The organism is Pseudomonas fluorescens (assembly GCF_002837185.1).
Classification (GTDB): domain Bacteria; phylum Pseudomonadota; class Gammaproteobacteria; order Pseudomonadales; family Pseudomonadaceae; genus Aquipseudomonas; species Aquipseudomonas fluorescens_AM.
In genome coordinates this window covers 56756-170500 of the sequence record NZ_KZ477990.1, presented here as the reverse complement: position 1 = coordinate 170500, position 113745 = coordinate 56756, and the positions used below count along the sequence as shown (strand labels likewise).

The window sequence follows — 113745 nt, the reverse complement described above, 5'->3', positions numbered from 1 at the left end:
TACCTCGCCAGTGGGACCTTGCTGGCGGTGTATTCCGTGGCAGGGAAGTTGCTGACGTATAAAGCGGCGGCGGCTCGGGTACTGCAGAAGTTCACGCTGGATATATCGCCGTTGCCGGCTGATAGCGTGACGATTGTGGTGGGGAGTGAAAATCTGAATGTGTTGCTGGCTGAGGAAATCGCCATTATGGCGGCGGCGTCGGTGGGCAATATGTCGCGGCACGTGGATTTGATGTTTCGAGTGATGCATCTCGAAGCGAAGTAGTTGCACTGACAACAGGGCTGGAACGGTTAACTGACAGGGAGTCAATGATGGGAATTGAAACGACTATTACGAAGGTTGTGGATGCGTGCAATAAGCTGACGGAGACGGTGACTAATCAGATTGGCAAGATTGATGCGCGGGTAGAGGCGGCGTCAAGTCAGTTCACGGCGTGGCGTAACAGTGTGCAGGCGAAGGATATCAATGGGCGCGCGCTTTATAAGCAGGAAATTGATCTCACTGGCTTGTCGACGGAGGTGCTTTATCCTGTTTGGTGGACGATGCCCGGTAACGAGGCGGGTGAAACAGAAATCACTGTCTCCCGAGTATATTTTCGAGACAGTGAAAAAGCGCCCTTTGGCGAAGGGATATATCACATTGCCGGCTTGAACTTGCAACTTGAGGGTGTCGGGTATCTATGGAACGGAGATGCTAACTTCTTAGCTATCAAACGAGTTTCTCAAACCTACCGTGAAACGGTACGGGGTATTTCATTCGGAATGATTTGTACCGCTCGTGCTGTTACTGGACTTAAACCGATGTACCTGGGGTTGGTCGCTGGTCAAATTACAAATGCCCCTCAGTTTTCTGGAATGTACTTGAGGGGCGGGCTAAGTTACACCATTACCAAAACCTTTGACTATCCGGTGAATTACAGCAAGTTAGACGCTGAAGTGATAATGAAAGATGACGTTAATCCCGATTGGGAAGTACGTTGGGCGGTGAAGCCTTACACGTTGGCTCAGGCTGATGCTGTGCTCGGGAAGGCCCTTGAAGAGAAGCGTCTGGCCTATTCCCACGATAACGACATTCGATATACCGCCAAGGTTTAAGGACTGATCAAATGACTTTGTTTATTGAAAAGTTGGTAACCCCTGCTGGTGACTCGTTGATCAACGTGCCTGCTAGTACGCAGACCCTTAAAGGCCTGGGCTTTAGTGATGCGGCTGGCCAGGTGCTCATCGAGAACGCTACTGCAGCTGCCGCACTCGCTAGCACAATTGCGGCTCGCCGCTCTGCCTATGTCAGCGAAGCTGACCCGATGTACCTCGAGTGGCAATTCGACGGTACGGCTGAAAAGGAGAAAGAGTGGCGAGCTAAGGTTGCTGAAATCAAAGCGCGCTTCCCGTTGCCGAAAGACAAGTAGTCACCCACCGCGAAAGCGGTTTTTTTTCGCCTCCCCAAAGCCCCTCTTGCAGGGGCTTTGGCATTTCTCACCCGGAGAACCCTACCCATGCCCACGCGCCAAACCTACACCGTCCTCATCCCTTTCCCCACCGGTAACGGCCATTGGTCTACCGCTGGCGAGGAGCTGGAACTGCTGGACGTCGAAGCATCCGCCCTGCGCACCGCCGGCCGCCTGGAACTGACCAGCGTCCTCAATTCCACCTCCAAGAAGGCTGATTAATCATGGCTGAGGTTTTGAACTTCGAGCACAACGGCATTACCGTCAATGCCACCGAATCGCCCGAGGCCATGGGTGGCCTGGGCGATAATGTCATCGGCCTGGTGGGCACCGCCCCCAATGCCCATGCATCGATCCCGAAAAACGCGCCGTTTCGCATCAACAGCTTCACTACCCAGGCGCTGCTCGACCCGACCGGCACCGAGTCGGGCACCTTGTTCCAGGCGGTTTACCAGATCCTCAAAGTGGTCAAGGTGCCGGTCTACGTGGTGATTGTCGAAGAGGGCGCCACCCCGGCCGATACGATTAACAATGTGATCGGCGGCAACGACCCGGTCACCGGTCGCAAACTCGGCCTGGCTGCCCTGAGCAGCGTGCCTGAAGACCTGACCATCATTGGCGCTCCGGGCTTCACCGGCACCAAGGCCGTGGCCGGCGAGTTTGCTTCCTTCGGCAAGCGCATCAAGGCCCGTGTGGTACTCGATGGCAAGGACGCTTCGGTCGCCGACCAAGTGACCTACAGCGGCGAACTGGGCGGTGCCGACCTGGGCTTCGACCGTTGCCTGCTGGTGCACAACATGCCGTCGGTGTATTCCAAGGCTGCGAAGAAGAACGTATTCCTGTCGCCCTCCTCGTTGGCTATCGCTGCGCTGGCCAAGGTCAAGCAGTGGGAAAGCCCAGGTAATCAGGTGACCTTTGCCGAAGACGTTTCCCGCGTCGTCGAGTACAACATCCTCGACACCTCCACCGAAGGCGACCTGCTCAATCGTTATGGCGTGAGCTACTACGCCCGCACGGTGCTCGGCGGTTTCTCGCTGCTGGGCAACCGCTCCATTACCGGCAAGTTCATCAGCTATGTCGGCCTGGAAGACGCCATCAGCCGCAAGTTGGTCAAGGCCGGCCAGAAGGCCATGGCCAGGAACCTCACCAAGTCCTTCATGGACCAGGAGGTCAAGCGCATCAACGACTGGCTGCAAACCCTGGTGGCCGACGAAACCATCCCTGGCGGCAGCGTCTACCTGCACCCGGAGTTGAACAGCGTCGAGAAGTACAAGAACGGCACTTGGTTCATCGTCATCGACTACGGCCGCTACGCGCCGAACGAACACATGGTTTATCAACTCAACGCCCGCGATGAAATCATCGAGCAGTTCCTGGAGGACGTTCTCTAATGTTTACCAACCGAGTCAGACAGGCCATTGCGGCCACCCTCCAAGGCCTGCCGCTGTCGGCCACGGTCGATTCCTTTACGCCACCGAAGATCGAGTTCGAAATGGACCCGATGACCGGCGGGCGCTTCATTGCCGAAGAAGTGGCCAAAAGCGCCAAGGTGCTGGGCGCAACCCTGGTACTGCAAGGGGCTGGTGCAGAAATCCTGCTGGCGCTTGGCGTCACGCAGGGCGATGACATCCTGTTGAACGTGCGCGAAGCCGGGCAGGATCAGGATGGCAAGACCTACTTCACCTACCACACCGTGGGCGGCAAATTGAAGTCGTTGACCGAATCCGCGCTGACGATGAATGCCAAGCCCGTTACCACCCTGGAACTCTCCTGCCGCACCTATAACCGTCTGGAAAACGGCATTCCGGTGATCGATATCGACGTGCGCACCCAGAAGTTCGTGCTCAACGGTGTCGACATTCTCGGCGATGCCCGCCGCGCCGTGCTGATGCCGTAACCACCCGGGGGGCGGGTCAGCTCGCCCCCACACCCTGTCAAGGAATCACCCCATGGCCTGGATGCCTGCGCTACACGTCCTGCTGTCCCCGATCACCGCCGACACCGGTGTTGTGATCGAGCAGATTCAACTCAAACCCTTGTTCTACGCGCCACAGAAAGACGCCCTGGCGCGCGCCGGTGACGACGAGGATGAGCAGTTTTTCGAACTGGCCAAGCTCGCCACTGGCCTGTCGGAAAAAGAACTCGACCAACTCAAGCGCCCGGACTACGTCAGCATCGCGCAATACGTACACGAGATGTCGACCCAGCCTGCATCGTTTTTTCTCGATCAGGCCGATGTGCCGCGCCAATCGCTGACCAGCGAGGAGGTCGCGCTGCTGCTTCCCCTTCAAGCAAGCGGTCGCACGCTCACCCACGTCACCCTGGAAATGCCCGCTCTGCGCGCCACCAAAGTGATGAAAAAACTGCCCACCAACAAAGAACGTGCCGAGTTCATCACCGCCCATTGCGCCGGCCTGATGATTCCCGATCTCGCCGGCTTGACCGTGCCCGACTGGACCGAACTGCAGGGGCGCATCGACGATTTTTTAAACAAACCGGCGGACTTCTTTCGGAACGCGACATCGAAGTGATCCTCGATGTCGTACCGCTGGTTTACTCAGTAACCGAAGCGGAAATCCTCGATTGGGACGCCGGCAAGGCCTTGCGCCGCTACGACATTGCGATCAGTCGCCTTGGCGTTAAACAGGAGTAGAGCGGGATGGCAGACCGTAATAACCAAGCTGAGTCAGCCATCGCCAGGGACGGCGTGATGATCCAGCGCTCACCCGAAATGGCCGGCGCACAGGCCAGCCTCAATCCGATCGCGCCAACCCTGGCGAGTCCGGCTGAGGCGGTGCCGGGAAGTGCCGCGAACCTGGCGTTGGCATTGGCCGATGCCAGCCTGCAGATCAATCATCTGGCCGAGAGTCAGGCCCGGCTTGTGGATACGCTTGAGCTGTTCAACGCCTCGTTGCTCAAGGTGATGGACGCCCGCCAGGCCGACGCCATCGAGGCGACGGGCACGGGCGATACGAGCACCCGCACGACGGCCCCAGCGGGTACGCCATCGCAGGCACTGGATGCCGCGATGACCGACCTGGACCAACTGCTGCAATTTGTCGGGCGCGAGCGCAAGTCACTGCGCGAAGCCAACCTCGCCATGGCGACCGAGCCGATGGTGGCGGCCAGTGGCGCGAGCGCCGTGGACTTGGCGAAGGTCGAGTACGTAGCGGCCAAGTCGGGTATTGGCAGCAGCCGCGTTGACGCGTCAGGCAATATCGACCAGGCCGGACGCCAGGCAGACCTGCAGCAGTTCGCCCGCGATGCCGCGATCATGGCGACGGCGTTCAAAATCGATGTGAAGCATGCCGGCGAACTCATGGGCGGATGGCGTGAGTCACTGCACCTTGACCGCGCCCAAGCCCTGGATCTGGCCGACGCGACAAACGTGCTGGGCACCGATGTCTCGCTCAAGGCCGAGGCAGCGGACATTGCAGCGATCGTGCAACGTCGCGGCGCCACCGCCACGGCTGCGGGCATGCTCCCCGAGCAGGCAGCGGCGCTTTCGGCGGTGTTGTTGAGTGCCGGTAACAGCAAAGGTGCTGCGGAGCTCGGGCTGGAAAAAATCAGTCTCGCCCTGGCCAAAGGCGACAGCGCTTCTCCCGCGCAGCGCAGTGCCTGGGCAGCGCTCAAGCTTGATCCCAAAGAGCTGGCCAGTGGCATGAAACAGGATGCCCCGCAGACCCTGCTTACCGTGCTGGAGGCACTCAAGTCACAACCGGCTGAAAGGCAGGCGGCGCTGGCGGCGCAACTGTTCGACGGTAACCAGTCGATTCTGAGCCTGGTGCCGATTATTGACAGCGTGAAACACGCCTTTTCGCAGGTGGCCGAAACGTCCACCTACGCCACCTCGGCGTTAGGCGATCAAGGCTCTGTTCAGCGCGTTGCAGCGATTCGCGCCGATTCCTCCCAGGCTCGACGGCAGGCCTATGAGGCCAGTACCACGCGCTTGCAAACTGCCTCCGATGTGGCCCTGGCGCCCGTCGTGGATACCTCGCTGACGGCGATGACCGGTTTGGTCAATGGCGTGGGTGGCTTGGCTGAAGCGCTGCCTCACACTACCGCCGCCGTTACGGTGGCAGGGGCTGCACTGGTGGCTGTGTTTTCCGGCGTGTTCGATGCCGTGAAGGACAAGGCATTTGAAAAGGTTGCGGGGAAAATTTTCCGCGAAGCACCTGCCGCTGACCCTACCGCCCGCCCGCAGCACACTCAAGGTAATGACGCCCATACAGGCAAACGCCCGCCAGATCCGGCGTCCGGTCCTGACCGCCCTAGCAAAACAGTGAAGGCCAACAAATTCGCCAAACGGGCTTCGTTGGGCCTGGTGCTGGCACAGGCCGGAGTTGATGTCACGCAGGGCGCGCTGACGGGGAATCCGGGTCAAGCGCTGGGCTCCAGCGTGGGCTCGGTAGGCGGCGCCGTCGCCGGTGGCGTTGCCGGTGAATTCGCCGGCATGGCGATTGGTCGAGCTGTCGGTACGCTCGCCGGAGCGGTGATCGGTTCGGTGGTACCGGGTGCCGGGACGCTGCTGGGCGGGGTCATGGGCGGCGTCGCCGGTGGCGCGATCGGCAACGTGGTGGGCGGCGCCGTCGGTACGTTTGTCGGCAGTGACGTGGGGGCATGGCTTGCCGAGAAAGTAATGGGATCCGGGGATCGCTTGCCGTCTCCCGCAGATGTCAGCAATAACCTCAACAACCCTCAAGCCGATAACCGCCAACTCAATTTTGCCCCGCAAATCACTATCAACGCGCCGGAACAAGCCAGCTATCAGCAATTGGCGACACTCGTGGTGCAACAGATCGAAGCGCAATTTACGCCGCTGTCGATGGACAACCTGCTGGCGACGCGACGTGGCGCGGCACTGACCGATGGAGCTGTGTAATGCGACAACAGATGGTGTTGGGCACGTTTATTTTCGGGCTGTCTCGCGGGTTCGCCTACGACAGCCTTGATCGTGGCAGCAGTGGTGGGTGGGTGAGCCTGGACATCATTGCCGGCAAACCCAAATCCAGCCAGGTGGGGCAGGGCCTTGAAACATTGGCAGTTGGCGGCAAGGCCGCGCGTGCCAAGGGCATGCAACGCCTGGATGAGCTGCGAGCCCTGCAGGACCTGCGCGTGCCGTTGCCTCTGGTGGATGGCCTGGGGCGTAACTGGGGGTTATGGACCATCAAGTCGATCAGCGAAAAACAAACCAGCGTCATCGACGACGGTACCGCGATGGCGATCACCTGGTCGCTGGTATTGGAGGAATTCGTCAATGCGTAGAGTCCGAAGTATTGCGGGCGATTCAGTGAACCTGCTGCTCTACCGAGAGCTGGGCCGCTGTGATGATGCTGCGGAGGAGGCGCTGTGGCGCTTGAATCCGGAGCTGGCGGAGCAGGGCGCACTATTGCCGGCCGGCGTCAGTGTGCTGGTGCCCGAACTGGATGCAAAGCCTGTCGCGAGCCGGCCGGTTTCAGCCTGGGATTAAGGAGCGATCATGGCACTTGGATTCACACCGGTAGTGGAGCTTTACGGCGCCAATGCCGCATTGTTCAACGAGCGGCTATTGGAGTGGGAGCATATTGACGCAGCGGGATTCGTGTCCGACCAACTCAAGTTGACCCTCGATATCGAGGGCCTTGAAGGCCTGCCCGATCTGGGCGGAAAAGTCGGCTTGCGCGTCGGTTATCGGGAGTCCGGTCTGGTGGATAAGGGCGCGTTCAAGATCACTCAGCGTACACCGTCGCTGTTCCCGATGCGCCTGGTGCTGGTGGCGACGGCGGCGCCGTTCGATGAGCATGAGTTCAAACAGCGCCGCACCGCCAGCCATGGGCCGACAACCCTGGGCGCACTGTTTCGTCAATTGACCAGCCGCTACGGGTTCTCCCCGCGCGTGGCGCCTGAGCTCGATGGCGAGCCGATCGCGCATATCGATCAGACCAACGAAAGTGACATGGCATTTCTGACCAGGCTGGCCAAACGCTTCGATGCAGTGGCCAAGCCTGTGGACGAGCTTTACGTGCTGGGCCGTAAAGGTCAGATCAAGTCGTTGTCGGGCAAGGCACTGCCGGATGTGCGCTTGTCCGTCACCCGTGACAATCACCCGGGCGACCACGCCTTCATCAGCGCCAGCTTCACCGAGACCAGTCGCGCCAAATATAACGGCGCGCAGACGTCCTGGTGGGATGCGGCGGCCGGCAAAAAGCATGTCGTAGAGGTGGGCATCGCACCGTTCAAAGTGGTGACGCAGCGCTACCAGAGCGAGGACGAAGCGCGCTCGGCGGCGCAGGGCGAGATGCGGCGTGTGGGGCGAGAAGGGCTGCAGATCAATGTGGTGTGCCCCGGTAATCCGTCGCTGGCCGCTGAAGGGTTGCTGCTGCTGGACGAGTCGTGGCCGGGCTTTATGCAGGGACGCTGGTCGATCAAGACGGTGACGGCCAGCGGTAACCGCACCGGCGGCTACCGATGCACGATCCAGGCCAGTGGTTTGTCGGTGTAGACATTTTTTCAGAGTAGATCCCATGCAGATTACCCTTACCCAGCTAATTGATGTGATGCCTGGGGCCCGCCTTCGAGCGGGCATTTTTTTGTCCCCGTTAAATGCAGCCTTCGTTCGGTATGAGGTCAACAGTGCCAGGCGCATCGCCGCCTTCCTCGCTCAAATCGGCCACGAATCCGCCGAACTGCGCTACGTACGCGAACTGGGCAGCGATCAATACCTTGGCAAGTACGACACCGGCACCCTGGCCGCCCGCTTGGGCAACACCCCCGAGGCGGATGGCGATGGCCAGAAATACCGGGGCAGGGGGCTGATCCAGGTCACGGGACGGCGCAACTACCTGGCATGCAGCCAGGCACTGTTTGGCGATGAGCGCCTGTTGCAACAACCGCAGTTGCTGGAACAACCGCAGTGGGCGTGTGAGTCCGCCGCCTGGTTCTGGCACAGCAACGGCCTCAACGAGCTGGCGGATAAAGATCAATTCACCACCATTACCCGACGTATCAACGGCGGCGTTAACGGCCTGCAGGCGCGTGAGCAATTGTGGGCACGGGCGAAGGCGGTGCTATGCGTTGGCTAGGCACATTGCGTTGGGTCGGCGTTTGCCTGCTGCTTGCACTGGTGTGGCAAGTACAGGCCTGGCGCTATGGCGCGCAACTGGAGCGTCAGGCGGCCGGGCAGGCGCTGGCGCTCAGCCAGCAACACCAGGCCGCGCTCGAACAGCAACAGGCAGCACAGCAAAAACGCCTGGCCCTGGAGCGACAACTCACTACCCGCGATCAACAACACATTCAGGAGTTGAGCGATGCCCAGCGTCACCAAGCTGCTCTGCGCGACCGCCTGGCCACTGCTGATGTGCGGTTGTCAGTCCTTCTCGACGCCACCGATGCCGCCGGCTGCACGCCAGTGCCAGCCGCCGCCACCCCCGGCGGCGTGGTTCATGCAACCCCACGCGCCGGACTTGACCCGGCGCATGCTCAACGAATTATCCGCATCACCGACGACGGCGATAACGCCCTGATCGCCTTGCGTGCCTGTCAGGCGTATGTGCGGGCCGTCGCGCGTTAGCCTTTTGATGCATTCTGCAACTTGCATGACCGATGGGCTGCTGTAGGGTAGGCAAACCCCCGCCCATTCCTGGAGACGACCGTGAAGGAAATCACTCAACTGGCTGCTGAACTGGGGCGCCGTTTGCAGGTGCTCAATGCCCATGTCACCACCGCCGAGTCCTGCACCGGCGGTGGTATTGCCGAAGCCATTACGCGGATACCGGGCAGTTCGGCGTGGTTCGAGGCGGGCTATGTCACCTATTCCAACCGGCAGAAGACCCGGCAATTGAACGTGCCGGAAAAGCTGTTTGCCAACGTTGGCGCCGTCAGCCAGGAAGTGGTGGAGGCGATGGCGCGCGGGGCGCAGGAAAAAAGCCTGGCGCGCTTTGCCGTGGCGGTCAGCGGCGTGGCGGGCCCGGACGGTGGTTCGCCGGACAAACCGGTGGGCACGGTATGGCTGGCGTTCGGCGTGGGCGATGAGGTCACGGCCGAGCGTGCGCACTTTCCCGGCAACCGTGACGAGGTCCGCCGACAAACGGTAAAGGCCGCACTGGAAGGCTTGTTGCGACGAGCTGCAGCAGAAATAGACAATCAGGGGTAGGCGATCTTCGATCTTTGTGGAACAATACTGTCTACTTATACAGGTGTTGGCCGTCAGGCCTTATTGATTACGTGAGGACTTTAATGGACGACAACAAGAAGAAAGCCTTGGCTGCGGCCCTGGGTCAGATCGAACGTCAATTCGGCAAGGGTGCCGTAATGCGTATGGGCGATCACGACCGTCAGGCGATCCCGGCTATTTCCACTGGCTCTCTGGGTCTGGATATCGCGCTCGGCATTGGCGGCCTGCCAAAAGGCCGTATCGTTGAGATCTACGGTCCTGAATCTTCCGGTAAAACCACCCTGACCCTGTCGGTGATTGCCCAGGCTCAGAAAATGGGCGCCACGTGCGCGTTCGTCGACGCCGAGCACGCCCTGGATCCTGAATACGCCGGCAAACTGGGCGTCAACGTTGACGACCTGCTGGTTTCGCAGCCGGACACCGGTGAGCAAGCCCTCGAAATCACCGACATGCTGGTGCGTTCCAACGCCATCGACGTGATCGTGGTCGACTCCGTGGCAGCGCTGGTACCGAAGGCAGAAATCGAAGGCGAAATGGGCGACATGCACGTGGGCCTGCAAGCCCGCCTGATGTCCCAGGCGCTGCGTAAAATCACCGGCAACATCAAGAACGCCAACTGCCTGGTGATCTTCATCAACCAGATCCGTATGAAAATCGGTGTGATGTTCGGTAGCCCGGAAACCACCACCGGTGGTAACGCGCTGAAGTTCTACGCTTCGGTCCGTCTGGATATCCGTCGTACCGGCGCGGTGAAGGAAGGTGACGAGGTTGTCGGTAGCGAAACCCGCGTTAAAGTCGTGAAGAACAAGGTGGCCCCGCCTTTCCGTCAGGCAGAGTTCCAGATTCTTTATGGCAAAGGCATCTACCTGAACGGCGAGATGATCGACTTGGGCGTACTGCACGGTTTTGTCGAGAAGTCCGGTGCCTGGTATGCCTACAACGGCAGCAAAATCGGTCAGGGCAAGGCCAACTCGGCCAAATTCCTGGCGGACAACCCGGATATCGCTGCCACGCTTGAGAAGCAGATTCGCGACAAGCTGCTGACCCCGGCACCAGACGTCAAGGCCGCCGCCAACCGCGAGCCGGTTGACGAGATGGAAGAAGCCGACACTGACATCTGAAACAAACGATGACTGTGGTACTGGATACACTCGTCGCCGTTCGGCGTACTGCGATGGACCTGCTCGCGCGCCGCGAGCATGGTCGAGTCGAACTGACGCGCAAATTGCGCCAGCGCGGCGCAGAGCCTGAAATGATCGAAACGGCCCTCGACCGGTTGACGGAAGAGGGGCTGTTGTCGGAATCCCGATACCTGGAAAGCTTTGTATCCTACCGCGCTCGGTCCGGTTATGGTCCCGCGCGGATTCGCGAAGAGTTGAGCCAGCGTGGCCTGCAACGTGCCGATATCGACCTCGCTTTGCGCGAATGCGGTATCAGTTGGCAGTCGCAGTTGGAAGAGACCTGGCGGCGCAAGTTTGCTGGGCATCTGCCGATTGATGCCAGGGAACGTGCGAAGCAAGGTCGTTTCCTGAGCTATCGCGGGTTTTCGATGGACATGATCAGTCGCTTGTTAAGCGGCCGGGACATGGACGACTGAACGCCAGATTGATCGCAAAACAAAAGGCCCACTATGAAAATAGTGGGCCTTTTTTTTCGCCTGCAAAAAATCACGCGGGCTGAGGCACTCCTCGCTGTTGCACCTCACCCTGAGGCTGCACCCAATTTTCCGGTAAGTTGATGTAGTCCACCAACTCGCGCAATCGCCCCTGGTCTCGGCCATTGAAGTTGAAGACCAGCCGCGTCAAATGACTGAACCTGGGTTCGTCATGCTCTTGGCCTGTGTAGGCAAGCTGCTGGAATTCTCCGCTCAGTCGAAGGCTGGCAAACTCATCCTGCAAATGGGCCAGGGCTTGATCACTGAGCGGATGGTTCATACGCACGACAAATTCACGCTTCAGCCAGCGCGTTGAATGGAAATTGGCATAAAACCGGTTGATCTCGTCCACGGCTTCTTCTGCGCTGTAGACCAGGCGTATGAGCTTGAGGTCGGTCGGCAGGATATAGCGGTTAGCCTCCAACTGGCTGCGGATAAAGTCCAGGGCGCCTTGCCAGAACCCGCCGCCTGGGGCGTCCAGCAGCACTACCGGTACCAGAGGGCTTTTGCCGGTCTGGATCAGGGTCAGCACTTCCAGGGCTTCGTCCAGGGTGCCAAAACCACCCGGGCACAGAATCAGTGCGTCGGCTTCCTTGACGAAGAACAGTTTGCGGGTAAAGAAAAAGTGGAAGGACAGCAGGTTGTCGGTGCCATCGATGGTTGGGTTGGCATGCTGTTCAAACGGCAGGGTGATGTTGAACCCCAGGCTGTGCTCCAGGCCCGCGCCTTCATGCGCCGCGGCCATGATGCCGCCGCCACCGCCGGTGATGACCATCAGGTCGGAACGTGCCAATGCCGCGCCGACCTCTCGAGCCAATGCATACAGGGGACTTTCCAGTGGCGTGCGTGCGGAACCGAACACCGTCACCTTGCGTCGTCCCTTGAATTGTTCGAGCACGCGGAAGGCATGGTCCAGCTCACGGATCGCGCGCAGGGTGATCTTGGCGTTCCAGCGGTCACGGTCGTCCTGCGCCATGCGCAGGACCGTGAGAATCATGTCGCGATAAAGGGGAATGTTCGGGCTGTTTGGCGCGACCAGCTGGAGTTGCGCGTCAACCTGCTGGGTGAGGTCGGTACCGTTTTGTTCAAAAAGGTCGAGCAGGGGGGTGTTGGATTCATGAGGCATTCGACTTTCTCCTTCTTCACAGGGCCTGGGTCGCCGACGAGCGTCGTCAGGGGCCACGACACTGCATGTGTCGTTGCTTGCCGCAGGAGGGCAGGCCTCTTTTGCCCTGAAAGTATTACAGAACAGCAGGGAAAGACTGCTCTGGCGGGCGCATGGAATGACCTGATCATGGGCTGAAAAACCCTTGGCTGGCAACCGCTTATTGGTGATTGATCACGGCGTTCAGGTGCAGGCAGGCGCTGGAGCGGGGGAGTGGCGCGTCACCGGGCAGCAACGCGCGAGGTGCAAGGCAGGGTTACTTTTTCTTCTTGGACGGAGCCGGGCAGTCGGCTTCGGCGAACTTGACCGATGCGACAGGACGGTTGGTCTTGTTCTCGGTGATTTCGTAGCGCATGACCGCGCCCTTCGCCATCAGCTCGCGGTAGCCTGGGTTGGTGCAGACACTGCGACCGAGTTGGAAATACACGGCCTTGGGGTTGGCACGCATCTGTTCGGCGCGGTCTGGCTGCACGCTGAGATGATCGATCAGTTGCATACCTTCAACGGTATAGGCCACTTCCAGGGTTTTCTCATCGATTTCCCGGGGCAGGTCCTTGTTGCTTTCGGTCGCGACGCTTTGCAGCTTGCGGTTCATTTGAGCCTCCAGCAGCGAGGCCGCGTGGGCGCCCATGGGCAAGGCCAGCGCAATAGCGACGGATGGGGCAACGAGGCGCAGCATGGAACGCAGCATCAAACTCTCCTGATTCGGTTACTGGTGCATAGACCAGCCACTGCGCTGTGCGTTCAGTGGCGCGCAATTATAGGTGAGCGCCGGCCACTACAGCCAGGCGTATCGCTGGTAAACTGCGCCCACTTCAATTGCTTTCGAGTTATCCCGTGTCGATTGACCCGTCTCTGTGGCGCATCCAATGAGCCACGCTGTCTCCCGCTTGCGCACCCAGCGCCTGGCCCGAGCCGTCAGGCCTTTCCTGAATCGGGGATCGCGTGCCGAGCGGTGCACCGGCTGCCGAGTGATTCCCGAGTACTGCCTGTGCGCGTGGCGACCAACGGTTGAAGCCAAATCGGCGATGTGCCTGTTGATGCACGACGTCGAACCGATGAAGCCCAGCAACACCGGCTGGCTGATCGCCGATGTTATCGACGACACCACCGCGTTCGCCTGGTCGCGCACCGAGGTCGACCCGGATCTGCTTACCTTGCTCGCCGATCCCCAGTGGCAGCCGTACATCGTGTTTCCCGGCGAATTCGTGGCGCCTGAACGGGTGGTCAGCGTGGTGGATGCACAGGAGGGCAAGCGCCCGCTGTTCATCCTGCTGGACGGCACGTGGAGCGAGGCCCGCAAGATGTTTCGCAAGAGCCCGTACCTGGAGCATTTGCCTGTGCTTAGCCTGGCGTCGGAGCAGTTGTCACGTTACAAGTTGCGCCGTTCCAAACGTGATGATCATTTCTGCACCGCCGAGGTGGCCGCGCTGTGCCTGGAGTTGGCCGATGATCAGGTGGCCAGCGAAGTCCTGGACGCCTACCTCGATGTCTTCAGCACGCACTATCTGGCCGCCAAGTTTCAGTTGCCCCTGGATGAGACGGACATTGTCCACACACGTTTGGCGCCCTATATCCCGGCGCCATGACCCATCGACGTTTGCATGATGGCACCTTAATCACGCAACCCGCTAAAATCCCCATGGGCGTAGTGCTTGACCCCCCAGGCTGCGCTGGGCATGCTGGGCGCCGATTGGGGCGCTACCTTGGTTTTTCGACGTTGTTTTGCGTGTTTTTGACGTTGAGCGTGCCCCGTGGCGATGGCTGCCTGGCCGTTGCCTTGTGTACTGGCGAACCCTGAACCCATCAGGGCTCCCGTAAAAAACAGGATCATTTAATCAATGGCCACATACGAAATCCTGATAGCCGATGACCACCCGCTGTTTCGCAGTGCGCTGCATCAGGCCGTAACGCTGGGCCTTGGCCCGGATGTGCGACTGGTCGAAGTCGCCAGCATTGCCGAGTTGGAAGCCCGCTTGACCGAAAAATCCGACTGGGACCTGGTGCTGCTCGACCTGAACATGCCCGGTGCCTATGGTTTTTCGGGGCTGGTGTTGCTGCGCGGGCAATATCCGCAGATCCCCGTGGTGATGGTCTCGGCTCAGGAAGAGGCCGACGTGGTGGTGCGTTCCAAGGAATTCGGCGCCAGCGGCTTCATTCCCAAGTCCAGCGCGATGGAAGATATCCAGAAGGCTGTGCGCACGGTATTGGACGGCGATGTGTCCTGGCCGCCGCAAGCATTTGAAGAAATCAACGTGTCCGACGAAGCCAAGGCAGCCCGCGATGGCCTGGCCAGCTTGACGCCTCAGCAGTTCCGCGTGTTGACCATGGTCTGTGAAGGCCTGTTGAACAAGCAGATTGCCTACGAGCTGAGCGTGTCGGAAGCGACGATCAAGGCCCATGTCACCGCGATTTTCCGCAAGTTGGGCGTACGTACGCGGACCCAGGCAGCGTTACTCCTGCAACAACTTGAGTCAATTTCGCAGCATTAGGCTGTCACCGATTCACGCTTTTTTGACTTTGCGTGCTCTAGTTTCCCCACTCCTTTTGGTTCAGTTGCCTACATCTATGTCGCCTTTCAAGGGTCAAACCGGTATCAAACGTATCTTCAACGCAGGGGGCTATTCCCTGGATGGCCTGCGCGCGGCTTTCACCGGCGAGGCGGCGTTCCGTCAGTTGGTGCTGCTGAACGTCATCCTGATTCCGTTGAGTTTTTTCCTGCAGGTCAGCCGCGTCGAACGCGCATTGCTGATTGCCGTGTGCCTGCTGGCCCTGATCGTAGAATTGCTCAATTCAGCCGTGGAGGCGGCCATCGACCGTATTTCCCTGGACCGCCACCCCTTGTCGAAAAACGCCAAGGACATGGGCAGCGCCGCGCAATTCGTGGCCTTGACCATGATCACGCTGGTGTGGGCGGTAATTCTGATCTAACGGTCAGGCGATGCTCGGCAGCACGATCTCGTCACTGCGCTGAACCCCGGCGGTAAACGCGCGGCACAGCTCCAGGAACTCGCGCATCGCCGAGGTCTGGTACTTCTGTTTATGCCAGATGAAGTAGAACTGCCGGGCCAGGTCCAGGTCCGGGGTCTCTACCGGCACCAGGCTGCCACGACGAAACGCATCGCGCAGTGCCAGTCGCGAAATGCAACCAATCCCCAGACCTGATTCCACAGCCCGTTTGATCGCCTCGGTGTGTTCCAGCTCCAGGCGGATATTCAATGCGCTGCGGTGATGGCGCATGGCCTGATCAAACGTCAGGCGCGTGCCCGAGCCTTGTTCGCGCAGGATCCACGCTTCATGGGTCAGCTCATCCATGCTTGCCACGCCACGTTTGGCCAAATGATGCTGGGGCGCGCAAAACACCACCAGCTCATCCTCCACCCAGGTTTGCACCTCGATGTCCGGGTGGCTGCAGTCGCCTTCGATTAGACCCAGGTCAATTTCGTAATGCGCCACCTGATGCACGATATGGGCAGTGTTTTGCACATGCAGTTTCACCTGGCTCTCTGGATGCTGCTGCATGAAGCTGCCGATCAACAGGGTCGCCAGGTAATTGCCGATCGTCAGGGTGGCGCCCACGGCCAGTGAGCCGAAGCCGGACTTGCCATTGAGCAGGTCCTCGATCTCCTTGGCCTGGTCCAGCAGCGCCACCGCCTGCGGCAACAGTTGATGACCGAGGGCGTTGAGGCTCAGGCGTTTACCGGCGCGGTCGAATAATTGGCAGCTGGATTGGCGCTCCAGCTCGGTGATCGATGTGCTGGCGGCGGATTGAGATAAGGCCAGCAGGCCAGCAGCGCGGGAGACGCTTTCCTGCTGGGCGACGGCGACGAAGACTTGCAGTTGACGGAGAGTAAATCGCATATCGATATAACCGATAACCCTTATCTTAATAATCCAGTTAACAGATATTGTCGCCGCCATTAGAATGCTGTGCAATTGCGCACTTCACATTTGGCGCAGACCCATTTCCAGGAGTTCCCCGTACATGAGCAACATGAACCACGAACGTGTCCTCAGTGTTCATCACTGGAACGACACTCTGTTCAGCTTCAAGTGCACCCGTGATCCGGGTCTGCGCTTCGAGAACGGTCAGTTCGTGATGATCGGCCTGCAACAGCCCAACGGCCGCCCGCTCATGCGCGCTTACTCCATTGCCAGCCCGAACTGGGAAGAGCATCTGGAGTTCTTCAGCATCAAGGTGCCGGATGGCCCGCTGACGTCCCAGTTGCAGCACTTGAAGGAAGGCGACGAGATCATCATCAGCAAAAAACCGACAGGCACCCTGGTGCTTGACGATTTGAAGCCGGGCAAGCACCTGTACCTGCTCAGCACCGGTACGGGGCTCGCGCCATTCATGAGCGTGATCCAGGACCCGGAGACCTACGAGCGCTTTGAAAAAGTCATCCTGTGCCACGGCGTGCGTTACGTCAACGAAGTCGCTTACCGCGAATTCATCACCGAGCACCTGCCGCAGAACGAATTCTTCGGTGAGGCCTTGCGTGAAAAGTTGATCTACTACCCGACCGTGACCCGCGAGCCGTTCGAAAACGAAGGTCGCCTGACCGACCTGATGCGCAGCGGCAAGCTGTTCAGCGACATCGGCCTGCCACCGATCAACCCCGAGGACGACCGCGCCATGCTGTGCGGCAGCCCAAGCATGTTGGACGAGACCAGCGAAGTGTTGAACAGCTTCGGCCTGAAGGTTTCGCCACGTATGCGTGAGCCAGGTGACTACCTGATTGAGCGTGCGTTCGTCGAAAAATAAACGCGATCAAAAAAATGTGGGAGGGGGCTTGCCCCCGATTGCGGTGGATCAGTCACAGATGAGTTGACTGACACACTGCTATCGGGGGCAAGCCCCCTCCCACATTTGGGTTCCGGTTTATCCAGCAGGCACCACTTCCAATACGCAAATCATCCCTGCCTCGGGATAGTGCCAACGTACATCCACATCCCAGAACTGCACGCCGTATTCGCGCTCCGGCCCAGGCGTCTGGTACGCCGGCCGTGGATCTTGCGCCAGGCACTGGTCAATCAACTCCACCAACGGCTCACCCAGCCGCTGGGCATGGCCCTGCGCCTGTTGCAGCGCGGTCTTGAGCCACTGCACGCCAATCAGGGGCGGCGCGCCACTGGCGATGCTGTTGGTGGCCGTGTCGATGATATCGGCGTACGGCACATACGGCTTGATATCCAGCACCGGCGTGCCATCGAGCAGGTCAATCCCGGAAATCCACAACCGCCCCGGTTCCACCTTGTCCAGTTTCACCACTGACTGACCAATGCCGTTAGGCCGATGGGTGGCGCGGGTTGCAAACACGCCCATGGACGTATTGCCACCCAGGCGCGGCGGTCGCACTTTCAGGCGTGGCTTGTCCTCCAGGGCCTGATGAAACAGAAACAGCAACCACACATGGCTGACCTGCTCCAGTCCCTGCACCGCCTCGCCGCCGTCGAACGGCGCCACCAGTTCCAGCACACCGCGGGCGGCCGGCGCCAGTTGCGGCTGGCGCGGGATGGCGAACTTCTCCTTGAAGCAGGAGCGTACGAAGCCGACGGGCGAGACCTGATAGGCCATTGCTGGAGCCTCAAGTGGCAAGCCGCAAGCCACAAGCTCTTATCTTGCGGCTTGAAGCTTATGGCTGTTGTTAGGCTCTGACGCGCAGCGTCAGACCCTTGAGGAAATTGCGCAACAACTGATCGCCACAGGTGCGGTAGTTGGTGTGACCGAACTTGCGGAACAGCGCGCTCAGCTCGGGCTTGGACACCGGGAACTCGGCGGCCTTGAGGATGGCGTGCATGTCGTCTTCCTTCAGTTCGAAGGCCACGCGCAGTTTTTTCAGGATAATGTTGTTGGTCACCGGGGTTTCGATCGGCTGCGGCGGACGGCTTTCATCCTTGCCGCGCTTGAAAATCACCAAGCCGTCGAGGAAATGCGCCATCACCTCATCCGGGCAGAACACAAAGCCTTCTTCCTCATCTTTCTTGAGGTAGGTGAGCAGGTCTTCCTTGGTCACGTCCATGCCGCCGAGCTTGATGATCTCGACCATCTTGTTATCGCTGATGTCGAGCATGTAGCGCACGCTGCGCAGTACGTCGTTGTGAATCATGGTGGGCAATCCTGGTTTTCAGCGGGTAGACACCGCCCAATCAGGCGGAGTCGGGAAAAGGGTAACGGCCTAAAACTTCTCTTTGCCGGACAGGTAACGCCATTGGCCCACCGGCACCTTGCCAATGGACACGCCGCCAATGCGGATGCGGCGGATGGCGACGACTTTCAGGCCAACGGCTTCGCAGAACAGCGCAATAACGCCTGGCTGCGGGTTTTTCAGCGCAAAGCGCAGGCGGTTTTCGTTCTGCCAGCTGGCTTTCACGGCCGGCAGCTCCTTGCCTTTGTAGGTCAGGCCGTGGTTCAGGCGGTTGAGGCCATGGGCGACCATGTCGCCTTCGACTTCCACCACGTATTCCTGCTCGATCTTGGCCGCATCGGCGGTCAACTTGCGCAGGATCTTCCAGTCCTGGGTGAACACCAGCAGGCCGCTGGCCTTGGCTTGCAGGTCGGCGCTGGCGGTCAGGCGCAGGAAGTGGCCTTTTAGCGGGCGCTTGCTGAAGCGGTGTTCTTCCGACAAGGTTTCGGCGCTGATCGACGCCATGGCCGTCTCGGCATCCATGCCCGCCGGGGCGTGCAACAGGATGGTCACCGGCTCTGGCACGGTGGCCTTGGCTTCGGGGTCCAGCTCGACCTTCTGGGTGGTGACCTTGAACTGCGGTTCGTCGATCACTTCACCGTCCACCGAGACCCAGCCGCCTTCGATAAACAGCTCAGCCTCCCGACGGGAGCAACCGACCAGTTCGATAAGGCGTTTGGAGAGGCGTATGGGGTCAGTCATGACATGGGCCGTAACAAAAGGGGGCGGCTATTGTACCTGCCTGGCGCCGGTTAATCCCGGTCCCATTTCAGCCACTGCGTATTTGCTGCTGGCGCAGGCGCATATGCAGTAACGGATAGGGCTGGCCCAGGCCATCGTGCTCTGTGCGTCCGATCACCTCAAAGCCTTGCTTGAGGTAAAAACCCAGCGCCTGCGGATTCTGCTCATTCACATCCAGCTCATCGGCATTCATGCAATCGATGGCATAGCGCAGCAACTGCCGGCCCAGGCCCTGGCCACGGTGCAGGGGGTCGATAAACAGCATTTCCACCTTACCTGCCGCTACGCCGGCAAACCCGGTAATGCGCTGGGTCGAATCCTTGGTACACACGAGCATTACTGCATCCAGATAGCGAGTCAGCACCAGCTCTCTAAGCAACACGATGTAACTCTCCGGCAAAAAGTCATGAGTGGCGCGCACCGAGGCCTCCCAGATTCTCGCCAGCTCGGGGTAATCGCTATTGTTGGGGGTGTGGATAACCGAATGCTCACGCATGCCCGCTGTCTCTTGTCGAAATAGGTGTTGATGGGCAAAACGATAGACCTAAAAAAGCCCCGCATCTTGTCCGGAAGCAGGGCTTTTTCAATTCTTTACAGCTTTAGTCGCGCTTTTGCGCCCACAGGTCGTACTCGTCGGCATCGGTCACGGTGCACCAGACCTTGTCACCCGGCTTCAAACCGCTGGCATCGTCGATAAACACGTTACCGTCGATTTCCGGCGCATCGAAGAAGCAGCGGCCGACCGCGCCTTGCTCGTCGACTTCGTCGATCAGCACTTCGATTTCCTTGCCGATGCGCAGTTGCAGGCGCGCCGAGCTGATAGCCTGCTGGTGCGCCATGAAACGCTCCCAACGGTCCTGCTTGACGTCGTCCGGCACCACGGCCAGGTCCAGCAGGTTGGCCGGAGCGCCTTCGACCGGCGAGTACTGGAAGCAGCCGACGCGATCCAGCTGGGCTTCGGTCAGCCAGTCCAGCAGGTACTGGAAGTCTTCTTCGGTTTCGCCGGGGAAGCCCACAATGAAGGTCGAACGAATAATCAGATCGGGGCAGATTTCGCGCCAGTTCTTGATGCGCGCCAGGGTCTTGTCTTCGAAGGCCGGGCGTTTCATGGCCTTGAGCACTTTGGGGCTGGCGTGCTGGAACGGGATGTCCAGGTACGGCAGGATCTTGCCGGCGGCCATCAATGGAATCAGCTCGTCCACGTGCGGATACGGGTAAACGTAGTGCAGGCGCACCCACACGCCCAGGCTGCTGAGCGCTTCGCAGAGTTCGGTCATGCGGGTTTTCACCGGCGCGCCGTTCCAGAAGCCGGTGCGGTATTTCACGTCGACGCCGTAGGCGCTGGTGTCCTGGGAGATCACCAGCAGCTCTTTCACGCCGGATTTGACCAGGCGCTGGGCCTCGTCCAGCACATCGCCCACCGGGCGGCTGACCAGCTTGCCGCGCATCGACGGGATGATGCAGAAGCTGCAGCTGTGATTGCAGCCTTCGGAAATCTTCAGGTAAGCGTAGTGACGCGGCGTCAGCTTGATGCCTTGCGGCGGCACCAGGTCGATCAGCGGGTTGTGGTCCTGGCGCGGTGGCACCACGTCGTGCACGGCGTTGACCACCTGCTCGTACTGCTGCGGGCCGGTCACGGCGAGCACGCTTGGGTGGACGTTGCGGATATTGCCTTCTTCCACGCCCATGCAGCCGGTCACGATGACCTTGCCGTTTTCCTTGATGGCTTCGCCGATCACTTCCAGGGACTCTGCCTTGGCCGAGTCGATGAAACCACAGGTGTTGACCACCACCACGTCCGCGTCCTGATAAGTGGACACGACGTCATAACCTTCCATGCGCAGTTGCGTGAGAATGCGCTCGGAGTCGACCAGAGCCTTCGGGCAACCCAGGGAAACAAAGCCAACCTTGGGGTTGGCTTTTGCGATGGTGGTGGACATGTCTAACCTCGGTATCGAATGACGCCGCCACCGTGAAGGGCAGGCAGCGGACGGGCGCTTGGTGCGCCTCTGATCAAAAAGTGCGCAATTCTAGCGGCGGGCAGCGCACTTGACCAGCTTTATGCAGGGAAATGCGACGAGCGCTGCGCTATGCTTCGCGCCGTTGCGCGTAGGTAAAATCCTAAGGTCAACAAAACGTCTGTTACGAGAAGTAAAACGGCGCATGCTACGGTCAGTTTGAGCACGTTGTTTATAAGCGACCTCAGGTCAAAGGGCAGGAGTGGTTGATGGGTCAGGCAAGTAGTCAGGCAGCGAGTGCCGAGCATTCGAACGCCAAGCCGATTGGCATGCTGGTAGCAGCGGTCGGGGTGGTGTATGGCGATATCGGGACCAGCCCGCTCTACACCCTTAAAGAGGTGTTCAATGGCGGTTACGGGGTGCAGGTCAACCATGACGGGGTATTGGGGATCCTGGCGCTGATCTTCTGGTCGCTGATCTGGGTTGTGTCGATCAAATACATGCTGTTCGTGCTGCGCGCCGACAACCAGGGCGAAGGCGGCATCATGGCGCTCACCGCCCTGGCACGCCGTGCGGCAGGGGAGCGCAGGAAATTGCGCAGTTTCCTGGTGGTGTGCGGCTTGTGCGGCGCGGCGCTGTTCTACGGCGACAGCATGATCACCCCGGCGATTTCGGTGTTGTCGGCCGTGGAGGGCCTTGAGCTGGCGTTCGACGGCCTGGAAAGGTGGGTAGTGCCCATCGCGCTGGTGGTCCTGGTGGCGCTGTTCCTGATCCAGAAACACGGCACTGATCGCATCGGCAAGCTGTTCGGGCCGGTGATGGTGACCTGGTTCCTGGTGCTGGGCGGCCTTGGCGTGTATGGCATCACCTTGCACCCTGAAGTGCTCAGCGCCATGAACCCGATGTGGGCCGTGCGCTTCTTCGAGGCTCACCCCGGCATCGGCGTGGCCATCCTCGGCGCGGTGGTGCTGGCGCTGACCGGCGCCGAAGCGTTGTATGCCGACATGGGCCACTTCGGTCGAAAACCCATCGCCCGTGCCTGGTTCATCCTGGTGTTGCCGGCGCTGGTGCTCAACTATTTCGGCCAGGGCGCCATGTTGCTGGGCGACCCGGAAGCGGCCCGCAACCCGTTCTACCTGCTGGCGCCGAGCTGGGCGCTGATTCCGCTGGTGGTGCTGTCGACCCTGGCCACCGTGATTGCCTCCCAGGCGGTGATTTCCGGTGCGTTTTCCCTGACGCGCCAGGCCATCCAGCTGGGTTATATCCCGCGCATGCACATTCAACATACCTCCAGCGCCGAACAGGGCCAGATCTATATTGGCGCGGTGAACTGGTCGCTGATGGTGGGCGTGATCCTGCTGGTGCTGGGCTTCGAATCCTCCGGTGCGCTGGCGTCCGCCTATGGCGTGGCGGTGACCGGCACCATGCTGATGACCACGATCCTGGTGTCTGCGGTGATGCTGCTGTTGTGGAAATGGCCACCGGTACTGGCCGTGCCGGTGTTGCTCTGCTGTCTGTTGGTGGACGGGCTGTACTTTGCCGCCAACGTGCCGAAGATCATCCAGGGCGGCGCCTTCCCGGTGTTGGCGGGGATTGTGCTGTTCGTGCTGATGACCACCTGGAAGCGCGGCAAGCAATTGCTCGTCGAGCGCCTCGACGAGGGCGGCCTGCCGCTGCCGATATTTATCGGCAGTATCCGTGTGCAGCCGCCTCATCGCGTGCAGGGCACGGCTGTATTTCTCACGGCGCGCCCCGACGCCGTACCCCATGCGCTGCTGCACAACCTGCTGCATAACCAGGTGCTGCACGAGCAGGTGGTGCTGCTGACCGTGGTCTACGAAGACATCCCGCGTGTGCCTGCGGCGAGGCGTTTCGAAGTGGACGCCTATGGCGAAGGGTTCTTCCGGGTGATCCTGCACTTTGGTTTTACCGATGAGCCGGACGTGCCTGAGGCGCTGAAACTGTGCCATCTGGACGAACTGGATTTCAGCCCGATGCGCACCACCTACTTCCTCAGCCGTGAAACCGTGATCGCCTCGCGTATCAAAGGCATGGCGCGCTGGCGCGAAGCGTTGTTCGCGTTCATGTTGAAGAATGCCAACGGCAACCTGCGCTTCTTCAAACTCCCGGTCAACCGGGTGATCGAGCTGGGCACCCAGGTCGAAATGTAAGGCGCTGCAGCACGGGGGCCGGCAATCGGCTCCCGGTTTACTTCTGAACGGTTTACTTCTGAACCGTTTAACTCTGAACCGTTTCCTCTGAACCCTGTGCGATCGGTCGTTGTCGACTAGGCTCTAAGCACCATGAAAGAGAGCCTTGGAGCTTGCCCACAGAACCCGAAGAGGTGCGCCATGAGTCAGCTGCTCGAACCCTATACCCTGCGTCAACTCACCTTGCCGAACCGCATCGCGGTATCACCGATGTGCCAATACTCAAGCGATGATGGCCTGGCCAACGACTGGCACCTGGTGCATCTGGGCAGCCGTGCTGTGGGTGGCGCCGGGCTGATTTTTACCGAAGCCACCGCCGTGACCGCCGATGGTCGCATCACTGCCCAGGACCTGGGCTTGTGGAAAGACGAACAGATTGAACCGTTGCAACGCATTACACGCTTTATTGCGGCGCAAGGCGCGGTGGCCGGTATCCAGTTGGCGCACGCCGGACGCAAGGCCAGCACTTATCGGCCGTGGATCGGCAAGCATGGCAGCGTCAAGCCGGAAGACGGCGGTTGGGTGCCGGTAGGCCCGTCGCCTATCGCATTCGACCCTCAGCACACGCAACCCAAACCGCTGGATGAAGCGCAGATCCGCCAAGTGATCGCAGACTTTGTCGTCGCCGCCAAGCGCGCCCTGGCCGCCGGTTTCGAAGTGGTGGAGATCCATGCCGCCCACGGTTACCTGTTGCATCAGTTCTTGTCGCCCATCAGTAACCAGCGCCAGGACCTGTACGGCGGTTCCTTCGAAAACCGCATCCGCCTGGTCCTGGAGGTGACCCGCGCGGTGCGCGAAGTCTGGCCCCAGAACCTGCCGCTGTTTGTGCGCGTGTCCGCCACCGACTGGGTGGAGGACGGTTGGAACCCCGATGAAACCGTGGAACTGGCGCGCCGCCTGAAAGACCTCGGCGTAGACTTGATCGACGTGTCCTCCGGCGGCACCGCCGCCAACGCCGAAATCCCCACCGGCCCCGGTTACCAGACGCGCTTTGCCGAGCGGGTGCGCAAGGAGTCGGGCATCGCCACCGGCACGGTCGGCATGATCACCGAGCCGGCCCAGGCCGAACACATCCTGCGCACCTGCCAGGCCGACATCATCTTCCTGGCCCGCGAGCTGTTGCGTGACCCGTACTGGCCGCTGCATGCCGACGATGATCTGGGCGGGCGCAAGGCGATCTGGCCGGCGCAATATCAACGGGCAACGCACCGCGACCAGCCGATTCATGAATCGGATCTGCGCGATTGATCCTTGGCGTATGCCCACACAACCCACCCTGACCCGGTGGGTTTTTTTTGCTCGTGGTTATGACGCAGATCGATCTGATGGGTCGGTGAGGGTGTGAGAAATGGTTGTAGGTATTTGTTACCGAGGCAATTATTTAAGTGAATACTCTAAAAAAATCCCACACGTAACCAGATTGTTTCTACGCTTACGGTAAGCCTGATTTTCGGCCCAGGAAATCAGTCCGCTTCACGGCACGCGGAAATGGGCAGCAGGAGTATTGGATCGATATCAGGAGAAGCAGTCCATGGCCAAGTCCTATGGTGTAGCGGGTGTGATGGCGTCTTTTCTGACCCGCAGATTGTTCTTGCGTGGCCGCAGGTTGAGTTCGGATGAAATCGAATTGCTGGCGCATTATCGCGCCCTGACCGAGAGCGATCAGGTTGCGATGCGGTATTTGATTGGGGCGATGAAAACCGTGTCGAGGTTTTGAATGACTGCTGGGCAACGTGTGGGAGCACAGTGCTCCCACAGCAGGGGTCGCCGTGTTGTCAGGTGTATTTACGCTTGCCCGGCTCGGGCGGGAAGTACTGATACAGCCAAGTCTCACTCAAGGTACGGTCCTGGGTGCGGATAAACAGACGCAGTTCGACCGGCTCCACGCTGTCACTGGTTGGGTACCAGTCGAACAGAATGCGATAGCCCTTGATGTTGTCGAGCACCAGCACGCTGAAGTCTTTCACCTCGCCGTGAGAGCAAGTGACCACCGGTTCGATGCCCGTGCCGGCTGGCAAACGGTCCAGGCCGCCGCCCTTGAAGTCCACTGCAAAGCGGCGTGCCCACACCTCAGGGTAATGCTCGCCAGGGGCCCATCCTTCGGTAAATCCGCCCATGCCCGAGCGCGTGGCGTCGACCTGGGCCAGCGGTGTGCTCACCGGCGGCAGGGCGCTCCAGTAGAGCTTGTAGCCGTAGTTGAGCGAATCACCGGCCGCCACCGGCTTTTTCGGGGTCCAGAAAGCGACGATATTATCCAGGGTTTCGCCGGTGGTGGGGATCTCCAGCAGGTCGATGGAGCCTTCACCCCAGGCGGTGGTGGGCTCTACCCACAGGCTGGGGCGCTTGCTGTACCAGTCCACGGTGTCCTGATAGCTGGCGAACTCGTGGTCGGTCTGCACCAGGCCGAAGCCTTTGGGGTTGGTGTCGGCGAAGGCGTTGAACTGCAGCTTGGCCGGGTTGTTCAGCGGACGGCAGATCCACTCGCCGTTGCCGCGCCACATGGCCAGGCGATCCGAGTCGTGGATTTGCGGGTGGATGGTGTCGCACATCCGGCGTTCGTGGGTACCGCAACTGAACATGCTGGTCATGGGCGCAATGCCCAATTGTTCGATGGCGGTGCGCGCGTTGATATGGGCATCGATCGCCATCACCACTTGATTGGCCTGGCAGTCGATATCGAAGCGATAGGCGCCGGTGGCGCTGGGGGAATCGAGCAGGGCGTAGACCACGAAACGGGTGGCGTCCTTGTCCGGGGTTTCGAACCAGAACTGGGTGAAATCCGGGAACTCCTCGCGTTTTTTCGCGTAGGTGTCAATCGCCAGGCCGCGCGCCGACAGGCCGTACTGGCCGGTGGAGTCCACGGCACGGAAGTAGCTGGCACCCAGAAACGACAGCACATCATGGCGGTCAAGCTCCGGCGCCTTGAACAGTTTGAACCCGGAGAAGCCCAGGTCGCCGGTCAGCTGTTTGGTGTCAACCGTGGTTTTTTCATAGTTGAACAGCGAAGGACGGAAATGCACTTCGCGGGCCTCGCGGGTCTTGGGATCGACACTGTGCATGCGCACCGGCGTCTTGAAGCCCATGCCGACGTGGAAAAACTGCACGTCCAATTGCCCCTTCAGTTCCTTCCACAGCGAATGGTTGCCGTCGTAGCCAATGGCGTTGAAGTTCTGCGGGGTCATGGTTGCCAGCGTGGGTGGCAGCACCTGCCGGGTATCTTTGTAGGCGACGCCGGCGAGCTGCTTGGCCTGGGCCTTGAGCGTGTCGAAATCGAATGCCACGGCCTTGCCATCGGCGGCACGGTTTCCGGCCCAGGCCTGCGCGGCCAGCAGGCCACTGGCCGACAACCCGGTGTAAGCCGCAATGGCCATGGACGCTTTGAGCAAATTCCTGCGGTGCATAGAGACAACCTGTCGTGAGCGAATCCCGCGCCGTTCCTGGCACGTAACGGATCAGAAATAACGGTTCGGACATGCCTTCGGCCAAACGCAACGGACAATAAACAGACGCCGGATAGCTTAAGCGGTTCGATGGTGAAGGAAAAATCATTGATGGCAGCATGATGGCGCCGCTGTGCAACAAGACATTTCCGACGCCAGGGCAGGGCGTTACATCTGGAAGCACTCTAGATACAGCGTTTTTGGCACTTAGTTTTACGCTGGGGGCCTATTGCTCCTACGAACCCAAGTGTCTGGAGGCTACGAATGAATACCCGTGGATTGCTCGATCAGTTGCTCAAGTCTGGCCAGGATATGTTGCAGAACAAGGCTGGCGGTCAGCGTCAATCAGCTGACAAAGGCGCCCTCGGCGGGCTGCTTGGCAGTGGCGGGCTCGGCAGTTTGCTCGGTGGCGCAGGCGGTGGCGCATTGGCGGCCGGCGCCATGGGCTTGCTGCTGGGCAATAAAAAGGCGCGCAAATTCGGCGGCAAGGCCCTGACCTACGGCGGCCTCGCCGCCTTGGGGGTCATTGCGTACAAAGCCTACGGCAACTGGCAGGCACAGCAGGCCAGCGCACCCCAGGGCGAGCCGCAAACCATTGATCGGCTGCCGCCGGCCCAGGTCGAGCAACACAGTCAGGGCATTCTCAAAGCGTTGGTCGCTGCCGCCAAGGCTGACGGGCATGTGGATGAGCGTGAGCGGGCGTTGATCGAAGGCGAGTTCACCAAGCTCGACAACGACCGCGAACTGCAAGCCTGGCTGCATGCCGAGTTGAACAAGCCCCTTGACCCGGCCGACGTCGCCCGCGCCGCCGGCACCCCGGAAATGGCCGCCGAGATGTACATCGCCAGTGTGATGCTGGTGGACGAGGAAAACTTCATGGAGAAGGCCTACCTGGACGAACTGGCGCGCCAGCTGAAGCTGGAGCCGGGCCTGAAGGCGGAGCTGGAGAAACAGGTGCGCCTTAACGTCGAATAAAACCGCCTACCTGTCCACATGTGGGGGCGGGCCTGCTCCCACATTCAAACCGGGCTTGGTTCAAAGCGCCAGGGCGCCTGCCCCAAGGGCGGCGCTGGCACCTGCAGTGTCCCCGCAAACCATTGGTTAATACACGCCATCGCTCAGCTATACTCCCCTCCATTTGAATGGATCTGCGAGGAATTACTGTGAAGAACTGGACCCTGCGCCAACGGATTTTGGCGAGCTTTGCGGTAATTATCGCGATCATGCTGCTGATGGTCGTGCTCTCGTATTCGCGCCTGTTGAAAATCGAAACCAGTGAGAGCTCCGTGCGCGATGACGCGGTGCCTGGCGTGTTTTTCAGCTCGATGATTCGCAGCGCCTGGGTCGACAGCTACCTGCAAACCCAGGAATTGGTGGGCATCCACAAAAACCAGGGCATTTCCGAGGAGGACAAGCAGGACTACAAGTCTTTCGAGGCACGCCTTGAGAAATACATGGCCGACTACGCCCAGACGATCAACTTCACCCAGGATCGCAGCGATTTCGACGCCTTCGAAAAAATCCACCAGCGCTACAACCAGATCCTCGCCCAAGTGCTCCAGGCGCAGCAGAGCAACAACGCCGTGGAGGCCCTCAGGCTGTTCAACGAGCAACTGACGCCCGCCTGGGTCGCAGGCCGCGCGAAGCTCAATGACATCATCCAGCAGAACAAACAAGTTGCCGACGAGGCCACCGCCGCCATCGATGATGCCGTCGAGGCCGCGAAGATCAGCATGGGCGTCTCGCTGCTGCTGGCGGTGCTGGCCGCCGCGCTGTGTGGTCTGCTGTTGATGCGCGCAATCATGGCGCCGATGAAACGCATCGTCGATATCCTCGAAACCATGCGCACGGGCGACCTGAGCAAGCGCCTGAACCTGGAGCGCAATGACGAATTCAATATGGTCGAAACCGGCTTCAACGACATGATGACCGAGCTGACCGCGCTGGTCTCCCAGGCGCAGCGTTCGTCGGTGCAGGTCACCACCTCGGTGACCGAGATTGCCGCCACCTCCAAGCAGCAACAGGCCACGGCCACCGAAACCGCCGCCACCACCACTGAAATCGGCGCCACATCGCGTGAAATCGCCGCGACCTCCAAGGACCTGGTGCGCACCATGACCGAAGTGTCGACCGCCGCCGACCAGGCTTCGGTCGCCGCCGGTTCCGGTCAACAAGGCCTGGCACGCATGGAAGAAACCATGCATTCGGTGATGGGCGCCGCCGACTTGGTCAACGCCAAGCTGGCGATCCTCAATGAAAAGGCCGGCAACATCAATCAGGTGGTGGTGACCATCGTCAAAGTGGCTGACCAGACCAACCTGCTGTCCCTCAACGCCGCCATCGAGGCCGAGAAAGCCGGTGAGTACGGGCGCGGTTTTGCCGTGGTCGCCACCGAAGTCCGCCGCCTGGCCGACCAGACCGCCGTCGCGACGTACGACATCGAGCAGATGGTGCGCGAGATCCAGTCGGCCGTGTCGGCGGGCGTGATGGGCATGGACAAGTTTTCCGAAGAAGTGCGCCGCGGCATGTTCGAGGTGCAGCAAGTGGGCGAGCAACTGTCGCAAATCATCCACCAGGTGCAGGCCCTCGCGCCGCGGGTGTTGATGGTCAACGAAGGCATGCAGGCCCAGGCCACCGGCGCCGAGCAGATCAACCACGCGTTGGTGCAACTGGGGGATGCCAGCAGCCAGACCGTCGAGTCCCTGCGCCAGGCCAGCTTTGCCATTGATGAACTGAGCCAGGTCGCGGTGGGTCTGCGCAGTGGCGTGTCGCGTTTCAAAGTCTGATGAGCGACTTCGCGGCTAAACGCGGCGCCGTCGCGGCAGTGAAAAAGGCGTTGTTCCTGGTGTTCCACATCGGCAGTGAGCGCTTTGCCCTCAAGGCGACTGAAGTGGTCGAGGTGCTGCCGCGCCTGCCGCTCAAGCCCATCGCCCAGGCACCTGTGTGGGTGGCGGGCATCTTTGCCCATCGCGGCGCGCTGGTGCCGGTGATCGACCTGAGCGCACTGACCTTTGGTACCGTGGCCCATGCCCGTACCAGCACGCGGCTGGTGCTGGTCAATTATCAGCCACAACCCTGGAGCCAGGCGCGGTGGCTGGGCCTGATCCTGGAGCAGGCCACCGACACCCTGCGTTGCGACCCCGCCGAGTTCCAGCCCTATGGCCTGGATAACCGCCAGGCGCCCTACCTGGGGCCGGTGCGCGAAGATGCGCTGGGCTTGATGCAATGGATCGGCGTAGCCGAGCTGTTGACCGATGACGTGCGTGCGTTGCTGTTTTCCAGCGAGTTGAGCCTATGAGCAGTGATCCGCGCTTCTCGGCCTTTCTGAAAGAACGCATCGGCCTGGACGTCGCTTCGGTGGGCGAAGCGATCATCGAGCGTGCGGTGCGCCAGCGTTGCCAGGTGTCCCAGGCGCAGACCGCGGACGCGTACTGGCAGCTTCTGCACAGCTCCCATGATGAGCAGCAGGCACTGATCGAAGCGGTGATCGTTCCCGAAACCTGGTTTTTCCGCTACCCCGAGTCCTTTGCGACCTTGGCCCGCCTGGCCCATGCACGCCTGGCCGAGATCAACCAGATGCGCGCCTTGCGCATTCTCAGCCTGCCCTGTTCCACCGGCGAAGAACCCTATTCGATTGCCATGGCCCTGCTCGACGCCGGCCTGGCGCCCCACCAATTCAAAGTGCAAGGGATGGACGTCAGCCCGCTGTCCGTGGAGCGTGCCCGCCGCGGTGTGTACGGCAAGAACTCCTTTCGCGGCGCCGATCTTGAATTTCGCGACCGGCATTTCACTGAAGACGGCGGTGCCTACCGCATCGCCGACCGGGTGCGCGAGCAAGTGCGCCTGCACGTCGGCAACCTGCTCGACCCGGCACTGTTGGCCAACGAGCCCAGCTACGATTTTGTGTTCTGTCGCAACCTGCTGATCTATTTCGATCAGCCCACCCAGAAGCAAGTCTTCGATGTGCTCAAGGAACTGACCCACGTCGACGGCGTGCTGTTTATCGGCCCGGCCGAAGGCAGCCTGCTGGGACGCCATGGCATGCGTTCGATTGGCGTGCCGCAATCCTTTGCGTTCAGTCGGCATGTGGCGTCGGCCGCCCCGGTCCCGGTGTTTGTACCGGTGCCGGCGCCCACGCCGCCGCGCAGTGCGGCACCTGTTGCGCTCAAGCCGCGCCCGTTCAGTACGGTCAGCGCCCGGACGGCGCCGGTCAAGGCACCGCACACGGAGGCCGGCGAGTTGCTCAACCAGATCGCCACCTTGGCCAATGAGGGCAAAAGTGCCGAGGCCCGGGCTGCGTGCGAGCGCTATCTGGGCAGTCATCCGCCGGCCGCCCAGGTGTTCTACTGGCTGGGCTTGCTCAGCGATGTGGCCGGCAATGCCCCGCAAGCCCAAGGGTATTACCGTAAAGCCTTATACCTTGAGCCGCAGCATCCGCAGGCCTTGATGCACCTGGCCGCGTTGCTGGAGGCCCAGGGCGACAGTGCGGGGGCGCGTCGTTTGCAGGCGCGCGCCGCGCGTAGCGAGCGAGCTGACAGTGAGTCCAAACGATGAGTAGCCCTGACGCGCTGGACACCGCAGGCCTGGACCTGACCCTGGCCGAAACCCAAGCCATCGACGACTGCTGGAACCGCATCGGCATTCATGGCGACAAATCCTGCCCCTTGCTGGCGGACCACATCCATTGCCGTAACTGCTCGGTGTATTCGGCCGCGGCCACGCGCCTGCTCGACCGCTATGCCCTGGCGCAGGACGAGCGTCCCGCGCAAGCCGCTGGCGAGCTCGATAACCCGGTGGCCACCCGCTCCTTGCTGATGTTCCGCCTCGGCGAAGAGTGGCTTGGCATCGCTACCCGTTGCCTGGTGGAAGTCGCGCCCTTGCAACCGATCCACTCCTTGCCGCACCAGCGCTCCCGCGCATTGCTGGGCGTGGCCAACGTACGCGGCGCATTGGTGGCTTGCCTGTCGCTGGTGGAACTGCTTGGCCTGGACAGCGCCAATACCGGCGCCACCGGCGGGCGCATCATGCCGCGCATGCTGATCATAGCCGCGCAGGATGGCCCGGTGGTTGTGCCGGTGGACGAAGTGGATGGCATCCATGCCATCGATGAGCGCACCTTGAGCGCCGCGTCGGCCTCCGGTACGCAGGCCAGCGCGCGTTTCACCCAGGGCGTATTGCAGTGGAAAGGCCGCAGCCTGCGCTGGCTGGACGAGGCTCAACTGTTGTCCGCCGTGACCCGGAGCTTCGCATGACCCCCGACCAGATGCGCGATGCCTCGCTGTTGGAACTGTTCAGTCTGGAAGCCGATGCGCAGACCCAGGTGCTCAGTGCAGGCCTGCTGGCCCTGGAGCGCAACCCGACCCAGGCCGACCAGCTTGAGGCCTGCATGCGCGCTGCGCACTCGCTCAAGGGCGCGGCGCGGATTGTCGGGGTGGATGCTGGCGTCAGCGTGGCCCATGTCATGGAGGACTGCCTGGTCAGCGCCCAGGAAGCGCGCTTGTACCTGCAGCCCGAACATATCGACGCGTTACTGCAGGGTACGGATTTGCTGATGCGCATTGCCACCCCGGGCAATGACGTCGGGACGGCGGATATCCAGGCCTATGTGGCGCTGATGGAGCGCTTGCTGGACCCGTCGCATCCCACCGCCTTGGTCGCGCCGAAACCGGAACCCGCTCCCATGCCGGTGATCGAAGCGCTGCCGCCCGAACCTGAGCCTGCGCCCGCCGTCATCAGCGAGCCGCCGCGCCAGGGCAAGCGCATGACCGAAGGCGGTGAGCGCGTACTGCGGGTCACGGCGGAGCGCTTGAACAGCCTGTTGGACCTGTCCAGCAAATCGTTGGTGGAAACCCAGCGACTCAAGCCTTACCTGGCCAGCCTGCAGCGCCTCAAGCGCCTGCAAAGCAACAGCCTGCGCGCCTTGGATACCCTGGAGGGCCACCTCAAGGTCGTCGATTTGAACCTTGAGGCCCACGAAGCGTTGGCCGATACCCGACGCTTGTTGAGTGAAGCCCAGGCGCTGCTGGCGCAGAAGCACGCCGAGCTGGACGAGTATGGCTGGCAGGCCGGCCAGCGGGCCCAGGTGCTTTACGACACCGCGTTGGCCTGTCGCATGCGCCCGTTTGCCGATGTGCTGGCCGGGCAGGTGCGCATGGTGCGTGACCTCGGCCGCAGCCTGGGCAAGCAAGTGCGCCTGGAGATCGAGGGCGAAAAGACTCAGGTCGACCGCGATGTGCTGGAAAAGCTCGAGGCCCCACTCACGCATTTATTACGCAATGCCGTCGACCACGGCATCGAAATGCCCGAGCAGCGGCTGCTGGCGGGCAAGCCGGCGGAAGGCTTGATTCGCCTGCGCGCGTCGCATCAAGCCGGGCTGCTGGTGCTGGAGTTGAGCGATGACGGTAACGGCGTCGACCTTGAGCGCTTGCGCGGCACCATTGTCGACCGGCACCTGTCGCCCGTGGAAACCGCGTTGCGCCTGAGCGAGGAAGAACTGCTCACGTTCCTGTTCCTGCCGGGGTTCAGCCTGCGCGACAAGGTGACCGAAGTGTCCGGTCGCGGCGTCGGCCTGGATGCCGTGCAGCATATGGTGCGTCAACTGCGCGGCGCCGTGGTGCTGGAGCAGACGGCGGGGCAGGGCAGTCGCTTTCATCTGGAGGTGCCGTTGACCTTGTCGGTAGTGCGCAGCCTGGTGGTGGAGGTCGGTGAAGAGGCCTACGCCTTCCCGCTGGCGCACATCGAACGCATGTGCGACCTGGCGCCCGAGGACATTGTGCAACTGGAAGGGCGCCAGCATTTCTGGCACGAGGGCCGACATGTCGGCCTGGTGGCCGCCAGCCAGCTGTTGCAGCGACCACCGGGGCAAACCCCTTCGGATACCTTGAAAGTGGTGGTAATCCGCGAGCGCGATGCCGTGTATGGGATCGCCGTGGAGCGCTTTATCGGTGAGCGCACCCTGGTGGTATTGCCGCTGGATGATCGCCTGGGCAAGGTCCAGGATATTTCCGCCGGCGCCTTGCTCGACGATGGCTCGGTGGTGCTGATCGTCGACGTGGAAGACATGCTGCGTTCGGTGGACAAGTTGCTCAACACCGGCCGTCTGGAACGTATCGCCCGGCGCACCCGGCAGGCCACCGAAGCACCGCGCAAGCGGGTGCTGGTGGTGGACGACTCGCTGACCGTGCGTGAGCTGCAACGCAAGTTATTACTCAATCGCGGTTATGAAGTGGCCGTTGCGGTCGATGGCATGGATGGCTGGAACGCCTTGCGTTCCGAGGATTTCGACCTGCTTATCACTGATATTGATATGCCTCGCATGGACGGTATTGAATTGGTCACACTCTTGCGCCGTGACAGTCGCCTGCAATCGTTGCCGGTGATGGTGGTTTCCTACAAAGATCGGGAAGAAGACCGACGCCGAGGCCTCGACGCCGGCGCCGACTATTATCTGGCCAAAGCCAGCTTCCACGACGACGCCTTGCTCGACGCCGTGGTTGAACTGATCGGGGGCGCCCGGGCATGAGGATTGCGATCGTCAATGACATGCCCCTGGCCGTCGAGGCGTTGCGGCGGGCCTTGAGCCTGGAACCCGCGCACGAGGTGGTATGGGTGGCCAGTAATGGCCTGGAAGCGGTGCAGCGCTGTGCCGAACGGGTGCCGGACCTGATCCTGATGGACTTGATCATGCCGGTAATGGACGGCGTGGAGGCCACGCGGCAGATCATGGCCGAGACGCCCTGTGCGATTCTGCTGGTGACTGTCGATCGCCAGGCCAATATGAGCCGGGTGTTCGAAGCCATGGGCCACGGCGCCCTGGATGTGGTGGACACTCCGGCGCTCGGCGTGGGCAACCCCAGGGATGCGGCAGCGCCGTTGTTGCGCAAGATCCTCAACATTGGCTGGCTGATCGGCCAGCGTGGCCCCCGCGTGCGCGCTGAGACCGCACCGCAGCGCAGTACCGGCAAGCGGCAACGCCTGGTGGCCATTGGTTCGTCGGCGGGTGGCCCGGCGGCCCTGGAAGTGCTGCTCAAGGCTTTGCCGCGTGACTTTCCCGCCGCCATCGTGCTGGTCCAGCATGTGGACCAGGTGTTCGCCGCCGGCATGGCCGAGTGGTTGAGCAGTGCGTCCGGCCTGCCGGTGCGCCTGGCGCGAGAGGGTGAGCCACCGCAGAGCGGCGTGGTCTTGCTGGCCGGCACCAACCACCATATTCGCTTGTTGAAAAATGGCACGCTAGCCTATACCGCAGAGCCGGTGAACGAGATCTACCGGCCTTCCATCGACGTGTTTTTCGAAAGTGTCGCCAGCTATTGGATCGGTGACGCCGTCGGCGTACTGCTGACCGGCATGGGGCGCGACGGGGCCCAGGGCCTCAAGTTGATGCGCGAACAAGGATATTTGACCATCGCCCAGGACCAGTTGAGTTCGGCGGTGTATGGGATGCCCAAAGCGGCGGCGGCGATTGACGCCGCTGTTGAAATTCGCCCACTGGATAGAATTGCGCCGCGATTGCTGGAGGTCTTTGCATGATCGAACATCTCCGGCCGTGCTGGTTTGCAGGCAGTAATTCAGGTGACTGCTCATGAATGATTTACAGCTCGACGACTTCAAGACCGACGAAAACGCCGCCATGGTGCTGCTGGTCGACGACCAGGCCATGATCGGCGAAGCCGTGCGGCGCGGCCTGGCCCATGAAGAAAACATCGATTTCCACTTTTGCGCCGACCCGCACCAGGCGATCGCCCAGGCGATTCGCATCAAGCCGACCGTGATCCTGCAGGACCTGGTCATGCCCGGCCTCGACGGCCTGACCCTGGTGCGCGAATACCGCAACCACCCGGCCACGGCGAATATCCCGATCATCGTGCTTTCCACCAAGGAAGACCCGCTGATCAAGAGCGCCGCCTTTGCCGCCGGGGCCAACGATTACCTGGTCAAGCTGCCGGACAATATTGAACTGGTGGCGCGCATTCGCTATCACTCGCGCTCCTACATGACCCTGTTGCAGCGCGACGCGGCTTACCGTGCGCTGCGGGTCAGCCAGCAACAGTTGCTGGACACCAACCTGGTGCTGCAACGGCTGATGAACTCCGATGGCCTGACCGGGCTGTCCAATCGCCGTCACTTCGACGAATACCTGGAACTGGAATGGCGCCGTGCCATGCGCGACCAGACCCAGCTCTCCTTGCTGATGATCGATGTGGACTTCTTCAAGACCTACAACGACAGCTTTGGCCACGTCGAGGGTGACGAAGCCTTGCGCAAAGTCGCCAACACCATCCGCGAAGCCAGCAGCCGTCCCTCGGACCTGCCGGCACGCTATGGCGGCGAAGAGTTCGCGCTGGTGCTGCCCAACACCTCGCCGGGCGGTGCGCGGCTGGTGGCGGAAAAACTGCGCATGGCGGTGGCCGCCCTGAAAATCCCGCATATCGCGCCGGCGGAAGGGTCGAGCCTGACCATCAGCATTGGGTTGTCGACGTTGACACCCGTACAGGGCACCGATTGTCGCCAGTTGATCATGGCGGCGGACAAGGGACTGTATATGGCCAAGCATAATGGGCGTAATCAGGTGGGTATCGAATAATTCAAGGCCGGCGCAAAGCCAAATGTGGGAGGGGGCTTGCCCCCGATAGCGGTGTGTCAGTCACAACTTCATTGGCAGACAGACTGCCATCGGGGGCAAGCCCCCTCCCACATTTGGCTCTTCGTCGGTCTTGGGATTGTGTACAAACCTCTGCCTTTTCGGCCGGGTGGACTGCCGTTTCCAGGCGTTTGCCGTTATACTCGCCGGCTTTCAAAAGTTCGCCAACGAGTGCTGCCCGCCATGGAAATCAACCCGATCCTTAACACCATCAAGGACCTGTCCGAGCGCTCCGAAACTATTCGGGGGTATCTTTGACTACGATCAAAAGCATGAGCGTCTGACCGAAGTCAATCGCGAGCTTGAAGATCCGAGTGTCTGGAACAAACCCGAGTACGCCCAGGAACTGGGGCGCGAGCGCGCTGCGCTGGCGCAGATCGTCGACACCCTTGACGAACTGAACACCGGCCTGGCCGATTGCCGTGACCTGCTGGACATGGCCGTCGAAGAAGATGACGAAGGCGCAGTGGGCGATGTTGTCGCCGAGCTGGCCCGTCTCGAGGAAAACCTCGCCAAGCTTGAATTCCGCCGCATGTTCAGCCATGAAATGGACCCGAACAATGCCTACCTGGATATCCAGGCCGGTTCCGGTGGCACCGAGGCCCAGGACTGGGCCAATATCCTGCTGCGCATGTACCTGCGCTGGGCCGACAAGCGCGGTTTCGACGCAACCATCATGGAGCTGTCCGCCGGTGAAGTCGCCGGTATCAAGGGCGCGACCGTGCACATCAAGGGCGAATACGCCTTTGGCTGGTTGCGTACCGAGATCGGCGTACACCGTCTGGTGCGCAAGAGCCCGTTCGACTCCGGCAACCGTCGCCATACTTCCTTCTCGGCGGTGTTCGTCTCCCCGGAGATCGACGACAAGGTGGAAATCGAGATCAACCCGGCCGACCTGCGCATCGACACTTACCGCTCCTCCGGCGCCGGTGGCCAGCACGTAAACACCACCGACTCGGCCGTACGTATCACCCACGTACCGACCAACACCGTGGTCAGCTGCCAGAACGAGCGCTCCCAGCACGCCAACAAGGACACCGCCATGAAAATGTTGCGGGCCAAGTTGTACGAGCAGGAAATGCAGAAGCGCAACGCCGCGTCCCAGGCGCTGGAAGACACCAAGTCGGACATCGGCTGGGGCCACCAGATCCGTTCTTACGTGCTCGATGCGTCGCGGATCAAGGATTTGCGCACTAACATCGAACGCAGCGACTGCGACAAGGTGCTCGACGGTGATATCGACGAATACCTGGAAGCCAGCCTGAAGTCCGGCCTGTAACACCCTCTGTGGGAGCGGGGGGGACGTCTAGTCCTTGCCCTGCGATCCCCAGGCCGCAGGCCTGGGGGCAACGAACCTTGATGGAAAATTTAAGACATGAGCGACCAACAACTCGACCCGCAAGCCCTGCAACAGGAAGAAAACTCCCTGATCGCCCTGCGCAAGGAAAAGCTTGCTGCCGAGCGCGCCAAGGGTAACGCCTTCCCCAACGACTTCCGCCGCGACAATTACTGCGATGCCCTGCAGAAACAGTACGCGGACAAGACCAAGGAAGAGCTGGCAGAAGCGGCGATCCCGGTCAAGGTGGCGGGTCGCATCATGCTCAACCGTGGCTCGTTCATGGTGATCCAGGACATGACCGGGCGCATCCAGGTCTACGTCAACCGCAAGACCCTTTGCGAAGAAACCCTGGCTTCGGTGAAAACCTGGGACATGGGCGACATCATCGCAGCCGAAGGCACCCTGGCCCGTTCCGGCAAGGGTGACCTGTACGTCGAGATGACCAGCGTGCGTCTGCTGACCAAGTCCCTGCGCCCGCTGCCGGACAAGCACCACGGCCTCACCGACACCGAGCAGCGCTACCGCCAACGCTATGTTGACCTGATCGTCAACGAAGACGTGCGCCAGACCTTCCGCGTGCGTTCGCAGGTCATCGCCCACATCCGCAGCTTCCTGGCCCAGCGTGATTTCCTTGAAGTGGAAACGCCGATGCTGCAAACCATCCCGGGTGGCGCTGCGGCCAAGCCGTTCGAAACCCACCACAATGCGCTGGACCTGCCAATGTTCCTGCGGATCGCGCCGGAGCTGTACCTCAAGCGCCTGGTGGTCGGCGGTTTCGAGAAGGTGTTCGAGATCAACCGCAACTTCCGTAACGAAGGCGTCTCGACCCGGCACAACCCTGAATTCACCATGTTGGAGTTCTACCAGGCCTACGCCGACTACGAAGACAACATGGACCTGACCGAAGAACTGTTCCGCGAACTGGCGCAGCTGGTGCTGGGCAGCACCGACGTGCCATACGGCGACAAGGTATTCCACTTCGGCGAGCCGTTCGTGCGCCTGTCGGTGTTCGACTCGATCCTCAAGTACAACCCTGAGTTGACCGCTGACGATCTGAACGACATCGACAAGGCCCGCGCCATCGCCAAAAAAGCCGGCGCCAAGGTGCTGGGCTTCGAAGGCCTGGGCAAACTGCAGGTGATGATTTTCGAAGAGCTGGTCGAGCACAAGCTGGAACAGCCGCACTTCATTACCCAGTACCCGTTCGAAGTGTCGCCGCTGGCGCGTCGTAACGACGACAACCCGAACGTTACCGACCGTTTCGAGCTGTTCATTGGCGGCCGTGAAATCGCCAACGCCTATTCCGAGCTTAACGACGCGGAAGATCAGGCCGAGCGCTTCATGGCGCAGGTGGCCGACAAGGACGCCGGCGATGATGAAGCCATGCACTACGATGCCGACTTCGTACGTGCCCTGGAATACGGCATGCCGCCCACCGCCGGTGAAGGTATCGGCATCGACCGCCTGGTGATGCTGCTCACCAACTCGCCGTCGATTCGCGATGTGATCTTGTTCCCGCACATGCGGCCACAAGCATAAAAAGCAGCCGCCTTCCTAGTAAGGCGGCTTTTTTTTGACTCAAGGGCGCAAGCGTCAAGCCGCAAGCTGCAAGCTTTCCGTGTCCGCCTTAACTTGTCGCTTGGAGCTTGAAGCTTGCAACTTTATTCCCCTTCTTCCGTTGCTGCCTCTGTGGCCGATAGCGTCCAGTACCAGGGCCGCAAGGCCAGCCGCCGGGGCAGCGAACAACGCCGGCAAGACATTCTCGATGCGGCCATGCGCATCGTGGTACGCGACGGGGTACGTGCGGTACGTCACCGGGCCGTGGCGGCGGAGGCCGGCGTGCCGTTGTCGGCCACCACCTACTACTTCAAAGACATCGATGACCTGCTCACCGATACCTTCGCCCAATACGTCGAACGCAGCGCCGCGTTCATGGGCAAACTGTGGGTGCGCAACGAAGGCCTGCTGCGCGAGATGGTCGCCTATGGTGATGGCAGCCCGGCGTCGCGCTCGCAGCTGGCCGATGACATTGCGCGGCTGACCGCCGACTATGTGCAGCGCCAACTGACCAACCGTCGTGAATACCTGATGGCCGAGCAGGCCTTTCGCCAGGAAGCCTTGTTGAATCCGCGCCTTGCCGAACTGGTGCGTTCCCACCAACAGATTCTGTTGCAAGGCACCGGGCAGTTTTTCCAGGTATTGGGCTCGCGCGAGCCGCAGCAGGATGCCAAGGTGTTGACGGCGATTATCAGTCGGATGGAATATCAGGGCCTGTTGGGCAGCGCAGAGCCGCTGACCGGTGACGAAATGCTGGAGATACTCAAGCGTTACATGCACTTGGTGTTGGCTTCAGTCTGATACCAGAAAGGCCACGTTCAAAGAGGAAGCACCGGGTGGACGATTACCAGCAGACGATACGCAGCTTGTCCGATCGCATTGTGCTGGCGCAAACGCCGATCCGCGTCCTCGACGCCGTGAAGTGGGACGAAAACATTCGCCAGGGCTTTCTCAAGGCCAAGGGCAAGGCCATGCCCGCCGTGGATCGCGATTACTACCTGAACCGGCCGTTGTCGTTCGATTCGAGCGCGGTCAAGCTGGAGTTCCAGAACATCGAGCGCGACATTACCCGGCGTCTCGGCCAGTTCAGCCCGGTAGGGCAGATCATGCGCCGCATGTGCCGGGAATACCGCATGGTCGTGCGGATGCTCGAAGCCCGTGGCACCGAGGACTTCGGCCTGATCTCCCAGGAACTCTACGGCGCCGCTTCCGACGCCTTCCACGCCGGCGACCCGACGCTGGCGGACCTGGGCCTGATGCTCTCGGACTATCTGAACAATATCGACGGCCGTGGCGACCTCAAGGACGAAGCCAAGACCCTCACCGCCAAGGATGCCGTCGCCTTGCTGCAAACACGCTTGAACAAGGTGTTCGGCGAGGCCGAGGAGACCATCCGTGTGTTCGAATCCGATGGCATCGTCGCCGACGCAGCCGCGGGCGCCGACTACATCAAGATCCGCGCCGACGCGATGTTCAACGACCGTGACGTGCGCGCCCTGGAAGTGCACGAAGGCCTGGTGCATGTGGGCACCACCCTCAATGGCCAGAACCAGCCGATCTGCACGTTCCTGTCCAAGGGGCCGCCCTCGTCCACCGTGACTCAGGAAGGCCTGGCGATCCTGATGGAAATCATCACGTTTGCCTCATACCCCAGCCGGCTGCGCAAACTGACCAACCGCACCCGCGCCATCCATATGGTGGAGGAGGGCGCCGACTTCCTGCAGGTGTTCGAGTTCTTCCGCGAGCAAGGCTTTGAAATGGCTGAAAGCTACGGCAACGCCAGCCGTGTGTTCCGTGGCTCGGTGCCGACCGGCCTGCCGTTTACCAAGGATTTGTCCTACCTCAAGGGCTTTATCATGGTCTACAACTACATCCAGTTGGCCGTGCGCAAGGGCAAGCTGGAACAGGTGCCGTTGTTGTTCTGCGGCAAGACCACGCTCGAAGATATGCGCACCTTGCGCCAACTGGTCGACGAAGGCCTGGTCGTGCCGCCCAAGTACCTGCCCGAACAGTTCCGCGACATGAACGCACTGGCGGCCTGGATGTGCTTTTCCAACTTTCTCAACCATTTGAGCCTGGACCGGATCGAGGCTGACTATTCCAATATCCTTTGACCGCGCGGGAGTTCACCTGGGATCTCCCAAGCTCGCCAATTTCATCTCACTCACGAGGCTTCAACGGATGAGAATCCTCGGCATTCTGTGCCTGCTACTGACATTGAACGGCTGCAGCGCCCTGCTGTTCTACCCGGAGCCCGGCCTGCCGTTCACGCCGGAAAAAGCCCACCTGGCGTATCGCGACGTCACCCTCACCACCGCCGACGGCGTGAAACTGCACGCCTGGTGGCTGCCGGCCAAGCCTGGCGTGCCCCTCAAAGGCACTGTGCTGCACCTGCACGGCAACGGTGGCAACCTGGCGTGGCATCTGGGCGGCAGTTGGTGGTTGCCGGAGCAGGGCTACCAGGTGCTGTTGCTTGACTATCGCGGTTATGGGCTTTCGCAAGGCAAGCCGTCATTGCCGGCAATCTATCAGGACGTGGACGCTGCCTTCAGCTGGCTGGATCAGGCGCCCGAAGCCCAGGGGCAGCCGTTGGTAGTGCTTGGCCAGAGCCTGGGCGGCGCCTTGGCCGTGCATTATCTGGCCGCTCACCCCGAGCGCCAATCCCGGCTCAAGGCCCTGGTATTGGATGGTGTGCCTGCCAGTTATCGTGACGTGGGACAATTTGCCCTAGGCACATCCTGGTTAACATGGCCGTTGCAGGTGCCTCTGTCCTGGCTGGTGCCCGACGCCGACAGCGCGATCAACGCCATGCCCCAGCTCACGGGCGTTCCCAAACTGCTGTTTCACAGCCTGGATGATCCGATTGTGCCTGTGTCCAACGGCCTACGCCTGTATCAAGCCGCGCCACCGCCCAGGGTGCTGCAGCTGACGCGAGGCGGGCATGTGCAGACGTTTGCCGACAAGACCTGGCAGACCGTCATGCTGCGTTACCTGGATGACCCGCAGCATTTCAACGGCCTGCGGCGTCTGGGCGAAATTCCGAATTACCCCCTTTCTAAAGTTGACCCATCAGAGAGCCCGCAATGAGTGAAGAGCGCAACATGATCCCGCTGATTCTCACGGGGATCGGCACCATTATCGGTACGGTCGGTTGTTTGTGGTACTACGGCTACCTGCACTTCGCCAAGCCGGAAGATGCGCTGCTGCTCAGTGAATTCACGATGCTCAAGACCGTGCCGGGTGAGGACTACAAGGTTTCACTGACCCCTGCCGCGCAAGTGGCGCAGTGCGTCGAGGGCGTGCTGGTGATGTTCGATACCGACCAGAAAGGCCTGAGCGGCGTACTGGTGAACAACAAGAAACAGGCAGTGCGCTGTATCGGGCAAGAAACCCCGCAATTGCAACAATGAATGCTGCTCGCCCGTCGTGGGAAAGTGCCGCCACTCGTACGGATTATTGATTTAAAGCCGGTCAGTCATTGGGCTGGGCGGAACCATCCTGACTCATCCACCACAGATTATGGGCTGATTGGCGCTGCTGATCGGCCCATTTTATTCATTGATAGGGGTGAGCATTTATGGCAGGAATCAACGGAATGTCGGGTGCCGGAAACATGGGTGGCATGGGTGGCATGGGTGGTGCGAGCGGCGCTGGCAATAGCCAGGAAGGCTCTCAAGGCCTCGACAAGCAGATTAACGATGTACAAAATCAGATCCAGAACCTTAAAGCGAAAGGCTCTCAAGGCAGCCAGGGAAATAGTGGTGCCGGTGGGGAGGATCCCCTCAAGGCGTTGGAGGAGCTGCTGAAGAAGCTGCTCGCGCAGAAAGCCGACGGTGCGCAAGGCGCTCAAGGTGCGCAGGGCGCTCAAGGCGCGGAAGATGGCCAAAGCGGTGGGCAGAACGCGGGCCAGGGCCAGATCCAGCAGCCGGACTATCAAGGTTCAGGCCAAATCGGCAACTGATCAAGCTGCTGGGAAAAACCGCCTGTAGGGGCGGTTTTTTTTGTGTATCACATGGCCAGTCGTCGGTCTCGGCAGGAATGCCTGGAACCTTATTTCGTCAGATACCACACAAAGCGTTGTCACTCACACGGTTTGAGGCGAGGATGGAATTCAAGATTCCAGTGCTGGAAAATATGCTGATCATGGCAAGGCAGCATGTGGCGATTGAACAGGAAGCTGCTCGCCGCAGCAGGCTTGATAGCCAGGTAGATAAGCAGGCGGGTGCGCAGATTCAAATGCCGGCTGATGATACCGGTCGTACCGTACAGTTCGACGAGCCCAAAAAAAACCCACCGTGAGGTGGGTTTTTTATGCCGCTTCAATCAATCAGTTAGCAACGGACGAGCGCGGCTTGACTGGCTGGTTGTCGTTGGAGATCGTCACTTCAACGCGACGGTTCATCGCACGGCCGGAGACGCTGCCGTTGTCGGCAACCGGATATTCCTTGCCGTAACCCTGGGTCACGATGCGCGAAATATCCACGCCTTGCTGGGCCAGTGCACGCTGTACGGAAGCTGCACGGCGCTCGGACAGGCTCTGGTTGTACGAGTCGGAACCGGTGCTGTCGGTGTAGCCTTCGACGATCACTTTACGGTCCGGGTTGTCGCGCAGGAACTGAGCCAGCTTGGTGATGTTGACCAGGCCGCTGGACTTCAAGTCGGACTTGTTGGTGGCAAACAGCACGTCACCGAAAGTCACCAGGGTGCCGCGATCGGTTTGCTTGGCGTTCAAGCTGTTTTGCAGTTGCTTGATCTGCGCGTCACGGGCGTCCAGCAGGGCGCGGGCACGTTCGTCGCCAGCGTTTTTCAGCTTGGATTCGGATTCACGCAGGGAAATGGTGTCTTTCGCCACTTCTACACGCTGGTTGGTCAGGTAAGCCAGTTGGTCGACTTTCTTCTCGTCTTCCTTGTCGCGGTAGGCCTTGTCTGCCTTGTCCAGCCATTCACTGGCGTCTTTGGTTTCCAGCGCTGCGAGCTTGGTAGCCTGCGGGTTGGTTTGCAGGGCCGTGAAGTTGGTCCGTGCGTTTTCCAGATTCGCGTTCGGCGGGGTGGAGCAGGCTGCCAAGGCAACGCTCATCGCCAACAGGGCAGGGATCATCAATTGTTTACGCATAGTCGTGTCGTCCTTTCAATTCGATATCAGGTGCGATGCAATCAAGGGGCAGCGGCTTACTTCTGCTGGATAGCAGCCGGGCGCATGCCTTCCTTACGCAACTCGTCAACTGCTTTCTGGGAATCCTTCACCGCTTGTTCGGCCTTGGCAGCCTGGGCTTTACGCTCAGCGACACGAGCATCCCACTCGGCTTGTTCAGCCAACATACGGGCTTTGTCGTAGTTCTTGTCGTGCATGGCGATTTCAGCTTCTTTGAGCTTGTCCTGGGCCGACTTCATTTCCACGGCTGCGAACTCGGTGCCGCCGGCGCTGACCGCGCTGTTGACCGCAGACTGGGTCACTGCGTATTGCTCGGTCGGCGGGTTACCGGCGCAACCTGCCAGAACGAAGCTGGTGCCGATTGCCAGCGCGGCCAATTTAAGCCCGCGCAGGTGGTTAAACGAGGATTTGGCAGTGCTGGTCTTCATCGTCTTCAACTCCATTGGGTAACTCCTGAAAAACATCAAAATCCATCGTGGTGTTCGTTTGCGGGCCCGGCTGCGAAGCACATGACGCCAGTTCAAACGAGCGTTCCAAGTGATGGCTTACTGGCTGTGACCGGAGGCTTTTTTCAAAAGTTCAGCGAAGATGGCGATTTGCCTAAAAAAATATCTGACTGATCGGTCAGCTTAAGAAAATTGGAACTTTCAGCACGCACAACGGTACTCCGGGCCGCTGAAAAGCCCGGAATACAAGGGTTAAATTGGAATGGAGGAAACTGTGATCAGTGCTTCTGTTCGTCAGCACCGGCTGACAAATCATGCAGATAGCGGCGTGACAGTGTCAGAAATCGCGGTGTGGGGCCGACGTCTTCATACAGCGGATCGCCTTCCTCGTCGGTGGCGATCACCTGCTGCCCTTTCACGTAAGGGAAGCTGGCTTCCAGCTCTTCAAGGGCGGCGCCGATCAGCTCGCCGAGCAGCTCTTCGGCGTGACGCTTGGGGTACATCTCGGCCAGGGCGGCCAGCCTCGCGGCGGCCTCCACATCCAGATGAATGGCGTATTCGGTTTTGGTCAGTTGACCCTTGGCGGTCTCTTCCCAATGCTGGGGCAGGTCTCGAATTTTCATGGCAACCTCAATAATGAGTGTCCAGCCACCGGTGTGGATAACGCGGCGACTTGATCTTGAGACTAGCTGCAAGCGGCAAGGTTTAAAGTGTCTTGTCAGAAACCTGCGCCGACGGCACTCTGGAACACCTGCGCGTCCCGGATTTCTGGCTGGAGATTGGCTGATGAGTGATATCGATGCACGCTTGCGTGAGGATGTTCACCTGCTGGGTGAACTGTTGGGCAACACCATTCGAGAACAGTACGGCGATGATTTTCTCGACAAGATCGAGCAGATCCGTAAAGGCGCCAAGGCTGACCGGCGCGGCGCGGGCGATGAACTCAGCGCGAGTCTGAACCCACTGCAGGAAGACGAACTGCTGCCTGTAGCCCGGGCCTTCAACCAGTTCCTCAACCTGGCCAACATTGCCGAGCAGTACCAGTTGATTCACCGGCGCGATGAATCGCAGCCGGCGCCCTTCGAGTCCCGCGTGTTGCCCGAACTGTTGGCGCGCCTGCAAAGTGAAGGGCACAGCGATGAATCCCTGGCGCGCCATTTGGCGCGGCTGGAGATCGAACTGGTACTCACCGCCCACCCCACCGAAGTCGCACGTCGCACCCTGATCCAGAAGTACGACGCGATCGCCGCGCAACTGGCGCTGCAGGATCACCGTGATCTCACCAGCGCCGAGCGCGAGCAAATCCGTGAGCGTTTGCAACGATTGATCGCCGAGGCCTGGCACACCGAGGAAATCCGTCGCGTGCGGCCTACGCCGGTGGATGAAGCCAAATGGGGCTTTGCAGTCATCGAGCATTCGTTGTGGCAGGCCATCCCGAATTATTTGCGCAAGGCCGACCAGGCCTTGCATGCCGCGACCGGTCTGCACCTGCCGCTTGAGGCTGCGCCGATACGATTTGCCTCGTGGATGGGCGGCGACCGTGACGGCAACCCGAACGTCACGGCGCCGGTCACCCGTGAAGTATTGCTGCTGGCGCGCTGGATGGCGGCGGATTTGTACCTGCGCGATATCGATCAACTCGCCTCCGAGTTGTCCATGCAACGGGCCAGTGCGGCCTTGCAAGCCCAGGCGGGAGACAGCGTCGAACCCTACCGTGCGGTGCTCAAGCAGTTGCGCGAACGTCTGCGCGCCACGCGCCAGTGGGCCCATTCCTCGCTAAAGGAAAATACACCGGCACCGGCGCAGGTGTTGCAGGACAATCGTGACCTGCTCGGCCCGTTGCAGCTGTGCTATCAGTCGCTGCATGAGTGCGGGATGGGCGTGATCGCCGACGGCCCGTTGCTCGATTGCCTGCGCCGCGCCGTGACCTTTGGCCTGTTCCTGGTACGCCTGGATGTGCGCCAGGATTCCGCGCGTCACGCCTCGGCCATGAGCGAAATCACCGACTACCTTGCCCTCGGACGTTATGAGGACTGGGACGAAGAAGCGCGCATCGACTTTCTGAGCAAAGAACTGGGCAATCGTCGACCGCTGCTGCCAGGTTATTTCAAGCCGTCGCAGGACACGGCGGAAGTCTTGAACACCTGCCGGGAAATCGCCGCGGCACCGGCCGCGTCGCTAGGCTCCTATGTCATTTCCATGGCCGGTGCCGCTTCGGATGTGCTGGCGGTGCAACTGCTGCTCAAAGAGTCCGGCGTGCAGCGGCCAATGCGCGTAGTGCCGCTGTTCGAGACCCTGGCCGACCTGGATAACGCCGGGCCGGTGATGGAGCGGTTGTTGCAGTTGCCGGGCTATCGCGCGCGGCTGCAAGGCCCGCAGGAAGTGATGATCGGCTATTCGGACTCGGCCAAGGACGCCGGCACCACCGCTGCCGCCTGGGCGCAGTACCGGGCGCAGGAACGCCTGGTGGACATCTGCCGTGAGCAGCAAGTGGATTTGCTGTTGTTCCACGGTCGTGGTGGCACCGTTGGCCGTGGCGGTGGCCCGGCGCATGCGGCGATTCTGTCGCAGCCGCCGGGCTCGGTGGCGGGGCGGTTCCGCACCACCGAACAAGGCGAGATGATCCGCTTCAAGTTCGGCCTGCCGGACATTGCCGAGCAGAACCTCAACCTCTACCTGGCGGCGGTGCTCGAAGCCACGCTGTTGCCACCGCCGCCGCCGGAACCGGCCTGGCGTCATTTGATGGACGAATTGGCGGCCGACGGTGTCAGCGCCTACCGCGCGGTGGTGCGGGAAAATCCGCAATTCGTCGAGTATTTCCGCCAGTCCACACCGGAGCAGGAGCTGGGCCGTTTGCCGTTGGGCAGCCGCCCGGCCAAGCGGCGTGCCGGCGGTATTGAAAGCCTGCGCGCGATTCCCTGGATCTTCGGCTGGACCCAGACCCGCTTGATGCTGCCCGCCTGGCTCGGCTGGGAAGCGGCATTGAGCAAGGCCCTGGAGCGCGGCGAGGGTGAGTTGCTTGGGCAGATGCGTGAGCAGTGGCCGTTCTTCCGCACGCGCATCGATATGCTGGAAATGGTGCTGGCCAAGGCCGACGCCGATATCGCCCGCCTCTATGATGAGCGTCTGGTGCAGCCGGACTTGCTGCCACTGGGCGCGCATTTACGCGACCTATTGTCGCAGGCCTGTGAGGTGGTGCTTGGCCTGACCGGCCAGTCGCAACTGTTGGCCCACAGTCCGGACACCCTGGAGTTCATCCGCCTGCGCAACACCTACCTCGATCCCCTGCATCTGTTGCAGGCTGAATTGCTCGCACGCTCGCGCCAACGCGAAGCGGCGCAAGACAGCCCTCTGGAACAGGCGCTGCTGGTGTCCGTCGCCGGTATTGCTGCAGGTTTGCGCAACACCGGTTGAGGTTTTTCGCGTGTTCTCAACGGCTTGCGAATGAACGGCGGCGACCGCCCTGAAAAGGGCGGTCGTTGTTTGAGGGGCAGGGTTGCGCTCAGGCAAACCCGTTGGCCGACGCAGGCCTGGCGCGGGTTTCTCCTACTTTTGGCGGCTTGTGTGGCAAGGGCCTGCTGTGTATCTTGATCAGCCTTTGGCCGTTTGATCGGCCTGGAACCACATTTTTACGAGATTGGCCCCACGCGGCGAATCCGAGCGTCATCTCTATAAAAAATTGAGGAGCACATCGATGCGCGTCATTCTGCTGGGAGCTCCCGGGGCCGGTAAAGGTACTCAGGCTAAGTTCATCACTGAAAAATTCGGCATTCCACAAATCTCCACCGGCGACATGCTGCGCGCGGCCGTCAAGGCCGGCACCGAACTGGGCCTGATCGCCAAGAGCGTGATGGACAGCGGTGGCCTGGTCTCCGATGACCTGATCATCAACCTGGTCAAGGAACGCATCAGCCAGGAAGACTGCAAGAACGGTTTCCTGTTCGACGGCTTCCCGCGCACCATTCCCCAGGCTGAAGCCCTGGTCAAAGCCGGTGTCGAGTTGGACGCCGTGGTGGAAATCGCCGTTGAGGACGAAGAAATCGTCCAGCGCATTGCCGGTCGTCGCGTTCACGAAGGCTCGGGCCGCGTGTACCACGTCGTCTACAACCCGCCGAAGGTTGAAGGCAAGGACGATGTCACCGGTGAAGACCTGGTACAGCGCAAAGACGATACCGAAGAAACCGTGCGTCATCGCCTGTCGGTCTACCATTCCCAGACCAAGCCGCTGGTGGACTTCTACCAGAAGCTGTCCGCTGCCCAGGGCAAGCCGAAATACAGCCACATCCCTGGCGTCGGCTCCGTGGAGGCGATTACGGCCAAGGTGCTGCAAGCACTGAGCTGATGCGTTGATCGGCTGCATTGACAACGGCCCGCTTGCGGGCCGTTGTTGTTTATACTGGCGCACTTTTTCGACTTGGACACCCACACCCATGAGCACCCTGCTGGCCCTGGACACCGCGACTGAAGCTTGCTCGGTTGCCTTGCTGCACGATGGCAAAGTAACCAGCCACTACGAGGTGATCCCGCGCCTGCACGCGCAGAAGCTGTTGCCGATGATCAAGCAACTGCTGGAAGACGCCGGCACCAGCCTGGCCGCCGTGGATGCCATCGCTTTCGGCCGTGGCCCCGGCGCGTTTACCGGCGTGCGCATTGCCATTGGCGTGGTGCAGGGCCTGGCGTTTGCGCTGGAGCGTCCCGTATTGCCGGTCTCCAACCTGGCGGTACTGGCCCAACGTGCTCTGCGTGAACATGGCGCCTCGCAAGTGGCGGCGGCGATCGATGCGCGGATGGATGAAGTGTATTGGGGCTGCTACCGCGAGACGGCGGGCGAGATGCGCCTGGTCGGCGTGGAAGCGGTGCAGGCACCGGAATCATCCGTACTGCCCGACGATGCGCTCGGTGATTGGTTCGGCGCTGGCACCGGTTGGGGATATGGGGCGCGGATCGGCGTCCAACTGGCTGGCCAGGACGCCACGATGCTGCCCCATGCAGAGGATTTGCTGACCTTGGCGCGCTTTGCATTCGAGCGTGGCGAGGCCATCGCGGCAGATCAGGCGGCGCCGGTGTACTTGCGCGACAAGGTCGCGCAAACCAAGGCGGAACGCGGGATTATTTGACGCCAAAAATGATGGCATTTTGAGTTAAATTTCGCCAATCGTCAGAATTCGCACCGGTTTTTAAACCTTTTACCAATTATGTGTTCTAGTTATCACCAGAGCATTTGCGCGCTACGGATCGCGCCACTAAAATGCCATTACTGATAGCGAGTTCGCGCCTATGCGTATTGATGGCTTTTCCTCACAGTCGTACCCGATCAAGCGTAAGCCGCGCAAGGCGAACGCTACGGTGGACGATTCGGTCGAGGACTCGCCGGATTTCATTGAAGTCCAATCCGACGCGCAGGCCGGTACCCAAGCTCGTATCAGCGGTCTTCCCGCCCGTCAGCAAGACATGGTCTTCCCCCGCTCCATGAGCAAAAGCGTAGCGACGGCCCTGGCCAGCTACCTGACCACCGCCGGTTTTGTCGAATGGGATATGGAAGTGCTGGGTCTCGATATCCACATCTGATGCGCCTGCCTTACTACATCGGCTGCCCGTCCTGGAGTGAAAACGCCTGGCGCGAGTACCTGTACCCCGCCGATGCACGTTCCAACGATTACCTCGGGCTCTACGCCCAGGTCTTCAACGCCGTTGAAGGCAACACCACTTTTTATGCTCGACCCTCGGCCGCGACCGTGCAGCGCTGGGCCGACATCATGCCCGATGACTTTCGCTTCACCGCCAAATTCCCGGGTGATATCAGCCATGCCGGTGACTTGCGCGAACAACTGCCGGCGGCGGAAAGTTTTATCGGCTTGATGAGCCCCCTGGGCGAGCGTGTGTCGCCGTTGTGGCTGCAACTGTCGAAGGGTTTTACCCCGCACCGCCTCGGTGAGCTGGCCGGGTTCCTCGATGGCATTGATCGTCCACTGGCGGTTGAAGTGCGTCACGATGAGTTCTTCGCCAAAGGCGAGGCCGAGCGCATGCTCAACCGCCTGTTGCGTGACCGTGGCGTCGAGCGCGTGTGCCTCGATCCGCGCGCGCTGTTCAGTTGCACCTCCACCTCGGCGGCCGTCCTGCATGCCCAATCGAAAAAGCCCAGGGTGCCCCCGCGTCCGGCGGCGTTGACTCAATGTCCCCAAGTGCGCTTTATCGGGCACCCCGAGCTTGAAGCCAACGATCCGTTCCTGATGCCCTGGGTTGAAAAGATCGCCAGTTGGATCGAAGAGGGGCGCACCCCCTACATGTTCCTGCACACCTCGGACAACCGCCTCGCTGCCCAATTGGCCTTGCGTTTCCATGACCAACTGATGGCACGTTTGCCGGGGCTTGCGCCGCTGCCGACCTTGCATCGAGAACCCGTGGCGGAGCAACTGGGGTTACTCTAGGGCTCTTTTCCCCGCCAGGAGCCCGTCATGGATGCCCAAACCCTTCGCGCCGAAACCTTCAAAGCCCTGCACGCGCGTGACCGTGCCTTTGTGATGCCCAACCCGTGGGATGCCGGTTCCGCCATTATGCTTGCCAGCCTGGGCTTCGAAGCGTTGGCCACCACCAGCGCGGGCTTTGCGTTCAGCCTGGGGCGGCCGGATGCCGAAGGCGCGCTGTCGCTGGAGGACACCCTGGGCAATGCCGGCAGCATCGTCCGGGCGACTGCGCTGCCGGTCGCCGCTGACTTGGAAAACGGTTTCAGCGACACCCCCGAAGGCTGTGCCCAGACCATTCTGCGAGCTGCCGCCACCGGTATCGTCGGTGGCTCCATCGAAGACGCCACGGGCGTTGCCGCCGACCCAATCTACCCCTTCGACCTGGCCGTCGAGCGCGTCGAGGCTGCTGTTGCTGCCGCCCGCAGCCTGGCATTTCCCTTCACGCTGACGGCTCGCGCAGAAAACCTCCTGCATGGCCGCCTGGATTTGCCCGACACCATTCGCCGCCTGCAAGCCTACGCCGAGGCGGGCGCCGATGTGCTGTATGCGCCGGGCCTGCGCAGTGCCGAGCAAGTGCTGGCGGTGGTCAAGGCCGTCGCGCCCAAGCCGGTGAATGTATTGATGTCCGGTGGCTTGAACCTCAGCGTCGCGCAGTTGAGCGAACTGGGCGTGCGCCGCATCAGCGTGGGCTCGGCCCTGGCCCTGGCGGCCTACGGCGAGTTCTATCGGGCGGCACAGGAGGTCTACGGGTTGGGCACCTTCACCTTTACCGAGCGCAAGATGCCGTTCGATCAGGCCAACCAATTCTTCAAGGGCTAAGCCGTGCGATCGATCGGATGGATGGGCACGTTGCTGGTCCTCGGCGGCGCTGTTGCGGTGGGCGTATGGCGGGGCTGGGTGCCGGTGCCGGACGAGTGGAACCCCTGGGCACCGCTGGATGTGCGCGCCAGTCCGAACCTGTTGACGCGCTACAAGTTGGGGCGGCTGCAGGATGATCCGTTGCTGTGCGACCAGGTGCTGAAAACCTCGGGGTTGCGGGTGACCCGCCAGGCGGACTCAGCCCCCGACGCCGCCTGCCCGTTGCGCAACACGTTGCGGGTACAGGGCGGGGAGGTGGGCTTGAGCAGCAGTTTTCTGGCCAGTTGCCCGTTGGCCGTAGCCTTTGCGTTGTTCGAGCGGCACAGCCTGCAGCCGGCGGCTCAGGCTATCTATGGCGAAGCGGTGACGCGGGTCGACCACCTGGGCAGTTTTGCCTGTCGTAATATCTACAACCGCGCCGAAGGCCGCCTCAGTCAGCACGCCTCGGCCAATGCCCTGGATATCGCCGGGTTTCGCCTGGCCGATGGACGCCGTATCAGTGTGCTCAAGGATTGGCCGGGCGACGGCGCTGACGCACGGTTTCTGCGCCAAGTGCGTGACAGTGCGTGTAACGCTTTCAACGGGGTGTTGAGCCCCGACTACAACGCCGCACACCGTAACCATTTTCATCTGGACATGGGGCGCTGGTGGGTGTGCCGCTAAGCGTCAGGCGGCCAGGCGCAAGTTGTTGACGATCAACGGGCGTGCCCAGTGGTAGTCAAAATCCAGGGCCTTCTGTTGTTCGACCAGATCCTGTTCAGTGAACGGGGTCGCGGGCGGTGGCAGCAAGTCCAGCTCGAACTCGGCAATCGGCAGCTGCAGCGGGCGGGGTTGCGGCGCCGGGCCGGGTTCAGCGACGGGTTGGCCCGCGTTCAGGACAATCGGGCGTACCCAGCCGCTTTCGAAATGCTGCTGGCGTTGCTGGGCGATGATCTCTTCGTCAGGGAACGGCGCGGGCGCGGGGGGCAGCAGCTCGGTCTCGAATTCGGCAATCGGCAGGAACAGCGGCTCAGGCGGGGCGACCTCGGTGTCTTTCACGTCACACTCACGCTGGGTGAGGATCTGCGCCAGCAGGTCGGCGCCTTCGCTGGGTTCCACCGCCGAATCCTGCGGTGCAGGCGCCGTGGCGGCCAGCGCGCCCGGCGTAGCACCGAGCTGTTCGGCCAGGGCACGGGCGAAGAAGTCCTGCCACACATGGCTCACCCCGGCCAGCGCTTGAGTATTGCGCAGGCCGTAGTGGTTGTGGGTCGGCAGTACACCGATAGTTAGGGGAAGAATGTCTGACATTTTTCTCGGTCGACGCTCAGCTCTGGCAAAATACCTGACTGTTGTTTTTATCGGCCGGTATTGGCCGATCCTTAATATTTTCGAGCGTAGCGATTGATGAGCGAACAACCAGCGGCCAGCCGCATTCGGGTCGAGGCCTTGGCCGAAGAATTCCAGGCCCGCGCCGAGCAGTGGGCTGCGCTGCTGGGCTTACCTGTGCAACTCGATGCGGCGGATTTTTCCCTGCAGGTCGGGGAACAGGGCCTGCAATTGCAACAGCTCGGGCCGGACGCGCCGGGCCCGGTGCGGGTCGACTTTGTCGAAGGTGGCGCGGCGCACCGGCGTTTATATGGCGGTGGCAGCGGGCAGATGATCGCCAAGGCGGTGGGCGTCGCCCAAGGCGTGCGTCCCCGTGTGCTGGACGCCACGGCGGGCTTGGGCAAGGATGCGTTCGTGCTGGCAAGTCTGGGCTGTGAGATGAGCCTGATCGAGCGTCAGCCGTTGATTGGTGCGCTGCTTGAAGACGGCCTGGCACGCGCCGCGCAGGATTTTGACGTGGCACCGATCGTGGCGCGCATGAAGCTGCACAAGGGCAATGCCATTGAGGTGATGCTCAATTGGCAAGGCGAGCCGCCGCAAGTGATCTACCTGGACCCGATGTTCCCGCACCGCGAGAAAACCGCCCTGGTGAAGAAAGAAATGCGCCTGTTCCGGCCACTGGTCGGTGATGATCTGGATGCACCGGCCTTGCTCGCGGCGGCCCTGGCCCTGGCCAGCCACCGCGTGGTGGTCAAGCGCCCGCGCAAGGCACCGTGCATTGACGGGCCCAAACCGAGCCATGCGCTGGAGGGCAAGTCCAGTCGTTATGATATTTATCCCAAGAAGGCGCTCAAGGTTTAGGTTTCAAGCCTTAAGCCTTAAGCCTCAAGCCTCAAGCTGCAAGCAAAGGCGCCTTTCACTTGCAGCTAAACGCTTGCGGCTGCCCCCCTCCCATACGCCCGCATGAACAACCCCACTACCTCCCGAACATGCTCTTCGGCAGCTTCTTCGCTCAGTTGCCCGCCGCAGCCATACAGCAAGCGGAAATTCGCCGTGCCCTTGAGCAGGCAAAAAAAGTGCTCCGCGGCCTTGAAGGGGTTTTCGATGCTCAGTGCGCCGCCCTGGTCAATCTTGCCGAGCAGGCGCTCCATGCCTTGCAGCATGCGCATGGGGCCGGCTTCAAAGAAGATTTGTGAGAGTTTTACGTCCTGATTGCCGGTGGTCATCATCAAGCGATGCAGGTTCACCGACTCCTCACTGTTGATCAACCGATGGAAGCCCCGCGCGATGTTCAGCAGCACGGTCTCCACAGGCATGCCTGCAGGCAGCTCGAAGTACATCACCGGCAATTGCTCTTCACACTTGGCCACCACCGCTGCGGTGAACAGGTTCTCCTTGTCGGTGAAGTGGCTATAGACGGTGAGTTTCGATACCCCGGCCGCAAGCGCGACGGCGTCCATGCTGGTATTCGCGTAACCCTTGCTCAGGAACAGCGATTTAGCGGCTTCGAGGATTGCCTGGCGTTTTGCCATGTCCTTAGGGCGCCCGGGACTAGGGGTGTTCACAGGATTGTCGGACATTTTCACCTTTAATACTGGACTGGTGAGTTTGGTATTAATAACATACCGGCCAGTATAATTATTCCAAGCCTCATTTGCGAAAGGTCCCACAGCATGCGCAGCACTTTCCTGCCCTTTGCGTTGCCTGTCAGCCTGATCTTCCTGTTGGCCGCCTGCGGCCATGAAGAAGCGGCCCCCACTGCCCCCCGCCCGGCCATGGTGGTGCAACCCCAGCCCCTGGCGCAGTCGATGGACAGCTATCCCGGTGAAGTGCGCGCCCGCTATGAGCCGGACCTGGCTTTCCGCATCAGTGGCAAAGTCAGCAAGCGCCTGGTGGAAGAGGGCGAGCGGGTCAAGGCCAACCAGCCGTTGGCCGAGCTCGACCCCCAGGATGTGCGCCTGCAACTGGAAGCCAGCCGTGCCCAGGTGGCTGGCGCCGAGGCCAACCTGAGCCTGGTGCGCGCCGAGCGTGACCGCTACAAGACCCTGATGGACCGTCAGATGGTCAGCCGATCCCAGTACGACAATTCCGAAAATCTTTATCGAGCGGGTGTTGCGCGCCTCAAGCAGATCAAGGCTGAGTTCGACGTGTCCAGCAACCAGGCCGGGTATGCCGTGCTGCGTGCGCCCCAGGACGGTGTTGTCGCCAAGCGTGCGGTTGAAGTGGGCCAGGTCGTCTCCGCTGGCCAAACCGTGTTCACCCTGGCCACCGATGGCGAGCGTGAAGTACTGATCAGCCTGCCGGAGCAAGGCTTCGGCCGCTTCAAGATCGGCCAGCCGGTATCGGTTGAGCTGTGGAGTCAGCCGGATCAACGCTTTGCCGGACGCATTCGCGAGCTGTCGCCCGCCGCCGATCCGAAGTCGCGCACCTTCGCTGCACGGGTGGCGTTCACTGGCGGCAAAGTCCCTGCAGAACTCGGACAGAGCGCTCGGGTATTCATACCGATCAACGGTGTGATGCCTCTGTCGGTGCCGCTGTCTGCCCTGAGTGCGGAGAACGGCGCGTCTTATGTCTGGCGTGTGGCGCCGGACAACACCCTCAAGCGCACCCCCGTGCGCATCGGCGCGTTTGGCGAGAAGAACGTGCCGGTACTCGAAGGCCTGGCGCCCACCGACTGGGTGGTCGCGGCGGGTGTGCATGTGCTCCATGAGGGCCAGCAAGTGCGCCCGGTGGATCGCGCCAACCGCGTGGTGAATCTGGCGGCCAAGGAGTAGTCCCCGATGGGTTTCAATCTTTCCGAGTGGGCGTTGCGTAATCGCCAGATCGTACTGTTCCTGATGATCCTGCTGGCGGTCGTCGGCACCTTGTCTTACACCAAACTGGGGCAAAGCGAAGACCCTCCCTTCACCTTCAAGGCCATGGTGATCAAGACCAACTGGCCAGGAGCAACCGCCCAGGAAGTGTCACGCCAGGTCACCGAGCGCATCGAAAAGAAACTGATGGAGACCGGCGAGTACGAGCGCATCGTCTCGTTCTCGCGGCCCGGCGAGTCCCAGGTGACCTTCATAGCCCGCGACGCCATGCACTCGGCGCAGATTCCCGAGCTGTGGTACCAGGTGCGCAAGAAGATCAGCGATATCCGTCAGACCTTGCCAGCGGATATTCAGGGGCCGTTTTTCAACGATGAGTTCGGCACCACGTTCGGCAATATCTACGCCTTGACCGGTGACGGTTTCGACTACGCCGTGCTCAAGGACTACGCCGACCGTATCCAGATTCAGCTGCAGCGGGTACCGGACGTGGGCAAGGTCGAGCTGCTCGGCCTGCAGGATGAGAAGATCTGGATCGAGCTGTCCAACCTCAAGCTCGCCACCCTCGGCCTGCCATTGGCCGCTGTGCAGCAAGCCTTGCAGGAGCAGAACGCGGTGTCGACCGCCGGCTTCTTTGAAACCCCGAGCGAACGGGTGCAGTTGCGGGTGTCGGGCAACTTCAAGAGCGTGGAAGAAATCCGTAACTTCCCTGTTCGGGTGGGGGACCGAACCTTCCGGATCGGCGATGTCGCCGATATCCAGCGTGGGTTCAACGACCCACCGGCACCGCGCATGCGTTACATGGGCGCCGACGCCATTGGCCTGGCCGTGGCCATGCGTGATGGCGGCGACATTCTGGTGCTGGGCAAGGCACTGGAGCGTGAATTCGCACGCTTGCAGAAGAACCTTCCGACAGGCATGGAGTTGCGCAAGGTCTCGGACCAGCCGGCAGCGGTGAAGACCAGCGTCGGCGAATTCGTCCAGGTACTGGCCGAAGCCTTGGCCATCGTGTTGCTGGTGAGCTTCTTTTCCCTGGGCGTCCGCACCGGCATGGTGGTGGCCCTGGCAATTCCGCTGGTGCTGGCCATGACCTTCGCCAGCATGTATTACCTCGGCATCGGCCTGCACAAAATCTCCCTGGGTGCCTTGGTGCTGGCCCTGGGCTTGCTGGTGGATGACGCGATCATCGCGGTGGAGATGATGGCGATCAAAATGGAGCAGGGCTTCGACCGGATCAAGGCCGCAAGTTTTGCCTGGACCAGCACCGCCTTCCCCATGCTGACCGGCACGTTGATCACCGCCGCGGGTTTTTTGCCGATTGCCACCGCGCAATCGAGTACCGGCGAGTACACCCGGTCGATCTTCCAGGTGGTGACCATTGCACTGCTGGCCTCATGGGTCGCTGCGGTGGTGTTTGTGCCGTATCTGGGCGAAAAGCTGCTGCCGGACCTGGCGAAAATACATGCGGCCAAGCACGGCACCGACGGTCCGGACCCCTATGGCACGCCCTTCTACCAGCGTGTAAGACGGTTGGTGCAGTGGTGTGTACGTCGGCGCAAGACCGTGATCGTCCTGACCCTGTTGCTGTTTGTCGGCGCGGTCGGGTTGTTTCGTTTCGTGCCGCAACAATTCTTCCCTGCCTCGGGTCGCCTGGAGCTGATGGTCGACCTGAAACTGGCCGAAGGTGCCTCCCTGAGCAACACCGCCGACCAGGTCAAACGCCTCGAGGCCTTGCTCAAGGAACACGCCGGCATCGACAACTACGTGGCCTACGTGGGCACCGGTTCGCCGCGTTTCTACCTGCCGCTCGACCAGCAACTGCCGGCTGCCAGCTTCGCCCAATTTGTGGTGTTGGCACACACCATCGAAGAACGCGAAAGCCTGCGCACCTGGCTGATTGGAACCCTTGACGAACAGTTTCCTGACCTGCGTTCGCGCGTTACCCGCCTGGAGAACGGTCCGCCCGTGGGCTACCCGGTGCAGTTTCGCGTGACCGGTGAGCACATCGAAGAAGTCCGCGCCCTGGCGCGCAAAGTCGCGGCCAGGGTTCGCGAGAATGCCCACGTGGTCAATGTGCACCTGGACTGGGAAGAGCCGAGCAAGATCGTCTATCTGAATATCGACCAGGACCGCGCCCGGGCGCTTGGCGTGAGCACCGCCAACCTGTCGAAATTCCTGCAAAGCTCCCTGACCGGCGCCACCGTCAGCCAGTACCGGGAGGACAACGAGTTGATCGAGATTCTTCTGCGCGGCACCGTCCATGAACGCACCGAGTTGTCGCTGCTGCCAAGCCTGGCGGTACCGACCGACAACGGTAGAAGTGTGGCCCTGGCGCAGATTGCAACCCTCGAGTATGGCTTTGAAGAAGGCATCATCTGGCACCGTAATCGCCTGCCGACAGTGACCGTGCGCGCCGATATCTACGGCAAGGAACAACCCGCGACCCTGGTCCAGCAGATCCTCCCGACCCTGGAAGACGTGCGCGCCGAGTTGCCTGACGGCTATTTGCTGGAAGTCGGTGGCACGGTTGAAGACTCTGCGCGCGGACAGAACTCAGTGAAGGCCGGCGTGCCATTGTTCATCGTGGTAGTGCTGACCTTGCTGATGCTGCAACTGCGCAGCTTCTCACGCACGGTGATGGTGTTTCTGACCGCGCCCCTGGGCTTGATCGGCGTCACGTTGTTCCTGCTGGTGTTTCGTCAGCCGTTTGGTTTCGTGGCCATGCTCGGCACTATTGCCCTGTCGGGGATGATCATGCGCAACTCAGTGATATTGGTGGACCAGATCGAACAGGACATCAAGGCGGGGCTGACGCCCTGGCAGGCGATTATTGAAGCCACGGTCCGCCGCTTCCGGCCGATCGTTCTGACGGCACTCGCGGCGGTACTGGCGATGATTCCACTGTCACGCAGTGTGTTCTTCGGGCCGATGGCGGTGGCAATCATGGGCGGGTTGATTGTGGCGACGGCGCTGACGCTGCTGTTTCTACCGGCGCTTTACGCGGCGTGGTTCAGGGTTAAACAGGAATGACGATGGTTATGGCGAGGAACGTTTCTTAAGGTTTCGCCACTCATGGACTACCTGATTACAGGTATCCGGCCCGTCGGACTTCACGCCGGCTGGCCGGATCTCAAATCTGATGATTCAAGGAGCAACCAATGGGACTATTCATCGGTAAATCGTTGAGCGTTTCGGTCAACAGCAGCTTTGGCGGGGGCAACTGCGCCAAACCCAAACCACCAGCAGATGACTGCAATGACAATTGCAAACCCAGGCATGACAGTCATGGCGGTGGCGGCTCGATCAAGTTCGGTTTGAGCGTGATGCCACTGGGCGCAGTGATCTTTGGCGGGCTGGCCGGCAAGTTGTTTTAACGGTGCAGTAAGTCAGTGGGCCCGGGCAGGTGATCTTTCGCCACCTGCTCGGGTGCCCACAGGTGTTTACAAGGCGCCAAACACTTTCTTGGCAAGGCTGGTGGCGGCAGCTGCCGGATTCTTGCGAATCGTTTCTTCCTGCTGCGCGATCATCTTGAACAAGCCGTCCAGTGCCTGTTCGGTCACGTAGTTTTCAACGTTGGCGCTTTTGGCATCCACTGCGCCGAACGCCGCTGCCTTGCCGGCGAGCGCGTTGTACTGCTGGGCCACGCCGACCTTGTCGGTTGCGGCCTTGACGATGGGCAGGAATTTGGCGCGGATTTGTTCGCGGCTGCTCGTGTTCAGGTACTGGGTGGCTGAATCCTGACCACCGCTGAGGATGCCTTTGGCATCGGTCACGCTCATGTTTTTCACGGCATTGACCAGGATCGGCTGGGCCTGGGTCACAGCGGTTTCCGCGGCTTTGTTCATACTGGTTTCCAGCTGGGTGACCTGATCGCCCATGCCGAACATCTTCAGCTTGTCAGCGACCTTGCCCAGCTTGCCCGGCAGGCCGATTTTCACCTCGGGGTTATTGCTGAAACCACCGGGCGTGCCCAGTTGTTTCACCGCGATCTGTGCGCCTTGGGTCAAGGCATCCTTCAGGCCGCCGCTGGCGTCGCCCTGGGACAGGCTGCCAAGGTCCAGTGCCATGGCGTTGGCGCCCAGTAGCAGTCCGGCGAACAGGGCGGTGAGGCGAAGAGGGTTACGGAGCATGGGCGCTTCCTTATGGTTGAATTCAGTGGGCTGGCGCGTCGACACGCAAGCGCAGTGGCTGTGGGTCCTGGCCGTTGAGTTGAACTGCATGGCGCTGCGTGGTGATGAACAGTAGCTTGCCATCCACCTCGATGCGAGCGCTGACCGAGTAGCTGTGACCAGGCTTGACCTGCGCCGGGTCATAGCTCAGGTGAAACGGCAGCGGTACCTGGCCCTTGATCGGGCCTTTCTGTTCGGCCAGGACTACGGCGGGAGCATCCATCAAGGACACATCCTGCAGGCTCACGCTCAAGGTGGCGGTTGGCGGCAGTGCGATGCGTTGCAGGTAGAACACTTCGCCGTCGAGGCTGGCCTTTGGGGCGGGGGGCATGGATTGGCAGGCTCCGAGCAGGGCAGTGAGGCCCAGGAGGATAATCTTTTTCATGGTGCAGCTCCTTTTCAACGGCGCCGGAAACCGCCCGGCGCCTTGTTCAATCTAGCGGGTTTGCGCAGGTTCCACCGCTTGCTCGGTCACGCCATCGACGCGATGCAGCGCCACCTGGCGAATCGACAGGCGAATGTCCGCCGGCAGTACCCGTTTCGCCGCGCCTTCCGCCAGTTCGCCGAGCAGGTCGTGGTAACTCAGCTTGCCGGCTTCATCGCGGCGCAGCACATCTTGCTCCAGCAAGGTCTGGATGAAATGTCGGAAAAGGCTCTTGTCGAAGAATTCCGGGGCATTGAGGCCATGCAGGATCGACAGGCGCTGGGCCATGGTTGTGCACAGGTCCTCCAGTTCTTCGGCGCTGATGCTGTTCCGGCCGCTGTTGAGCAGCAGCGAAATCGCCATGTAGAAGCGCTGCAAGGTTTGGGCGATGCTCTTGGACAGCAGGGTCAGCAGTACAAAGTGCCGCGAACTCGGCGCCGCGCGCAGATACACGTTGTTTTCAAAGCGCAGCAGGCCCTGTTCGACAAAGGCCTCCAGCCACTGGTCAACCACGCCATCCAGCTCTTCCAATGACCAGCGGATAAACAACTCCGATTGCAGGTATGGATAGAGCGCCTGGGTATAGCGCAGGATCTGCTCGCGGCTCATCCGCGAACTGCTCTGGAAAAAGCTCGCCAGCAGGGCTGGCAGGGCGAAGATGTGCAGCACGTTGTTGCGGTAATAGGTCATCAGGACGGCATTTTGCTCATCCAGATAGACAATCTTGCCCAGGGCATCGCTTTGCTCCGACAGCAGGTCCATGTCCTTGACGTGCTTGATCAGCGCCAGGCCATCGCCCTCCGGCAGGGTGGTGTGGGGTGAATAAGGCACGCGGCGCAGCAGCGCCAGGTACAGGTCCAACTGGCGGGCCATGGCTTGTTCATCCAGGGCCAGGCGTGTGGTCGACAGCAGCGCCAGTGCCACCAGGTTCACCGGGTTCACCGCGGCGGCTTCGTTGAGGTGGCGGGCCACCTTTTCGCTGAGGCGGTGGGTGGTTTCATTCAGCCACGCCGGCTTGAAGTTCGGGCCCAGTTCCTGGGCGCGCCAGTCCGGTTGCTCGTGGTCGAGAAACTCCGCCAGCTTGATCGGCTCGCCGAAGTTGACCGCAACCTGGCCGAAGCGCTGCTTGAGCGCGCCGACGACTTTGAAGATATCGAAGATCGACTCTTTCTTCTTGCTCGCACCGCGCAGTTCGCCAAGATAGGTGCGGCCTTCGAGCACGCGTTCGTAACCGATGTACACCGGCACGAACACGATGGGCATGCGCGAAGAACGCAGGAAACTGCGCAGGGTGATGGCCAGCATCCCGGTTTTCGGCTGCAGCATGCGACCGGTGCGCGAGCGGCCGCCTTCGACGAAGTACTCCACCGGGAAGCCCTTGGTAAACAGGGTGTGCAGGTATTCGTTGAACACCGAGGTGTACAGCGGGTTGCCCTTGAAGGTGCGGCGCATGAAAAACGCACCGCCACGGCGCAGCAGGCTGCCGATCACGGGCATGTTCAGGTTGATGCCGGCGGCAATGTGCGGCGGGGTCAGGCCGTTCTTGAACAGCAGGTAGGACAGCAGCAGGTAGTCGATATGGCTGCGGTGGCACGGCACGTAGATCACTTCGTAGCCTTGGGCAACCTGTTGCACGCCCTCGATGTTATTGACCTTGATGCCGTCGTAAATCTTGTTCCAGAACCAGCTCAGCACCACTTCCAGAAAGCGGATCGCCGTGTAGGTGTAGTCCGAGGCGATTTCGTTGCCATAGCGCAGGGCCAGGGCCTTGGCTTTTTCCGGCGATATCTTTTCGCGCTCGGCTTCATCGGCAATGGCCTGGCGCACCAGGGGCATATTGACCAAACCCTTCACCAGATTGCGCCGGTGGGACAGGTCGGGGCCGATCACGGCGGTCTTGAGGTTACGAAAGTGCACACGCAGGATGCGCTGGGCCATTCTTACGGTGCGTTCGTGCCCTTTATTGTGCTCGATCAATTCACGCAGGTTGATGGGCGCGGAGAATTGCACGCGGGTCTTGCGGCCGAGGATCAGGATGCTCAACAACCGGCGCAGACGCCCGGTGACCGCCCAACTGTCGGCGAACAACAGCTTCCAGGGGCTGGACTCGCTTTCGGGGGATTGGCCCCAGAACACGCTGACCGGAATGATTTGTGCATTCTCTTCGGCATGTTCGCTCAGGGTGTTGACCAGGCGCGTCAGGGTTGGCGGTGCGCCGCGTTTGTCCTGGCGCCCGAGCCAGTCCGGCTCCGGCGTGAGGTAGAAGAACGCCGCAGGTTCCATCAACGGGCCTACCGATACCGGCAGCACCGGGCGCGGTAGGCCAGCCTTGGTGCACTCGGTATCGACCACGGCCAGTTCGGTCAGGGAGGGCGATTGCAGGACGTAAAACACCGGCCGGCTGCGGTCCAGGTTAAGGGTTAGGGACGACTGGTTGATCGTCTCCGAGCGAACCCAGAGGTACAACAGTCGGCGCAAGGTGCCAAACACCAGACGGCGGAACGGGGAGCGGGTCATAGGCGAACTGCTTCAAGTGGAAAAAACCGAGCAGGCGCTCGGGCGGGTAGTGTGCCGTATTCGCTGAAAATCGGCAAAAAAGCAGCGATGTAAAGTTGAGTTGATGGTTTTTGAGCGTGTCTTATACTCGGCAGTTCAACGCCAGCGACTCAATAATAAAAACCAGTGGGAGTGAACAGATGACAACGCGCGAAACCGGCAATGTGAAGTGGTTCAACGATGCAAAGGGCTACGGCTTTATCCAGCGTGAAGATGGCAAGGATGTGTTCGTGCACTACCGCGCCATTCGCGGTGACGGGCACCGCTCGTTGGCCGAGGGTCAGCAGGTGGAGTACGCCGTGGTGACGGGCGAGAAAGGCTTGCAGGCCGAGGATGTGGTCGGCCTGTAAGGCCGAGCTGCAGGTAACAAGCTTCGAGCTGCAAGCTTCAAGCTTCAAGCTTCGAGCTTCGAGCTGCAAGCTGCAAGCTGCAAGCTGCAAGCAGATTGGCTTCAGCTTGCAGCTTGCAGCTTGCAGCTTGCAGCTTGCAGCTTGCAGCTTGCAGCTTGAGGCTTGAGCCTTGCAACCGCCTTAAGCCGTTTTCCAGGTGATTTCTTCTTCACCGTCCGCACTGATGCGCATCCAGCGGTCAGCACTTTCCTCGCCTTCTTCCTCAACCCAGGTCCCCGGTGCGCAGCGCACTTCAACGTTCAGCGCGGCAAACGCGGCGCGGGCGCAGGCGATGTCGTCGTCCCACGGGGTCTGGTCGCTTTCCAGGTACAGGCTGTTCCACTTGCCGACGGCTTTTGGCAGCCAGGTCACTGGTACGTTGCCGGCCTTGCACTTGTAGGTCTGGCCCTTCTGGACCCAGTCGGTGCATGGGCCCAGGGCGGCGCCCAGCCAGGCGGCGATGGCCTTGTAGTCGACGTCGGCGTCCTTCAGGTAAATCTCGATATCGGGTTGGCGCATGGATGTTCCTCGTTGCGGGATTCGAAAATCCATTCGCGGATGCTGAAAAAAGGTTATTGAAGCACGAAATAATCGTAGCGCATCGACACTGTGACCTGCAGCGGCTCGGCGGCCTCGATGACCTCGCTGCGTCGCTCTGCACTGGCACGCCAGCCGTGTGGGGTCATGGCCAGCAGGTTGGCGCGGTCCCTGGGTTCGGCCAGGCTCAGTGTGAACTCAAGGGTTTCGCTGTGTGCCAGGTGCATGCCATCCGGCACCAGGGCCAGATGCTTGTCGTCGGTGTACGCGCGCACTTCGTCGTACAAGCGCTCGCGCAGCTCCATCAGATGGCCACGTGTAGGACCGACCTTCATCAGGCCGCCGCCCGGGCTGAGCAGGCGCTTGGCTTCCTGCCAGTCCAACGGGCTGAACACGCTGGCGAGAAACTGGCAACTGGCGTCGGCCAACGGTACACGGGCCATGCTGGCGATCAACCAGGTCAGCGCCGGGTTGCGCTTGCACGCACGCTTGACCGCTTCCCTGGAAATATCCAGGGCGTAGCCGTCGGCGTGGGGCAGGGCGTCGGCGATCTGCGCGGTGTAGTAACCCTCGCCGCAGCCGATGTCCACCCAGCGTTGCGGCGCGCGTTCAGCGGCCAGCTCGGCCAGGCGCCTGGCGACCGGGGCGTAGTGGCCGGCGTTGAGGAAATCACGGCGTGCCTCGACCATGGCGAGATTATCACCTGGGTCGCGGCTGTTCTTGTGCTGCACCGGCAGCAGGTTGAGGTAACCCTGGCGGGCGCGGTCGAAACGGTGCCCGGCGGGGCAGGCCACGCCATTGTCCACCGCACTGAGCGGGGCATTGCAAAGGGGGCAGGCCAGCATCAGGCGAGCAACTTGATCAGGGTCTGGTAGTAGATTTCGGTCAACACATCGAGGTCGCTGGCAAGGATGCGCTCGTTGACCTGATGGATCGTCGCATTCACCGGGCCCAGCTCGACCACCTGGGTGCCCAGGGTGGCGATGAAGCGCCCGTCAGACGTACCGCCACTGGTGGACGCCTTGGTCTCACGCCCGGTGATCGCCTTGATGCTGGCCGATACCGCGTCGAGCAATGCGCCCGGCTCGGTGAGGAAGGGCAGGCCCGACAGCGCCCAGTCCACATGCCAGTCCAGGCCGTGTTTATCCAGAATCGCGGCGACTCGCTGTTGCAAACCTTCCACGGTGGACTCGGTGGAGAATCGGAAGTTGAACACCGCCGTCAGGTCGCCGGGAATCACGTTGGTGGCGCCGGTGCCGGAATTGAGGTTGGAGATCTGGAAACTGGTCGGCGGGAAGAAGCTGTTGCCGTCATCCCAATGCTCGGCGGCCAATTCAGCCAGGGCCGGCGCGGCGAGGTGGATCGGGTTCTTCGCCAGGTGCGGGTAGGCCACGTGGCCCTGTACGCCGCGTACGGTCAAGGTAGCGCCGAGGGAGCCGCGACGGCCGTTCTTGACCACGTCGCCCACCAGGGTGGTGCTCGACGGTTCGCCGACGATGCACCAGTCCAGGCGCTCCTTGCGCGCGGCCAGGCGTTCGATCACGGCCTTGGTGCCATGGTGCGCCGGGCCTTCTTCATCGCTGGTGATCAGGAAAGCCACCGAACCCTTGTGGTCCGGGTAATCCCTGACGAAGCGCTCCGACGCCACCAGCATCGCGGCCAGGCTGCCTTTCATGTCCGCCGCGCCACGTCCGCACAGCATGCCGTGTTCGTCGATCAGGGCGTCGAACGGATCGTTCTGCCAGGCCTGCACCGGGCCGGTGGGGACCACGTCGGTGTGGCCGGCGAAGCACAGCACCGGGCCGTCATGTTGGCCATGGGTGGCCCAGAAGTTATCCACGTCCTCGATGCGCATCGGCTCGAGCGCAAAACCGGCGTCGCCCAGGCGCTGCATCATCAGCTTCTGGCAATCGGCATCGATCGGCGTGACCGATGGGCGACGGATCAGGTCGATGGCGAGTTGAAGGGTCGGCGAAAGGTCGGCATGGGCCGTCATGGGGAAACTCCGGAAAGCGTGTAATGGGCGCAGGACGAATGTGCTGAAACGGCGCAGATTCAATGTGGGAGGGGGCTTGCCCCCGATGGCGGTTTATCAGCAACAAATTAGCTGACTGACACGCTGCTATCGGGGGCAAGCCCCCACCCACATGAAGCAATCGGTGCTTGCCTGATCCAACAAAACGGCCGTTATCTTATAGCAAAACGGCGGCCAGAGGCCGCCGTTTAGTGCATTACGCAAGTTTTTACACCGCAGTGACTGGCTCGGCCTTCGGTGCCGGTTTGGGCAGCGACGACAGGAACGCCATGATCAAGGCGGCCACATACGGCAGCGACTGCACCAGCAGCATCACCACCCAGAAGCGCATGTCATTGCTCGGCAGGCCTTGCACCAGGTAGATACCCAAGGCCGCGCCCCACAACAGCAGCATGATGAACATTTCTTCGCGAGCCTCGGAAATCGCCACCCAGAAGCCATGGTTGTCGGCGTTTTTCGGTGTACGAAAAAACGGAATGCTGGTGGTGAAGAAACCGTACAGCACCGCCTTGGCGATGGTGTGCGATAACGCCAGGCCGGCCAGGGCCGCGCAGAATGCATCCTTGAGGTTCACCCCGACCGCACGGCGGTACAGGAAGATGATCTTGCCCACCTTGAACACGAACAGCGCCAGCGGCGGGATCGCGAAGATCAGCAACGGCGGATCGACGCGGGTCGGCACGATGATCATCGCCGCCGACCACAGCAGCGCGCCGACGGTGAAGAAGATGTTCATGCCATCGGCCACCCACGGCAGCCAGCCCGCGAGGAAGTGATAGCGCTGGCCACGGGTCAGCTCGGTGTCTTTGCCGCGCAACAGGCTGGCGGTGTGGCGCTTGATGATCTGGATCGCACCGTAGGCCCAGCGGAAACGCTGTTTCTTGAAGTCGATAAAGGTATCCGGCATCAGGCCCTTGCCATAGCTGTCGTGGTAGTACGCCGCCGACAGACCCTTTTCGAACACGCGCAGGCCCAGTTCGGCATCTTCACAGATGCACCAGTCGGCCCAGCCCAGTTCTTCGAGCACCGAGCGACGGGTCATGGTCATGGTGCCGTGCTGGATGATCGCGTCGCGGTCGTTACGGGTGACCATGCCGATATGGAAGAAACCCTTGTATTCCGCGTAGCAGAGCTTCTTGAACGTGCTTTCGTTCTGGTCGCGGTAATCCTGCGGCGATTGCACCACGGCGATTTTCGGGTCGGCGAAGTGCGGCACCATGTGCTTGAGCCAATTGGGCGACACGCAGTAGTCGGAGTCGATCACCGCGATCACTTCGGCGTCCTTGGCGGTGTGCGGGATCAGGTAGTTCAACGCGCCGCCCTTGAAACCGGCCAGGGGCGCGACGTGGAAGAACTTGAAGCGTGGGCCGAGGGTCTGGCAGTAGTCGCGCACCGGCTCCCACACCGCCGGGTCCTTGGTGTTGTTGTCGATGATCAGGACTTCGTAGTCCGGGTAATCGAGCGCCGCGAGGGCATCGAGGGTCTGTTTGACCATGTCCGGCGGCTCGTTGTAGCACGGCACATGGATCGACACTTTGGGCCGGTAGTCCGATTCCCCCTCGACCGGCAGGAATTCACGCCGGCGCTTGTGGGTCCACACCGCTTCCGCCAGTTCGTGGGCTTCGGTCAACAGCACGATAAACACGCCCAGGGCGCCGAGGGCCAAGAGGATGCCGACGGTGACGCTGAACCAGGTGCTGTATTGCTGGCTGTAGTCGTAGCCGATCCACACCAGCACCGAACCGCACAGGAACGCGATAAACGTGAGGAAGGTGCGGCCACGCTGGCGCAGGGCAGAGCCGTCGATCATCAGCAGGGTCAGGGACAGCAGCGCCAGCACCACCGAGCCGATGGCCAGTACCCGCCATTGCGGGATCGCGACCACCGGGCCTTCAAAGTTGAATTTCTGCTGGCGTGCGGCGTTGAATACGCCCCAATAGGCGCCGGCCGAGCCTTCGTCGCTGACCTTCCAGGGCTGATCGAAGGCTTCGATCACGAAATAGTTGAACCCTTGGCGGTTCAGTTTGTTAACCAGGGTGCGCAGGTAAACCGCCTGATCCGCAGGCGACGTTTCATTGCCACCGCGCATGCGCCCGTTGCTCGGCCAGCCAACCTCCGACAGCAGCAGCGGCTTTTTCGGGAACAGTTTCTTCAGATCCCTGGCGCGGTCGAGTACGTACTGGCCGGCCTTGTCCATCGGAATGAATTCCCAGAACGGCAGGATGTGCGCGGCGATCAAGTCGACGTGCTTGGCCAGTTGCGGGTTCTTTTCCCAGATGTGCCATTGCTCGGAGGTGGTCACCGGCACTTTTACCGCAGCGCGCACCCGGTCCAGCAACACGATCAGCGCTTCGGGGGTGATTTCCTCGCGGAACAGCGCCTCGTTACCGACCACCACCCGCACCACACTGCGCGAGCTGTTGGCGATTTCGATGGCGCGCTGGACTTCGCGCTCGTTACGCTCCAGGTCCGGGCTGATCCAGATCCCCAGGGTGACGCGCAGGCCGAACTCTTCGGCCAGCTTGGGAATGTCCCCCAGCGTGCCGTCGACCGAGTAGGTGCGGATGTTATCCGTCAGCTTGCTCATGATCGCAAGGTCCTGACGCATCTGCTCGTCGGTGGGGTACTGGTCTTTCTGCGGGTACTGGCCTTGCTGGAACGGCGAGTAGGAAAAACCGGAGATCTGCTCGGGCCAGTTGGGGGCGGTGACCGGGCGGTTGATCAGCGCCCAGAAACCCGTGAACAGCGCGGCAATTGCCAGCACGATCACCAGGTTGAGTCCAAATTTACGCGATGCCATGGTTATGTCGGGTTCCAAAGGGTGTGGAACGAAAAGAGGTGTCGGCCTACGCCAACCGGCGCGCATCCTACACTGGCCTTTCCCTGAGCGTACAGCAAGCCGAGAAAAACCGGACATTGGGCAGCGAAAGTGTCTCTAAGTTCTTAACGTGTAGTTTGTGGCTTAAAACTTATTGCTGCGTAGCCCATAATGCGCGCCGGTTTTTAGGGTAATGGTCATGAGCACAGAAGATCCGCGGTTTGCAGGCGTCGCCCGTTTGTATGGCATTGAAGGCCTGGAACGCTTGAAAGCGGCCCATGTGGCGATCGTCGGTGTCGGCGGCGTGGGCTCGTGGGCGGCGGAAGCCGTGGCCCGTTGCGGGGTGGGCGAGATTTCGCTGTTTGATCTGGACGACGTCTGCGTCAGCAACAGCAACCGCCAGTTGCATGCACTGGACAGCACCGTAGGCAAACCCAAGGTTGAAGTAATGGCCGAACGCCTGCGTGGCATCAACCCGGCGTGCACGGTGCATGCGGTGGCGGACTTCGTTACCCGCGACACCATGGCCGAATACATCACGCCTGACATCGATTGCGTGATCGACTGCATCGACGCGGTCAACGCCAAGGCGGCGCTGATTGCCTGGTGCAAGCGCCGCAAGATCCAGATCATCACCACCGGTGGCGCCGGCGGGCAGATCGATCCGACGCTGATCCAGGTGTGCGACCTCAACCGCACCTTCAACGACCCGCTGGCCTCGAAAGTGCGCTCCACCCTGCGCCGTGACTATGGTTTTTCACGCACGGTGACCCGCCATTACAGCGTGCCGTGCGTGTTTTCCACCGAGCAGCTGCGCTATCCCAAGCCGGACGGCAGCATCTGTTTGCAGAAGAGTTTCGTCGGCGATGGCGTGAAGCTGGACTGCGCCGGAGGGTTCGGTGCGGTGATGATGGTCACCGCCACGTTCGGCATGGTGGCGGCGACCAAGGCGGTGGACAAGATTGTGGCAGGGGTGCGCCGGCCGTCGGAGCGCATCAAGCCCACCTGAATCTCAGGACTTTAGACAGTTCAAAATGTGGGAGGGGGCTTGCCCCCGATAGCGATGGATCAGCCAATAAATTTTTGGCTGACACACCGCATCGGGGGCAAGCCCCCTCCCACATTTAGTACTTTATCTGGCTCAATGCCCGCATGCGCTGCAAGACGGCATTCAAGCCATTGCTGCGCGACGGTGATAACTGGCGCGACAGGCCCAGTTGATTGAACCACTCCGGCAGATCAACCGCCTGCAATTCAGCGGCCGACAGCCCATTGACCCGGGCCAGCAGCAACGCCACCAACCCACGAATCATCCGCGCATCGCTGCTGGCGGCAAACTGCCAATGGTCGTCGTGCAAGTGGCCGACCAGCCACACCAGGCTTTCGCAACCGTGTACCAGGTTGGCGTCGACCTTGTCTGCGTCCGCCAGCGCCGGCAGTCGCTCGCCCCATTGCATCAACAGGCGCGCACGTTGCTCCCAGCCGCCTACGGCTTGAAACGCCTCAAGTGCAGTTGCTGCCTGTTCCGGCAAGCTCATCGCAGCATGTCCAGCGCCTGGTCAAGCGCTTCAAAAAAGCGCTCCAGGTCATTGGAGTCGTTATACAGCGCCAGTGACACGCGAATCGCTCCTGATAACTGCAGTGTCTTGAGCAACGGCATCGCACAGTGATGACCGGCACGCACGGCAATCCCCTGCTCGGTCAGCAGATGCGCGAGGTCGGCGTTGTGCACGCCTTCGACCACAAAACTGGCCAGTGCCACCTGCGGCGCACCCATTACGCGCACACCATTGCGTGCTTTCAAGCCGCGCAATAAATAGTCGTGCAGCGCCGCTTCATGGCTGACCACCGCCTGTTGATCCAGCGAAGCCAGGTAATCCAGCGTCGCCCCCAGGCCGATCACACCGGCAATCGGCGGCGTGCCAGCTTCAAAACCCAGCGGGGCAGGGCGGAAGCTGGCGCTGTGGTAGTCCGCCTGTTGCACCATCTCACCGCCAAACTGCCAGTGGCGCAGGTGATGCAAGGCGTCGTGGCGACCGTATAGCACGCCGACACCGTCCGGGCCGTACAGCTTGTGGCTGGAAAATACGTAGAAGTCGCAGCCCAGGGCCTGCACGTCGTGGCGCCCATGCACGATGCCCTGGGCGCCGTCGACCACCGTCAGCGCGCCGTGCAGGCGAGCCAGCCCCAGCAAGTCGTCGAGGGGCTGCCAGGCGCCGAGTACGTTGGATAACTGGCTTACCGCCAACAGTCGCGTGCGCGGGCCGATCAGTCGGGCGGCGGCCTCGAGGTCAATCAAGCCGTGACCGTCCAGTGGCAATACCACCAGTGTCAGTGCGCGACGCTTGGCCAGTTGCTGCCAGGGCAGCAAGTTGGCGTGGTGCTCCAGGGCGCTGATGGCAATCTCATCGCCCGCATTGAATAAGTGCTCCAGGCCATAGGCCAGGAGGTTCAGCGCAGAGGTTGCGCCGTGGGTAAACACCACCTGCCCGCTGGCGCCCGCATTCAACCACTGCGCCACCTTGCTGCGACTGTCTTCAAACGCTTGGGTCGCATGGGCCCCCGGCAAATGCTGGGCACGGTGCACATTGGCTGCGCCATTGGCGTAGTAATGGCTGATCGCGTCCAACAGGGCTTGAGGTTTCTGCGTGGTGGCGGCGCTGTCCAGGTAGGTCTGGTCTTGCCGTTGCAGGTTGGCGATGGCTGGAAAGTCAGCGCGCCAGGGGGAGGGCACAAGCATGATGTTCAAAACTCGTATAGGCGAGCCGCAACCGAAGGTACGACCCGCCAGGGGGCATCGAGTGGCTGCTTAGTTGTGAGCGTGCAGCGCTTCGTTCAGTTCGATGGCCGATTTGTGGGTTTTGCACTCCACGGCACCGGTCTCGGAGTTGCGGCGGAACAGCAGGTCCGGCTGGCCGGCCAGTTCACGCGCCTTGACCACTTTGACCAGTTGGTTCTTCTCGTCCAGCAACGCAACTTTGGTCCCTGCGGTCACATACAGGCCGGACTCCACGGTGTTGCGGTCGCCCAACGGGATACCGATACCGGCATTGGCGCCGATCAGGCAGCCTTCGCCGACCTTGATCACGATGTTGCCGCCACCCGACAGGGTGCCCATGGTGGAACAGCCGCCGCCCAGGTCGGAACCCTTGCCGACGAACACGCCCGCCGATACGCGGCCTTCGATCATGCCCGGGCCTTCGGTGCCGGCGTTGAAGTTGATGAAACCTTCGTGCATCACGGTGGTGCCTTCGCCGACGTAGGCGCCCAGGCGCAGGCGGGCTGCGTCAGCGATACGCACACCGCTCGGCACCACGTAGTCGGTCATTTTCGGGAATTTGTCCACCGAGAACACTTCCAGCAGCTCGCCACGCAGGCGCGCTTCCAGCTGGCGTTCGGCCAGTTCAGCGATATCGATGGCGCCCTGGCTGGTCCATGCCACGTTCGGCAGTTGCGGGAAGACACCGGCCAGGCTCAGGCCGTGAGGCTTGACCAGGCGATGGGACAGCAGGTGCAGCTTGAGGTACGCCTCAGGCGTGGAGGTCAGTGCGGCGTCTTCGGCCAGCAGCGTCGCGACCAGCGGGGTGTGGCTCTCGGCGAGTCGGTTGAGCAGTGCTGCTTGGGTAGCATCGACATTTTTGAGCGCATCAGCCAGTTGCAGCGCTTGGCTGATGGTAAAAGTGATCGCTTGATTACCTTCGGTGTAACCCAGGATCGGCGCGATGGCCGCGACGATTTCAGCCGACGGGTTGAGCAGGGGCTGTGCGTAAAACACTTCCAGCCAAGCACCTTGGCGGTTCTGAGTGCCGACGCCGAAGCCCAGGCTGAACAGGGAATGGGACATGCTGTTACCTCTACAAAAATGGAAGGGCTGGCCTACTTGAGGGCCGCCGAATAACTATCTGGCTTGAAGCCAATCAGGGTTCTGTCACCGAGATCGAGCACCGGGCGCTTGATCATCGAGGGTTGTGCGAGCATCAACTCAATGGCTTTCGACTGATCGAGATCGGCTTTGCGTTCGTCTTCGAGTTTGCGAAAGGTGGTGCCCGCACGGTTCAACACCACCTGCCAACCGTGCTCGTTGCACCATTGGGTCAAGTGTTCGCGATCAATACCGGCTGTTTTGTAATCATGGAACTCATAAGTCACCGCGTGCTCATCGAGCCAGGTGCGCGCCTTTTTCATGGTGTCGCAGGCTTTGATGCCGAAAAGGTGCAAGGTTTTGCTTGAAGCAGTCAAGGAATTGCCCCCCTTTGGACGAATGAAAAATGGAAGATCGCGGATTATGCCACGCTCAGCGCGTTTCGGCGTCGCCCGTCAGCAGGGTGCGACTTTTGTGTAAACGCCAGTGCGCGGCACAGACGGGTAACATAGCCGGGCAACATAGCCGAGTAAGATAGCCGGGTTATATGGCACTTCAACGGCCAGTTGTTGCCTGATGCCTGTCATTGCAAGTCGATTGTCCGGGAAATCCGCGTTATGCAAACCGCTTACACCGTTCTGATCCTGCTGATGCTGGTCAGCGTTTCGCGCCTGGTCGGGCGCATCATCCCACTGCCGTTGCCGTTGTTGCAGATTGCCGCCGGGGCCCTGCTGGCCTGGCCCACGTTGGGCCTGCACGTGGCGCTGGACCCGGAGCTGTTTCTGTTTCTGTTCTTGCCGCCGCTGCTGTTTTCCGATGGCTGGCGCATGCCCAAGCGTGAATTGTGGCGCTTGCGCGGGCCGATCCTGACACTGGCGGTGGGGTTGGTGCTGTTCACCGTGGTCGGTGCCGGCTACTTCATTCATTGGCTGTTGCCCTCGATTCCCTTGCCGGTGGCCTTTGCCCTGGCAGCGGTGCTGTCGCCCACGGACGCCGTGGCGGTGTCCGCCATTTCCCAGAACCGTTTGCCCAAGCCGCTGATGCACATGCTTCAGGGCGAGGCCTTGATGAATGACGCATCGGGCCTGGTGACCTTCAAATTTGCCCTGGCGGCGGCGTTGACCGGTGTGTTCTCGCTGGCCGATGCCAGTTTGACTTTTGTACTGGTGGCGGTGGGCGGCCTGGCGATCGGGGTGGCGCTGAGCTGGCTGGTCGGCCGCCTGCGCGCCTGGATGATTGCGCGGGGCTGGGATGACCCGGCGACCCATGTGGTGTTCATGTTGTTGCTGCCCTTTGCTGCCTATGTACTGGCCGAACGCCTGGGCGCGTCCGGCATTCTCTCGGCGGTGGCGGCAGGCATGATGCAAAGCTGGCTCGACCTGTTGCCGCGCCAGACCAGCACGCGCTTGCTCAACCGCAGCGTGTGGTCGTTGCTGGAGTTCGCCTTCAACGGTTTGATTTTCCTGCTGCTCGGCCTGCAACTGCCGGACATCATCAAGGCGGTGGTCAGCCATGAAACCACGCTGTGGCCCACCTTGATGTATCGCTGCCTGGAAGTGGTGGCGATCTTCCTGGTGCTGGTGGTATTGCGCTTTATCTGGGTGCAGAGCATCTGGCGGCTGTCGGGTCTGCTGCGCAGGCTGCGCGGCAAAAATGCGCTGACCCTGGTGCCGACGGCCCGTTCCTGCTGGTTGTTGACCGTCGGCGGTGTGCGCGGCGCGGTGACGTTGGCGGGGGTCATGTCGGTGCCCTTGCTGCTGGCGCCGGGCCAGGACTTCCCCGAGCGTGACCTGCTGATCTTTATCGCTGCCGGGGTCATCTTGTTGTCCCTGGTCGCTGCCTGTATTGCCCTGCCATTGCTGCTGCGGGGTGTCGAGAAAGGCCCGGATGAGAAGCGCCACAACGAAGTGCGCGAGGCCTGGAAAAAGACCGCCGTGGCGGCGATCCACGCGCTGGAGGTCGAAGAACCCGCCGAAGCCGAAACGCCGGACGCCGCTCAAGCGGCATTGGCCACCGAGCTCAAGGCGCGGCTGATGGCGGAGTATCGTCATCAGTTGGACGTATTCAATGACTCGGCCGAGGCTCAGGCACTGGCGCTGCAAATGGATCAGTTGGAGCGCAGGCTGAGGCTCAAGGCGCTACGCGCGCAGCGCCTGGAACTCTACCGTTTGAGTCGCCAGCACCAGATTGGCGACGATGTACTGCGCGAAGTGTTGGCGGACCTGGACATGAGTGAAGCGAACTTGGGTAGTGTTAAGTAGTGGCGTGGCTGATCATTGCCCGGATACCTGAATTGAGCACTTTACCCAAGAGTGTTTTGTCTTCTGGATAAAGCGACTGAATGAACGTTTTATCGCCTTCAGACAGGTTGAAGTTGCGCGGGATGGGGTTACCGGTGTTGAGTCTTGAGGCGGAAAAGCCATAGTGCATGATGGATTTGTCATCATAGTTTTCAGAGGCCGTTACTTGAGGGCGTGAAAAAGTGCGGATGATATTGTCATCGGCGTGGTAGCGGAATTCCCCCCGCAATTCGTACTCGTCGTAGATGTTCTGGTTGTTCAAGTCCAACGTCCGGTCAGGGTGCTGATGCTCATGTCTGAGGCCCAAAGCATGGCCGAACTCATGCTGGATCGTGGCGGCTATGCTATCGGGAGAGCGTGTGAAGCCGATGCCCATGGTGGGCTTGGACAGTGGAACGTTTTTGGCGTCGGTACCCACTTTTGACCATCCTGGGCCATTGTCATTGTCTGCCGTGATGCGTATGTCGCCGTTGGGGCCGTCAATGAACTTGAAATAGAGATTGGTGTGCGGCGCCCATTTATTGATGTTGTGCTTTACCAGATCCTTTTGTTCTTGTGTCATGTTCAGTCGCGAGATGGTCAGCACCGAATGTTGAGGCCATAGTTTGTTCGGCGTGGCGACGCCGCGTTTAGTTCTACTGAGAGGTGCGCTCACGGAGTGCGCAGGAACGGGATGGGTGGGGATCGTGAGGGTCATGTCGTTCACCTGAGCGTTTGTACCAGATGAACGTGGGTGGAACATTCAAGAGGCTTTGTTCCCATTTATGGGTTGCAAGATACATCCGTCATGGCCGCTCCCACGGTATGGGAGCGGCGTGAACCTCAACTGCGGCGCTGAATGAAAGCGCGTATCCGCTCAGCCGCTTCGACGCATTCGGCCAATGGCGCAACCAATGCCAGGCGTACACGGCCGGCACCGGGGTTGAAACCGTCCACTTCGCGAGACAGATAAGAGCCCGGCACCACCGTCACATGCTCTTGCACAAACAAATCGCGGCAGAAGTCCGCGTCGTCACCGTTCACATTCGGCCACAGATAAAAGCCGCCGTCCGGGCTTTGCACATCCAGCACCGGCTTGAGGATCGCCAGCACTGCGTCGAATTTTTCGCGATACAGGTCGCGGTTGGCCAGTACGTGGGCCTCGTCCTGCCAGGCTGCGATGCTGGCCAACTGGGTTTGCACCGGCATCGCGCAGCCATGGTAGGTGCGGTACAGCAGGAATGCCTTGAGGATATCCGCGTCACCCGCCACGAACCCGGAGCGTAGGCCCGGCAGGTTGGAGCGCTTGGACAGGCTGTGGAACACCACGCAACGCTTGAAGTCCTGGCGACCCAGTTCGACGCAGGCGCTCAGCAGGCCCGGCGGCGGGGTTTGTTCGTCAAAGTACAGCTCGCTGTAGCATTCGTCGGCGGCAATCACGAAGTCGTGCTCATCGGCCAGGGCGATCAGCTTTTTCAGGGTGTCCGCCGGAATCAGCGCGCCGGTCGGATTGCCTGGGGAGCACAGGAACAGGATCTGGCAACGTTTCCAGATGTCCGGCGACACGGCATCGAAGTCCGGGTTGAAACCATTGGTGTCCAGGCACGCCAAGTAATGCGGCTTGGCCCCGGCGAGGAACGCGGCGCCTTCGTAGATCTGGTAGAACGGGTTCGGGCTCACCACCAGCGCGTCGTCACCGCGATTGACCACGGTCTGGGTAAAGGCGAACAACGCCTCTCGCGTACCGTTGACCGGCAGGATGTTGCGCGCCGGGTCCAGCCAGCCTTGCGGGACGTTGAAGCGGCGCTCGCACCAGGCTCCAATCGCCTCGCGCAGTGCGGGGATGCCCAGTGTGGTCGGGTACACGGCCATCTGATCGAGGTTGTTACTCAACGCTTCGGCGACGAAGGTCGGGGATTTGTGCTTGGGTTCGCCGATGGACAGCGCAATCGGGCGTTTGTCCGGGTTCGGTGTGACGCTGCCGAGCAGGGCGCGCAGTTTCTCGAACGGGTAAGGCTGCAGCTGGTTCAGAGCGTTGTTCATCGCAAGTCTCGTCAAATTCAGTTGTCGGCACGCGGTCTGGTTGCCGGCGAAAATTCAATGCGGGAGGGGGCTTGCTCCCGATTGCGTTGTGTCAGTCAGCTGATCTTTATCTGATCCACTGCTATCGGGAGCACGCCCCCTCTCACATAAGCCTGTGTTCATAGGGTCAAGCGTGTCAGCTCGACGCCCGGTTCCTGGGTCACGCTCAATTGCTCCACGATCGCCTCCTGCAAGCGGCGGCACAGCTCAGGGTCGGACAGCGGCTGGTTGTCGGCGTCGGTGATGAAGAACACGTCTTCCACGCGCTCGCCGAGGGTCGCGATCTTGGCGTTTTGCAGCGACAGGTCGAATTCCAGGAAAATCCCGCCGATCCGTGCCAGCAGGCCCGGGCGATCCGGCGCGCTGAGCTCCAGTAAGGTGACCGGGCGCTGGGCGTCGTTGGAAATAGTCACTTGGGGGGCAAAGGCAAAGTGCTTGAGCTGGCGCGGTACGCGGCGCTGGATGATGGTCGGATAATCATCCGGGTTGCGCAGGGCTTCGGTCAGGCCTTCGCGGATCTTCTTCACACGCACCGGATTATCGCCGATCGAGTCGCCATCGGTGTCGAGCACAATATAGGTGTCGAGGGTGAACTGGCTGCTGGAGGTGATCACCCGGGCATCATGAATGTTCAGGTTGAGCTGGTCCATGGCCGCCACGGTTACGGCGAAGAAGTCGTGCTGGTCCGGCGCGTAGATGAAGATCTGCGTGCCGCCTTCGAATTCGCGCTGGGTGGTTTCCTTGATCAGTACCAGCGGGCCACCATCGGCCGGCTGTTGAAGGATGGCGTCAGTGTGCCAGGCGACGTCGCCGGCGGTGTGGCGCAGGAAATAATCGTCACCCAGTTGCGACCACAATTGTTCGACGTCATCCGGGTCGTTGCCCCCGCGCACCAGGATATCCAGGGCCGCGCTTTGGGTGCGGCGGATCTGCTCTTCACGGTCCACCGGGTTTTCCAGGCCGCGGCGCAGGGCGCGCTTGGTCTCGGTGTACAGCTGGCGCAACAGGCTGGCGCGCCAGGAATTCCAGAGCGTAGGGTTGGTGGCGTTGATGTCGGAGACGGTCAGCACGTAGAGGTAGTCGAGGCGGGTCTCATCGCCCACGATCTGCGCGAAGTCGTGGATGACTTGCGGGTCGGACAAGTCCTTGCGCTGGGCAGTGGTCGACATGACCAGGTGGTTCTGCACCAGCCAGACAATCAGGCGGCTGTCCCACAACGGCAATTGGTGACGCTGGCAGAACGCCTCGGCATCGACTGCGCCGATCTCCGAGTGATCGCCGTGCCGGCCTTTGCCGATGTCGTGGTACAGGCCGGCCAGGTAAATCAGTTCCGGCTTGGGCAGTTTGGCCATGAGTTTGCTGGCCAGTGGGAATTTCTCTGACACCTGGGTGTACTGCAACTTACGCAAATGCTTGATCAGGTTCAGGGTGTGCGCGTCCACGGTATAGATGTGGAACAGGTCATGCTGCATCTGCCCGACGATAAAGCCGAACTCGGGCAGGTAGCGCCCGAGGATGCCGTAGCGGTTCATCCGCCGCAGGTTGCGGTGGATGCCGATCTTGCACTTGAACAGTTCGATAAACAGGCTGGTGTTGCGGATGTCGTGACGAAATGCCTCGTCGATCAGATGGCGGTTTTCCCGCAGCAGGCGGATGGTGTCGGCGCGCACGCCTTTGATTTCCGGCTGCTGGGCCATCAGCACGAAGATTTCCAGCATGGCGAACGGCGTGCGGCGGAACACGTTGTCGTTGCGCGCCTCGATATAGCCATCATGCAGTTGGAAGCGTGCGTTGATCGGCTGCGGCGGCGCTTCGTCTTCGGGCGCCAGGATCACTTCTTCGAAGTGCTGGATGATCAGGTCGCTGAGCTGGGCGATGCTCATCACCACCCGGTAATACTGCTGCATGAAGCTTTCGATGCTGGTCTTCGCATCTTCGCCTTCGAAACCCAGCAAGGTGGCGATGGAGCGCTGGTGGTCGAACAGCAGGCGGTCCTCGGAGCGCCCGGCGAGCATGTGCAGGGCGTAGCGCACCTTCCACAGGAACTCCTGGGACGAGGCCAGCAGCGCGTTTTCACTTTCCACCAGAAAGCCCTCGCCGGCCAGGGCGCGCAGGTTCAGGGTGCCGTACTGACGACGGGCGACCCACAAGATCGTCTGGATATCGCGCAACCCGCCCGGCGAACCTTTGACGTTGGGTTCCAGGTTGTATTCGGTGTCGTTGTATTTGTGGTGCCGTGCCTTTTGCTCGGCGTGCTTGGCCAGGAAAAACTCCTTGCTTGGCCACATGTGCGCAGTGCTGGTGACCTCGAGCATGCGCTGGCGCAGGCGCTCGGGGCCACAGATGGTGCGGCTTTCCATCAGGTTGGTGACGACCGTCAAGTCGGCGCGGGCCTCGTCGGCGCACTCTTGGACCGAGCGTACGCTCTGGCCGACTTCCAGGCCGATGTCCCACAACAGCGTCAGAAAGCGCTCGATGGAATCGCGAAAAATCTCATGGTCGGCGCTGTCCAGCAGGATCAGCAGGTCGATGTCGGAGTAGGGGTGCAGCTCGCCACGCCCGTAGCCGCCGACCGCCACCAGGGCGATATCCGCCTCGGTGCTCCAGCTGAACTGTTCCCAGGCTTTTTGCAGGATATTGTCGACGAACCAGGCGCGGTCCTCGATCAGCCTGCGTATGTCGCGGCCGCTGCGAAAGCGCGCGTCGAGCACGTCGCGCGCCTGGCGGATCGCTTTCTTGAACGCGGCGATGGGGCTTGCCTTCAGCGCCAGTTCGGCCTGGAACTGGCCACGGTCGAAGAGTTCGGGATCCACCTGGGGCATCGATCGGCTTTCCTTTCTATCTGTCAGTCAGTCATTACACCGTTGGGAAAACCTGCCCGGTCTCTACGCCGAAACGCGTGGAATCGTGTCATCGGCGCGCAGGGTGAAGATCTCGTAGCCGGTCTCGGTGACCAGCAGGGTGTGTTCCCACTGCGCCGAGAGCTTGCGGTCCTTGGTGATGGCGGTCCAGCCGTCGCCCAGCACCTTGGTATCGGCCTTGCCCTGGTTGATCATCGGCTCGATGGTAAAGGTCATGCCAGCCTTGAGTTCCATGCCGGTGCCGGCGCGGCCGTAGTGCAGGATCTGCGGTTCTTCGTGGAAGACGGTGCCGATGCCGTGGCCGCAGAACTCGCGTACCACCGAGAAACCGTTCTTTTCGGCGTGTTTCTGAATCACTTCACCGATATCGCCCAGGCGGCAGCCGGGCTTGACGATCTCGATGGCCTTGTACATGCATTCCTGGGTCACCTGGGACAGGCGCTCGGCCCAGGGCGCGACGGTGCCGACATGGAACATGCGGCTGGTGTCGCCGAAGTAGCGGTCCTTGATCACGGTGACGTCGATGTTCAGGGTGTCGCCATCCTTCAGCGGCTTGTCACCCGGAATCCCGTGGCAGACCACGTGGTTGACCGAGGTGCAGATCGACTTGGGGAAGCCCTTGTAGTTCAGCGGAGCAGGGATGGCGCCTTGCACGTTGACTATATAGTCGTGGCAGATCTGATTCAGTGCTTCAGTGGTGACGCCGGGCTTGACGTGTTCGGCGATCATTTCCAGAACGTCGGCAGCCAGCTTTCCGGCAATGCGCATGCCGGCGATGTCTTCGGCGGTTTTCAAACTCACGGTCATACAGGCTCTCTCTAGCGCAATACGCTGAAATCAATTCGGTTGACGGGCGTGCGACAAAAAGCTTGCAGGATTCGCACAAGCCACAGAAAACGCGATTCTAACAGACGATGGCGTCAAATCATGAGCCTCTGATGATCGCTTCTCTCTATAAGGTGGGGGTAGGTCGGCTCTGTTCAAGGGCTTGCGCGAGCGCGGCGCGCGGCAAACGTGAATGCGTGTTCCGTTTTTGCCGATGCTGTGGTATAAAATGCGCCGCTTTCCGGGGATACCCCGCAGAGCTTAAATCCACACACGTGTCGACACGATGACCTGGGTGCCGGAGGCCTTGATGCCGCTGGTTGGTCATTGGGATACGTGGAGGCCAAACCCGACTTATTAAGGAACTATCATGTCCCAAGTCAACATGCGCGATATGCTGAAGGCCGGTGTGCACTTCGGTCACCAGACCCGTTACTGGAACCCGAAAATGGGTAAGTACATTTTCGGCGCACGTAACAAGATCCACATTATCAACCTTGAAAAAACCCTGCCTATGTTCAACGAAGCGCTGACCTTCGTAGAGCGCCTGGCTCAGGGCAAAAACAAGATTCTGTTCGTCGGCACCAAGCGTTCCGCTGGCAAGATCGTTGCTGAAGAAGCAGCACGTTGCGGTTCGCCGTACGTCGATCACCGCTGGTTGGGCGGCATGCTGACCAACTTCAAAACCATCCGTGCTTCCATCAAGCGTCTGCGTGACCTTGAAGTGCAAGCCGAAGACGGTACTTTCGCCAAGCTGACCAAGAAAGAGGCGCTGATGCGCACTCGCGACCTGGAAAAGCTCGATCGTTCCCTGGGTGGTATCAAGGACATGGGCGGTCTGCCTGACGCACTGTTCGTTATCGACGTTGATCACGAGCGCATCGCGATCACCGAAGCCAACAAGCTGGGCATCCCTGTTATCGGCGTAGTCGATACCAACAGCAGCCCGGAAGGTGTTGACTACATCATCCCAGGCAACGATGACGCAATCCGCGCTATCCAGCTGTACATGGGTTCGATGGCTGACGCTGTAATCCGTGGTCGTAACCACGTTGCTGGTGGTACCGAGCAGTTCGTTGAAGAAGCTCCGGTCGCTGCCGCTGAGTAACTGACGCCCTGGCGTTGACTCAGTAAGCAAAAAGGGGGCTTGGCCCCCTTTTTGCCACCTCGAAAACCGTTTGTCGGCGCCCATTTGTAGCAGCGCAACATTGCGACTGTAACGTGCAGCAGCTAACAACGGTGGTTCGGGAAGAATTGATCCCCCGTTCGATCGGGTGGAATGGTTGAAAACCTATCCAAGAGGAATTTGAAAATGGCAGCAATTACTGCAGCGTTGGTTAAAGAACTGCGTGAGCGTACCGGCGAAGGCATGATGGATTGCAAGAAAGCCCTGGAAAAGGCTGACGGCGACATTGAAAAAGCCATTGATGACATGCGTGCTTCCGGCGCGATCAAGGCTGCCAAGAAAGCAGGCAACGTAGCTGCTGAAGGCGCTATCGCTCTGAAAGAAGACGGCAAATCCGCCGTTCTGCTGGAAGTGAACTCGCAGACCGACTTCCTGGCTCTGCAGGACGACTTCAAGGCATTTGTTGCTGCCAGCGTTGATAAAGCGTTCGCCGACAAGCTGACTGATGTCGCTCCGCTGATCGAGGCTCAAGAAGCTGCACGCCTGGTTCTGGTTGGCAAAGTTGGCGAAAACGTCAACATTCGTCGCCTGACCCGTGTGGAAGGTGATGTTGTTGGTGGTTACCTGCACGGCAACAAAATCGGTGTAGCGGTTGTTCTGAAAGGCGGCGACGTTGAGCTGGCTAAAGACATCGCCATGCACGTTGCTGCAAGCAACCCTGAGTTCCTGCTGCCTTCGGAAGTGTCTGCCGAAGCGATCGAGCGTGAGAAAGCTGTGTTCCTGCAGCTGAACGAAGAAAAAATCAAAGGCAAGCCAGAAAACATTGTTGAAAATATGGTCAAGGGCCGTATCAGCAAGTTCCTGGCTGAAGCAAGCCTGGTTGAGCAGGCGTTCGTCAAGAACCCTGAAATCAAGGTGGGCGAACTGGCCAAGAAAGCCGGTGCTGAAATCGTTTCCTTCACCTACTTCAAAGTAGGCGACGGCATCGAGAAGCCGGTCGACAACTTCGCTGAAGAAGTTGCTGCCCAGCTGGCTGCCGCCAAGCAATAAGACAGTTTTCAACTGTCGCCCGAAAGAGGCTGCCCGCTCACGCGCGCAGCCTCTTTTCAAATGGGAAGGCTAATTTTATTTGGCTTCCCCTTGGAACTGGCTTACAAAGCCGTGTTCCGATGGCGCTGTGATAGCGTCCAGCTAGAGTGAACGCAAGCCGTAAACGGCTCGCCAAGAATTTTTTAAGAAAATACGCCGCAGGAGAGATTCGCAATGGCTCAGCAGGGCAGTGGTTATCAGGCTCGCTATAAACGCATTCTACTCAAGCTCAGCGGCGAGGCCCTGATGGGCTCGGAAGAGTTCGGGATCGACCCCAAGGTGCTCGACCGCATGGCGCTCGAAGTCGGCCAATTGGTCGGTATCGGTGTTCAAGTGGGCCTGGTGATCGGCGGTGGCAACCTGTTCCGCGGTGCGGCGCTGAGTGCTGCCGGCATGGATCGGGTCACTGGCGACCACATGGGCATGCTGGCCACTGTGATGAACGCCCTGGCCATGCGTGACGCCCTGGAGCGCGCCAATATCTCGGCCATCGTGATGTCGGCGATTTCCATGGTCGGCGTGACCGATCACTACGATCGCCGCAAAGCCATGCGCCACCTGAACTCCAAGGAAGTGGTGATCTTCGCCGCAGGCACCGGTAACCCGTTCTTCACCACCGATTCGGCCGCGTGTCTGCGCGCTATCGAAATCGACGCCGACGTGGTGCTGAAGGCGACCAAGGTGGATGGCGTATACACTGCAGATCCATTCAAAGACCCGCATGCCGAGAAGTTCGATCATCTGACCTACGATGAAGTACTGGATCGCAAGCTGGGTGTGATGGACCTGACGGCTATCTGCCTGTGCCGCGACCACAAGATGCCGCTGCGCGTATTTAACATGAACAAGCCCGGCGCCCTGCTGAATATCGTACACGGCGGCGCGGAAGGGACTCTGATCGAGGAAGGCCAACAATGATCAACGAAATCAAGAAAGACGCTCAAGAGCGTATGCACAAATCCCTGGAGTCGCTCAACCATGCGTTCGGTCAGATTCGTACCGGCAAAGCGCACCCGAGCATCCTGGGCAGCGTGATGGTGCCGTATTACGGCACGGACACGTCCATCACCCAGGTGGCCAACATCACCGTAAAAGACTCGCGCACCCTGCAAGTCGTGGCCTTCGAGCGCAACATGCTCGGTGCTGTCGACAAGGCCATCCAGAGCGCCGGCTTGAACCTCAACCCGACCAACCTGGGCGAGTTGCTGCTGATTTCCATGCCTGCCCTGACCGAAGAAACCCGCAAGGGCTTCACCAAGCAGGCGCGCAGCGCGGCTGAAGATGCACGCGTGGCCGTGCGCAATATCCGTCGCGATGCTTTGGGTGATCTGAAGAAGCTGGTCAAGGACAAGGAAATCAGCGAAGACGAAGAACGTCGCGCCGTTGCCGATATCGATAAGCTGACCAAGGATGCGGAGGCCCAGATCACCAAGGCCACCGAAGAAAAAGAAAAGGACCTGATGGCCGTATAAGGGGTCAGGACGCCTTCATGGAAAAGACCAAGCAGACTGTGCCCTCTGTGGTGCCGCGCCATGTCGCGATCATCATGGATGGGAATAATCGCTGGGCGAAGAAACGCTTTATGCCGGGTGTTGCCGGGCATAAAGCGGGTGTCGATGCGGTGCGCGCTGTCATCGAAGTGTGTGCCGAAGCCAAGGTCGAAGTGCTGACGCTGTTTGCCTTTTCCAGTGAGAACTGGCAACGGCCTGCCGAAGAAGTCAGCGCCTTGATGGACCTGTTCTTCAAGGCGCTGCGTCGCGAGGCCAAGCGCCTCAATGACAACAACATCAGCCTGCGTATCATTGGGGATCGCTCCCGGTTCCACCCGGAGCTGCAAGCGGCCATGCGTGAAGCCGAGGCGATCACTGCCGGCAGCAACCGTTTTGTGCTGCAGATCGCAGCCAACTACGGCGGCCAGTGGGACATTGCCCAGGCTGCGCAGCGACTGGCCCGCGAAGTGCAGGCCGGTCATCTGCGGCCCGACGACATCACGCCCGAACTGTTGCAAACCTGCCTGGTGACCGGCGACTTGCCGTTGCCGGACTTGTGCATCCGTACCGGTGGCGAGCATCGCATCAGCAATTTCCTGCTGTGGCAGCTAGCCTATACCGAGCTGTACTTCTCCGACCTGTTCTGGCCGGACTTCAAACACGATGCCATGCGCAATGCGCTGGCTGATTTCGCTTCCCGTCAGCGTCGCTTCGGTAAAACGAGCGAGCAGATCGAAGCTGGAGCCCGGGTTTAAATGCTTAAACAACGAATCATCACGGCACTGATCCTGCTGCCGATTGCCTTGTGCGGTTTTTTCCTGCTCGAGGGTTCCGGGTTTGCGCTGTTCATCGGCCTGGTCGTCACGCTCGGCGCATGGGAGTGGGCGCGTCTGGCGGGGTTCAGCGACCAGTTGCCCCGTATGGCGTATGCCGCAATCGTCGCGCTGTTGCTGTTCCTGATGTACATCCTGCCCGATATCGCGCCCTGGGTGCTGGGGGCGGCGGTACTGTGGTGGGCCACGGCGACGTTCCTGGTGCTGACCTATCCGCGTACCAGCGGCCAGTGGTCCAGTGTGGCGTGCAAGTTGGTGATTGGCTTGCTGATCCTGCTGCCGGCCTGGCAAGGACTGGTGGAGATCAAGCGTTTCCCGAACGGCAACGAATTGATCCTGGCCGTCATGGTGCTGGTCTGGGGAGCTGACATCGGCGCCTACTTTTCGGGCCGTGCCTTTGGCAAGCGTAAACTGGCGCCTGCCGTCAGCCCGGGCAAGAGCTGGGAAGGCGTATACGGGGGCCTGGCCTTGACGCTGCTGATTGCGTTGGTGGTCGGTGTGCTGCGTGACTGGTCGGTGAAGCAGATTATCCTGGCCTTGCTGGGGACTGCCGTGGTCGTATTCATTTCGGTGGTGGGCGACCTCACCGAAAGCATGTTCAAGCGTCAGGCCGGGATCAAGGACAGCAGTAACCTGCTGCCAGGTCACGGTGGCGTGCTGGACCGTATTGATAGTCTCACCGCTGCGTTGCCGATCTTTGCCGTGTTGCTGTGGATGATCGCTTCGTGAGCCGCTTGCAACAGGTCACCGTGCTGGGAGCGACGGGCTCGGTCGGGCTGAGCAGCCTGGATGTAATCGCCCGTCATCCTGACCGTTATCAGGTATTTGCCCTGACTGGCTTCACGCGTATGAGCGAACTGCTGGCGCTGTGCGTGCGTCACTCGCCGCGGTTTGCGGTGGTGCCGCAGGCAGCTGCTGCGCGAGGGCTGCAGGATGACCTGCGCGCTGCCGGCCTTGCTACCCAAGTGCTGGTGGGCGAGGAAGGTCTGTGCCAGGTGTCGGCGGATGCCGAAGTGGATACGGTCGTGGCGGCGATAGTCGGGGCGGCGGGTTTGCGTCCCACACTGGCCGCAGTCGACGCGGGCAAAAAGATCCTGCTGGCCAATAAAGAAGCCCTGGTCATGTCCGGCGCGCTCTTCATGCAGGCTGTGCGCAAGAGCGGTGCGGTCCTGTTGCCCCTCGACAGTGAGCACAACGCGATTTTTCAGTGCATGCCCGCCGATTTTGCCCGCGGCTTGAGCCAGGTGGGTGTGCGTCGGATTTTGCTCACGGCTTCCGGTGGACCTTTCCGGCAAACTCCGCTGGATGAGCTGGAGTATGTATCGCCGGACCAGGCGTGTGCGCATCCGAATTGGTCCATGGGGCGCAAAATCTCCGTGGACTCGGCAAGCATGATGAACAAAGGGCTGGAGCTGATCGAGGCGTGCTGGTTGTTCGATGCGCGGCCCGACCAGGTGGAAGTGGTGATTCACCCTCAAAGTGTGATTCATTCCCTGGTCGATTACGTAGACGGCTCGGTACTGGCGCAATTGGGTAACCCCGATATGCGCACACCGATCGCCAATGCCTTGGCTTGGCCGGAACGGATTGACTCCGGTGTGGCGCCGTTGGACCTGTTTGCGATTGCGCGCCTGGACTTTCAAGCGCCCGACGAGCAGCGCTTCCCGTGCCTGCGTCTGGCCCGGCAAGCGGCCGAGGCGGGTAACAGTGCGCCAGCCATGCTTAATGCAGCCAATGAAGTGGCCGTGGCAGCGTTTCTCGAACGGCGCATCCGCTTTCCGCAGATCGCGAGTATCATCGAGGACGTTCTGAATCTTGAGCCGGTAGTGGCTGTGAATGATCTGGGAGCAGTGTTCGAGGCGGATACCAAGGGCCGGGCCCTGGCCGAGCAATGGCTGGACCGCAACGCGCGTCAGGTTGTGGGCGGGTGAGCGCCTTCAGGCATCGGATTGAAATGCGGAGAAATTAGATGAGTGCGCTCTACATGATTGTCGGCACCCTGGTTGCTCTGGGCGTGCTGGTTACCTTCCACGAATTCGGCCACTTCTGGGTGGCGCGTCGTTGCGGCGTCAAGGTATTGCGCTTTTCCGTCGGTTTCGGCATGCCGCTGGTTCGCTGGCATGATCGTCGTGGCACTGAGTTCGTGATCGCAGCTATCCCGTTGGGTGGCTATGTGAAGATGCTCGATGAGCGAGAAGGCGAAGTGCCTGCGGATCAGTTGGACCAGTCCTTCAACCGCAAGACCGTTCGTCAGCGGATCGCCATCGTGGCTGCCGGCCCGATCGCCAACTTCCTGCTGGCGATGGTGTTTTTCTGGGTCCTCGCCATGCTGGGCAGCCAGCAGGTGCGCCCGGTCATCGGTGCGGTCGAGTCGGGCAGTATTGCGGCCAAGGCCGGGTTGGTGGCAGGGCAGGAAATTGTTTCCATTGATGGCGAGCCCACCACCGGCTGGGGCGCGGTCAATTTGCAGTTGGTGCGTCGACTGGGCGAGAGCGGTACTGTCAATGTGGTGGTGCGCGAGCAGGACTCCAGTGCCGAAAGCCCGCGTGAGCTGGCGTTGGACCGTTGGCTTCAAGGCGCTGACGAGCCGGATCCGATCAAATCCCTGGGCATTCGTCCCTGGCGTCCGGCGTTGCCGCCAGTACTGGCCGAGCTCGATCCCAAGGGCCCGGCCCAGGCCGCCGGTCTTAAGACCGGCGATCGGCTGTTGGCCCTTGATGGCCAGGCACTGGGTGACTGGCAGCAAGTGGTCGATCTGGTGCGTGTACGTCCTGATACCAAAATTGTGCTGAAAGTTGAGCGTGAAGGTGCTCAAATCGACGTCCCCGTGACCTTGTCGGTTCGTGGGGAGGCCAAGGCCGCCGGGGGTTACCTGGGTGCCGGGGTCAAAGGTGTCGAGTGGCCGCCATCGATGGTGAGAGAGGTCAGCTTCGGGCCGTTGGCCGCGATTGGCGAGGGTGCTAAACGCACTTGGACCATGAGCGTGCTGACCCTCGAATCCCTCAAGAAAATGTTGTTCGGCGAGCTCTCGGTAAAAAACTTGAGTGGACCGATAACCATTGCTAAAGTGGCGGGCGCTTCTGCCCAGTCGGGTGTCGCGGATTTCCTGAATTTCCTGGCTTATCTGAGTATCAGCCTTGGAGTTCTGAATTTGCTGCCCATTCCAGTATTGGATGGGGGGCATCTGCTGTTTTATCTGGTCGAGTGGGTGCGTGGTCGCCCCTTGTCGGATCGGGTGCAGGGTTGGGGGATACAGATCGGTATCAGTTTGGTGGTCGGAGTGATGTTGTTAGCTCTGGTCAACGATCTGGGACGACTGTAACGCTTCGCTGAATTGCGAATCTGCCGCATTTTGCGGCAGTTTGTTTATTGCCAGTTGGAATAAGAAAGGACTTCATGAAACGTCTGCTGCTAACTGCGGTTCTCACCGTATTGATGATCGCCGAAGTTCACGCCGAGTCCTTCACCATCTCCGATATTCGCGTCAACGGCCTCCAGCGGGTTTCCGCGGGTAGCGTCTTTGGTGCCTTGCCGTTGAACGTCGGGGAACAGGCTGATGATCGTCGCCTGGTGGAATCCACTCGTGCGCTGTTCAAAACCGGGTTCTTTCAAGATATCCAACTGGGTCGCGAAGGCAATGTCCTGGTCATCACCGTCGTCGAGCGGCCTTCCGTCGCGAGTATCACGATCGAAGGCAACAAGGCCATCTCCACTGAAGACCTGATGAAAGGGTTGAAGCAGTCGGGCCTGGCCGAGGGCGAAATCTTCCAGCGCGCCACCCTCGAAGGTGTGCGTAACGAGCTGCAACGCCAGTACGTTGCCCAGGGCCGCTACTCGGCGAGCGTGGAAACGGAAGTGATCCCGCAGCCGCGTAACCGGGTAGGCCTGAAGGTCAACATCAACGAAGGCACCGTGGCGGCCATCCAGCATATCAACGTGGTGGGCAACACCAAGTTCGCTGATGAAGACCTGATCGACCTGTTCGAACTCAAGACCACCAACTGGTTGTCGTTCTTCAAGAACGATGACAAGTACGCCCGTGAAAAATTGTCCGGCGACCTGGAACGCCTGCGCTCCTACTACCTGGACCGTGGCTACATCAATATGGACATCGCTTCGACCCAGGTGTCCATCACCCCGGACAAGAAGCACGTCTACATCACTGTCAACGTCAACGAAGGCGAGAAGTACAAGGTTCGTGACGTCAAGCTCAGCGGTGACTTGAAAGTGCCTGAAGACCAGGTCAAGTCCCTGTTGCTGGTCCAGAAGGACCAGGTGTTCTCGCGCAAGCTGATGACCACCACCTCCGAGCTGATCACCCGTCGCCTGGGTAACGAAGGCTATACCTTCGCCAACGTCAACGGCGTGCCGACCCCGAACGATGAAGACCACACCGTGGACATCACGTTCGTCGTCGATCCAGGCAAGCGTGCCTACGTCAACCGCATCAACTTCCGTGGCAACACCAAGTCCTCGGACGAAGTACTGCGTCGTGAAATGCGCCAGATGGAAGGCGGTTGGGCGTCGACTTACCTGATCGACCAATCCAAGACCCGACTTGAGCGCCTGGGCTTCTTCAAGGAAGTCAACGTTGAAACCCCGGCCGTACCGGGTGTGGATGACCAGGTCGACGTGAACTATGCCGTTGAAGAACAAGCCTCGGGCTCGATCACCGCCAGCGTCGGTTTCGCCCAGAGCGCCGGTTTGATCCTGGGGGGTTCCATTACCCAGAACAACTTCCTCGGTACCGGTAACCGTGTCTCCATCGGTCTGACCCGAAGCGAATACCAGAGCCGATACAACTTCGGCTACACCGACCCCTACTGGACTGCAGATGGTGTGAGCCTGGGCTACAACGCCTTCTATCGCACCACCGACTACAAAGACCTCGACGTTGACGTTGCAAGCTATGCGATCGACAGTCTCGGTGCCGGTGTGAACGTGGGTTACCCGATCAGCGAGACCTCGCGTCTCACCTTCGGCCTGACCGCGCAGCAGGATGAGATCAAGACCGGTGTGTACACCGTGGATGAGATTTTCGACTTCACCCGCCGTGAGGGCGACAAGTTCCTGAACTTCAAGGCGTCTGCCGGCTGGTCCGAGTCGACCCTGAACAAAGGTGTACTGGCAACCCGTGGCCATTCCCAGAGCCTGACCGCGGAAGTCACCACGCCGGGCAGCGACCTGTCGTTCTTCAAACTCGATTATCGCGGCCAGTTGTTCCAGCCGTTGAGCGACAACTACACCATGCGCCTGCACACCGAACTGGGCTATGGCGACGGTTATGGTTCGACCAATGGCTTGCCGTTCTATGAAAACTACTACGCGGGTGGCTTCAACTCGGTACGTGGCTTCAAGGACAGCACCCTGGGTCCTCGTGGTACGCCGAGCCGTGGCGAGGCGCTTACTGGTAACCGGGGCACGGTGGCTGACTCGGACAACGATCCGCTGCCGTTCGGCGGTAACGTACTGATCCAGGGTGGTGCGGAAATTCTGTTCCCGCTGCCATTCGTGAAAGATCAGCGTTCCCTGCGTACTTCGGTCTTCTGGGACGTGGGTAACGTGTTCGACTCCAAATGTGAACAGGTCACCAACCCGAACGGTTCGCGGTCCAACACCCAGTGCAATGACGTGAGCCTCAGCAATCTGGCGAGCTCCGTGGGTGTGGGTGTGACCTGGGTGACCGCGCTGGGCCCATTGAGCTTTGCTCTGGCCATGCCGATCAAGAAACCGGATAACGCTGAAACCCAGATTTTCCAATTCTCCCTTGGCCAGACGTTCTAAGCGTCTGACCTAAGATAACGACAACGGATTCTGTAGGAGTACATCGTGCGTAAGTTGACTCAATTGGTCTTGCTGGCCACTGTGCTGGTAACCACCCCGGCCTTCGCCGAAATGAAAATCGCCGTGCTGAACTATCAGATGGCCCTGCTGGAATCTGACGCGGCCAAGCGTTATGCCGTGGATGCCGAGAAGAAATTCGGTCCGCAACTGACCAAGCTCAAGACCCTGGAAAGCAGCGCCAAGGGCATCCAGGACCGCCTGGTTGCCGGTGGCGACAAGATGCAGCAAGGCGAGCGCGAGCGTCTGGAGCTTGAGTTCAAGCAAAAGGCCCGTGACTACCAGTTCCAATCCAAGGAGCTGAACGAAGCCAAGGCTGTTGCCGACCGCGAAATGCTCAAGCAGCTCAAGCCCAAGCTCGACAGCGCTGTGGAAGAAGTCATCAAGAAGGGTGCCTTTGACCTGGTGTTCGAGCGCGGCGCCGTGATTGACGTCAAGCCTCAATACGACATCACCCGCCAGGTGATCGAGCGCATGAACCAGCTGAAGTAAACCATGACTGCGACTATCAAGCTCGGCGAGTTGGCCGAGTTCCTGGGGGCCACCTTGCGTGGCTCCAAGGAGAAGGAAATCACTGGGCTAGCCACCTTGCAGGAGGCTGGCCCAGCTCAGTTGAGCTTCCTCGCAAACCCTCAATACCGTAAATACCTGGTCGATTGCCAAGCCGCAGCCGTGTTGCTCAAGGCCGCTGACGCCGAAGGGTTTATCGGGGATGCGCTGGTGGTGGCTGATCCCTACCTGTGCTACGCGAAAGCATCGCACCTGTTCGATCCCAAGCCGAAGGCGGCGGGTGGTATCCATCCGTCAGCGGTGATCGCGCAGGATGCGCAGGTCGATCCTGCGGCCAGCATTGGCGCTTTCGCGGTCATCGAGAGTGGCGCGCGTATTGGCGCTGGCGTCACCGTAGGCGCGCATTGCTTTATCGGTGCGCGCTGCGAAATCGGCGCCGATGGCTGGCTGGCGCCTCGCGTTACTCTTTACCACGATGTGCGTATCGGGCAGCGGGTGGTCATTCAGTCAGGTGCAGTGATCGGCGGTGAAGGCTTTGGCTTTGCCAATGCCAAAGGTATCTGGCACAAGATTGCCCAGGTCGGCGGCGTATTGATCGGTGACGACGTGGAAATCGGTGTCAACACCGCGGTCGATCGCGGGGCCCTGGCCGACACCGTGATTGGCAATGGCGTGAAGCTCGACAACCAGATCCAGATCGCCCACAACGTGCAGATTGGCGACCATACCGCCATGGCTGCCTGCGTGGGGATTTCCGGCAGCACTAAAATCGGCAAGCATTGCATGCTTGCCGGTGGCGTGGGGCTGGTGGGGCATATCGATATTTGCGACAACGTCTTCATCACTGGCATGACCATGGTCACTCACTCGATTACCGAGCCAGGGGCTTATTCATCCGGTACCGCCATGCAGCCTGCGGCTGAATGGCGCAAGAGTGCGGCGCGTCTGAGACAGCTCGACGACATGGCTCGACGTCTCAAACAGCTGGAAAAGCGTGTTGGGGACGTGACCCCTGGCGGTGATGCTTCATCAGAAGGCTGATACCATTTCCATATCAAGTGTGCACAGCCGATAGACTGCCTCCTTGATTTGCTAGCGGGGCGTGCTTTTAGTCCGCCCGCCCCCAATCTTTATTACAGGCTTCCCCCCGAAATGATGGACATCAACGAGATTCGCGAATACCTGCCTCACCGTTATCCGTTCCTGCTGGTGGATCGTGTAGTGGACCTCAATGTTGAGGAAAAGCGCATTCGTGCCTACAAGAATGTCAGCATCAACGAACCGTTTTTCAATGGTCACTTTCCTGCGCATCCCATCATGCCGGGCGTGTTGATCATCGAAGCAATGGCCCAGGCTGCCGGTATCCTTGGTTTCAAAATGCTTGACCTCAAGCCTGCCGACGGCACGCTTTACTATTTCGTGGGTTCCGACAAGTTGCGTTTCCGCAATCCGGTCACTCCGGGTGACCAGTTGATCCTGGAAGCCAAGTTCATCAGTTGCAAGCGCCAGATCTGGAAGTTCGAATGCCAGGCTTCGGTGGATGGCAAGCCGGTGTGCTCTGCCGAGATCATCTGTGCGGAACGCAAACTATGAGTTTGATTGACCCTCGCGCAATCATCGATCCGTCGGCCGTACTGGCCGCCGACGTTGAGGTCGGCCCCTGGTCGATCGTCGGCGCAGGTGTGGAAATCGGCGAGGGGACTGTCATCGGGCCACACGTGATCCTCAAGGGTCCGACCCGCATTGGCAAACACAATCGTATCTACCAGTTTTCCTCGGTAGGCGAAGACACCCCGGACATGAAGTACAAGGGTGAAGAAACACGCCTGGTCATCGGTGACCACAACATCATCCGTGAAGGCGTGACCATTCACCGTGGCACCGTGCAGGATCGAGCCGAGACCACGCTGGGTGATCACAACCTGGTGATGGCCTATGCGCATATCGGCCACGACAGCGTGATTGGCAACCATTGCATCCTGGTCAACAACACCGCGTTGGCCGGGCACGTGCATGTGGATGATTGGGCGATCCTGTCCGGTTTCACCCTGGTGCATCAATATTGCCATATCGGCGCCCACAGCTTTTCCGGCATGGGCACCGCCATCGGCAAGGATGTCCCTGCATTCGTCACGGTGTTCGGCAATCCTGCCGAAGCCCGCAGCATGAATTTCGAAGGCATGCGCCGTCGCGGTTTCAGCGACGACGCAATTCAGGCCCTGCGCCGCGCCTACAAGACGGTTTACCGTCAAGGGCTGACGGTTGAGCAGGCCCTGATCGAACTGGCCGAGCCGGCAGCGTCGTTCCCGGAAGTCGCGGTGTTTCGTGACTCGATCCAGGCGTCGACTCGCGGCATTACCCGCTGATCATGGCCAAGTTGCGTATCGCATTGGTCGCCGGGGAAGCTTCCGGCGATATCCTCGGCGCCGGCCTGATGCGGGCTCTGAAAGTCCGGCACCCCGCAATCGAATTTATCGGCGTGGGTGGCCCCTTGATGCAGGCCGAAGGCCTCACCTCCTACTTTCCGATGGAGCGCCTGTCGGTCATGGGGTTGGTCGAGGTGCTGGGGCGCCTGCGTGAATTGCTTGCTCGGCGCAAGCTACTGATCAAGACGCTGATCGATGAAAGGCCCGACGTCTTTATCGGTATCGATGCCCCGGACTTCACCCTCAACATTGAACTCAAGTTGCGCCAGGCCGGGATCAAGACCGTGCACTATGTCAGCCCGTCCGTATGGGCGTGGCGGCAAAAGCGTGTGCTGAAGATTCGCGAAGGCTGCGACTTGATGCTGACCCTGCTGCCATTCGAGGCCAGGTTCTACGAAGAGCAGGGCGTGCCGGTGCGGTTTGTCGGCCATACCCTGGCCGATGCTATTCCTTTGCACGCTGACCGTGACGCGGCGCGTACCGAACTGGGGTTGGCCGCCGGCCCGCTGGTCGCGTTGATGCCGGGTAGCCGGGGAGGGGAAGTCGGACGTCTTGGCAGCCTGTTTTTTGATGCCGCCGAACGCCTGCAAACACTCAAGCCGGGCGTTCGTTTTGTGCTGCCGTGCGCCAGCCCGCAGCGTCGCGCGCAAATTGAAACATTGCTGGAGGGGCGCAACCTGCCGCTGACCCTGCTCGACGGCCAGTCGCACCTGGCCCTGGCCGCCTGCGATGCCGTATTGATTGCGTCGGGTACCGCAACCCTGGAGGCCCTGCTGTACAAACGTCCGATGGTGGTGGCCTATCGTCTGGCGCCGCTGACCTTCTGGATTCTCAAGCGCATGGTCAAAAGCCCGTACATTTCCTTGCCTAACCTGCTGGCTCAACGGTTGCTGGTGCCGGAGTTGTTGCAGGACGATGCTAAGCCCGAAGCGCTTGCGCAAACGCTACTACCCTTGATTGATGGCGGCGAAGAGCAGACCCGTGGTTTCGACGCTATTCACCGCACCTTGCGCCGTGATGCCTCGAACCAGGCGGCGGATGCCGTGCTGAACCTGATCGGCCAAAAACAGGAAGCTTTATGAGTACGCAGATGGGCCTGGATTTCAGCCTGGTTGCACAGGCCCATGAACTGGTGGCGGGTGTCGACGAAGTCGGGCGCGGCCCGTTGTGCGGTGCGGTCGTAACGGCGGCGGTGATCCTCGACCCGAACCGTCCGATCCTGGGCCTTAATGATTCGAAAAAACTCACTGAAGCCCGTCGTGAAAAACTCTATGACGAGATCTGTGAAAAGGCCTTGAGTTGGCATATCGCCCGGGCGGAAGTCGAAGAAATCGACGAACTGAACATCCTGCACGCCACCATGCTTGCCATGCAGCGTGCAGTTGAAGGGCTGCATATCACCCCCAGGCTGGCGATGATTGACGGTAACCGTTGCCCCAAACTGGCGATGCGCGCCGAGGCCGTGGTCCAGGGTGACAGCAAGGTGCCGGCCATTGCGGCGGCGTCGATCCTGGCCAAGGTCAGCCGCGACCGCGAAATGGCGGCTTTCGATCTGGTTTACCCGGGCTACGGCATGGGCGGCCATAAAGGCTACCCGACGCCCGTTCATCTGGAAGCCCTGGCGCGACTCGGTCCTACGCCGATCCACCGCCGCTCGTTCGCCCCGGTGCGCCAGGCTTATGAGCTGCGCGAGAGCCTCAGCGAGGTGTAGTCGCGAGGCTGATGTTTTGCTCCAGGCCCGGTACAATCCCGGGCCTTGTCGTTTCCAAGTTACTGCACAGGATCACTATGCCGGCTTCATTCGTTCATCTACGCCTGCACACTGAATACTCCCTGGTCGACGGCCTGGTACGGATCAAACCGCTGGTCAAGACCCTGGTGGGCATGAACATGCCGGCGGTGGCGGTTACCGACCAGAACAACATGTGCTCCCTGGTCAAGTTCTACAAAAACGCCATGGGCGCAGGTATCAAGCCGATCTGTGGCGCCGACCTGTGGCTGTCCAACAAAGACCCGGATAACCCGCTGAGCCGCATCAGCCTGCTGGCGATGAACGGCGTGGGTTATCGCAACCTGACCGAGCTGATTTCCCGTGGCTTTATCGATGGTCAGCGCAATGGCTCGATCATCATCGAGCGCGAGTGGGTGGCCGAAGCCAGCGAAGGCGTGATCATGCTCTCGGCCGCCAAGGAGGGCGAGGTTGGTATCGCGCTGCTCGGTGGCAACCCGCAGGAAGCCGAAGTGCTGGCCCGCGAATGGATGCAGGTGTTCCCCGACCGCTTCTACCTCGAAGTGCAGCGCACCAACCGCCCCAACGATGAAGAGCATCTGCACGCCGCCGTGGCCCTGGCCGACAAGCTGGGCGCGCCGCTGGTGGCGACCAACGATGTGCGCTTTATCAAGAAGGAAGATTTCGAAGCCCACGAAACCCGCGTGTGCATCGGCGAAGGCCGCGCCCTGGATGACCCGCGCCGTTCGAAGAACTACAGCGAAGAGCAGTACCTCAAAAGCGCCGAGGAAATGGCCGAACTGTTCAGCGACTTGCCCGAGGCCCTGGAAAACTCGGTCGAAATCGCCAAGCGCTGCAACATCGAAGTGAAGCTGGGCAAGCACTTTTTGCCCAACTTCCCGATTCCCGATGGCATGACCATCGACGAGTACTTTCGCAAGGTGTCGTTCGATGGCCTGGAGGATCGCCTGCGCGTCCTGTTGCCGAAGGACACCACCGAAGATTACGAAGCCAAGCGCCAGGTCTACGTCGATCGGCTGAATTTCGAGCTGGATATCATTATCCAGATGGGGTTCCCCGGTTACTTCCTGATCGTGATGGACTTTATTCAGTGGGCCAAGAACAACGGCGTACCGGTAGGTCCGGGCCGTGGGTCAGGTGCGGGCTCGTTGGTGGCCTACGTGCAGAAGATCACCGACCTTGACCCGTTGGAATATGACCTGCTGTTCGAACGCTTCCTGAACCCGGAACGTGTATCCATGCCCGACTTCGACGTCGACTTCTGCATGGACGGCCGCGATCGCGTGATCGAATACGTGGCCGAGAAGTACGGCCGCAATGCGGTGAGCCAGATCATCACCTTCGGTTCCATGGCCGCCAAAGCTGTAATCCGCGACGTGGCCCGGGTGCAGGGCAAGTCCTACGGGCTGGCTGACCGCCTGTCGAAGATGATCCCGTTCGAAGTGGGCATGACCCTGGAAAAAGCCTACGAGCAGGAGGAAATCCTGCGCGACTTCATCAAGGTCGATGAAGAAGCCGCCGAAATCTGGGACATGGCGCGCAAGCTCGAAGGCGTGGTGCGTAACGTCGGTAAACACGCCGGCGGCGTGGTGATCGCGCCGACCAAGCTGACTGACTTCTCGCCGATCTACTGCGACGAAGAAGGTGACGGCCTGGTTACCCAGTTCGACAAGGATGACGTGGAGGCGGCCGGCCTGGTGAAGTTCGACTTCCTCGGCCTGCGCACCCTGACGATCATCGACTGGGCGCTCAAGACCATCAACCGCGACCGCGCCAAGGTGGGCGAGGAACCGCTGGATATCGCGTTCATCCCGCTGGACGACAAACCGACCTACAGCCTGCTGCAAAAAGCCGAAACCACGGCAGTGTTCCAGCTTGAATCCCGGGGCATGAAGGAGCTGATCAAAAAGCTCAAGCCCGACTGCCTGGAAGACCTGATCGCACTGGTGGCCCTGTTCCGTCCGGGGCCGTTGCAATCGGGCATGGTGGATGACTTCATCAACCGTAAGCACGGCCGCGCCGAGCTGGCGTACCCGCACTCCGACTATCAGTACGAAGGCCTCAAGCCGGTACTGGCGCCAACCTACGGCATCATCCTGTATCAGGAACAGGTGATGCAGATTGCCCAGGTCATGGCGGGCTACACCCTCGGCGGCGCGGACATGTTGCGTCGCGCCATGGGTAAAAAGAAACCCGAAGAAATGGCCAAGCAGCGCGGCGGTTTCATTGAGGGCTGTGCCACCAACAATATCGACGCCGACCTGGCCGGTAACATCTTCGACCTGGTGGAGAAATTCGCCGGTTACGGCTTCAACAAATCCCACTCCGCCGCCTATGGCCTGGTGTCGTACCAGACCGCCTGGCTGAAAGCCCACTATCCGGCGCCGTTCATGGCGGCGGTACTCTCGGCGGATATGCACAACACCGACAAGGTCGTGACCTTGATCGAGGAAGTGCGCACCATGAAGCTGCGCCTCGACGCGCCGGACGTGAACGCCTCGGAGTTCAAGTTCACGGTGAACGACGAAGGCCGCATCATTTATGGCCTCGGCGCGATCAAGGGGGTCGGTGAAGGCCCGGTGGAAGCCATCACCGAAGCGCGCCAGGACGGGCCCTTCAAGGATCTGTTCGACTTCTGTGCGCGGGTCGACCTCAAGCGTATCAACAAACGCACCCTTGACGGCCTGATCCGCAGCGGCGCGCTGGACCGCCTTGGCCCGTATTTCCATGACGAGCCGAAGGCTTACCAGGCCAATATCGACCGCAATCGCGCGGTGTTGCTCACCGCTATGGAAGAAGCGATCAAGGCTGCCGAACAGACTGCCCGTACCCATGACAGCGGCCACGCCGACCTGTTTGGCGGGTTGTTCGTCGAAGAAGACGCGGATGTGTATGCCAACCATCGCAAGGCCAAGGATCTGACCCTCAAGGAACGTCTCAAGGGCGAGAAAGACACCTTGGGCCTGTACCTCACCGGTCACCCGATTGACGAGTACGAAGGCGAAATCCGCCGTTTTGCCCGCCAGCGCATCATCGACCTGAAACCGGCGCGCGATACCCAGACCGTCGCCGGCATGATCATCGCCCTGCGTGTGATGAAGAATAAGAAGGGCGACAAGATGGGCTTCATCACCCTCGATGACCGCTCGGGCCGGATCGAAGCCTCGCTGTTTGCCGACGCGTTCCACTCCGCCCAGTCGCTGCTGCAGACCGACGCCATGGTGGTGGTGGAGGGGGAGGTCAGCAACGACGATTTCTCCGGCGGCCTGCGCCTGCGCATCAAGCGGGTGATGAGCATGGAAGATGCACGCACCAATCTGGCCGAAAGCCTGCGCCTGAAAGTCAAGACCGAGGCACTCAAGGGCGATCAGCTACGCTGGTTGGGTGACCTGCTCAAGCGTCACCGTGGCGCGTGCCCGGTGACCATGGAGTACACCGGCAACGACGCCAAGGCTATGCTGCAGTTTGGCGAGACCTGGCGAATTGATCCGGCTGACGGCTTGATTCAAGCTTTGCGTGACCAGTTCGGGCGAGACAACGTCTTCCTCCAATACCGTTGACGGTCAGCGCCCCTGACCTCGGCTGAACATTTAATCTCGACCTAACCGCGCCTCTCCCTTAAGGTAGGGCGCGAATAGACAACCGGCTGGCCAGGCACTCCTTGGCCGTCGACCCAAGACGGACGCTTATGAACCCGAATTTTCTTGATTTCGAACAGCCGATCGCTGACCTGCAAGCCAAGATCGAAGAGCTGCGCCTGGTCGGCAACGATAATTCGCTGAACATCGGCGATGAGATCGCCCGCCTGCAAGACAAGAGCAGCACGCTCACCGAAGACATCTTCGGCAAGCTGACCAGCTGGCAGATCGCGCGCCTGGCCCGCCACCCGCGCCGTCCGTACACCCTGGACTACATTCAGCACATTTTCACCGAATTCGACGAGCTGCATGGCGACCGCCACTTCTCGGACGACGCGGCTATCGTGGGCGGTATCGCTCGCCTGGACGACCAGCCGGTAATGGTGATCGGCCATCAGAAAGGCCGTGAAGTGCGCGAAAAAGTGCGTCGCAACTTCGGCATGCCACGTCCGGAAGGCTACCGCAAGGCGTGCCGCCTGATGGAAATGGCCGAACGCTTCAAGATGCCGATCCTGACCTTCATCGACACGCCGGGTGCCTACCCTGGGATCGACGCCGAAGAGCGCAACCAGAGCGAGGCGATTGCCTGGAACCTGCGCGTCATGGCGCGCCTGAAAACCCCGATTATCGCGACTGTGATCGGTGAAGGCGGTTCCGGCGGTGCGTTGGCCATTGGCGTGTGCGACCAGCTGAACATGCTGCAATATTCGACCTACGCGGTGATTTCGCCGGAAGGTTGCGCTTCGATCCTGTGGAAAACCGCTGAAAAGGCGCCGGACGCAGCTGAAGCCATGGGCATCACCGCTGATCGCCTCAAAGGCCTGGGGATCGTGGACAAAGTGATCGCCGAGCCACTGGGCGGCGCACACCGTGACCCGGCTGCCGCTGCCGCAACCATCCGTGCCGAACTGGGCTCGCAACTGGCGATGCTCAAGAAGCTGGATAACGAAGCGCTGCTGGCTCGTCGTTATGAGCGTTTGATGAGTTACGGCCTTTAAGTCGACGCCGTAACTTGATGTGGGAGGGGGCTTGCTCCCGATTGCCGAGTATCAGTCACCGTATCGGGTGACTGACACACGGCTATCGGGGGCACGCCCCCTCCCACATTTGCTTTGTGTATGCTTGACGAACGTATTTCAGATTTGCGGCGGTAACCTGTGATGAAATCAATCCTGCCGGCCCGACTTCTGAAAACCCTGGCCCCCTGGCGCAATGCCCCGGCCTGGCACATCGCATTCTCCGGTGGCCTGGATTCCACCGTCCTGCTGCACCTTCTGGCCTCCCTGGCAAAAACCGAAGCGCTTCCGCCGCTCAGTCCCGTGCATGTTCATCATGGCCTGCAAGCGGCCGCCGATGCGTGGCCCGCTCATTGCCAGTCGGTCTGCGACAGCCTCGGCGTGCCCTTGCGCATCCTGCGCGTGCAGGTACAACCCGGTGCCAGCCTTGAGCGCGCGGCTCGTGACGCACGTTATCTGGCCTTCGCCGGGGTGATCGGGGCAGGGGAGGTGTTGCTCACCGGTCAACATCGCGACGATCAAGCCGAAACCCTGTTGTTCCGCCTGCTGCGCGGTGCGGGCGTGCGTGGGCTTGCCGCAATGCCTGCGCATCGTACGTTGGCGGCAGGTCATCTGGTGCGCCCGCTGCTGGATGTCGGGCGTGTCGAGCTGCAGGCCTACGCCCACGAACATCACTTGAAGTGGATCGAAGACCCTTCGAACGCCGATCCACGCTTCTCCCGTAATTATCTTCGGCACCATGTCTTCCCAGGGCTGGCGCAGCGCTGGCCGCACGTGGTTTCAAGCCTGGCCCGCACGGCTGGGCATTTGGGAGAAGCCCAGGGTTTGCTCGATGAGCTGGCCGTTATGGACCAGCAGCGCGCCGATCAACCCTCACCGTTTCCCTGGTTGCCTTTGCGCTCTTTGCTTCTTGCGCCCTTGCGCGAGCTTTCCGACGCCCGTCAGCGCAACGCACTGCGCCATTGGCTGGCGCCACTGACCCGCCTACCCGACAGCGAGCACTGGGCCGGCTGGTTTTCCCTGCGCGATGCCAAGGGTGATGCACAGTCGGTATGGCGTCTGGCCGACGGCGAGTTGCACCGCTGTGGCGAGCGCATCTGGTGGTTGCCCTTTATGTGGTCGGAATTTTCCGACGCATCGGTGAGCTGGCCCGATGCGCAAAAAACACTCGAGTTACCTGGAAACGGTCGGTTGAAACTGATCGGCGAGGTGCCTGGAGGTCCGCTGGAGGTCCGCTATCGGCAGGGTGGCGAAATCATCGAAGTGCCAGGTCGCGGCCGACGCGACCTGAAGCGTCTGTTCAATGAGTGTGGTGTGCCCGGGTTCGTCCGTGGCAGATTGCCGCTGCTGTATCGGGGCGAGCGATTGCTGGCTGTGCCAACGCTTGCGGGGTTATGGCGCGGCTCGTCGGATGGCTGGCAATTACATTGGTTGCCACAGACCTGCGATCAAGGTTTGAGCTGATAGCGCCTTTCCGGTAGACTACGCTCCCTTCTTGATACAACTTCTGTGGATTCGCCTGAATCGCAGCAGTTGCCGATTACCAAGCAGTCTTTGCTGGGCGATTCCAAAAAATGTGTAGCGATCAACGTACCGGTGTTCCATTGCTGGTCTGTCACAACGCGGCGGTTTTTTTGAAAGGTGCACTGTGATTAATGCAGGTGATCGGGGGCTTCGGCCTCTCTTCGCTTTCCCCGGCGGCTCGGACCGCTTTAACGCAGACTTCTAGGGTTTTTCATGACGCGCTACATATTCGTCACGGGCGGTGTTGTTTCTTCATTGGGGAAAGGCATTGCCTCCGCTTCATTGGCGGCCATCCTGGAGGCGCGGGGGCTTAAAGTCACCATGCTCAAGCTGGACCCGTACATCAACGTCGACCCGGGCACCATGAGCCCGTTCCAGCACGGTGAAGTGTTCGTCACGCATGACGGCGCCGAGACCGACCTGGACCTGGGCCACTACGAGCGGTTCATCCGCACGACCATGACCCAGAACAACAACTTCACCACCGGCCGTGTCTACGAGCACGTGCTGCGCAAGGAGCGTCGTGGTGACTACCTGGGTGCAACCATCCAGGTGATCCCGCACATCACCGACGAAATCAAACGCCGCATCATCAAGGGCGCGGGCGATGCCGACGTGGCGATGGTCGAGATCGGTGGCACCGTGGGTGACATCGAATCCCAACCGTTCCTCGAAGCCATCCGCCAGTTGCGTTTCGAAGTCGGTGCCAAGCGCGCAATGCTGATGCACCTGACATTGGTGCCCTACATCGCGACCGCCGGCGAAACCAAAACCAAGCCTACCCAGCACTCGGTCAAGGAACTGCGTTCCATCGGTCTGCAGCCGGATGTGCTGGTGTGCCGCTCCGACCACCCGATCGATATTTCCTCGCGTCGCAAGATCGCGCAGTTCACCAACGTTGAAGAACGTGCGGTGATTGCCCTGGAAGACGCCGACACCATCTACAAGATCCCGGGCATCCTGCATTCGCAAGGCCTGGACGATTTTGTGGTCGAGCGCTTCGGCCTGCAGTGCAACGGCGCGGACCTGTCCGAGTGGGAGGCCGTGGTCGACGCCAAGCTCAACCCTGAGCACGAAGTCACCATCGCCATGGTCGGCAAGTACATGGAACTGCTGGATGCGTACAAGTCGCTGATCGAAGCGATGAGTCATGCCGGCATCAGCAACCGTACCAAGGTCAACCTGCGCTACATTGATTCCGAAGACATCGAGAATCAGGGCACCGCGCTGCTTGAAGGCGTGGATGCGATCCTGGTTCCCGGCGGTTTCGGCCTGCGCGGCGTGGAAGGCAAGATCACTGCCGTGCAATACGCTCGCGAGAACAAGGTGCCTTACCTGGGTATCTGCCTGGGCATGCAAGTGGCCGTTATCGAATTCGCCCGTAACGTGATGGGCTGGAAAGACGCCAACTCCACCGAGTTCGATCACACCAGCGGCCATCCGGTCGTGGGCCTGATCACCGAATGGGAAGACGCCACCGGCGCCGTCGAAACCCGTACCGAAAGCTCCGACCTGGGCGGCACCATGCGCCTTGGCGCACAGGACTGCCTGCTGGAACCGGGTTCCCTGGTTCACGATTGCTACGGCAAGGACGTGATCGTCGAGCGTCACCGTCATCGCTACGAAGTGAACAACAATTTGCTGCCGAAAATCATGAACGCCGGCCTGAAAATCTCCGGTCGCTCCGGTGATGGCGCGTTGGTTGAAGTGGTCGAGGCGCCGGATCACCCGTGGTTCGTGGCCTGCCAGTTCCACCCTGAGTTCACCTCGACGCCGCGCGACGGTCATCCGTTGTTCAGCGGTTTCGTCAAAGCTGCACTGACGCAACATCAGAAGAAGGCATAACCCTGATGGCCCAGAAGATCATTCGCGTAGGCGACATCGAAATTGCCAACGACAAGCCCATGGTGCTGTTCGGCGGCATGAACGTACTGGAAAGCCGCGACATGGCGATGCAGGTCTGTGAAGAGTACGTGCGGGTTACCCAGAAACTGGGTATCCCTTACGTGTTCAAGGCCAGCTTCGACAAGGCCAACCGTTCGTCCGTGACCTCCTATCGCGGCCCGGGCCTTGAAGAAGGCATGCGGATCTTCCAGGACATCAAGCAAGCCTTCGGCGTGCCGATCATCACCGACGTCCACGAGCCTGAGCAGGCTGCCGTGGTTGCCGAGGTGTGCGACATCATCCAGCTGCCGGCCTTTCTGTCGCGCCAGACCGACCTGGTTGTCGCGATGGCCAGGACCGGCGCTGTGATCAATATAAAGAAAGCCCAGTTCCTCGCACCTCAGGAAATGAAGCATATCCTGAGCAAATGCGTGGAGGCAGGTAACGACCAGTTGATCCTCTGCGAGCGTGGTTCGAGCTTCGGCTACAACAACCTCGTGGTGGACATGCTCGGTTTCGGCATCATGAAACAGTTCGAATACCCGGTGTTCTTCGACGTGACCCACGCGCTGCAAATGCCCGGTGGTCGCTCGGATTCCGCCGGTGGGCGTCGTGCCCAGGTCACCGACCTGGCCAAGGCGGGCATGAGCCAGTCCCTGGCCGGCCTGTTCCTGGAAGCCCACCCGGACCCGGACAACGCCAAGTGCGACGGCCCCTGTGCCTTGCGCCTGGACAAGCTGGAGCCGTTCCTGGCCCAGCTCAAGCAGTTGGACGAGCTGGTCAAGAGTTTTCCGACGGTAGAAACCGCGTAAGCGGCGTTTCTCCGGTAGAATTTCCCACGCTTTATGCTCAGGCCCCTGGCCTGAGCCTTGTCGTCTGCAAGCCTGCCCTGTTGTTCCACCCTTGCGGTCGGTCAAAAGATTTCCTTCAGCTGCGTCGTTTTCGTCAACTTTGGAGTGTTTACAACAATGGCAAAAATCGTCGACATCAAAGGTCGTGAAGTTCTCGACTCCCGTGGCAACCCAACCGTCGAAGCCGACGTGCTTCTCGATAACGGCATCATCGGCAGCGCCTGCGCGCCGTCCGGTGCTTCCACAGGTTCCCGTGAAGCGCTGGAACTGCGTGATGGCGACAAGAGCCGTTACCTGGGCAAGGGTGTACTCAAGGCGTTAGCCAACATCAACGGCCCGATCCGCGACCTGCTACTGGGCAAGGACCCGCTGGACCAGAAAGCCCTGGACCACGCGATGATCAAGCTCGACGGCACCGAAAACAAAGGCAGCCTCGGCGCCAATGCGATCCTCGCCGTATCCCTGGCCGCCGCCAAGGCTGCTGCCCAGGACCAGGACCTGCCGTTGTACGCGCACATCGCCAACCTGAACGGCACCCCGGGCGTGTACTCGATGCCGGTGCCGATGATGAACATCATCAACGGTGGCGAGCACGCTGATAACAACGTCGACATCCAGGAATTCATGGTGCAGCCAGTGGGCGCCAAGACCTTCTCCGAAGGCCTGCGCATGGGCACCGAGATCTTCCATCACCTCAAGGCTGTACTGAAGGCCCGTGGCCTGAGCACTGCCGTGGGTGACGAAGGTGGTTTCGCGCCGAACCTGGCCTCCAACGAAGATGCACTGAAAGTGATCTCCGAAGCCGTGGCCAACGCCGGCTACAAGCTGGGCACCGACGTGACCCTGGCCCTGGACTGCGCTGCCAGCGAATTCTTTGAGGACGGCAAATACAACCTGTCCGGCGAAGGCCAGGTGTTCAACTCCGAAGGTTTCGCCGACTACCTCAAAGGCCTGACCGAGCGCTACCCGATCATCTCGATCGAAGACGGCCTGGACGAGTCCGACTGGGACGGCTGGAAAATCCTCACCGACAAGATCGGCGAGAAAATCCAGTTGGTGGGCGACGACCTGTTCGTGACCAACACCAAGATCCTGAAAGAGGGCATCGACAAGAAGATCGCCAACTCGATCCTGATCAAGTTCAACCAGATCGGCACCTTGACCGAAACCCTGGAAGCCATCCAGATGGCCAAGGCTGCGGGCTACACTGCCGTGATCTCCCACCGCTCCGGCGAAACCGAAGATTCCACCATTGCCGACCTGGCCGTGGGCACTTCGGCGGGCCAGATCAAGACCGGTTCCCTGTGCCGTTCCGACCGCGTTTCCAAGTACAACCAATTGCTGCGCATCGAAGAGCAATTGGCGGGTAAAGCCAAGTACAACGGTCGCGGCGAGTTTCGCGGCTAAGCAGTAAATGGTAAAAAGTCGGCGGATTGCGTCGGAAATCTCACGACAGTGGGCATTTCGGCGCTAATCTGCTGACTGACAAGCACAAGCCTGGTTTTTCCAGGCTTCGTGCTATCAGTTGCTGCAAAAGGTTTGCATGACTGTCTTTTTTCACTGGATACCCGGATTTCGATGCGCAGTCCCAATTGGTTGTTCCTCGTCTTGCTCTTGTTGCTGGCTGGCCTGCAGTACCGCCTATGGGTCGGTAATGGCAGCTTTGCGCAGGTGGAAGAGCTGACCCAGCAAATTGCCGACCAGCACGCCGAAAACGAACGTCTGCTGGAGCGCAACCGCGTCCTCGATGCTGAAGTGCTGGAGCTGAAAAAAGGTACGGAGACCGTCGAAGAGCGGGCTCGCCATGAGTTGGGCATGGTCAAGGAGGGCGAGACCCTCTACCAGTTGGCCCAATGAACGCTGATTTACCGGCCTTCTGGGCCGTGATTCCTGCCGCGGGCGTCGGTGCCCGTATGGCCGCGGACCGTCCCAAGCAATACCTGCAACTGGGCGGACGCACTATTCTCGAACACAGCCTCGGTTGTTTTCTCGACCACCCATCGCTCAAGGGCCTGGTGGTCAGTCTTGCTGTCGACGATCCTTATTGGCCCAGCCTGGCGTGCGCCACTGACCCGCGTATCCAGCGTGCGGACGGCGGCTCGGAACGCTCGGGCTCGGTGCTCAACGCGCTGCTGCAGCTCAACGCCCTGGGCGCCAGTGATGACGACTGGGTGTTGGTGCACGACGCGGCGCGGCCTAACCTGAGCCGTGATGATCTCGATAAACTCCTGGCTGAATTGGCCGATGATCCAGTGGGTGGCCTGCTGGCGGTGCCGGCTCGCGACACGCTCAAGCGCGTCGACAAACACGGCCGCGTGGTGGAAACCGTCGACCGCAGCCTGATCTGGCAGGCGTATACGCCGCAGATGTTTCGCCTGGGCGCCTTGCACCGCGCCTTGGCCGACAGCCTGGTCGCCGATGCCTTGATCACCGACGAAGCCTCGGCCATGGAGTGGTCCGGCCAGGCGCCGCGGCTGGTAGAAGGGCGTGCGGACAACATCAAGGTCACCCGCCCCGAAGACCTCGAATGGCTGCGCCAGCGCCGCACTTATCAAGCGCCCTGAGCATCAGCCACTGACCTGCTCCTGCCCGGCCTGGGTGTTCAGCGCGTTCACCAATGCTTGAATGCTCTCCAAGGGTGTCTCGTCGACTGCCCGCCGGTCACGTTGATCAGGTAGTGGCCCCCCTGTTGATGAATCCTGAAATTACGCAGCTCCCCGCGCGTCGCGAGCGATAGTGAATGTGCGATACCGTGCGGGTCGTGTCCTGGGTGAGCATGAACTGTCCAGGTTTGGTTGGCCGTGTTTGCGGGCACCCAACCTGATTAGATGCCGGGGCCAGGAAGTGTTTGCACCGAGTGCTGCAAGTCGGCGGTGTTAACGCGCAAGAGCAGGTTGGCCTTGACCGTGCCTTCGCCCCTGGCGATCCCCAGACTGGCGGTGCGTCCGGAATCGGCTTGGATCCCCAGGCTTTGGCCGGCCCCGGCATCTTCGATCCGCAAGCCGATGCTGCCGGTGAGTTCGGCTAGCCCGGGCACGTCCTTGTAAGTGTTGGTATGGCTGTCGCCCACCAGTGCCACCCATTTTCCCGGACGACGCTTGGTCGTCTGGATCCACTGGATTATTTCGGTGGCATAGAAGTTCATCATCCGCTGACGCAAGGTGCCGCCCCGGTCTGGCAAGTCGCGAAGAATGTAGCTCACGGTGCAGTCTATCGGCTGGATCTTGATCCCCGCGTCACGCGCTTTGATGACGATATTGGCGAATGAGTAATAGTTATTGTGCAGGGGCGGGTAGATCCCGTTGAGGTAGTTTTTCAGCTCATCGGCCATTGGTACGGTCTTGGAGCGGTAAAACGCCTTCAGCAACGGAACGTGCACATCCGTCAGCAAATGTTCGAAGTAGATGCGTTTCACGCCGAGGCTGGCGAGCAGTGGCATGTTGTCGATCAGAAAGGCCTTGCTCGATTCTGCCCCGTGGCTTTCACCGATAACCAGGCCGTCACTGGCGTGCAGCAATGTCTCGATAATGGTCTGTTGAGGGGCGTTCAGGCTGAGCCTGGGCAGCACTGGCTGCATGGGCGACAGTGCCAGGTCATTAAAGAACGTGGCCGAATCCTTCTGCAATTTGTCGCGCTTCTCGAAGAATACTCGCCGGGTTTCCTTGATCGACTCTGCGCCCTCGCCAACAGGTTCGAGGTCCTCCGAAAACGAGCTGATGTCGGTGAGCATGCTCGAGAGGGTGTCGCGCTGGGGCGGCGGTATCTGGTAAAGGCTGAAGAAACTCGGGTGCTGCTCGCCGCCGAATGCGTTGTAAATCCGTTGCCAGGCATTGCGAAAGGCTCCGCCGCCGGCCAACCCCGCTCGCCGCCAGTTGAGGTCTGCACTTTGGATGGCGTAGAGGCCGGTGGCCTGGATTCTCTGGGGGGCTTTGGGGTCTGTCACAAAGAGTTCAAAAGAGCCCCAGGCATTCGGTGTCTTGTAAGTCAGGAACACCTCGCCCTGAATCTTGATGGTCTGCAAGCCACTGGGGGAGGGGGCGGTGGCCAGGGGGCGAGTCTTGGTGGGGGGCGACGCAGTGGCGTCGTTTATAACCGTGACACTGATCTGGCCCTCGTTATCACGTGCAGCCTTGCCTAAGGTCGGGCGCAGGCTTTCAAGGTTGTCGGCACCTGTGGGAATGCCGTGGATTACCGCCGGAATCGCATTGAGCACGCCAAATACGATGCGTTCCATGGCGTGTGGTTTGCCTTTGAACAGGTCGTCGGCACCAATGACCATGTCGGTCATACCCGAGATTACGAAACAGAACTCTGCCAGCAATGCGGTCCCCATCGTCAGCGCTACGGGGATCGCCAGCAGGCAGGCTTTTTCCATGGCATCGAGGGTGTCGGCTTTGAAGGTGTCCAAGGGCGAGACAATTGTTTTTGCCGCCATTTTTGCAATGCGCGCTCTGATCTGCCTCGCCATGAATTCAAAGGGGTTGCTGTTCAGTGCCGGGTACATCGGGTTATTTATGTACTGCTCGGGGTCCCAATAGCCGTTGTGCAACAGGCTATTGAAAAAACCGGCAGGGTTGGCCGGTTTCGGGTACAGCGCCATGCCGATCAGCGCTTCCTCGACGCCGCTGTAGATCAGGCCGGAGTCGATGGCGTCCGGTTCAAAGTGGTTGACCAGAGCTTTGCGCTGGGTCGGATCTTTTGCCACGCTCACCAGTGCCTTGCGCATATCCGCCGGGGAGTTGAAGCCATGGAAGGGCGAAGAGTTTCCCGAAATATACAGCAGGGTGATCTGGCTCTGATTGTCAGTGATCGTCAGGATGTCGGTGGCTTCGGCCTGATGAATGCGCAGCAGGCGCAGCGACAGGTTTTTATCGAGTAGGTAGGGCGCCTGCAGGTCTTCAAGGGTCAGATTGCTATAGTCCTTGTTGGCGCCCAAGCCTGCCGCTCGCGCCGCCAGTAGCCGTTCTGCCGCGGTAAGGGTGAACTCCTCGAACTGTTCCAGGTAAGCCCGGGTGAACGCGATGCGGATCAGGGTGTTGTAGTTATCCCGGTGTTTGCTCCAGAACTGTGTGATTGCTGTGTCGTAGGCTTGTTCGAACTGGCTGGTGTCAATGATGTTTCTGAGCGTGGAGGGGGCGATGTCCAGTTGGGTGCTCGGGTTGTAGACTTGCGGCTCACTCTGTCGATACAGCGCCTCATACCGTCTGGGCGGGATCCAGCCGGAGGTGATGAACTCTTCGTTGAACATTTCCGGGATGCGGTTATCCATCAGGCGCGGCAGTTCACTGACAATGTTGAAGTACGGCGCGATGGCGGAAAAACCGGTGGTGTTGAGAATGCCGCCAGGGGCATGTGGTGCGTTGTTGATCATGGCCTCGGTCAGGCTCATGGATTGGACGACCACCCCGGTATAGCCTGAGTTGGGTTTGTCGGTGTTGTAATCGATGGTGGTCAGGTAGGTGTTGTCCGGGTCCAGTTGTTCCTGGCTGAAGGCTTGCAAACGCTCGCGCAGTAATTGGGCGGCGATTTCTGCGGGTACCGGGAAGTCGGCCAGCACCTTGCGGACAAAATGATTGATGCGTTGCAGTTGGGGGGCGTTGGCTGTCATGGCTTGCCTGAATGTGCAGTAAAAATGACTATTTACCGGCAATCAGGCGTTGGGTGAGCGGTAGCTGTTTATGGTCGGTAGACCGGATTGTCACCCAGGCCCTCTTTGAGAAAGTCCACCAGGTTCCTGACCTTGGGCGATAAATGCCGCTGCTGTGGGTACAGCGCCCACACCGCCGTATTCGGCGGCTGATGAGCTTCCAGCAACGATACCAGCGCGCCACTGTGCAAATGCTCCAGCACATAATAGTCCGGCAACTGGCATATCCCTACGCCTTGCAGCGCCGCGTCCAGCACCGCTTGCCCACTGTTGCAGCGCCAATTTCCCTGCACGCGCTGGGAAAACTCCCGCCCATCCTGGGCCAGTTGCCAGATATCCGAACTGCCGATCAGGCAGTTGTGCCGACTCAATTCCGACAAGCTATGTGGCCGGCCATAGCGTTCGAGGTAGGAAGGCGACGCGCACAGGTACATGCGCCGAGGGGCGAGGCGACTGGCGACCATGCGTGAGTCTTGCAGGCGCCCGAGGCGAATCGCCAGGTCGAGCCCTTCGTGCACCAGGTCCAACTGGCGGTTGCTCAGCTCGATATCGACCCGCAACTGCGGATAGAGCGCCATGAACCTTGTGACGAGGGGCACGATAAATCGCTCGCCATAGGCCACGGCGCAGGTCATGCGCAACATGCCCTTGGGTTCACTGGTGAGGTCGCCCACTGCGCGCAAGGCTTCTTCGCGACCATCCTGCAAGCGTTGGCAGTGTTGCAGGAAGGTCTGGCCCGCTTCGGTCAGTGTGACCTTGCGCGTACTGCGATACAGCAGGCGCGTTTGCAGGCGTTCTTCCAGGCGTGCCACCTGGCGGCTGATATGGGACGACGATACCCCCAGGCGCTCGGCCGCCGCCGTGAACTGGCTGCATTCGGCCACGGCGACGAATTCATCGATGCCTTCCCAGCGATTTTCCAACACGATGATTGTCCCTATGCGGCAATAATGTTTTGCTTTTGCCTGGATTATTAATCAATAAGCCATGGTTTACACTCCTTCCATCAATTTTCAACTCCATGGAGAAACCCGGATGATCAAGTCCCGCGCCGCCGTAGCCTTCGAAGCCAAGAAACCCCTTGAGATTGTGGAAGTCGATGTCGCCATGCCCAAGGCCGGCGAAGTGCTGTTGCGCGTGGTCGCGTCCGGTGTGTGTCACACCGACGCCTACACGCTGTCGGGTGCGGACCCGGAAGGCATCTTCCCGTCGATTCTTGGTCATGAAGGCGGTGCAGTGGTCGAGGCCATTGGTGAAGGCGTGACCTCGGTTGCCGTTGGTGATCATGTGATTCCGCTGTACACCCCGGAATGCGGCAAGTGCAAATTCTGTCTGTCAGGCAAGACCAACCTGTGCCAGGCCATTCGTTCGACCCAGGGCAAAGGCTTGATGCCTGACGGCACCACGCGTTTCTCCTACAAAGGCGAGCCGATTTTCCACTACATGGGTACCTCGACGTTTTCCGAGTACACCGTGCTGCCTGAGATCTCCGTGGCCAAGATTTCCAAGCAAGCGCCGCTGGAAAAAGTCTGCCTGCTCGGTTGTGGCGTCACCACCGGTATCGGTGCGGTGCTCAACACCGCCAAGGTCAAGCCGGGCGACACCGTGGCCATCTTCGGCTTGGGCGGTATCGGTCTGTCGGCGGTGATTGGCGCGGTGAAAGCCAAGGCGGGGCGCATTATTGCCATCGACATCAACCCGGCCAAATTCGAAATCGCCAAGCAACTGGGCGCTACCGACTGCATCAACCCGAAAGACTATGACCGTCCGATCCAGGACGTGATTGTCGATTTGACCGATGGCGGTGTGGACTTTTCCTTCGAATGCATCGGCAATGTTCAACTGATGCGTGCGGCTCTGGAGTGCTGCCACAAAGGTTGGGGTGAGTCGGTGATCATCGGTGTGGCCGGCGCCGGCCAGGAAATTTCCACCCGTCCTTTCCAGCTGGTGACCGGTCGCGTCTGGCGCGGGTCCGCATTCGGCGGCGTGCGCGGACGCAGCGAATTGCCAAGCTACGTGGACATGGCCCAGACCGGCGAGATCCCGCTGGATACCTTCATCACCCACACCATGGGCCTGGAAGACATCAACAAGGCGTTTGATCTGATGCATGAAGGCAAGAGCATTCGTACCGTCATCCATTTCTGAAGCAGCGGTAAGTGACAAGCTTCAAGCTGCAAGTGGCTGTACGCCTTCTTGCCGCTTGAAGCTTGCAACTTGCAGCTGGGAGAATTCCCATGCCCCTGGAAAATATTTCCTGCCAGAAAAGCTTCGGCGGCTGGCACAAACGCTATAAGCACCACTCCGATGTGCTCGATTGTGACATGACCTTCGCGGTCTACCTGCCGCCGCAAGCGGAGCAGGGCGGCAAGCTGCCGGTGCTGTATTGGCTGTCCGGCCTCACCTGCACCGACGAAAACTTCATGCAGAAGGCCGGCGCCCAGCGCCTGGCCGCCGAGCTGGGCTTGATCATCGTGGCGCCGGATACCAGCCCCCGAGGTCCCGGTGTGCCGGACGATCCGGACAACGCCTGGGATTTTGGCCTCGGTGCCGGTTTCTATCTGAACGCCACCCAGGAACCCTGGGCCAAGCACTATCGGATGCATGACTACGTGGTGCAGGAGTTGCCGGCTTTGGTGGAAGCGCATTTCCCGGCCTCGGATAAACGCGGCATCAGCGGTCACTCGATGGGCGGGCATGGTGCGCTGGTGTGCGCGCTGCGCAACCCGGGACGCTACCAATCGGTGTCGGCGTTTTCGC

110 protein-coding genes (2 of these 110 only partly in view) are annotated in these 113745 nt (G+C 60.6%); 79 read left to right on the top strand and 31 right to left on the bottom strand.

The annotated features are described in order from the left end of the window. The 17 genes from CIB54_RS08060 to recX all read left to right on the top strand — a co-directional run. Window positions 1–264, top strand: the end of a protein-coding gene (locus tag CIB54_RS08060) for a phage tail protein (protein ID WP_065951841.1). The gene continues 267 nt to the left of window position 1, outside the view; 264 of the gene's 531 nt are visible here — the last part of the coding sequence; its start codon lies beyond the left edge, outside the window; it ends in the stop codon at window positions 262–264. Between the two features lie 47 nt (window positions 265–311). After that, window positions 312–1094 (top strand): phage tail protein, encoded by a 783-nt coding sequence (locus CIB54_RS08055; RefSeq protein WP_101219405.1) that lies wholly within the window; start codon window positions 312–314, stop codon window positions 1092–1094. 11 nt (window positions 1095–1105) lie between these two features. Beyond that, window positions 1106–1408 (top strand): hypothetical protein, encoded by a 303-nt coding sequence (locus tag CIB54_RS08050; RefSeq protein WP_065951843.1) that lies wholly within the window; start codon window positions 1106–1108, stop codon window positions 1406–1408. Between the two features lie 87 nt (window positions 1409–1495). Beyond that, entirely contained in the window at window positions 1496–1669 is a 174-nt protein-coding gene (locus CIB54_RS27440; RefSeq protein ID WP_175413291.1) for a hypothetical protein, read from the top strand. Window positions 1670–1671: 2 nt separating this feature from the next. Continuing rightward, window positions 1672–2838 carry a phage tail sheath protein gene (locus tag CIB54_RS08045; protein WP_065951844.1) on the top strand — a complete coding sequence of 389 codons (1167 nt, stop codon included), beginning with the start codon at window positions 1672–1674 and terminating at the stop codon, window positions 2836–2838. Then, window positions 2838–3344 (top strand): phage major tail tube protein, encoded by a 507-nt coding sequence (locus tag CIB54_RS08040; protein WP_065951845.1) that lies wholly within the window; start codon window positions 2838–2840, stop codon window positions 3342–3344. Before CIB54_RS08045 ends, CIB54_RS08040 begins: the two co-directional genes overlap by 1 nt. A 52-nt stretch (window positions 3345–3396) precedes the next feature. Beyond that, window positions 3397–3978, top strand: a complete 582-nt coding sequence (locus CIB54_RS08035) for a phage tail assembly protein (protein ID WP_065951846.1) — start codon at window positions 3397–3399, stop codon at window positions 3976–3978. Further along, on the top strand, window positions 3975–4100 hold the full coding sequence (locus CIB54_RS27810; protein WP_269801678.1) for a hypothetical protein: 126 nt from the start codon (window positions 3975–3977) through the stop codon (window positions 4098–4100). Before CIB54_RS08035 ends, CIB54_RS27810 begins: the two co-directional genes overlap by 4 nt. A 6-nt stretch (window positions 4101–4106) precedes the next feature. Next, a complete protein-coding gene (locus CIB54_RS08030; protein ID WP_101219403.1) occupies window positions 4107–6329 on the top strand; it encodes a phage tail tape measure protein in 2223 nt (740 codons plus the stop codon). Beyond that, window positions 6329–6712, top strand: a complete 384-nt coding sequence (locus CIB54_RS08025; protein ID WP_065951848.1) for a phage tail protein — start codon at window positions 6329–6331, stop codon at window positions 6710–6712. Before CIB54_RS08030 ends, CIB54_RS08025 begins: the two co-directional genes overlap by 1 nt. Then, a complete protein-coding gene (locus CIB54_RS08020; protein ID WP_065951849.1) occupies window positions 6705–6917 on the top strand; it encodes a tail protein X in 213 nt (70 codons plus the stop codon). Before CIB54_RS08025 ends, CIB54_RS08020 begins: the two co-directional genes overlap by 8 nt. A gap of 9 nt (window positions 6918–6926) precedes the next feature. Next, window positions 6927–7928, top strand: a complete 1002-nt coding sequence (locus CIB54_RS08015) for a contractile injection system protein, VgrG/Pvc8 family (protein WP_101219401.1) — start codon at window positions 6927–6929, stop codon at window positions 7926–7928. Window positions 7929–7950: 22 nt separating this feature from the next. Next, entirely contained in the window at window positions 7951–8508 is a 558-nt protein-coding gene (locus CIB54_RS08010) for a glycoside hydrolase family 19 protein (RefSeq protein WP_101219399.1), read from the top strand. Further along, window positions 8496–8996, top strand: a complete 501-nt coding sequence (locus CIB54_RS08005; protein WP_101219397.1) for a lysis system i-spanin subunit Rz — start codon at window positions 8496–8498, stop codon at window positions 8994–8996. The genes CIB54_RS08010 and CIB54_RS08005 overlap by 13 nt, the downstream gene beginning before the upstream one ends. Before the next feature lie 81 nt (window positions 8997–9077). Beyond that, on the top strand, window positions 9078–9578 hold the full coding sequence (locus CIB54_RS08000) for a CinA family protein (protein ID WP_065951853.1): 501 nt from the start codon (window positions 9078–9080) through the stop codon (window positions 9576–9578). An 83-nt stretch (window positions 9579–9661) separates the two neighbouring features. Continuing rightward, window positions 9662–10720, top strand: a complete 1059-nt coding sequence (gene recA, locus CIB54_RS07995) for a recombinase RecA (protein WP_005785454.1) — start codon at window positions 9662–9664, stop codon at window positions 10718–10720. Between the two features lie 8 nt (window positions 10721–10728). Beyond that, window positions 10729–11196 carry a recombination regulator RecX gene (gene recX / locus CIB54_RS07990; RefSeq protein WP_065886030.1) on the top strand — a complete coding sequence of 156 codons (468 nt, stop codon included), beginning with the start codon at window positions 10729–10731 and terminating at the stop codon, window positions 11194–11196. A gap of 70 nt (window positions 11197–11266) precedes the next feature. Here the strand turns inward: recX and CIB54_RS07985 are convergent, their stop codons facing one another. Continuing rightward, window positions 11267–12379, bottom strand: a complete 1113-nt coding sequence (locus tag CIB54_RS07985; RefSeq protein WP_065951854.1) for an LOG family protein — start codon at window positions 12377–12379, stop codon at window positions 11267–11269. 295 nt (window positions 12380–12674) lie between these two features. Then, window positions 12675–13109, bottom strand: coding sequence for a PA3611 family quorum-sensing-regulated virulence factor (locus CIB54_RS07980; protein ID WP_065886032.1), 435 nt, complete (start codon window positions 13107–13109; stop codon window positions 12675–12677). A 178-nt stretch (window positions 13110–13287) separates the two neighbouring features. Between CIB54_RS07980 and CIB54_RS07975 the strand changes: the two genes are divergently transcribed. From CIB54_RS07975 to CIB54_RS07960, 3 genes are all read left to right on the top strand, one after another. Further along, a complete protein-coding gene (locus tag CIB54_RS07975) occupies window positions 13288–14007 on the top strand; it encodes a tRNA-uridine aminocarboxypropyltransferase (RefSeq protein WP_101219395.1) in 720 nt (239 codons plus the stop codon). A gap of 252 nt (window positions 14008–14259) precedes the next feature. After that, window positions 14260–14910 (top strand): response regulator transcription factor ErdR, encoded by a 651-nt coding sequence (gene erdR, locus CIB54_RS07965; RefSeq protein WP_003189050.1) that lies wholly within the window; start codon window positions 14260–14262, stop codon window positions 14908–14910. A gap of 76 nt (window positions 14911–14986) precedes the next feature. Continuing rightward, window positions 14987–15349 (top strand): diacylglycerol kinase, encoded by a 363-nt coding sequence (locus CIB54_RS07960; RefSeq protein ID WP_003189051.1) that lies wholly within the window; start codon window positions 14987–14989, stop codon window positions 15347–15349. 3 nt (window positions 15350–15352) lie between these two features. On the opposite strand, the gene CIB54_RS07955 is transcribed toward CIB54_RS07960, so the two are convergent. Then, window positions 15353–16279, bottom strand: coding sequence for a LysR family transcriptional regulator (locus CIB54_RS07955; RefSeq protein WP_010212678.1), 927 nt, complete (start codon window positions 16277–16279; stop codon window positions 15353–15355). A gap of 124 nt (window positions 16280–16403) precedes the next feature. Between CIB54_RS07955 and fpr the strand changes: the two genes are divergently transcribed. After that, the gene (fpr, locus tag CIB54_RS07950; protein WP_003172178.1) at window positions 16404–17183 is read left to right on the top strand and encodes a ferredoxin-NADP reductase; all 780 of its coding nucleotides are present in this window, start codon (window positions 16404–16406) and stop codon (window positions 17181–17183) included. 117 nt (window positions 17184–17300) lie between these two features. Here fpr and tsaA read toward each other — a convergent pair whose 3' ends face one another. From tsaA to rimO, 5 genes are all read right to left on the bottom strand, one after another. Continuing rightward, window positions 17301–17996, bottom strand: a complete 696-nt coding sequence (gene tsaA / locus CIB54_RS07945; RefSeq protein WP_101219393.1) for a tRNA (N6-threonylcarbamoyladenosine(37)-N6)-methyltransferase TrmO — start codon at window positions 17994–17996, stop codon at window positions 17301–17303. Between the two features lie 70 nt (window positions 17997–18066). Next, on the bottom strand, window positions 18067–18528 hold the full coding sequence (locus CIB54_RS07940) for a YehS family protein (RefSeq protein WP_005785469.1): 462 nt from the start codon (window positions 18526–18528) through the stop codon (window positions 18067–18069). A gap of 69 nt (window positions 18529–18597) precedes the next feature. Next, the gene (locus CIB54_RS07935) at window positions 18598–19308 is read right to left on the bottom strand and encodes an rRNA pseudouridine synthase (protein ID WP_065951858.1); all 711 of its coding nucleotides are present in this window, start codon (window positions 19306–19308) and stop codon (window positions 18598–18600) included. A 67-nt stretch (window positions 19309–19375) separates the two neighbouring features. Continuing rightward, entirely contained in the window at window positions 19376–19843 is a 468-nt protein-coding gene (locus CIB54_RS07930; RefSeq protein WP_101219391.1) for a GNAT family N-acetyltransferase, read from the bottom strand. A 103-nt stretch (window positions 19844–19946) separates the two neighbouring features. Next, window positions 19947–21287, bottom strand: coding sequence for a 30S ribosomal protein S12 methylthiotransferase RimO (rimO, locus tag CIB54_RS07925; RefSeq protein WP_057439367.1), 1341 nt, complete (start codon window positions 21285–21287; stop codon window positions 19947–19949). A gap of 287 nt (window positions 21288–21574) precedes the next feature. On the opposite strand from rimO, the gene CIB54_RS07920 reads away from it, so the two are divergent. The 3 genes from CIB54_RS07920 (at window position 21575) to CIB54_RS07910 (ending at window position 25232) form a co-directional block, all read left to right on the top strand. Then, on the top strand, window positions 21575–23476 hold the full coding sequence (locus tag CIB54_RS07920) for a potassium transporter Kup (protein WP_065951891.1): 1902 nt from the start codon (window positions 21575–21577) through the stop codon (window positions 23474–23476). Window positions 23477–23656: 180 nt separating this feature from the next. Continuing rightward, on the top strand, window positions 23657–24763 hold the full coding sequence (locus CIB54_RS07915; protein ID WP_101219389.1) for an NADH:flavin oxidoreductase/NADH oxidase: 1107 nt from the start codon (window positions 23657–23659) through the stop codon (window positions 24761–24763). A 283-nt stretch (window positions 24764–25046) separates the two neighbouring features. Next, window positions 25047–25232 carry a hypothetical protein gene (locus CIB54_RS07910; protein ID WP_101219387.1) on the top strand — a complete coding sequence of 62 codons (186 nt, stop codon included), beginning with the start codon at window positions 25047–25049 and terminating at the stop codon, window positions 25230–25232. A 58-nt stretch (window positions 25233–25290) separates the two neighbouring features. On the opposite strand, the gene CIB54_RS07905 is transcribed toward CIB54_RS07910, so the two are convergent. After that, on the bottom strand, window positions 25291–26916 hold the full coding sequence (locus CIB54_RS07905; RefSeq protein ID WP_065951894.1) for a glucan biosynthesis protein D: 1626 nt from the start codon (window positions 26914–26916) through the stop codon (window positions 25291–25293). A gap of 303 nt (window positions 26917–27219) precedes the next feature. Between CIB54_RS07905 and CIB54_RS07900 the strand changes: the two genes are divergently transcribed. The 16 genes from CIB54_RS07900 to CIB54_RS07825 all read left to right on the top strand — a co-directional run bounded on the left by CIB54_RS07900 (window position 27220) and on the right by CIB54_RS07825 (window position 43787). Continuing rightward, window positions 27220–27930 (top strand): tellurite resistance TerB family protein, encoded by a 711-nt coding sequence (locus tag CIB54_RS07900; protein ID WP_101219385.1) that lies wholly within the window; start codon window positions 27220–27222, stop codon window positions 27928–27930. A 188-nt stretch (window positions 27931–28118) separates the two neighbouring features. Beyond that, entirely contained in the window at window positions 28119–29741 is a 1623-nt protein-coding gene (locus CIB54_RS07895) for a methyl-accepting chemotaxis protein (protein ID WP_065951896.1), read from the top strand. Continuing rightward, window positions 29741–30253: a chemotaxis protein CheW gene (locus CIB54_RS07890; RefSeq protein ID WP_065951897.1), complete on the top strand. Its 513-nt coding sequence runs from the start codon at window positions 29741–29743 to the stop codon at window positions 30251–30253. The genes CIB54_RS07895 and CIB54_RS07890 overlap by 1 nt, the downstream gene beginning before the upstream one ends. After that, window positions 30250–31509 carry a CheR family methyltransferase gene (locus tag CIB54_RS07885; protein WP_101219383.1) on the top strand — a complete coding sequence of 420 codons (1260 nt, stop codon included), beginning with the start codon at window positions 30250–30252 and terminating at the stop codon, window positions 31507–31509. The genes CIB54_RS07890 and CIB54_RS07885 overlap by 4 nt, the downstream gene beginning before the upstream one ends. Then, a complete protein-coding gene (locus tag CIB54_RS07880; protein ID WP_065951899.1) occupies window positions 31506–32207 on the top strand; it encodes a chemotaxis protein CheW in 702 nt (233 codons plus the stop codon). Before CIB54_RS07885 ends, CIB54_RS07880 begins: the two co-directional genes overlap by 4 nt. Further along, a complete protein-coding gene (locus CIB54_RS07875; RefSeq protein ID WP_101219381.1) occupies window positions 32204–34477 on the top strand; it encodes a hybrid sensor histidine kinase/response regulator in 2274 nt (757 codons plus the stop codon). The genes CIB54_RS07880 and CIB54_RS07875 overlap by 4 nt, the downstream gene beginning before the upstream one ends. Then, window positions 34474–35481: a chemotaxis response regulator protein-glutamate methylesterase gene (locus CIB54_RS07870; RefSeq protein ID WP_065951901.1), complete on the top strand. Its 1008-nt coding sequence runs from the start codon at window positions 34474–34476 to the stop codon at window positions 35479–35481. Before CIB54_RS07875 ends, CIB54_RS07870 begins: the two co-directional genes overlap by 4 nt. Before the next feature lie 52 nt (window positions 35482–35533). Continuing rightward, complete coding sequence (locus CIB54_RS07865) at window positions 35534–36535, top strand: response regulator (RefSeq protein WP_065891946.1); 1002 nt, start codon at window positions 35534–35536, stop codon at window positions 36533–36535. 240 nt (window positions 36536–36775) lie between these two features. Continuing rightward, window positions 36776–37871 (top strand): peptide chain release factor 2 gene (prfB, locus tag CIB54_RS07860; RefSeq protein WP_100226016.1). Its coding sequence is split into 2 segments (ribosomal slippage): window positions 36776–36847 and window positions 36849–37871, totalling 1095 coding nucleotides; the frame shifts between segments, so codons are not numbered across the junction. A 96-nt stretch (window positions 37872–37967) separates the two neighbouring features. Then, window positions 37968–39470 (top strand): lysine--tRNA ligase, encoded by a 1503-nt coding sequence (lysS, locus tag CIB54_RS07855; protein ID WP_065951902.1) that lies wholly within the window; start codon window positions 37968–37970, stop codon window positions 39468–39470. A 114-nt stretch (window positions 39471–39584) separates the two neighbouring features. Further along, the gene (locus CIB54_RS07850; RefSeq protein ID WP_065951903.1) at window positions 39585–40289 is read left to right on the top strand and encodes a TetR/AcrR family transcriptional regulator; all 705 of its coding nucleotides are present in this window, start codon (window positions 39585–39587) and stop codon (window positions 40287–40289) included. Window positions 40290–40324: 35 nt separating this feature from the next. Continuing rightward, window positions 40325–41602, top strand: a complete 1278-nt coding sequence (locus CIB54_RS07845; RefSeq protein WP_057723241.1) for a flavohemoglobin expression-modulating QEGLA motif protein — start codon at window positions 40325–40327, stop codon at window positions 41600–41602. 67 nt (window positions 41603–41669) lie between these two features. Continuing rightward, window positions 41670–42575, top strand: a complete 906-nt coding sequence (locus tag CIB54_RS07840; RefSeq protein ID WP_101219379.1) for an alpha/beta hydrolase — start codon at window positions 41670–41672, stop codon at window positions 42573–42575. Then, window positions 42572–42898, top strand: coding sequence for a PA3694 family proteiin (locus tag CIB54_RS07835; RefSeq protein ID WP_065951905.1), 327 nt, complete (start codon window positions 42572–42574; stop codon window positions 42896–42898). Before CIB54_RS07840 ends, CIB54_RS07835 begins: the two co-directional genes overlap by 4 nt. 167 nt (window positions 42899–43065) lie before the next feature. Continuing rightward, window positions 43066–43449: a hypothetical protein gene (locus CIB54_RS07830; protein ID WP_198557187.1), complete on the top strand. Its 384-nt coding sequence runs from the start codon at window positions 43066–43068 to the stop codon at window positions 43447–43449. A gap of 143 nt (window positions 43450–43592) precedes the next feature. Further along, window positions 43593–43787 (top strand): hypothetical protein, encoded by a 195-nt coding sequence (locus tag CIB54_RS07825; protein ID WP_065951906.1) that lies wholly within the window; start codon window positions 43593–43595, stop codon window positions 43785–43787. Between the two features lie 28 nt (window positions 43788–43815). Here CIB54_RS07825 and CIB54_RS07820 read toward each other — a convergent pair whose 3' ends face one another. The 3 genes from CIB54_RS07820 to CIB54_RS07810 form a co-directional block, all read right to left on the bottom strand. After that, window positions 43816–44601: a lipotoxin F family OmpA-related lipoprotein LptF gene (locus CIB54_RS07820; RefSeq protein ID WP_065951907.1), complete on the bottom strand. Its 786-nt coding sequence runs from the start codon at window positions 44599–44601 to the stop codon at window positions 43816–43818. A gap of 56 nt (window positions 44602–44657) precedes the next feature. Then, window positions 44658–45083 (bottom strand): DUF4398 domain-containing protein, encoded by a 426-nt coding sequence (locus CIB54_RS07815; RefSeq protein WP_065886057.1) that lies wholly within the window; start codon window positions 45081–45083, stop codon window positions 44658–44660. A 281-nt stretch (window positions 45084–45364) separates the two neighbouring features. Then, window positions 45365–45709 carry a pilin assembly protein gene (locus CIB54_RS07810; RefSeq protein ID WP_065951908.1) on the bottom strand — a complete coding sequence of 115 codons (345 nt, stop codon included), beginning with the start codon at window positions 45707–45709 and terminating at the stop codon, window positions 45365–45367. Between the two features lie 163 nt (window positions 45710–45872). Here CIB54_RS07810 and ppc point away from each other — a divergent pair, with 163 nt between their 5' ends. The 7 genes from ppc to CIB54_RS07775 all read left to right on the top strand — a co-directional run bounded on the left by ppc (window position 45873) and on the right by CIB54_RS07775 (window position 53071). Next, the gene (gene ppc, locus CIB54_RS07805; protein ID WP_101219377.1) at window positions 45873–48500 is read left to right on the top strand and encodes a phosphoenolpyruvate carboxylase; all 2628 of its coding nucleotides are present in this window, start codon (window positions 45873–45875) and stop codon (window positions 48498–48500) included. Window positions 48501–48780: 280 nt separating this feature from the next. After that, the gene (gene adk, locus CIB54_RS07800) at window positions 48781–49428 is read left to right on the top strand and encodes an adenylate kinase (RefSeq protein WP_003172225.1); all 648 of its coding nucleotides are present in this window, start codon (window positions 48781–48783) and stop codon (window positions 49426–49428) included. A gap of 88 nt (window positions 49429–49516) precedes the next feature. After that, window positions 49517–50203 carry a tRNA (adenosine(37)-N6)-threonylcarbamoyltransferase complex dimerization subunit type 1 TsaB gene (gene tsaB, locus CIB54_RS07795; RefSeq protein ID WP_065951910.1) on the top strand — a complete coding sequence of 229 codons (687 nt, stop codon included), beginning with the start codon at window positions 49517–49519 and terminating at the stop codon, window positions 50201–50203. Window positions 50204–50363: 160 nt separating this feature from the next. Continuing rightward, a complete protein-coding gene (locus CIB54_RS07790) occupies window positions 50364–50654 on the top strand; it encodes a hypothetical protein (protein WP_065891953.1) in 291 nt (96 codons plus the stop codon). Next, window positions 50654–51514, top strand: a complete 861-nt coding sequence (locus CIB54_RS07785) for a DUF72 domain-containing protein (protein ID WP_065951912.1) — start codon at window positions 50654–50656, stop codon at window positions 51512–51514. Before CIB54_RS07790 ends, CIB54_RS07785 begins: the two co-directional genes overlap by 1 nt. A 27-nt stretch (window positions 51515–51541) precedes the next feature. Then, window positions 51542–52369 carry an isocitrate lyase/PEP mutase family protein gene (locus tag CIB54_RS07780; protein WP_101219375.1) on the top strand — a complete coding sequence of 276 codons (828 nt, stop codon included), beginning with the start codon at window positions 51542–51544 and terminating at the stop codon, window positions 52367–52369. Between the two features lie 21 nt (window positions 52370–52390). Continuing rightward, window positions 52391–53071, top strand: coding sequence for an extensin-like domain-containing protein (locus CIB54_RS07775; protein WP_101219373.1), 681 nt, complete (start codon window positions 52391–52393; stop codon window positions 53069–53071). 3 nt (window positions 53072–53074) lie between these two features. Here the strand turns inward: CIB54_RS07775 and CIB54_RS07770 are convergent, their stop codons facing one another. Beyond that, window positions 53075–53695, bottom strand: a complete 621-nt coding sequence (locus tag CIB54_RS07770) for an energy transducer TonB (protein ID WP_065951915.1) — start codon at window positions 53693–53695, stop codon at window positions 53075–53077. Window positions 53696–53791: 96 nt separating this feature from the next. On the opposite strand from CIB54_RS07770, the gene CIB54_RS07765 reads away from it, so the two are divergent. Beyond that, entirely contained in the window at window positions 53792–54574 is a 783-nt protein-coding gene (locus tag CIB54_RS07765; protein WP_101219371.1) for a class I SAM-dependent methyltransferase, read from the top strand. A gap of 65 nt (window positions 54575–54639) precedes the next feature. Here the strand turns inward: CIB54_RS07765 and CIB54_RS07760 are convergent, their stop codons facing one another. Then, on the bottom strand, window positions 54640–55293 hold the full coding sequence (locus tag CIB54_RS07760) for a TetR/AcrR family transcriptional regulator (RefSeq protein ID WP_101219369.1): 654 nt from the start codon (window positions 55291–55293) through the stop codon (window positions 54640–54642). 93 nt (window positions 55294–55386) lie between these two features. Here CIB54_RS07760 and CIB54_RS07755 point away from each other — a divergent pair, with 93 nt between their 5' ends. From CIB54_RS07755 to CIB54_RS07745, 3 genes are all read left to right on the top strand, one after another. Continuing rightward, entirely contained in the window at window positions 55387–56487 is a 1101-nt protein-coding gene (locus CIB54_RS07755; RefSeq protein WP_065951918.1) for an efflux RND transporter periplasmic adaptor subunit, read from the top strand. 6 nt (window positions 56488–56493) lie between these two features. Further along, window positions 56494–59553: an efflux RND transporter permease subunit gene (locus tag CIB54_RS07750; protein WP_101219367.1), complete on the top strand. Its 3060-nt coding sequence runs from the start codon at window positions 56494–56496 to the stop codon at window positions 59551–59553. 128 nt (window positions 59554–59681) lie between these two features. Then, complete coding sequence (locus CIB54_RS07745; protein WP_065951920.1) at window positions 59682–59897, top strand: hypothetical protein; 216 nt, start codon at window positions 59682–59684, stop codon at window positions 59895–59897. A 66-nt stretch (window positions 59898–59963) separates the two neighbouring features. On the opposite strand, the gene CIB54_RS07740 is transcribed toward CIB54_RS07745, so the two are convergent. From CIB54_RS07740 to plsB, 3 genes are read right to left on the bottom strand one after another with little or no spacing between them, the layout of a single operon-like run. Then, the gene (locus CIB54_RS07740) at window positions 59964–60653 is read right to left on the bottom strand and encodes a DUF4197 domain-containing protein (protein ID WP_065951921.1); all 690 of its coding nucleotides are present in this window, start codon (window positions 60651–60653) and stop codon (window positions 59964–59966) included. Between the two features lie 22 nt (window positions 60654–60675). Then, window positions 60676–61077, bottom strand: coding sequence for a YbaY family lipoprotein (locus tag CIB54_RS07735; protein ID WP_065951922.1), 402 nt, complete (start codon window positions 61075–61077; stop codon window positions 60676–60678). 51 nt (window positions 61078–61128) lie between these two features. After that, window positions 61129–63633, bottom strand: a complete 2505-nt coding sequence (gene plsB, locus CIB54_RS07730; protein ID WP_101219365.1) for a glycerol-3-phosphate 1-O-acyltransferase PlsB — start codon at window positions 63631–63633, stop codon at window positions 61129–61131. Window positions 63634–63812: 179 nt separating this feature from the next. On the opposite strand from plsB, the gene CIB54_RS07725 reads away from it, so the two are divergent. Beyond that, window positions 63813–64022, top strand: a complete 210-nt coding sequence (locus CIB54_RS07725; protein ID WP_065886074.1) for a cold-shock protein — start codon at window positions 63813–63815, stop codon at window positions 64020–64022. A gap of 180 nt (window positions 64023–64202) precedes the next feature. Here CIB54_RS07725 and CIB54_RS07720 read toward each other — a convergent pair whose 3' ends face one another. The 4 genes from CIB54_RS07720 to CIB54_RS07705 form a co-directional block, all read right to left on the bottom strand. Next, window positions 64203–64580: a hypothetical protein gene (locus tag CIB54_RS07720; protein WP_065932867.1), complete on the bottom strand. Its 378-nt coding sequence runs from the start codon at window positions 64578–64580 to the stop codon at window positions 64203–64205. A 53-nt stretch (window positions 64581–64633) separates the two neighbouring features. After that, complete coding sequence (locus tag CIB54_RS07715) at window positions 64634–65443, bottom strand: putative RNA methyltransferase (protein WP_065951925.1); 810 nt, start codon at window positions 65441–65443, stop codon at window positions 64634–64636. After that, a complete protein-coding gene (gene dapE, locus CIB54_RS07710) occupies window positions 65443–66594 on the bottom strand; it encodes a succinyl-diaminopimelate desuccinylase (protein WP_065951926.1) in 1152 nt (383 codons plus the stop codon). The genes CIB54_RS07715 and dapE overlap by 1 nt, the downstream gene beginning before the upstream one ends. 247 nt (window positions 66595–66841) lie before the next feature. Then, on the bottom strand, window positions 66842–69433 hold the full coding sequence (locus tag CIB54_RS07705; RefSeq protein ID WP_065951927.1) for a glycosyltransferase: 2592 nt from the start codon (window positions 69431–69433) through the stop codon (window positions 66842–66844). A gap of 217 nt (window positions 69434–69650) precedes the next feature. On the opposite strand from CIB54_RS07705, the gene tcdA reads away from it, so the two are divergent. After that, window positions 69651–70460 (top strand): tRNA cyclic N6-threonylcarbamoyladenosine(37) synthase TcdA, encoded by an 810-nt coding sequence (gene tcdA, locus CIB54_RS07700; protein WP_162515418.1) that lies wholly within the window; start codon window positions 69651–69653, stop codon window positions 70458–70460. Window positions 70461–70575: 115 nt separating this feature from the next. On the opposite strand, the gene CIB54_RS07695 is transcribed toward tcdA, so the two are convergent. The 4 genes from CIB54_RS07695 to CIB54_RS07680 form a co-directional block, all read right to left on the bottom strand. After that, window positions 70576–70989, bottom strand: a complete 414-nt coding sequence (locus CIB54_RS07695) for a SufE family protein (protein ID WP_101219363.1) — start codon at window positions 70987–70989, stop codon at window positions 70576–70578. Beyond that, window positions 70986–72191, bottom strand: coding sequence for an aminotransferase class V-fold PLP-dependent enzyme (locus CIB54_RS07690; RefSeq protein ID WP_101219361.1), 1206 nt, complete (start codon window positions 72189–72191; stop codon window positions 70986–70988). The genes CIB54_RS07695 and CIB54_RS07690 overlap by 4 nt, the downstream gene beginning before the upstream one ends. A 69-nt stretch (window positions 72192–72260) precedes the next feature. Then, window positions 72261–73295, bottom strand: coding sequence for a 2,3,4,5-tetrahydropyridine-2,6-dicarboxylate N-succinyltransferase (dapD, locus tag CIB54_RS07685; protein WP_065951931.1), 1035 nt, complete (start codon window positions 73293–73295; stop codon window positions 72261–72263). Between the two features lie 32 nt (window positions 73296–73327). Beyond that, a complete protein-coding gene (locus CIB54_RS07680; protein WP_232790536.1) occupies window positions 73328–73636 on the bottom strand; it encodes an arsenate reductase in 309 nt (102 codons plus the stop codon). Window positions 73637–73930: 294 nt separating this feature from the next. Here CIB54_RS07680 and CIB54_RS07675 point away from each other — a divergent pair, with 294 nt between their 5' ends. Further along, complete coding sequence (locus CIB54_RS07675; protein WP_065951932.1) at window positions 73931–75574, top strand: Na+/H+ antiporter; 1644 nt, start codon at window positions 73931–73933, stop codon at window positions 75572–75574. Here the strand turns inward: CIB54_RS07675 and CIB54_RS07670 are convergent. From CIB54_RS07670 to map, 4 genes are all read right to left on the bottom strand, one after another. Beyond that, window positions 75567–76310, bottom strand: coding sequence for a M12 family metallopeptidase (locus tag CIB54_RS07670; protein ID WP_157829694.1), 744 nt, complete (start codon window positions 76308–76310; stop codon window positions 75567–75569). The two genes, CIB54_RS07675 and CIB54_RS07670, sit on opposite strands and share 8 nt — an antisense overlap. Before the next feature lie 125 nt (window positions 76311–76435). Next, the gene (gene dapC, locus CIB54_RS07665) at window positions 76436–77635 is read right to left on the bottom strand and encodes a succinyldiaminopimelate transaminase (RefSeq protein WP_065951934.1); all 1200 of its coding nucleotides are present in this window, start codon (window positions 77633–77635) and stop codon (window positions 76436–76438) included. Between the two features lie 158 nt (window positions 77636–77793). Beyond that, on the bottom strand, window positions 77794–80496 hold the full coding sequence (locus tag CIB54_RS07660) for a [protein-PII] uridylyltransferase (protein ID WP_101219357.1): 2703 nt from the start codon (window positions 80494–80496) through the stop codon (window positions 77794–77796). Between the two features lie 63 nt (window positions 80497–80559). Next, window positions 80560–81342, bottom strand: coding sequence for a type I methionyl aminopeptidase (map, locus tag CIB54_RS07655; protein WP_057723204.1), 783 nt, complete (start codon window positions 81340–81342; stop codon window positions 80560–80562). 388 nt (window positions 81343–81730) lie between these two features. Here map and rpsB point away from each other — a divergent pair, with 388 nt between their 5' ends. The 23 genes from rpsB (at window position 81731) to ispD (ending at window position 107902) form a co-directional block, all read left to right on the top strand. Then, entirely contained in the window at window positions 81731–82468 is a 738-nt protein-coding gene (rpsB, locus tag CIB54_RS07650; RefSeq protein ID WP_003219330.1) for a 30S ribosomal protein S2, read from the top strand. A gap of 204 nt (window positions 82469–82672) precedes the next feature. Further along, complete coding sequence (tsf, locus tag CIB54_RS07645; protein WP_065886087.1) at window positions 82673–83536, top strand: translation elongation factor Ts; 864 nt, start codon at window positions 82673–82675, stop codon at window positions 83534–83536. A gap of 213 nt (window positions 83537–83749) precedes the next feature. Then, the gene (gene pyrH, locus CIB54_RS07640) at window positions 83750–84493 is read left to right on the top strand and encodes a UMP kinase (protein ID WP_003189161.1); all 744 of its coding nucleotides are present in this window, start codon (window positions 83750–83752) and stop codon (window positions 84491–84493) included. Continuing rightward, complete coding sequence (gene frr, locus CIB54_RS07635; RefSeq protein WP_065886088.1) at window positions 84490–85047, top strand: ribosome recycling factor; 558 nt, start codon at window positions 84490–84492, stop codon at window positions 85045–85047. Before pyrH ends, frr begins: the two co-directional genes overlap by 4 nt. Before the next feature lie 17 nt (window positions 85048–85064). Continuing rightward, entirely contained in the window at window positions 85065–85820 is a 756-nt protein-coding gene (gene uppS / locus CIB54_RS07630) for a polyprenyl diphosphate synthase (protein ID WP_017137143.1), read from the top strand. Next, complete coding sequence (locus tag CIB54_RS07625; RefSeq protein WP_065951936.1) at window positions 85821–86627, top strand: phosphatidate cytidylyltransferase; 807 nt, start codon at window positions 85821–85823, stop codon at window positions 86625–86627. It begins immediately after the preceding gene. Further along, entirely contained in the window at window positions 86624–87829 is a 1206-nt protein-coding gene (gene ispC, locus CIB54_RS07620; protein ID WP_065951937.1) for a 1-deoxy-D-xylulose-5-phosphate reductoisomerase, read from the top strand. The genes CIB54_RS07625 and ispC overlap by 4 nt, the downstream gene beginning before the upstream one ends. Window positions 87830–87867: 38 nt before the next feature. Beyond that, on the top strand, window positions 87868–89220 hold the full coding sequence (gene rseP / locus CIB54_RS07615) for a sigma E protease regulator RseP (RefSeq protein WP_065951938.1): 1353 nt from the start codon (window positions 87868–87870) through the stop codon (window positions 89218–89220). A 74-nt stretch (window positions 89221–89294) separates the two neighbouring features. Continuing rightward, complete coding sequence (bamA, locus tag CIB54_RS07610) at window positions 89295–91682, top strand: outer membrane protein assembly factor BamA (protein ID WP_101219355.1); 2388 nt, start codon at window positions 89295–89297, stop codon at window positions 91680–91682. Window positions 91683–91727: 45 nt separating this feature from the next. After that, complete coding sequence (locus CIB54_RS07605) at window positions 91728–92231, top strand: OmpH/Skp family outer membrane protein (protein WP_003189173.1); 504 nt, start codon at window positions 91728–91730, stop codon at window positions 92229–92231. A 3-nt stretch (window positions 92232–92234) separates the two neighbouring features. Beyond that, window positions 92235–93290, top strand: coding sequence for a UDP-3-O-(3-hydroxymyristoyl)glucosamine N-acyltransferase (gene lpxD / locus CIB54_RS07600; protein ID WP_065951940.1), 1056 nt, complete (start codon window positions 92235–92237; stop codon window positions 93288–93290). 111 nt (window positions 93291–93401) lie between these two features. Continuing rightward, window positions 93402–93842 (top strand): 3-hydroxyacyl-ACP dehydratase FabZ, encoded by a 441-nt coding sequence (fabZ, locus tag CIB54_RS07595; RefSeq protein ID WP_003172281.1) that lies wholly within the window; start codon window positions 93402–93404, stop codon window positions 93840–93842. Beyond that, entirely contained in the window at window positions 93839–94615 is a 777-nt protein-coding gene (gene lpxA / locus CIB54_RS07590; protein ID WP_057723196.1) for an acyl-ACP--UDP-N-acetylglucosamine O-acyltransferase, read from the top strand. The genes fabZ and lpxA overlap by 4 nt, the downstream gene beginning before the upstream one ends. Before the next feature lie 2 nt (window positions 94616–94617). Further along, a complete protein-coding gene (gene lpxB / locus CIB54_RS07585) occupies window positions 94618–95757 on the top strand; it encodes a lipid-A-disaccharide synthase (RefSeq protein WP_101219353.1) in 1140 nt (379 codons plus the stop codon). Next, a complete protein-coding gene (gene rnhB / locus CIB54_RS07580) occupies window positions 95754–96386 on the top strand; it encodes a ribonuclease HII (protein ID WP_065896980.1) in 633 nt (210 codons plus the stop codon). The genes lpxB and rnhB overlap by 4 nt, the downstream gene beginning before the upstream one ends. A 77-nt stretch (window positions 96387–96463) precedes the next feature. Beyond that, window positions 96464–99985, top strand: a complete 3522-nt coding sequence (gene dnaE / locus CIB54_RS07575; RefSeq protein ID WP_101219351.1) for a DNA polymerase III subunit alpha — start codon at window positions 96464–96466, stop codon at window positions 99983–99985. A gap of 128 nt (window positions 99986–100113) precedes the next feature. Further along, the gene (locus CIB54_RS07570; RefSeq protein WP_016976871.1) at window positions 100114–101061 is read left to right on the top strand and encodes an acetyl-CoA carboxylase carboxyltransferase subunit alpha; all 948 of its coding nucleotides are present in this window, start codon (window positions 100114–100116) and stop codon (window positions 101059–101061) included. A 162-nt stretch (window positions 101062–101223) separates the two neighbouring features. After that, a complete protein-coding gene (gene tilS, locus CIB54_RS07565; RefSeq protein ID WP_101219349.1) occupies window positions 101224–102543 on the top strand; it encodes a tRNA lysidine(34) synthetase TilS in 1320 nt (439 codons plus the stop codon). Between the two features lie 273 nt (window positions 102544–102816). Beyond that, window positions 102817–104448 (top strand): CTP synthase, encoded by a 1632-nt coding sequence (locus CIB54_RS07560; RefSeq protein ID WP_065951944.1) that lies wholly within the window; start codon window positions 102817–102819, stop codon window positions 104446–104448. A gap of 5 nt (window positions 104449–104453) precedes the next feature. After that, the gene (gene kdsA / locus CIB54_RS07555) at window positions 104454–105299 is read left to right on the top strand and encodes a 3-deoxy-8-phosphooctulonate synthase (protein ID WP_065886101.1); all 846 of its coding nucleotides are present in this window, start codon (window positions 104454–104456) and stop codon (window positions 105297–105299) included. A gap of 156 nt (window positions 105300–105455) precedes the next feature. Then, window positions 105456–106745: a phosphopyruvate hydratase gene (gene eno, locus CIB54_RS07550; RefSeq protein ID WP_065951946.1), complete on the top strand. Its 1290-nt coding sequence runs from the start codon at window positions 105456–105458 to the stop codon at window positions 106743–106745. Between the two features lie 171 nt (window positions 106746–106916). Then, window positions 106917–107195: a cell division protein FtsB gene (ftsB, locus tag CIB54_RS07545; RefSeq protein ID WP_057723188.1), complete on the top strand. Its 279-nt coding sequence runs from the start codon at window positions 106917–106919 to the stop codon at window positions 107193–107195. Beyond that, window positions 107192–107902 (top strand): 2-C-methyl-D-erythritol 4-phosphate cytidylyltransferase, encoded by a 711-nt coding sequence (gene ispD, locus CIB54_RS07540; RefSeq protein ID WP_101219347.1) that lies wholly within the window; start codon window positions 107192–107194, stop codon window positions 107900–107902. Before ftsB ends, ispD begins: the two co-directional genes overlap by 4 nt. A 260-nt stretch (window positions 107903–108162) precedes the next feature. Here the strand turns inward: ispD and CIB54_RS07535 are convergent, their stop codons facing one another. Both CIB54_RS07535 and CIB54_RS07530 read right to left on the bottom strand, forming a co-directional pair. After that, window positions 108163–110946, bottom strand: coding sequence for a membrane-targeted effector domain-containing toxin (locus CIB54_RS07535; RefSeq protein ID WP_232790534.1), 2784 nt, complete (start codon window positions 110944–110946; stop codon window positions 108163–108165). A 68-nt stretch (window positions 110947–111014) separates the two neighbouring features. Further along, window positions 111015–111911, bottom strand: a complete 897-nt coding sequence (locus tag CIB54_RS07530; RefSeq protein WP_101219345.1) for a LysR substrate-binding domain-containing protein — start codon at window positions 111909–111911, stop codon at window positions 111015–111017. A 109-nt stretch (window positions 111912–112020) separates the two neighbouring features. Between CIB54_RS07530 and CIB54_RS07525 the strand changes: the two genes are divergently transcribed. Both CIB54_RS07525 and fghA read left to right on the top strand, forming a co-directional pair. Beyond that, complete coding sequence (locus tag CIB54_RS07525; protein ID WP_065951949.1) at window positions 112021–113133, top strand: S-(hydroxymethyl)glutathione dehydrogenase/class III alcohol dehydrogenase; 1113 nt, start codon at window positions 112021–112023, stop codon at window positions 113131–113133. An 89-nt stretch (window positions 113134–113222) separates the two neighbouring features. Then, window positions 113223–113745, top strand: the 5' portion of a protein-coding gene (fghA, locus tag CIB54_RS07520) for an S-formylglutathione hydrolase (RefSeq protein ID WP_101219343.1). The gene runs 323 nt beyond the window's last position; 523 of the gene's 846 nt are visible here — the first part of the coding sequence; its start codon is at window positions 113223–113225; its stop codon lies off the right edge, out of view.

Coding starts and splice junctions, on each gene's coding strand:
- CIB54_RS08055 (WP_101219405.1), top strand. CDS start 312: ATGGGAATTGAAACGACTATTACGAAGGTTGTGGATGCGTGCAATAAG.
- CIB54_RS08050 (WP_065951843.1), top strand. CDS start 1,106: ATGACTTTGTTTATTGAAAAGTTGGTAACCCCTGCTGGTGACTCGTTG.
- CIB54_RS27440 (WP_175413291.1), top strand. CDS start 1,496: ATGCCCACGCGCCAAACCTACACCGTCCTCATCCCTTTCCCCACCGGT.
- CIB54_RS08045 (WP_065951844.1), top strand. CDS start 1,672: ATGGCTGAGGTTTTGAACTTCGAGCACAACGGCATTACCGTCAATGCC.
- CIB54_RS08040 (WP_065951845.1), top strand. CDS start 2,838: ATGTTTACCAACCGAGTCAGACAGGCCATTGCGGCCACCCTCCAAGGC.
- CIB54_RS08035 (WP_065951846.1), top strand. CDS start 3,397: ATGGCCTGGATGCCTGCGCTACACGTCCTGCTGTCCCCGATCACCGCC.
- CIB54_RS08030 (WP_101219403.1), top strand. CDS start 4,107: ATGGCAGACCGTAATAACCAAGCTGAGTCAGCCATCGCCAGGGACGGC.
- CIB54_RS08025 (WP_065951848.1), top strand. CDS start 6,329: ATGCGACAACAGATGGTGTTGGGCACGTTTATTTTCGGGCTGTCTCGC.
- CIB54_RS08020 (WP_065951849.1), top strand. CDS start 6,705: ATGCGTAGAGTCCGAAGTATTGCGGGCGATTCAGTGAACCTGCTGCTC.
- CIB54_RS08015 (WP_101219401.1), top strand. CDS start 6,927: ATGGCACTTGGATTCACACCGGTAGTGGAGCTTTACGGCGCCAATGCC.
- CIB54_RS08010 (WP_101219399.1), top strand. CDS start 7,951: ATGCAGATTACCCTTACCCAGCTAATTGATGTGATGCCTGGGGCCCGC.
- CIB54_RS08005 (WP_101219397.1), top strand. CDS start 8,496: ATGCGTTGGCTAGGCACATTGCGTTGGGTCGGCGTTTGCCTGCTGCTT.
- recA (WP_005785454.1), top strand. CDS start 9,662: ATGGACGACAACAAGAAGAAAGCCTTGGCTGCGGCCCTGGGTCAGATC.
- recX (WP_065886030.1), top strand. CDS start 10,729: ATGACTGTGGTACTGGATACACTCGTCGCCGTTCGGCGTACTGCGATG.
- CIB54_RS07985 (WP_065951854.1), bottom strand. CDS start 12,379: ATGCCTCATGAATCCAACACCCCCCTGCTCGACCTTTTTGAACAAAAC.
- CIB54_RS07980 (WP_065886032.1), bottom strand. CDS start 13,109: ATGCTGCGTTCCATGCTGCGCCTCGTTGCCCCATCCGTCGCTATTGCG.
- CIB54_RS07975 (WP_101219395.1), top strand. CDS start 13,288: ATGAGCCACGCTGTCTCCCGCTTGCGCACCCAGCGCCTGGCCCGAGCC.
- erdR (WP_003189050.1), top strand. CDS start 14,260: ATGGCCACATACGAAATCCTGATAGCCGATGACCACCCGCTGTTTCGC.
- CIB54_RS07960 (WP_003189051.1), top strand. CDS start 14,987: ATGTCGCCTTTCAAGGGTCAAACCGGTATCAAACGTATCTTCAACGCA.
- CIB54_RS07955 (WP_010212678.1), bottom strand. CDS start 16,279: ATGCGATTTACTCTCCGTCAACTGCAAGTCTTCGTCGCCGTCGCCCAG.
- fpr (WP_003172178.1), top strand. CDS start 16,404: ATGAGCAACATGAACCACGAACGTGTCCTCAGTGTTCATCACTGGAAC.
- tsaA (WP_101219393.1), bottom strand. CDS start 17,996: ATGGCCTATCAGGTCTCGCCCGTCGGCTTCGTACGCTCCTGCTTCAAG.
- CIB54_RS07940 (WP_005785469.1), bottom strand. CDS start 18,528: ATGATTCACAACGACGTACTGCGCAGCGTGCGCTACATGCTCGACATC.
- CIB54_RS07935 (WP_065951858.1), bottom strand. CDS start 19,308: ATGACTGACCCCATACGCCTCTCCAAACGCCTTATCGAACTGGTCGGT.
- CIB54_RS07930 (WP_101219391.1), bottom strand. CDS start 19,843: ATGCGTGAGCATTCGGTTATCCACACCCCCAACAATAGCGATTACCCC.
- rimO (WP_057439367.1), bottom strand. CDS start 21,287: ATGTCCACCACCATCGCAAAAGCCAACCCCAAGGTTGGCTTTGTTTCC.
- CIB54_RS07920 (WP_065951891.1), top strand. CDS start 21,575: ATGGGTCAGGCAAGTAGTCAGGCAGCGAGTGCCGAGCATTCGAACGCC.
- CIB54_RS07915 (WP_101219389.1), top strand. CDS start 23,657: ATGAGTCAGCTGCTCGAACCCTATACCCTGCGTCAACTCACCTTGCCG.
- CIB54_RS07910 (WP_101219387.1), top strand. CDS start 25,047: ATGGCCAAGTCCTATGGTGTAGCGGGTGTGATGGCGTCTTTTCTGACC.
- CIB54_RS07905 (WP_065951894.1), bottom strand. CDS start 26,916: ATGCACCGCAGGAATTTGCTCAAAGCGTCCATGGCCATTGCGGCTTAC.
- CIB54_RS07900 (WP_101219385.1), top strand. CDS start 27,220: ATGAATACCCGTGGATTGCTCGATCAGTTGCTCAAGTCTGGCCAGGAT.
- CIB54_RS07890 (WP_065951897.1), top strand. CDS start 29,741: ATGAGCGACTTCGCGGCTAAACGCGGCGCCGTCGCGGCAGTGAAAAAG.
- CIB54_RS07885 (WP_101219383.1), top strand. CDS start 30,250: ATGAGCAGTGATCCGCGCTTCTCGGCCTTTCTGAAAGAACGCATCGGC.
- CIB54_RS07880 (WP_065951899.1), top strand. CDS start 31,506: ATGAGTAGCCCTGACGCGCTGGACACCGCAGGCCTGGACCTGACCCTG.
- CIB54_RS07875 (WP_101219381.1), top strand. CDS start 32,204: ATGACCCCCGACCAGATGCGCGATGCCTCGCTGTTGGAACTGTTCAGT.
- CIB54_RS07870 (WP_065951901.1), top strand. CDS start 34,474: ATGAGGATTGCGATCGTCAATGACATGCCCCTGGCCGTCGAGGCGTTG.
- CIB54_RS07865 (WP_065891946.1), top strand. CDS start 35,534: ATGAATGATTTACAGCTCGACGACTTCAAGACCGACGAAAACGCCGCC.
- lysS (WP_065951902.1), top strand. CDS start 37,968: ATGAGCGACCAACAACTCGACCCGCAAGCCCTGCAACAGGAAGAAAAC.
- CIB54_RS07840 (WP_101219379.1), top strand. CDS start 41,670: ATGAGAATCCTCGGCATTCTGTGCCTGCTACTGACATTGAACGGCTGC.
- CIB54_RS07835 (WP_065951905.1), top strand. CDS start 42,572: ATGAGTGAAGAGCGCAACATGATCCCGCTGATTCTCACGGGGATCGGC.
- CIB54_RS07830 (WP_198557187.1), top strand. CDS start 43,066: ATGGCAGGAATCAACGGAATGTCGGGTGCCGGAAACATGGGTGGCATG.
- CIB54_RS07825 (WP_065951906.1), top strand. CDS start 43,593: ATGGAATTCAAGATTCCAGTGCTGGAAAATATGCTGATCATGGCAAGG.
- CIB54_RS07820 (WP_065951907.1), bottom strand. CDS start 44,601: ATGCGTAAACAATTGATGATCCCTGCCCTGTTGGCGATGAGCGTTGCC.
- CIB54_RS07815 (WP_065886057.1), bottom strand. CDS start 45,083: ATGGAGTTGAAGACGATGAAGACCAGCACTGCCAAATCCTCGTTTAAC.
- CIB54_RS07810 (WP_065951908.1), bottom strand. CDS start 45,709: ATGAAAATTCGAGACCTGCCCCAGCATTGGGAAGAGACCGCCAAGGGT.
- ppc (WP_101219377.1), top strand. CDS start 45,873: ATGAGTGATATCGATGCACGCTTGCGTGAGGATGTTCACCTGCTGGGT.
- adk (WP_003172225.1), top strand. CDS start 48,781: ATGCGCGTCATTCTGCTGGGAGCTCCCGGGGCCGGTAAAGGTACTCAG.
- tsaB (WP_065951910.1), top strand. CDS start 49,517: ATGAGCACCCTGCTGGCCCTGGACACCGCGACTGAAGCTTGCTCGGTT.
- CIB54_RS07790 (WP_065891953.1), top strand. CDS start 50,364: ATGCGTATTGATGGCTTTTCCTCACAGTCGTACCCGATCAAGCGTAAG.
- CIB54_RS07785 (WP_065951912.1), top strand. CDS start 50,654: ATGCGCCTGCCTTACTACATCGGCTGCCCGTCCTGGAGTGAAAACGCC.
- CIB54_RS07780 (WP_101219375.1), top strand. CDS start 51,542: ATGGATGCCCAAACCCTTCGCGCCGAAACCTTCAAAGCCCTGCACGCG.
- CIB54_RS07775 (WP_101219373.1), top strand. CDS start 52,391: ATGGGCACGTTGCTGGTCCTCGGCGGCGCTGTTGCGGTGGGCGTATGG.
- CIB54_RS07770 (WP_065951915.1), bottom strand. CDS start 53,695: ATGTCAGACATTCTTCCCCTAACTATCGGTGTACTGCCGACCCACAAC.
- CIB54_RS07765 (WP_101219371.1), top strand. CDS start 53,792: ATGAGCGAACAACCAGCGGCCAGCCGCATTCGGGTCGAGGCCTTGGCC.
- CIB54_RS07760 (WP_101219369.1), bottom strand. CDS start 55,293: ATGTCCGACAATCCTGTGAACACCCCTAGTCCCGGGCGCCCTAAGGAC.
- CIB54_RS07755 (WP_065951918.1), top strand. CDS start 55,387: ATGCGCAGCACTTTCCTGCCCTTTGCGTTGCCTGTCAGCCTGATCTTC.
- CIB54_RS07750 (WP_101219367.1), top strand. CDS start 56,494: ATGGGTTTCAATCTTTCCGAGTGGGCGTTGCGTAATCGCCAGATCGTA.
- CIB54_RS07745 (WP_065951920.1), top strand. CDS start 59,682: ATGGGACTATTCATCGGTAAATCGTTGAGCGTTTCGGTCAACAGCAGC.
- CIB54_RS07740 (WP_065951921.1), bottom strand. CDS start 60,653: ATGCTCCGTAACCCTCTTCGCCTCACCGCCCTGTTCGCCGGACTGCTA.
- CIB54_RS07735 (WP_065951922.1), bottom strand. CDS start 61,077: ATGAAAAAGATTATCCTCCTGGGCCTCACTGCCCTGCTCGGAGCCTGC.
- plsB (WP_101219365.1), bottom strand. CDS start 63,633: ATGACCCGCTCCCCGTTCCGCCGTCTGGTGTTTGGCACCTTGCGCCGA.
- CIB54_RS07725 (WP_065886074.1), top strand. CDS start 63,813: ATGACAACGCGCGAAACCGGCAATGTGAAGTGGTTCAACGATGCAAAG.
- CIB54_RS07720 (WP_065932867.1), bottom strand. CDS start 64,580: ATGCGCCAACCCGATATCGAGATTTACCTGAAGGACGCCGACGTCGAC.
- CIB54_RS07715 (WP_065951925.1), bottom strand. CDS start 65,443: ATGCTGGCCTGCCCCCTTTGCAATGCCCCGCTCAGTGCGGTGGACAAT.
- dapE (WP_065951926.1), bottom strand. CDS start 66,594: ATGACGGCCCATGCCGACCTTTCGCCGACCCTTCAACTCGCCATCGAC.
- CIB54_RS07705 (WP_065951927.1), bottom strand. CDS start 69,433: ATGGCATCGCGTAAATTTGGACTCAACCTGGTGATCGTGCTGGCAATT.
- tcdA (WP_162515418.1), top strand. CDS start 69,651: ATGAGCACAGAAGATCCGCGGTTTGCAGGCGTCGCCCGTTTGTATGGC.
- CIB54_RS07695 (WP_101219363.1), bottom strand. CDS start 70,989: ATGAGCTTGCCGGAACAGGCAGCAACTGCACTTGAGGCGTTTCAAGCC.
- CIB54_RS07690 (WP_101219361.1), bottom strand. CDS start 72,191: ATGCTTGTGCCCTCCCCCTGGCGCGCTGACTTTCCAGCCATCGCCAAC.
- dapD (WP_065951931.1), bottom strand. CDS start 73,295: ATGTCCCATTCCCTGTTCAGCCTGGGCTTCGGCGTCGGCACTCAGAAC.
- CIB54_RS07680 (WP_232790536.1), bottom strand. CDS start 73,636: ATGAAAAAGGCGCGCACCTGGCTCGATGAGCACGCGGTGACTTATGAG.
- CIB54_RS07675 (WP_065951932.1), top strand. CDS start 73,931: ATGCAAACCGCTTACACCGTTCTGATCCTGCTGATGCTGGTCAGCGTT.
- CIB54_RS07670 (WP_157829694.1), bottom strand. CDS start 76,310: ATGACCCTCACGATCCCCACCCATCCCGTTCCTGCGCACTCCGTGAGC.
- dapC (WP_065951934.1), bottom strand. CDS start 77,635: ATGAACAACGCTCTGAACCAGCTGCAGCCTTACCCGTTCGAGAAACTG.
- CIB54_RS07660 (WP_101219357.1), bottom strand. CDS start 80,496: ATGCCCCAGGTGGATCCCGAACTCTTCGACCGTGGCCAGTTCCAGGCC.
- map (WP_057723204.1), bottom strand. CDS start 81,342: ATGACCGTGAGTTTGAAAACCGCCGAAGACATCGCCGGCATGCGCATT.
- rpsB (WP_003219330.1), top strand. CDS start 81,731: ATGTCCCAAGTCAACATGCGCGATATGCTGAAGGCCGGTGTGCACTTC.
- tsf (WP_065886087.1), top strand. CDS start 82,673: ATGGCAGCAATTACTGCAGCGTTGGTTAAAGAACTGCGTGAGCGTACC.
- pyrH (WP_003189161.1), top strand. CDS start 83,750: ATGGCTCAGCAGGGCAGTGGTTATCAGGCTCGCTATAAACGCATTCTA.
- frr (WP_065886088.1), top strand. CDS start 84,490: ATGATCAACGAAATCAAGAAAGACGCTCAAGAGCGTATGCACAAATCC.
- uppS (WP_017137143.1), top strand. CDS start 85,065: ATGGAAAAGACCAAGCAGACTGTGCCCTCTGTGGTGCCGCGCCATGTC.
- CIB54_RS07625 (WP_065951936.1), top strand. CDS start 85,821: ATGCTTAAACAACGAATCATCACGGCACTGATCCTGCTGCCGATTGCC.
- rseP (WP_065951938.1), top strand. CDS start 87,868: ATGAGTGCGCTCTACATGATTGTCGGCACCCTGGTTGCTCTGGGCGTG.
- bamA (WP_101219355.1), top strand. CDS start 89,295: ATGAAACGTCTGCTGCTAACTGCGGTTCTCACCGTATTGATGATCGCC.
- lpxD (WP_065951940.1), top strand. CDS start 92,235: ATGACTGCGACTATCAAGCTCGGCGAGTTGGCCGAGTTCCTGGGGGCC.
- fabZ (WP_003172281.1), top strand. CDS start 93,402: ATGATGGACATCAACGAGATTCGCGAATACCTGCCTCACCGTTATCCG.
- lpxA (WP_057723196.1), top strand. CDS start 93,839: ATGAGTTTGATTGACCCTCGCGCAATCATCGATCCGTCGGCCGTACTG.
- lpxB (WP_101219353.1), top strand. CDS start 94,618: ATGGCCAAGTTGCGTATCGCATTGGTCGCCGGGGAAGCTTCCGGCGAT.
- rnhB (WP_065896980.1), top strand. CDS start 95,754: ATGAGTACGCAGATGGGCCTGGATTTCAGCCTGGTTGCACAGGCCCAT.
- dnaE (WP_101219351.1), top strand. CDS start 96,464: ATGCCGGCTTCATTCGTTCATCTACGCCTGCACACTGAATACTCCCTG.
- CIB54_RS07570 (WP_016976871.1), top strand. CDS start 100,114: ATGAACCCGAATTTTCTTGATTTCGAACAGCCGATCGCTGACCTGCAA.
- tilS (WP_101219349.1), top strand. CDS start 101,224: ATGAAATCAATCCTGCCGGCCCGACTTCTGAAAACCCTGGCCCCCTGG.
- CIB54_RS07560 (WP_065951944.1), top strand. CDS start 102,817: ATGACGCGCTACATATTCGTCACGGGCGGTGTTGTTTCTTCATTGGGG.
- kdsA (WP_065886101.1), top strand. CDS start 104,454: ATGGCCCAGAAGATCATTCGCGTAGGCGACATCGAAATTGCCAACGAC.
- eno (WP_065951946.1), top strand. CDS start 105,456: ATGGCAAAAATCGTCGACATCAAAGGTCGTGAAGTTCTCGACTCCCGT.
- ftsB (WP_057723188.1), top strand. CDS start 106,917: ATGCGCAGTCCCAATTGGTTGTTCCTCGTCTTGCTCTTGTTGCTGGCT.
- ispD (WP_101219347.1), top strand. CDS start 107,192: ATGAACGCTGATTTACCGGCCTTCTGGGCCGTGATTCCTGCCGCGGGC.
- CIB54_RS07535 (WP_232790534.1), bottom strand. CDS start 110,946: ATGACAGCCAACGCCCCCCAACTGCAACGCATCAATCATTTTGTCCGC.
- CIB54_RS07525 (WP_065951949.1), top strand. CDS start 112,021: ATGATCAAGTCCCGCGCCGCCGTAGCCTTCGAAGCCAAGAAACCCCTT.